Genomic DNA, 115343 nt, shown 5'->3' with positions numbered 1-115343 from the left:
GGAAGTCAATGAACTGAATTTAAGTCATGATTTAAAGCAATTTTATGCCGATTTTAACTGGAAAAACTCATTTGAAGCGGAGGTACATTTAAGCGAGTTTGGTATGGCTGAAGAGCCATCATGTTGGATGCTGTTAGGTTATGCTTGCGGCTATACAAGTTTTGTCATGGGGCAAACGATTATTTATCAAGAAACGCATTGTGTTGCTCAAGGAGATGAGTGCTGTCGAATTATTGGTAAGCCATTAGCAGAATGGGAAAATTCAGAGGAACTCATCCGCTTTATGTCACCCGATCCTGTATCAGATGAATTAATTGCTTTACAGGCTGAGTTGAATAAACTTAAGAAAAATATTTATACGGATGCAGAGTCTGATTACACCATGTTTAAAGCAGTGGGCGAATCAGCAGCCTACCGCAAGGTTTGTGATTTATTAAAAAAAGCAGCAGGAAGTAAAGTTGCAATTTTATTGCAAGGTGAAACAGGGGTAGGTAAAGAAGCTTTTGCACGTGGCGTACATGATGGCAGTCAGCGTCGAAATGAACCTTTTGTTGCTGTGAACTGTGCTTGTATTCCACCAGATTTAATTGAAGCTGAATTATTTGGTGTAGAAAAAGGAGCATTTACAGGTGCATCACAAACTCGAATGGGTAAATTTGAGCGTGCGCATGGCGGTACGATTTTCCTTGATGAAGTGATTGAACTATCTCCTCGTGCGCAAGCTGCACTATTACGAATGTTACAAGAAGGTGAATTTGAACGTGTTGGTGATCAGCAAACCCGAAAAGTAGATGTCAGAATTGTGGCAGCTACGAATGAAGATCTAGAACAAGCTGTTAAGGATGGGCGTTTCCGAGCAGATTTATATTATCGTTTAAATATTTTTCCAGTGCGTATTCCTGCGCTACGGGAACGTCGTGAAGATATTCCTTTATTGGTCGAATATTTTATCAAACGTTTTGAAAATTTATATGGAAAAACCTTAAAAGGCTTGTCTGATAAGGCTTATAGCTTTGTGATGAAATATGATTGGCCGGGAAATATTCGAGAATTAGAAAATTTACTGGAACGAGCAACACTCCTGACAGACCATCAACAAGACATTAAACTGAGTAGCTTATTTCCACAGCTTGATGAGCAGGAACACAAGCAAAAAACTGTTGTAAATCGTTTAGATGACTTGTTGGCAGATGGTTTTTCTCTGGATCAATATGAACAAGAAATTATTATGACCGCGATGAATAAATGCAAACAAAATGTCTCAGAAGCTGCACGAGTATTGGGCATTAGCCGTGCAACTTTAGATTATCGTTTAAAGAAAATGGTATCTTAAAAGCGCATTTTAAAATAAAACTTTCATATAACATCAAGCAATGGTCTTTATAACACGTTGTTCCATTAAGTATTGCTGTGCAATAAATGGTGTTTCATGTTCTGTGGCTTGCAGTGCTGTCCACTGCCCATTGGCTGCAAGCTCCCAAGCCCGAACATTGTCTTTAAGATAGTTCAGTAACCCATCTTCAATGATTTGCTTACGCAGTTTAGGCGCTTCAATCGGGAAACAGGTTTCCACACGAGAAAATAAATTACGTCCCATCCAGTCAGCACTTGAACAATAAAGCTTCGCATCATCATTATTTTGAAAATAATACACACGAGTATGTTCTAAAAAACGTCCCACGATAGAGCGAACCGTAATATTGTCTGATAATCCTGCAACTTTTGGTCTTAGACAGCAAATAGAGCGAATAAGTAAGTCTACTTTTACACCTGCTTGTGAGGCTTTATATAAGGCAGCAATAAGTTTTGGTTCTGTTAGAGCATTGACTTTAATAATAATATGCGCTGCAAGACCTGCTTGAGCATGCTGAATTTCTTGATCAATTAAATTTAACAACTGTGCATGTAAAGTAAATGGTGCATGAAATAACTTTTGTGATTTTGCCATACGTCCCATGCCTGTAAGCTCTTGGAAAATTTTATGAACATCTTCACAAATATCTAAATCCGTCGTCATTAAGCCATAATCTGTATACATTTTGGCATTACCTGCATGATAATTTCCTGTGCCTAAATGTACATAGCGTTTCAACTTATCTGCTTCACGACGCACAATTAAAATCATTTTAGCATGTGTTTTATAGCCAACGATTCCATAAACGACAACAGCACCAGCTTCTTGTAAAATATTGGCGACGATGATATTTGACTCTTCATCGAAGCGAGCGCGTAATTCAATGATTGCAGTGACTTCTTTGCCATTTCTGGCTGCTTCTGCTAAAACTTGGACAATTTCCGAGTCTGGTCCGCTACGATACAACGTTTGTTTAATAGCGAGAACATTGGGATCTTTGGCTGCTTCTTTTAATAAACTAATGACAGGTGTAAAAGAGTCAAATGGATGATGCAATAAAACATCACGTTTACTTAAGACTTCAAATATTTGTGCGGTATTACGCACTACTTTAGGAATAACAGGTTGAAAAGGTTTAAAACGTAAGGCAGGAATATCAAAATTCGCCACCAGACGCGCTAAATTTACAGGACCATCGACTTGATACAAATGCATTGGGTCTAAATCGAACTGTTCCAGTAAATAATGGCTAATCGGTTTTGGGCAGTTTTTTGTCACCTCTAAACGTACTGCACGTCCAAAACGTCGAGAAGATAATTCATCTTTTAAGGCTACGGCTAAGTCATCTATATCTTCAGCAAGTGTTAAATCTGCATTACGAGTGACACGGAATTGATAGCAACCTGTTGCCACCATGCCCGGAAATAAATCACTGATATGTTGTTGAATAATCGCAGAAAGCAAAATGTAATGTTCTTCGCCATCAGTGAGTTCTGCTGGAAGTCTCACCAGTCGTGGTAGAGAGCGGGGAGCAGGGACAATCGCCAGTTCAATATGTCGCCCAAAAGCATCTTTGCCTTCAAGTGTCACGATAAAGTTCAGACTTTTATTGACTAATCGAGGAAAAGGATGCGCAGGGTCAAGACTAATCGGGGTAACTACAGGTTGAACTTGTTTGAAAAAGTAGTCTTTAATCCAATCTTTATGTTTTTCTAAAATATCTGCAAATTGAATATAACGTATGCCAAAATTTTGCAATTGTGGCAAAAGATCATCATTTAATATTTTATATTGTTCTTCTAGGGCTTGGCGAGCAAGTTCAGAAATCTGCTGAATAATCACTTCATTGGGAATACCATCAGGAGAGGTGGTAATGGTGTTCATATCTAATTGTTTAATTAGACCTGCTACACGGATTTCAAAAAATTCATCTAAGTTTCTTGAAAAGATAATCAAAAAGTTTAATCGCTCTAATAAAGGATGATTTTGATCGTTTGCTTGAGCGAGTACACGTTTGTGGAATTCTAAAAGAGAAATTTCACGATTAATATAAGTATCTGAACTGTGTTGAAAATTTTCTAAATCAGGCATGATCTTCGTCATTTTTAAAGGTCTGTGTAAGCTTGCATGGCATACTAAGATTTATATATGACAGTTATGTTACATTCTCTCCTGAATAAAAATTTATTTTTTTTCAAGGCTTAACAGAAGATCAAACTTGAGCATCATACAGACATATTCAAAGGAAAATATCTGTATGATTTTTTATCATTGTGCTGACTTAAAAACGATGATTTAACTGTAAACCAACGGTATGAGCCGTATTTTTATATTCAGCAGAATAGTTTGCGTTACTTTTTTCTTGATGAACACGTGCTGTATTTTCGAAAATATACATATAACCTGCATCAATTGAAGTATTTGCTGTTGCTTGATAGTTTGCGCCTAGGCTGACAATATTACGATTGCCTAAAGGAAGACGTACTGTACGATGCTCAGTATCTACAGGGCTTTGATCGTAGGCATAACCTGCACGAACTTTCCAATGCGGATTAACACGATATTCAGCACCCACATTGAACATCCAATTATCTTTAAACTTTAACACTTCATCATGGTTGCCTGCCAGTTGAGCATCGACCATTTTTTTGATTTGATTGATTTCTTCAGGACTCAGTTTGCCAGAAGCAAGCATTTGCCCCAATAATCCAGCCAATTGTGCATTTTGTGCTAATAATAAATCGGCACTAAAACCTGTTTCTGGGCTGAGTGTACCTAAGCGACTCCAACGTGTCCAAGTCGCGCTACCTAGTAGGTTTAAGTTTGGTGTAACTTGATAAGAAACTGATAACTCAGCACTTTCAGGTGTTGTTACTTTTAAAGATGCATCTTGTGATGTCATATTTAAAGCATTTAATGGCGGTAATGCAGCAAGGTCAATCCCTTTTTGTGCCAACAACGCTGCTGCTTGTGGATTTGCCAACAAAGCCATTGGGTTTAGCCCTTTAAGATAAGCTGTATCTTTTAATTTATATTCAACTTTTGAATGATATGTTAAACCAACATGCGTTTTTTCAGTGGGATGTAATAATAGTCCGAGATTATAACCTCCTGCAAAATCCTCACCTTTTAAACCTGTACGGTCTGTTTGACCTGTTAAGCTTTGGTTAATTTCACCGTCCATACGGTTGATGGTCGCACCAAGACCTACAGAAATTTTAGGGTTAATTTCATAAGCAATAGTAGGTTGAATAGTCACCACTTTAACTTTGGTTTTATCGCCAAAAACAGAACCTTGGAAGTTGGTTTCATAATTACTCGAAATCCCAAAAGGAACGTAAATACCGAGACCTGCCGATAAACCATCAATTAAATGATTGAGTGGAACAGAGGCATAGCTTGAACCTAAAATCACTTCAGGTACAAAGTCGCCATCATTGCTTCCTTGACTGGCTAAGCCTGAACCTTGTGTATTTTTAAGATCAGAATAGGCTTTTACAAAAGTAAGATTTTGGCTGATTTCAGCATGTTCTAATTGTGTAATCCCAGCAGGGTTGCCATAAAGAATAGAGGCATCTTGGACATTTGCCCCACGTCCTGCATAAGCTGAGCCCATTGCAGAAATACTTTGTTCATTTACAGCATAACCTTGCGCAAATGTTTGTGTTATAGAACCTACACTGATGAGCGAGATTGCAATAGTGATCAACTTAGGTTGCATACGCATGTATTTTTCATCCAAGACATTATTATTACAGAGGAGTAAAATCTAAAAAACAGATTAATTACTCTAAAATCAGCAGGCGTTGTAACATAATGAAATATATTGAACAATTCTCATAAAATAAGAAAATGTTGTTTTATTCTTCGATTTTTAGATAAATGAATACTGAATCAATAAGTTGTATTCCTTGAATAAAATCACATAAAAATAACCAAATGTTCGAAAAATAGTAGAGTAATTATTCTATTTTTATTGAAAGTGATATGTTTTAAAAAAACAAAGTCTGGGATTAAATTTTAAATTTAGTCAAAAGTTCTAAAAAAGAAAGTATATAAAATCTTCAAAAATAAGGATTTCAATAAGATCAGGTGTATATTTGATAAACTGATTTTGACCAACCACATTTACATGTCTTCAATTTGGATTTTTTTTACTTTGATGGCTGCATTTATGCAGGCATGGCGTAATGCATTTCAAAAACAACTCAGCTTAACTGTTGATGTTTATGGCGTAACTTTAGCGCGATTTATTTTTGGTTTTCCATTTGCAATTTTATATGTATCTCTATTATCTCGGTATCAGATTGAATCAACACATGTCGTATTTACCCCAAGATATTGGCTGTATATTGTGATCGCAGGAACGAGCCAGATTGCAGCAACAGCTTTAATGGTACAGCTTTTTAAACAAAAAAATTATGCAATTGGCGTGGGATTAGCCAAAAGCGAAGCCATTTTAGCTGCCATGATTGCGGTGATGTTTTTAAGTGAACGGTTAACATTTTTGGGTTGGATTGGAGTTGCTTTAGGTGGTATTGCTGTTTTTTTATTGAGTCAGGGCAGTCAAAAACAACCACTTTCTTTACAAACTTTGTTGATTGGGATAGGAAGTGGATTATGTTTCGCAATTACTTCATTGTTGGTACGTGAGGCGAGTTTAGAGCTGACAAATTTATCTTATATGTACCGTGCTGCATGGGTTTTGTTGAGTATTATTACTTTTCAATGTTTAACAATGCTGTTTGTTTTAGCAGTTTTTCGCCCTAAAACTTTATTGGCAATGTGGCAGCAAAAAGGGCTAACTTTTAAAGTGAGTGTATGCAGCTTTTTGGCTTCTTTGGGTTGGTTTACGGCAATGAGTATGCAATCTGTTGCAATTGTAAAAACGCTAGGTCAAATTGAAATTTTATTTAGTTTATTGATTTCATTGTTTTTCTTTAAAGAAAAATTAGCAAGAACAGAGCATTTAGGGTTGGTTTTAGTGGTGATTGCAGCAATTTTAGTTATCTGGGCTTGATTTTATGAATGGTAAATAGCCTAAGTATTATATGTAATGGTAATTTAAAATTTATTTCTTAAATCACCATTGAACATAAATTTTTTTAAATCTTGGAAATAACCACTTTCAAACCTGTGGGAATATTATGCATAAATTCAATTTGATAAGCGTGTTTATTTAACAATACACTGACTAAAGAAAGACCTAAACCATGCCCAGTATTTTGTGCCGATTTTCGCCAAAAACGTTTGGTTAATAAGTTTAATTCTGCATCATTTAAACCTACACCTTGGTCTTGAATAATCAAAGTTTCGTGTTGCATAAAAATCTGAATGACTGTGTTTGAATGTGCATGTAAATAAGCATTTTCAATTAAATTTTTCAATACCATATAAATAGTTGAAGCGGGAAGTTGTAGAGATGTCAAACTTTCCCAGTCAATTTGAAGAAGTTGCGTTTGTGCAGCAGGGTGATGTGCTAACTCTGTGATCACCTGTTGTAAAATACGACCAATAGCACTATGTTCTAAATGTTGTTGTGTGTGTAATTCTGTTTTGCTCAATAATAATAATTGCTCTAACAATTGTTGATAACGCTGAATACTAGACTCTGCTTGCTCAAGGTTTTGAGTCAGTTTATCTGCTTTGAGATGAGGCTGTTTGAGCATGAGCAAACTCAGTTGTACATTGGTTTTAATGGCAGTGAGCGGACTGCGCAACTCATGTGCAGCAAAGGCACTAAAACTTTTTTCATTTTCTAAACTGTGATGTAAGTTTTGAATTAATGCAATTAAGCTTTCAACAAAAGGTTGAATTTCATGAGGAATATTTTGTGTTTCTAAACTACGTAAATAAGTCGTTGCATCTGATAAATGTTGTTTTTTTTCAGTAATATGTTGAGCAATCTGATCAAGTGGTTCAAATTCAATTTTGATGATCCATAAAATTAAAAACACGCATAAAATAAGTGTAAAAATCAATGGTATGAGCACTGATTTTAAAATTTGTGTGAGTAATGAAGCACGTAATTCTAGTTTTTCAGCAGAAACAACCTGTATTTGCCCCTTTTTTAAGGTATAGCTGCGCCATTCAACGCCGTGATATTGCCATGTGCTAAAGCCTGTATTTTGTGTACTCAGATTTTCAGGAGCATCTTGTGTTCGAGCAATCACTTTTTGATGGCTTGAAATTTGAGAACTAAAAAAATGAGACTTCACAGGCAATTAGATTTTGTGCTGCTGTTTCAGCATTGACCGATTCCAACATATTCGGTAAATCTTCAACAGGTAAATGTTGGATTAAGCGCGCGACCATATGTGCTGATGCTGAAAGACGTTCATCAAGTGTGTGTTGTAAACGTTTTTGTAGATCATAATACAACCAAAAAAACACCATTGACCAAAGTAAAATAAAAACGATCAATAATGTTGAGACTAAACGCCATTTTAGACTATAACTTTTCATAGGTGATGAGCAGCAATTTTTAAAATATAGCCCACACCACGAACCGTTTGAATCAAGTCAGGATTTGTTTTATGGCGTAAATGATGAATATGGACATTGATGGCATTACTTTCGATACTATCTTGAAAACCATAAGTTTTATCAATTAATTGGTCGGTTTTTAAGACCTGATTCGGATATAACATAAATGTTTCGAGTAGGCTGTATTCTCGGCGTGACAGACTCAGTACTTGTTGTTGATAATAAGCTTGTTGTGTTTCCTGATGAATTTCTAAATCACCTATAGATAAAATATTAGAAGAATAACCACGATGACGACGTGAAAGTGAGTGGATTCTTGCAATTAATTCTTCTAAATCAAAAGGTTTAGTCAGATAGTCATCTGCACCTGCATTTAACGCTTCTACACATTGTTGTGTTTGATTACGTGCAGTCAGTACCAAGACAGGAACATGAAGTTGATCTTTACGCCAACTTGATAATAACTCCAGACCATCTTGATCAGGTAAGCCTAAATCTAATAAACATAAATCTACGGCACTTTGACGAATAAAATAATCCGCAGCTTGGGCAGTACTCACATGTTCAATTGAAATATTTAAATAATCCAAGGCGGCAACGATACTTTGTGCAATATAGGGATCATCTTCAACCAAGACTACAAACATGAATATTCCTCTTATAAAGTATATATTTTACAAAGAAAAACAAGTCTTAATGTTCTCTTAACTTTATTTCTACGATAATGCCATACATCAGATTATTTAGATGAGTTGATATGTTCATCAAAACCTTGACAGGTATGGTACTGAGCTTAGCCTCAGTTTCATTATTTGCAAATGAAGATTTTTTAGCGCCTGATCAAGCTTTCAAATTTCAGGCGAGTTCTATTTCTACACAAAAAGCTGAACTGAACTGGCAAATTGCTCCACATTATTATTTATATCATGAGCAATTTAAAGTCAGTGTGGGGCAAAAACCCGTCGCTTTAAAACTGCCCAAAGGTGAAGAAAAAGATGATCCAACCTTTGGTAAAACCAATGTGCATTATCACCAAGTCACAGCACAGATTGCTGTACAACCCAACAGCAAGTATCAGGTGGAGTGGCAAGGTTGCTCAGCGGATGGTTTATGCTATCCATTACAAAGTACAACGATTGAAACGGATGCTACAGGTTTATTGCCTCAGCAAAATTTTGCAAAAAAATTAGTAACAGCGGCTGAACCGACACTGACCGAAGAAAAAAATCAACTTACACAAAATAAAGACGTTGAAAATAGCCTAAATACAGAAAAGCAGATAAAAACCATACCAGAGGTTGACAATAAAGCGACTGCAAAGCCAATAGATTCAGCACATGAGTTGGGTAATGCAAGCACAGCACAAGCTTTAGAGCTTATACCTGAAGAGCAGCCCAAAACCACATCTGCACAAACTGCAACCACAACACAGCTCCAACCTGAATGGAACAATGACCAATTTTTCTTAGCTTTACTTTCGCAACAAAATATTTTTTTTAATATTCTAGTTTTTATTGGTTTGGGTATTTTATTGGCATTTTTGCCTTGCTCTTTGCCGCTTATTCCAATTTTATCTGGCATTTTAATTCAGCATAGTAAAGGTTATCGAGCTGCAGCAATCGCTACGACGTTTGTGCTTTGTATGGCATTGGTCTATGGCTTGATGGGTGTTGTTGTTTCACAGCTTGGTTTTGGTTTACAGCGTTGGTTCCAAAACCCAATTTTTATTGGCGTTTTTGCCTTATTGTTTGTGGTTTTTGCACTCAATTTATTTGGTTTATATCAATTGTCATTACCACAAGGCTTGATGCAGCGTTTAGACCGCCTTCAGCAACGTCAAAAAGGTGGAACTTTAGTGGGCGCAGGCATGATGGGTGCGATTTCAGCACTCATTGTTGGACCATGTATGAGTGCGCCATTGGCAGGAGCATTGTTATATGTTTCTCACCTTGATCAGCCTTTGCTCAGTGGGTTTTATCTATTTTTATTAGGTATCGGCATCGGTTTACCTTTATTTATCGCCAGTGTTTTTGGTGCAAAATATCTACCTAAACCTGGTTTATGGATGGACAGACTGAAGTTTGGTTTTGGCTTTGTGATGTTGGCAATGGCGATTTATTTTGCACGCCCATTATTACCATTGACTGCTTATTCAGTAGCATTTGTGATTTTATTTTTAGCAGCGCTTATTTATTTATTGAATATTTTACGCCATATCACAAAATTTTCTTATAAAATCATTGTGTTAATATTGGTTGCTGTCATGGCTGTAGCAACAATTTGGCAAATGAATCAAGTTTATCAAAATATCAATGCAACAGAAAATACAACTTTACATTCATGGATTAAAGTCACCACCAAACAAGAGCTGACTCAGGCTTTGGCGCAAAATAGTCAGAAAAATGTAGTCATTGATGTTTATGCAGACTGGTGTGTCGCATGTCAACCCATTGAGCGTGAAGTTCTTCCTCGTGCTGATGTACAAGATGCGTTAACTGATGTTGTAAGGATTAAATTAGATTTAACTCAATCAAATGCATCACAAAGTGAGTTGTTAAAAGAGTGGCAAATATTGGGTCCACCTACCATGATTTTCCTCAATGCACAGCAACAAGAAGTGCGTGATTTGCGTTTGACAGGAACATTTAAAGCCGCAGAATTACAACAACAACTTAAAACTTTGACTGAGGGCACAAAATGATGCTCTCCGCTGAAGCCATACATGTGGGACCATTTATGCTTCCTTTTGCTTTGGCTCTGGTCATTTTGAATTTGATGATTGTTTATGGTACGGGAAAAGTGTTGCAAAAAAAGCAGCAATGGTCGGCTGAAACTTGGCAAATTTTTTCTGATTCTTTATGGACGACATTGTGGGTGGGGCTGATCGCAGCACGATTGGTTTTTGTGCTGTTAAATCTAGATGTGTATTTGGCATCTCCCATCGACATGTTTAAGGTTCAAGACAAAGGCTTTCATTTATATGGTGGTGTATGTGCAGGTGTAGCATGGTTTTTATGGAAAAATCGTGCATTTAAAATTGAAAATAAAATTATTTTCGTCACCATTTTTAGCTTACTCTGTGCTGTAAGTTTGGGCTTAAAACAGTGGCAAAAGCCACACAGTTTTTATCCTGAAATGCAATTTTCTAGCCTTGAACAAACAGAAATTCCATTACAGCAGTTTATGGGTAAGCCAACCGTTGTGAATCTTTGGGCGAGTTGGTGCCCACCATGTCATCGTGAGATGCCTGTTTTGGCACAAGCGCAAACTCAATTTAAAAATGTCAATTTTGTCATGCTGAATCAAGGTGAAAATGTGACGAAAATTCAGCAATATTTAAATAAACATCATTTTTCTTTTCAATATGTTTTGATGGATTCCAAAGGGCAACTTGCCAAAGAAATGAAGATGTTTGGTTTGCCAAGCACGCTATTTTTTAACTCACAAGGGCAATTGATGGATCGTCATATGGGCGAACTGAGTCCTGCCATGCTGCAACAGTATTTAAAGAAAATTTCGAATTCTGATCATTTAAAATAGGTAGAAATTATGCAAAATATTCGTTATTTATCACAAAAAATCGCTTTAACTTTATGTGTATTTGGTAGTGCAAGTACAAGTTTTGCACTCACACCATTGCAACAACAAATTGTAAATGAAGGCTTTGAATTTGTGAAGGAAATTCCTGCACCTGCAAATATGACAGGTTGGGCAGGGCATAGAGATCAATATCCTGCGACAGTGTTCATTTCAAATGATCAAAAATATTATATCGTGGGAGATTTATATAATGCCAAAGGGGAAAATTTGTCCGTTGAAGCATTAGAAAAGCATGTCAAAGGCGCTGTTTTAGATGATGTATGGCAGTCATTGGAAAAATCAACGTATATTCAAGACGGTAAAAAAGATGCACCACGTGTAGTTTATGTTTTTTCTGACCCGAATTGCCCTTATTGTCATCAGTTTTGGCAAAAGGCACGTCCTTGGGTAAATTCAGGAAAAGTTCAATTACGTCACATTCAAGTGGCTGTGATCCGCAAAGAAAGTCGTGGGCAAGTGGCAACTTTATTAACATCGAAAAATCCTGAGCAAGTTTTTAGCCAACTTAATTTAAAATCAGGTGATCAATCCTTAAAACCAATGCAAAATATTCCTGCTGAAATTGCCAAAAAAATTGATGCCAATCAGGAACTCATGGATAAATATGGTTTCTTTGCAACGCCTGCGGTGATTTGGAAAGACAGTAAAGGGGAGTTTAAGTCTGCTCAAGGGATGCCGAAAGACTTAAAAGAAGTGTTTGAACAGTGATTTTAAAATCATCACTTTTTGCAAGTATGTGAAATATAAGACCCTGAATTTAGGGTCTTATGCGAGTTGTTTAAAAATAAAAAATTAGTCCATCAATAAATGTTGATATTCATCCGCTTGCGCTCTTAGAAAATCCCAGACCAATTTAATGCGTGGTTCATGTTGTAAATCGACTAAAGTCAACATCCAAAAAGTATGTACAAAACGAACTTCATCTTTTAAAACTTGTTCTAGCTCAGTTTGATCCTGAGCTAAAAATTTGGGCAATATTGCCAATCCTGCACCTGTGCTGACAGCAATTTGCTGTGCCAAAATGCTACTGCTTCGAAAATTTGCAGTGAGCTGTAACGGTAGCCGTTCTAAACAATACAATTCAGGGCTGTAGACCAAATCATCAATATAATTAACAAAGCGATGTTTTTTTAAATCTTCAAGTTTATGAATGGGTTGGCTTTGTGAGAGATAGTCTTTACTGCCATAAATTTTTAAACAATAGTCGGTCAAACGGGTGATGATATAAGGTCCAGACTTAGGACGATCAATTGAAATCACAATGTCAGCTTCACGATGTGAGAGCTTAATCATTTTCGGTACAGGGATTAGATCAATGATGAGTAAGGGATATTTTTTGGACAATTCTGCCAATAATTTGGCTAAAAATGCAGTGCCAAAACCTTCTGGTGTGCCAATACGCACACGACCTTGTAAAGGTTGATGTGGTTTTTCGATTTGTAAAAAAGCGTGTTCCATTTGCTCTACACGTGGCACAAGTGCTAAACCTTCTATAGTCAGTTCATAACCTGTTGCTTCACGTTTAAATAATGGCGTTCCTAAAGTCAGCTCCAAAGCCTGTATTCTTCGAGAAACAGTACTATGTTCAACACCAATCATGCGTGCTGCATTGGTCAGTGTTTTTGCACGTGCCAAGACTAAAAAATATTGTAAATGATCCCAATCCACTTTCATTGTTGCTGTTCTTCCGTGTGCATTTTTGCACAACAATCGTGCGTGAATTTCTATTGGTCGTCAAATTTTTCTTTGTTAGTCTCAAATGAAACAGCAATACAGAAAATAAGCTGAATTGAGTTTCAAGTTATTTTCAAACAATGAAACAACAAAAAATAGTACCTATGGAGAGGTTATGAACAGCATCACAAATATTCAGTCAACGACGGCTAAATTATTAATTAACGGACAGTTTGTAGAATCACAAACTTCGGATTGGCAAGACATTGTCAACCCTGCAACACAGGAAATATTAGGTCGTGTGCCGATGGCAACACTGGATGAAGTTGATGCTGCCATTGCTGCTGCTCAAGATGCTTTTAAAACGTGGCGTTTAACACCAATCCAAGCACGTATGCGTATCATGTTGAAGTTACAGGACTTGATCCGTGACAACATGAAAGACATTGCAAAAGTATTAACGGCTGAACAAGGCAAAACCTTGGCTGATGCTGAAGGCGATATCCAACGTGGTTTAGAAGTCGTTGAGCATGCGTGTTCAATTGGTACGTTGCAAATGGGTGAATATGTCGAGGGTGTCGCACGTGGTGTAGACACGTATACATTGCAGCAACCGCTTGGCGTCTGTGCAGGTATTACACCATTTAACTTCCCTGCGATGATTCCTTTGTGGATGTTCCCAATGGCGATTGTGTGCGGAAATACTTTTGTGTTGAAACCCTCTGAACAAGATCCATTGTCGACCATGATGTTGGTTGAGCTTGCTGTACAAGCGGGTGTACCTGCAGGCGTACTTAATGTCGTACACGGCGGTAAAGAAGTGGTTGACCGTTTATGTACCCATCAAGATATCAAAGCGATTTCATTTGTCGGTTCAACGGCTGTCGGAACGCATGTATATAACCTTGCAGGACAGCATGGTAAACGTGTTCAGTCGATGATGGGTGCAAAAAACCATGTCGTGGTCATGCCTGATGCCAATAAAGAACAAACTTTAAATGCGCTTGTCGGGGCGGCATTTGGTGCGGCAGGTCAACGTTGTATGGCGCTTTCTGTTGCAGTGATGGTCGGTGAAAGCCAAAACTGGGTAGATGAACTGATCGAAAAAGCCAAAACTTTAAAAGTCAATGCAGGACATGAGCCAAATACTGACATTGGTCCAGTGATTTCTCCTCGTGCCAAAGCTCGTGTGATGGACTTGATCAACAGCGGTGTAGAGCAAGGAGCAGAGCTGTTACTCGATGGTCGTGATGTGCAAGTTGTGGGTTATGAAAATGGCAACTTTGTTGGTGCGACCATTTTCAATGATGTCAAAACAGATATGCGCATTTATAAAGAAGAAATCTTTGGTCCTGTGCTTGCTATTATCAATGTAGATACTTTAGATGAAGCAATCGAATTGATTAATGCCAATCCATTTGGTAATGGTGTGGGCTTATTTACCCAAAGTGGTGCAATTGCACGGACATTCCAAAACACCATTGATATCGGTCAAGTTGGTATTAATATCCCAATTCCTGTACCTGTACCATTTTTTAGCTTCACAGGTTCGCGTGGTTCAAAACTTGGCGACTTAGGTCCTTATGGTAAGCAAGCAGTACAGTTCTATACTCAAACCAAAACCATTACCAGCCGTTGGTTTGAAGACACTCAAGAAAAAGGTGAAGTCAACACCACCATTAGCCTACGTTAAAACCTGCGTGTAAATACACAAAATTTAGGAGTTCAAGGATGAATATTGCTTTTATTGGTTTAGGGAATATGGGCGGTAAAATGGCTCAAAACCTCCTCAAAGCAGGTTTAACGGTATACGGTTTTGACCTTAGTGAAGTGGCAATTCAGCACTTCACCGAAGCAGGTGGGATTGTGTGTGACAGTCCTCAGGCAACGGCGCAACATGCTGATGTAGTGATCAGCATGTTACCTGCGGCAAAACATGTAAAAGAGGTGTATTTGGGTGAAAATGGTGTGTTGTCAGTACTTAAAGCGGGCAGCTTATGTATTGATAGCAGCACCATTGATCCGCAAAGTATTAAAGATATTGCAGCCGTGGGTGCTAAAAAAGGCATTAAAATCTGTGATGCGCCTGTGTCAGGCGGTACGATTGGTGCACAAGCAGGTACATTGACCTTTATGGTCGGTAGCGATGATGCGGTATTTGAGCAAGCGAAGACTGTTTTGCAACACATGGGTAAAAACATTGTGCATTGCGGTGATGTTGGTGCAGGGCAAATTGCTAAAATTTGTAATAATTTGATTTTAGGCATTTCAATGGCTGCGGTTGCTGAAGGAATGGCATTGGGAGCAAAACTTGGTATTGACCCGCAAGCGCTTGCATGTGTGGTCAACAGTTCAAGTGGTCGCTGTTGGAGTTCAGAAGTGTGTAATCCTTGGGCTGGTATTTCAGCTAATGCACCCGCAGGTCGTGGTTATACCGATGGTTTTGCCACACAACTCATGCTGAAAGATTTAGGTTTAGCCATCGAAGCAGCAGGACAAGTCAAACAACCGATTTTATTGGGCGGTTTGGTGCAACAAATGTATCAACAGTTGTGTTTGCAAGGTAATGCGCACTTAGATTTTTCAAGCATTATTCAGCAATATTTACCACCACAAGCTTAATAGTTTCATGCCAAAGGATGGCATAACGATAAATATTCACTCATGTCATGAATAAGAACAAATCTAGACGGAGCTTAAACGATGTTGAATTATCAAGATGTAGCGGCAGCATTTGATTTAAATCAAGCTGCTAAAGAAATGCTTTCGGGTTCATTAGATCAAGTTAATGCTTGCTATGAATGCTGTGACCGTCATGCAGAAGCAGATGCGAATAAAGTCGCGTTGTATTGGCAAGGAAAAGATGGACGCAAAGAACAATATACCTTTAGCCAACTGAAAACATGGTCAAGCCAATTTGCCAATTTTTTAAAATCGCAAGGTGTGCAAAAAGGTGATCGAGTTTCTGGATTATTACCCCGAACGCCTGAACTTTTGGTGGTGATTTTAGGGGCTTGGCGCATTGGTGCTGTGTATCAACCGTTATTCACCGCTTTTGGACCGAAGGCGATTGAGCATCGTGTTCAGTTAGCACAAAGTAAATTGGTGATTTCAGATGTAGGCAACCGTAGCAAATTAGATGAAATTGCTCATTGCCCACAAATCGTGACGGTTGCGGATCGTGACGGTCATGGTGTTGAACAAGGTGATTTAAACTTTTGGGATGTGGTCAATGCAGAGTCTGATCAATGTGAATTGGTCATGCAAACGATCCAAGATCCATTTTTACTGATGTTTACCTCAGGTACGACAGGTCCTGCAAAACCGCTTGAAGTACCATTAAAAGCTTTAATTGCTTTTGGCAACTACATGAAAGATGCCATTGGTTTAAAAGCAGATGATTCATTTTGGAATATTGCTGACCCTGGTTGGGCGTATGGTTTGTACTATGGCATCACAGGACCATTATTGTTAGGTCATGCGACTTTATTCTACGAAGGTGGTTTTAGCATCGACAGCTTGTGTCAGATTGTTGATGATTATCAAGTGACCAATTTGGCAGGTGCGCCAACAGCCTACCGTATGATGATGGCGGCTGATCCTCAGCAAATGGCAAAACTAAAAGGTAAATTCCGTGTGGTGAGTAGCGCAGGCGAACCTTTAAATCCAGAAGTGTTTAGATGGTTTAAACAAGTTTTAGATGCCCCAATTTTTGACCATTATGGGCAAACTGAAACAGGCATGGTGGTCTGTAACCATCATGCACTCAATCATGATGTTCGAGCTGGTGTCGCAGGCTATGCAAGTCCAGGGTATCGTGTGGCTGTTGTGGATGAGCAAGGCAATGAACTACCGACAGATACGGCGGGAATCCTTGCTGTTGATATCGAACAATCTCCAATGATGTGGTTTGGCGGTTATAAAGAAAGTCGTAAGTCACCATTTTTAAAGCATTATTATTTAACTGGCGATACCGCAGAATTACATGCAGATGGCAGTATGAGTTTTGTTGGTCGTAGTGATGATGTCATTACAACGTCAGGCTATCGTATCGGTCCTTTTGATGTAGAAAGTGCTTTGCTTGAGCATGATGCGGTAATTGAAGCTGCTGTGGTGGGTGTGCCTGATCCTGAGCGGACTGAAATAGTGAAAGCTTTCGTGATTTTGGCGGAAGGCAAAACAGCATGTGATGAGCTCGCAGAACAACTTGGACAGTTTGTTAAAAAACGTTTATCTGCACATGCTTATCCACGTCAAGTTGAGTTCGTTTTGGAGCTACCTAAAACCCCAAGTGGTAAAATTCAACGTTTTTTACTACGTAATCAAGAGATTGCCAAACAAACCGCAAAGCAAGCAGGTTAATCAATATAAGACTTTCATCGAGTATTCAGCATAAAAAATAATGTGTTAAAACTTGATGAAAGTTAAGGAATTTTTGTAAAGGAAAACAAGATGCAATTTACCGAAGAACAATTGTTAATTCAGGATATGGCGAGAAATTTCGCACAAGAGCAAATTAAGCCAAATGCAGCAGATTGGGATCGTCATGGTACATTCCCGAAAAATGCATTGTCACAAATGGGGCAGTTGGGCTTTTTAGGTATGTTGATCTCGGATGAATGGGGTGGCTCAGCAACTGGAAATTTAGCCTATGTTTTAGCGCTAGAAGAAATTGCTGCAGCAGATGGCGCAACATCGACCATTATGAGTGTGCATAACTCTGTCGGTTGTGTACCGATTGCGAAATTTGGTACAGATGAGCAAAAAGAAAAATACTTAAAACCTTTGGCACAAGGTGAAATGATCGGTGCTTTTGCCTTGACCGAGCCACACACAGGTTCAGATGCGGCTGCCATTAAAACCCGTGCAGTTAAAGACGGTGAGTATTGGGTGATTAATGGCGCAAAACAATTTATTACCTCAGGTCATAACGCAGGCGTGATTATTGTTTTTGCTGTGACAGATCCAAGTGCAGGAAAAAAAGGTATTAGTGCTTTTATTGTCCCGCGTGAAACAGCAGGTTATGAGGTGATCCGCACGGAAGAAAAATTGGGTTTGCATGCATCTGATACCTGTCAAATTGCGCTGACCGATGTACGCATTCATCAAAGTTTGATGTTAGGCAAAGAAGGTGAAGGTTTAAAAATCGCCTTGTCAAATCTTGAAGGCGGACGTATTGGGATTGCAGCGCAAGCTGTGGGTTTGGCACGTGCCGCACTTGAAGAAGCAATACAATACGCCAAAGACCGTATTACTTTTGGAAAACCTATTTTTGAGCATCAAGCTGTTGCATTTCGCTTAGCCAGTATGGCAACGGAAATCGAAGCAGCACGTCAGTTGGTACATCATGCAGCACGCTTAAAAGAAGCAGGGCAACCGTGTTTAAATGAAGCTTCAATGGCAAAGCTATTTTCTTCGGAAATGGTGGAGCGTGTTTGCTCCGCAGCGTTGCAAATTCATGGTGGATATGGCTATCTCAAAGATTTTCCAATCGAGCGAATTTATCGTGATGCGCGTATTTGTCAGATTTATGAAGGTACAAGCGACATTCAACGTTTAGTGATTGCACGTAGTTTATGATTTTAATCTGTTTAACGGTGTCTTATGTCAAAGGTTCTAATTGAGTAATTAGCCTTCGGCTCGACCTACTTTTCTTTCGGGAAAAGTAGGCAAAACCATTGTCATTCGCAAAACTCGGCATAAATTAGCAAATAGTATATTTATCGCAGAAACATTAATTTTTTAATGAAGTCTTGCCTCAAACAATTGCGAATGACCTAGTCGCGTATCAAAATATTTGAATATTCTAAAGTTTAGTCTTAAAAAATCAAGGAATGAAAAAATGCAGTTTGAAACGATTTTATTAGAAAAGAAAAATGGTGTGGGTTTAATCACGTTAAACCGTCCAAAAGCACTCAATGCGTTAAATACTGAACTTATTCGTGAAGTCAATTTAGCCTTGGATGACTTAGAACAAGACCGTGAAATTGGCTGTATCGTACTTGCAGGCTCAGAAAAATCTTTTGCTGCGGGTGCAGATATTAAAGAAATGGCGAATCTCACATTCCCTAATATTTATTTTGATGATTTCTTTAATTTGGCTGATCGCATTGCACAACGTCGTAAGCCATTGATTGCTGCGGTGAGTGGCTATGCCTTAGGTGGTGGCTGTGAATTGGCATTGATGTGTGATTTTATTTACTGCGCAGATAATGCCAAGTTTGCCTTACCTGAAGTCACCTTAGGCGTTATTCCTGGAATCGGGGGGACACAACGTTTGACACTTGCTATTGGCAAAGCGAAAACTATGGAAATGTGTTTAACCGCACGTCAAATGGGCGCAGTAGAAGCAGAGCAAAGTGGTTTAGTGGCGCGTGTTTTTGCGAAAGAAGAATTATTGCAAGAAACTTTGCAAGCGGCTGAAAAAATTGCTGAAAAATCACTTGTAGCCACGATGATGATCAAAGAATCCATTAACCGCGCTTTTGAAGTCAGTTTGGCTGAAGGCTTACGTTTTGAACGTCGTACTTTCCATTCTATTTTTGCCACACTTGACCAAAAAGAAGGCATGCAAGCCTTTGTTGAAAAACGTCAAGCTCAGTTTAAAAATCAATAAGAGTCTGCTGAAATGAATACAGAAAATCATTTAATCATTGAACAGCAAGGTGCATTGGGCATAATCACTTTGGATCGTGTACCGAGTTTAAATGCTTTATCTTTAGAGATGATCAATAGCATCCGCAGCCAAGTCGAAAACTGGCAAAATGAAGACAGCATCCAAGCGATTTTAATCAAGTCGAATAGTCCTAAAGCCTTTTGTGCAGGTGGCGATATTCGCTATCTTTATGATAGTTATAAAAATGGTACTGAAGATCATAAAGGTTATTTTAGTGCCGAATATGACATGCTAAATAGCATTCGAGCATCTAAAAAGCCTGTTGTTGTTTTACTTGATGGCTATGTTTTGGGTGGCGGTTTTGGTTTGGCTCAAGCATGTCATATTATTGTCAGCAGTGAAAAATCACGTTTTGCTATGCCTGAAACTGCAATTGGTTTTTTCCCCGATGTGGCTGCAACGCACTTTTTATCTCGCTTAGATGATATTGGTGTTTATTTGGCAACAACGGGTGATCAAATCAGCAGCAGTGACGCTTTATATTTAGATTTGATTGATTATCATGTGCCAAGTGAGCACCTTGCAGCTTTACAACAAGCTTTGGTTCAAGCTGAATATTTGACTAAAGAAAGTATTGGTCAAATTATTGCGAAGTTTATTACCCATCCAACAGAGAGCGAATTAAGCTTGTTGGCTGAAAATATTCGTAAGCACTTTGGTTTTGAAAGTCTAGCAGAAATTGAAAATAGTCTGGAAAATGAAAATGATATAGAATATCAAGCATGGGCGAATAAAGTCCTAAGCACTTTGCAGCAACGTTCCTTAATTGCTAAACAAGCGAGTTTAAAGCTGCAACATCTTGGACGTAGTTTGTCTCTACAGCAGTGTATGCAAATCGAGCGTGATTTACAGGATATTTGGTTCGAACATGGCGATATTGTTGAGGGTGTTCGTGCTTTGATCGTTGATAAAGACAAACAACCAAAATGGCAACAAAGTAATCCGACACTGGATAAAATTTTAGCTGAGTTGGGTTAATGTCTGTAAAACCGAGTTGATCTAACTCGGTTTTTTATTTTAAATGTTATTTAAAATTTTTCTTGAAAGATGGAACAATAATCTGAATCCTGAGGACAAGCAATATGTGCTTTTCCACCTAAAATAAAAGGTTTATTGATTTTCCCATGTCCAAAATAAGGATAATAATACACAGGAATTTGACTTTTTTCGGCAAATTTTCGGATCACTTCTTTGTAAATTAAACGTTCACCATCATTGGTTTTACTGGGATAAAACTGCCCAAACACGATGGCTTTAGGGTGAAAATCTTTCTTAAATAAAATTTGATGTAATAAACGGTCAAGTTGTTTATAGGTGACGCTAATATCTTCAAGTAAAAGAATTTGATCTTGCCAAAGACGTTCATATTTGGTTGCAAATAACGTTTGCACGAGCGTTAAATTTCCCCCTGTTAATATGCCCTGATCAAAGTGGTTTTTTGCTGCCTGATTTAACGGTAAGAGTCCTTGATAATGCACACCATTTTGTAAGGTCGAAAAAATTTCATTGACCACATCATTTTGATTTTCATCAGTATTATTTATATTTTTGCTGAATGCTGTTGTTTCAGTTGGAGGGACAGTAGGTGCGTTGATAATTTTGCCTGTTGCGGCGGTGGTTCCATGAATGCTTTTCCAACCCAATTCGTGATTAACAAAATAATGAATGGCGGTCACATCACTAAAGCCAATGAGAACTTTCGGTGTGCTTTTTTTGATCTGGTTAATTTCTGCATGTAATTCAGGTAATAAATTTAAAGCGCCTGAACCACCACGTACAAACCAAAGATATTTCACCTGATCATTTTTTAAAGCAGCAATGAGATTTTTAGCGCGTTCATGGTCAGTATTTACATAACCAAAGTCTGAAAGCTGTTGTTTTAAATATTGTGTATTTACACTAAAGCCTTTATTTTCAAAAGCCTGAACAATTTTTGGGATATAAGTTTCATCATAAGCAGAGGAGCTTGAAATCAGATAAATAGTTTCTTTAGCAGCATGAGCAAGAGAAAAATAGAATGAAATTGACAATATTAATAATAATTTCAAACTTTTCATCATGACTAAAAAACTCAATTTTTAAAATAAAACGAAGATTGTATGCAAATTATTGACGTCTAAGGTATTAAATTTGCATAAACTAAACAATTTCATTTACTTGAGTGTATGCCTTTAAAGGTGTTTAATTGACACGTAACCATGTTTGCGAACGTCCCAATGCTGAAACCCCAATAAAACCACGACCTTTGAGAATTTGACCATTTTCTGAAAGATGTGCATTAAATTTATAGGTTTTTCCTGTTTGTGGGTCGGTAATACTTCCTCCTGTATATTTATGATGATTTGTACTTTTTAAATTTGAGATAATATTTACACCAATAAGCGGTTGATTTTGATATTTTCCAAGACATTTTGTACAGCTTTGGGCTTGTGTGGGATCAAAAACTTTTTGGATTGAAGCCGATAAAGTACCATTATTATTTTCTTTAAACTTGACAATGGACATGGTTTTTTGGGTTTTATCATCAATCGTTTTCCATGATGTATCAGCCAATGGGTCACGGGCGTAGCTCTGCATACACAGCATAAAAAGAGCAATAGAGCCTAAAATTTTCTGCATATTTACCTCTAAAATGTTCGAATAAGACTAAAGTACAATATTTTAATGAGTGAATATCAATATTTCATATTTTTATGAAAGTTTTGTATGGATCAATGATGTGCTGTGTTGTTTTTATTGATTTTAAATGTTGATTTTTTAATTATTTTTAATTCATAATGATTTTAAAAGATTTTTTTAAGTTGTGTTTTAGATATTTTATATTCAATATTTTTTTGTGTGTAAAATATGCCCATGATTGGTTTTAAAATAGACATTCTATTATTTGGAATTTTATATTGATTAATTTAAATAAATAATTACTAAAATAAAAAATGTATGAATAAAAACATAGATTTAATTTATTTATCATTTATGTCAGTTGTAGAGGCTATAAATATGCAATGCTGTACGAAAGAATATTTTTTTAAAGTTTAATTTAAGTTATTATTCTCTTGAGAGTAAATATAAGAGAAATGATTTACTCAATTGCTGAAAGTCAAGGGAATGCACGCATGGAGCTTAGACATTTAAAATATTTTGTTGCTGTTGTAGAGGAACAAAGTTTTACTAAGGCGGCAGAAAAGCTATTTATTGCTCAACCTCCTTTAAGTCGTCAAATCCAAAATTTAGAAAGTGAACTTGGAGTTCAACTTTTTGAAAGAGGTAGTCGTCCTTTGGTGACCACTGAAGCAGGTGGTTTTTTTTATAATCACGCACTTCAGTTATTAAGTCAGGCTGAAGAATTAAAATCGATGACCAAAAAAATAGGTGTGATTGATCGAACCATTACTTTAAGTTTTGTCGGATCATTATTATTTGGTTATTTATCTAAAGTTATTTTTTTATTTAAACAAAGAAATGCTCATCTAAAAATAGAATTAGTCGAATTATCTTCTATGGATCAAATTCAGGCGTTAAAAATGAAACGTATTGATATTGGTTTTGGTCGAGTGGATATTTCAGACCCAGAAGTTAAAAGAACAAAATTAAGAGATGAACGATTAGTTCTTGCAGTTCATGCAGGTCATCCTTTGGCATTACAAGAAGGTGTATTTTTAAAAGAATTGGTGAAAGAGGAATTATTATTTTATCCTAAAAATGATCAACCTAATTTTTCACATCATATTCAAGCATTATTTGCTGAACAAAATTTAAAACCTGAAAAAGTACGTTATGTACGTGAGTTAGCATTAGCATGTGGTTTTGCCGCAGCAGGCGATGGAATGGTTATTGTACCCGCAAGCGCACAAAACATTCATTTGACTAACTTGAAGTTTGTACCTATTTTGGATCAAAGTGCGATCAGTAATGTTATGGTTTCTATCCGCAATACAGGATGTACAGAGGATATTCAGTCTTTCTTTGATTGTGTTTATCAAGTTTATGATTTAGAAGGTGTTTCTTATCATAAGTATGAGTTTTAAAGGGTAAAATACAATTTTAAAGGCTGGAAAATAAGTGAAGTGTTTAAGCGCCATGATATTGTAAAATTATACTTTTTTGGTATAACTTTATGTCATAAAATCTATTAACTTTTATTATATTTTCAGCTTTAATAAAGTAGACTATTTTTATCAGGAATTTTATTTTAAATTATAAGTTATTCGCCAAAATGATGTGGAAATTGTTCATATTAAAAGGAAATTTTAAAACGAACAATTTTGGAATAAAACACCTCAGCGAGGTACAAGGAAGATGCAATCATTTAGCCAACACTCAGATTTAAAACATAATACAAAACAAGCTGATTTTGCTCAAAATTTGATGTCGAGTATTTGTGGTGATCATCGTTTAGAAACCACATATCGTGATACTTTAGATTTTCAGTATGACGGCTTACGTTTACCCAAAAAACATATGACCATTGGCTGTATTCAATATGGTGCAAATGTTGCTATCAATATTTCGCAGCTTAAAGCCTATAGTATTAGTTTACCTTTGCATGGTAAACAATCATTAAATATTCGAGGTGAACATTATCAGTCTGACCAAAGCAGTGGTTTAATTGTTTCAAATAATGATTTTCAAGATTTATTTATTGATAAAGACTGTAAAAAATTACAAGTGGTCATTCCCGAAAAAAGTATGCAATTGGTGTTATCAGATTTACTGAACCAACCCATCCGCGACAGTATTGTTTTTAATCCAACGATGAATTTAGCATTAGATCAAATGATTGCTGCTTGGTGGTCAAATATTCAAAATTTTATGTTGGTGAAGGCACAATATACAGGTTTTTATGGCTTACAAATGTTTTCTGAAGATTATGAAAATTTCTTGATTAAGGCATTATTACTTTCCCAAGAAAATAATTTTTCCGCAGCTTTACGAGAGGGTTCATGTCAAGATATTCCATTATTTATTAGAAATGTAAAACAATTTATGATGGATCATGCACATGAAATGATTTCTGTAGAAATGATTTTACACGTCGCTGGCGTCTCAAAAAGTAAACTTTATGAACAATTTCAATATTATTATGGCATGAGCCCTTTGGCTTTTTTAAAAAAATATCGTTTACAGAAAGTTTATAAAATTTTAAGTAGCCGCAAGCAGCAAGAGATTTCAATTTCAAAAGTGGCTTATGATTGGGGGTTTAGTCATTTAAGTCGTTTTTCACAAGAATATCGGGAAGAATTTGGTGAAAATCCAAGTGAGACCAAAGCCAAATTTCAATAATTTTGATATTTAATTTTACATAGCAAAATAAATTAAGCGCCTAAGACTCAGTCATAGGCGCTTAATATTTAAGCTAATTCTTGCGATTTCATTTGCTGTTCGCTTTTTGATTTTTCGATCATAACTTTTAGACTTAAAGCGATAAAAGAAATGAGTGTTGGAATGGCTAAAACATAGAAAATCCCACTTAAACTCAACTCAAATGTAAAAATCAATGAGCCAAAAAATGCCCCTAAAATTGCGCCAACTCGTCCAATACCATGCATCCAAGACACACCAACTGCACGACAAGTAGAAGGGTAGAACATTGCTGAAAGTGGCAGTAAAGAAGACTGCGCACCCGCAAGTAAAGCTCCAATCATAAAAATACTAATGCCAAAAAGTAAAATATTTGAGCTAACAAAACCCGTTAAAATAAATAATAAAAAGGCAATAAAATATGAATACTTAATGACATTGGTTGGGTTAGTTCTATCCATATAATAACCCATGACTGTCGCACCGATCACGCCACCAAATGGGAAAATTGCTGCAATTAAGCTAAATTGTTGTGTCGTAAAACCTGCAGTTTTAAGAATGGTCGGCATCCAACTGGTTAACAGATAGAACACCAATAAACTCATAAAGCAGCAAAGCCATAGCATACTTGAGCCCCAGAGATATTTCCCTAAAACTTGTTTTACAGGGCTTTCATCGCTCAGGTTATTTTCTGTTGTCGCAAGTTTAAATTGTACATTTTCAGAAAATGCCTGACCTTGTATTTTTTCTAAAATATGGCGTGCTTGCTGATGCTGATTTTTCTTCACTAAATATTGAGTAGACTCGGGTAGTTTTAGCATTAAAATTACCGCTAAAAGTACAGGAATAACGCCACCAATAATGATGACTTTTGCCCAACCTAAATTTTCTAAAAGAAAAGCTGAAAGCACACCACCACAAGAAATACCCAACATAAAACCGCAGCCTGCAAGACCTGTTAAAAAGGCTTTACGTTTGCTCGGCATATATTCAGAGACGATAGTACTAATGTTTGGCATTGCTGCGCCTAAACCAATACCTGTAATAAAGCGATAAATCGTTAAATCTTGAGTGGATGTTGCGAAACCACATAGAACAGTAAAAATAGCAAAAATTAATGTGGTCGTTACAATGACTTTTTTACGTCCAAATTTATCCGCAAGTGGACCTGAAACAATTGCACCGATGGACATCCCGACCAATGCTGCACTGAGTACAGGCGCAAGTTGTGGTTTAGTAATTCCCCAGTCGTCAAGTAAAGAGGGTGCAACAAAGCCAATGATTCCTGTGTCTAATCCATCACAGAAAAAGACTAAAAAACCAAGAAAAAATACTAGCCATTGTAATGGTGAAAGTTTGTCACGATCTATGACACGATTAATATCGATTGTTTGCATAATTATTCCCTTAATGATTGAAAATCGATTGTGTTACTTTGCAAGAGTGTCTGTTAAATATTTTTAACCCTTTAAAATGATTGTATTTAATCCAAATTATTCATTTATTTTTTAGCAAGTTGTGTGATGGTTGAAAATATTTTTAGTGAACTTTCCATTGATTTTTCTAGGAAAGTATAGGGTTGGTACCGATGACACAATTAAAAAATAATGAGTGTTGAAATCAGGGTTTAGGATTTAACACACAAGGCTTTCGAGAAAATAAGCATTGAAAATGTACATGTTATTTATCTTGTGAAATGTCGCTTTTCATTGCAAATACTTGTCCGTATTGCTCAAATTGTTCAATACATTTTAGAAATATTTTCTTTTAAACCTTGTGTTATGTTTGGTTTATGCCTTAACCGTATTACTTGATAAGAACTTTTCACTGTAAATTTTAAAATTACTCAATGATTCGGTATCTAGCCAAGTTTTGACAGCTTCAATCATGGGCGGTGGACCACATAAATACATATCAAATGCTTGTTCTGCAAGTTGAGATTTATTTAAATGTTCATGAATAAATCCAGTTTTTCCAGACCATGTTTCTGTTGCTTGAGTCACGATTGGATGATAACTAAAGTTGTTTATTTTATGAGAATAGTCATGTAAACGTTGCTGTTCACATAAATCTACTTCTTTATTTACCCCATAAAAAAGTTCAATTTTAGGTGGGTTTTTTTGTTCAGCGAGATGATCTAACATACCTAAAAATGCGGAAAGACCAGTCCCACCTGCAATAAACACCAAAGGCTTTTCAACTTCACGTAAATAGAAACTGCCCAATGGTGCTTCCATGACAATACTTTGACCAACTTGACAGCGTTCACGTAAATAATTACTCATGACACCGTCAGGCAATAAGCGAATTAAAAATTGCAGTTGATTCGTGGCATTAGGGCGATTTGCAAATGAATATGAACGCCACTCATCTGTATCAGGAATTTGTAAACGTGCGTATTGACCTGCTAAATATTGCAATTGCTCAGAATAATGACTGGCATCAACATGTAAAATAGCGGTCGTTTCTGAAACTAACTCAACATGTTTGACGATGGTGTTAATTTTTAAGGTATCGCCTGTATTACAAATACTTGAATCATGATCGAAGAAAAAAGCAGCATCCGATTGTACTCGTGTTTGGCAAGCCAACATTTTACGTTCAGCTAAATCACGTGGACTGAGTGCTTCTTCATCGACATATTCTTGCTCATAAATGCCTGTTTCACATTGCCCTTGACAGGTTCCGCAAACACCTTCACGGCAGTCTAAAGGCAAGTTTATGCCCTGACGAATTGCTGCATCAAGCAACAATTCATCATTATTTACTGCGATAAAAAAGGTTTTACCATCTGCAAAATTTAGCGCAACAGAATGTCCCATTTTAGACTCCTTAAACGTGATAGAAGTCTAAAACTGAATCAATTTTGTCATTCAGTAAGATCGTATGTTGTTTACGAATACGGAAACTGTTTTCTGTTTTACGTAAAGTATAGGTCGCATGACCATAGAAGCAACCCTCTAAGCCTTGGCGGTTATAAAGCGTTTGCCAAACGACTTTTGCTTCAACTAAACCATCTGCAAGTTCTTTGACACGAACATTACTAATAAAATGTGCTGTACGTGGTAAAGGTGTTGCTGAGGCAGCTTTTCCTGTTTCAATACGAAACACGCGATCTTCTAAGCCTGTGCGGTCTTCATAGTAAATATAAGACATGCCTTGATTTGGGTCAGTGACATAATGATGATCATCAATCCATTGTGGAATATGATAAACGCTATCCTCATCATATAGTTCTAAATATTCATTCCATTGAAAATTATCACAATATTCTGACTTTTGGTTTAAAAATTGAGTCACTGCAAACGTTAATTCCATGTTCATGATTAAACCTCCGCTGTTTCATTTTGGAATGTAATATCGTGCATTTTCAGTGCGTCTTTCTTTAAACCATTAAGGAGTAATTGTCTCCAATGTCCGTGTTGGTTGACATATAAACCTTCATGGGTAATTTCACGCCCTGTGATGACAGGTTGAATACCTAAAATTTCTGCATTTTTACTAGAACCATAATTCCAGTTATGATGACCACGTGAAATGTCACTCCAACGCTCTAAACGTGCTTGGAAGCCTTTTTGTTGTTCTCTAAATTCAACCAAATCGTCTGGTGTACCTAAGCCTGATACATTAAAGAAATCTTCAAACTGGCGAATACGGTTACGACGTGCTTGTGCAGACTCGCCCTTGACTCCGATACATTGGCTAATCACTTCAGTTTTATTCCAAGCCACAGGACGCACAATACGTAATTGTGAACTGATTTGATCCATAAAGAACAAACTTGGATATAAATTCAAGTTACGTAAACGGTGCATTGCCCATTTCGCACGATCTTCACCAAACTTTTCAACCAATTGTGGCATGACAACGTCATAACCTGGACGTACTGTTGGGTTAGGCATATCACTAAATAATACGCTGTGACCATTTTTAAAGCTAAACCAACCATCATCAGTGTCGCCATCACCTGCGCCAAGTTTACTGTAGTCCAAGGTGTCTAAATCCTGACCATTGACTGCATTAACTTGTTGGCGATGTTGCACAGTAGAAACATAATTATAATGAACTGTACTCACATGGTAGCCGTCTAAACCATTTTCATCTTGTAATTTCCAGTTCCCTGCAAATGTATAGGCTGATTTTCCTTGTAGAACTTCCAGCTCACCTGTAGGAGATTGGTCAACCATTAAGTCTAAAAATACTTTTGCATCACCTAGAAAATCTTCTAGTGTATCTGTTGCTTGTGTATCTAAACTCACAAAAACGAAACCACGATAGCTTGCAATACGTCCTTGTTTTAAACCACGTGCAGATTTATCAAAGTCTTCACAATATTCGCTTGGACCTTTCACTTTGAGTAAACGACCATCCGATTTATAACACCATGCATGGAATGGGCAAGTGAATGTTGATTTATTACCTTTTGCAACACGCGTCAATGTTGCACCACGATGTTGGCAAGCATTAACAAGGGCGTGTAATTGTCCATTGCCATCACGGTTAATAATCATCGGTTGACGACCAATTTGCACCGTTAAAAAGTCGTTATTATTTGCAATTTCGCTTTCATGACAAGCATAGATCCATACTTTTTCAAAGATATGTTCCATTTCCAAGTCAAATAATTCTGCTTCGGTAAACATTTCACGTGCAATACGATATACACCATCTTCAGGACGGAAATCTAAACAATTATTGATAAAGTCTTGCCACTCGGCTGTGCTACGTGTTTCCATTCTGCTTTTCTCCATATTTAAACATCTCTAAGGTGATTGAAACCCGAAAGAGAAATTAGCTCTATCCACTTTTTCCGTTTCTTTATCCTATAAGTGCATTTTGTTTTAAAATTGAAAAAATAATGTGATTGGAAAATCGCAATAAGATCCTGCTGCAATCTAAATGTGAAAAAATGCTGCTTGATATCTAAAAATATATTTAGAAATAAAATGATGAACTTGAAAGAAGAAAGGTAAAACAATGATCGTACAACGTATTCGTAAATATTCATTACATGTTTATTTTGACGCAGCAGACGTTCAAAATTTGAGTGCATTGCTCCATCAAGACCTTTTATCTATCCAAATTCAATATTTAAAACAAGACAAAATAACGAGTAAAATTTTAAGTTGTGTTATAGATGAAAATGAACAGCTACAAATTGAAAGCAGTAAAATTGTGTTTCAGATCGATGGTGATACTCAGCAATATATGTTGTATTTATTAAGCGAGTTTATGGCAACAGGAGATTTTCCAGTCAATGAGTGTTGCGAGTTAGCCATAGCGAAATTGAAATATAATGTGCAAATTTATTTTCTCAATATCGCGAATTTTTCCAAAAGTATCAAAAATTCTTGTGAAATTTAGGCAAAATCATGAGGAATGACGGACAAACATTATCAAGTGCATAAAATCTCTTTATAATGCAGCTATTCTTTTAGGAGTAAGTTATTTAAGTTTAAGATTTAAATAAATTTACTTCTGTTCTCTTTAAAGTCAGTTCTTTTCATCGACTTGTTTTAATATTTTTCAAATTTATGTGCTGATTTATCCACATAAAATTTAGGTGCTTACATGGAAATCAAAGTCAATTATCTCGACAATCTTCGCCAAGAAGCCAAGTTTGATGACTTTACGGTGATTGCAGATCAACCGATTCGTTACAAAGGCGATGGCTCTGCACCAGGACCGTTTGATTATTTCCTTGCATCTTCGGCTTTATGTGCAGCATATTTTGTAAAGGTCTATTGTGCGGCACGTGACATTCCCACCGATAATATTCGCCTGTCACAAAATAATATTGTTGACCCTGAAAACCGTTATAAGCAAATTTTTAAAATTCAGGTTGAATTACCTGCGGATATTTCAGACAAAGACCGTCAGGGTATTTTACGTTCCATTGACCGCTGTACCGTCAAAAAAGTGATCCAAACGGGTCCTGAGTTTGTGATTGAAGAAGTGGAAAGCATTGATGCAGATGCTCAAGCTTTGCTGATGCCAGACCTCGCCAAAGAAAGCACGACATTTATCCCAGGAAAAGACTTACCTTTAGAAGAAACCATTGCCAATATGTCAGCGATTCTGGCTGGTTTGGGCATGAAAATTGAAATTTCTTCATGGCGCAATATTGTCCCGAATGTCTGGTCTTTGCATATTCGTGATGCACAATCGCCAATGTGTTTTACTAATGGTAAAGGTTCAAGCAAAGAAAGTGCTTTGGCATCAGCATTGGGCGAGTTTATTGAGCGTTTAAATTGTAATTTCTTCTATAACGATCAGTTTTGGGGTGAAGAAATCGCCAATGCTGCATTTGTGCATTATCCAGATGAAAAATGGTTTCCACCACAAGCCAACGGGGCTTTGCCAACTGAAATTTTAGATGATTATACTCGTGAAATTTACGACCCTGAAAATGAGCTTTTAGGTACACATTTGTATGACACCAACTCAGGCAATAAAGCACGTGGCATTTGTTCATTGCCATTTGTACGTCAGTCGGATGGTGAAACGGTGTATTTCCCATCCAATTTAATTGAAAATCTTTATCTTTCCAATGGGATGAGTGCAGGCAATACCTTGGCAGAAGCACAAGTACAGTGTTTGTCTGAGATTTTTGAACGTGCCGTGAAACGTGACATTATTCAGGGTGAAATTGCCTTACCTGATGTTCCTGATGAGGTTTTGGCGAAATATCCAAAAATTGTTGCAGGTATTCAAGGATTGGAAGAGCAGGGTTTCCCTGTTTTGGTTAAAGATGCCTCGCTCGGTGGGCAATTCCCAGTCATGTGTGTGACGTTGATGAATCCACGTACAGGTGGAGTTTTTGCCTCGTTTGGTGCGCATCCTAAACTGGAAGTGGCACTTGAGCGCAGTTTAACTGAGTTGTTACAAGGGCGTAGTTTTGAAGGGTTGAATGATCTGCCAAAACCGACATTCAGCAGCAATGCCGTGACTGAGCCAAATAACTATGTAGAGCATTTTATTGACTCAAGTGGTGTGGTGTCGTGGAAATTCTTTAGTGCACAGTCAGATTATGACTTTGTCGAGTGGGATTTTACTGGCAATGGCGATAATGAGGCGGAAGCACAGACATTATTTTCAATTCTCGAAGACATGGGCAAAGACGTTTATATGGCGGTTTATCAGCATTTGGGTGCAACCGCATGTCGTATTTTAGTGCCTGATTATTCTGAAATTTATTTGGTTGAAGATTTGATTTGGGACAATACCAACAAAGCTTTGGATTTCCGTGAAGACATTTTAAATCTACATCGTTTGGATGAAGAACAACTCGAAGCATTGGTTGAACGTTTGGAAGAACTTGAAGTCGATGACTATACGGATATTGTAACGTTGATCGGGGTGGAGTTCGATGACAATACAGAGTGGGGACAACTCACTGTTCTAGAACTTAAATTGCTGATTTATATTGCGCTGCAAGCATTTGAAGAAGCAAAAGAATTGGTTGAACAATTCCTGCAATACAACACCAACACAGTTGAACGTGGTTTGTTCTATCAGTGTATGAATGTGGTGCTTGAAGTTGAACTGGACGATGAGCTTGATTTAAATGATTATGAGCATAATTTCCGCCGTATGTTTGGTGATGAGCGAATGGATGCAGTGATTGGTTCAATGGATGGCAGCATTCGTTTCTACGGTTTGACTGAAACCAATATGCAACTTGAAGGTTTGGATCGTCATTTGCGCTTGATTGACAGTTATAAAAAGTTACATGCAGCACGTGCAAAATTTGTTAGTGCATGAATCTAAATCAATCATCTAAACGAATAGTATGAACGATAAAAGCGTGGTGTAGTGCCACGCTTTTATTTTACAGAATCGTAGTCGCTACGGGTTTAGATATTTTTCATTGAGTTGTTCATTTGCATCAATAATATGTGCATTCAGTTGGGTCATAATACGAATCAAATGTTCTTTATCTTCCGTAGATAAAATATCAAAAATAACCTTTTCACGATCCATTGCCACTTTAAATACTTCATCATGTAGATGCGCTCCTTGTATTGTCAGGCAAATTTTTGTTGCTCTTGCATCTCGTTTATCTTCTTTAATTTCAACATATTCTTGGGTTTTAAGTTTAGCAATAGCACGACTTACAGCACCTTTATCTAAGCCAATCACTTGACTGATCCGACGAGCAGAGATATTAGGTTCAACCGCTAGCATTGACAAAATACGCCATTCGATAATATTGATTTGAAAGAGCTGAGCATAAATTTGTGAAGAACCAAGAGACATTTTATTTGAAAAAAAAGTAATCAATGCAGGTATATAGCGTTCAAGCTCTAAAGTTGACTGTGTTTTCATTTCATCTTGAAAATTAGTTTTTCATCATCATAGCATAGATGATTGTGTAAATATGGTTGTTTTAGCAACTATAAAGTTGACTTTGCAACTATATTGCTTTAATTTTAAACTAAATCACTAGGATTTAAATATCATTGCTGGTGAGCATTTAAAGTATTATGAAAATTGAATTTTATAATATAAAGTGTTGAAAAATAAGGATATGAAAATGAATAATAAGCTGAAAATTGATCTGGTAGAGGAAAGCCAACAAAACTCTTTTCCTAAAAATCAATGGTTTGTGGTGGCACTGTCTAAGGAGTTGAAAGATGACTTTATTGCAAGAAAAGTACTCAATATTCCAATGATTTTATTTCGAGATTCTCAAGGAAAAGTTACAGCTTTAGAGGATCGTTGTTGTCACCGTGGTATGCCACTTTCAAGTGGTCATTTAGAAAATGGGCAAATACGTTGCGGTTATCATGGCTTACTTTATAATGCAACAGGGCAGTGTGTTGAAGTTCCCGGACAAGATAAAGTACCTAATAAAGCAAAAGTAAAACATTATCATGTTATTGAAAAGCAAGGTTTAATTTGGCTTTGGTATAGTTTTGAATATGAAACTCCCAATAGTGAAGTTCCAGACTATCCTTATCATGAACATGAAGACTATCTCTACGATGGTGATGTCTATCACTATGATGCACCTTATCAACTTATTCATGATAATTTGATGGATTTAAGTCATTTAGCCTATGTGCATTTAAAAACCATTGGTGGCAATGCTAAGATTCACATGAATGCTGAAATGAAAGTGACACAAGGGGACAATCAAGTGGTGGTCAAACGCCATATGCTTGCTTCAGATCCACCGCCAACATATAGCATGGCATATCCATTCCAAGCTAAAGTTGATCGGTGGCAAGAAATTGATTTTCGCGTTTCTCATATTCGTATTTGGACTGGTGCGATTGATACAGGCACAGATAGCCTAGATAATCCTGAACGTAATGGTTTTAATATGCGAGGTTTCCACGCAATTACACCTGAAACAGAAAATACTTGTCATTATTTTTGGACAATGTCAACCAACCCACAGCATGATCGTGAGCGTATCGCCAAAGTTGTGATCGAACAAACACGCCTTACTTTTGATGAAGATAAAGTCGTGATCGAAGCGCAATTTAAAAACTTAAAGCAATTTGAACACAAGGAAATGGTGGGTATTCATATTGATGTTGGCTTAGTCCGTGCTCGACGTATTATTGCAGATTTGATTTGATGTTTAAGCCTTTCTTTGTTGATGAGGTTCTTCTGAGAAAGGCATGATCTATTTTGTTAAATATTCCTATAAAACCACAAAAAGCCTTATACTCTGTAAGAATTAAACTTTAAATTTATCTTTATTTATGTCGCAATATCTCGATATTTCGCTCCAACAAGATCAGCCGAATCTTTCTGCAACACAGAAAAAGTTTAATCAATTGTTAAAAAAGCTTGATCAACAAAAAAACTTACTGGCTGAATGGCAACATGCTCAACAAGATATTCAGCACCAAGCGGCTAAAGAATTACTGCCAGCTTATACACAATTACATCAATTATATTTTCAACAGCTTGAAATGTTGTGGCAGCATAAATTAAAAAATAAACTGACCAAAAGATACAAAGAAATACTCGATGATAGAATTGCTCATATTTCAGCGCAACTTATGCGAGTGAATACACTGACTGAGTTGCAATGTGACGAGGTAAGTAGAATATTTCATTATTTTCAGCCTGATAGCAGCGCTTCAACAGAAAAAAACTTCAATACAGCTGTTCCTGAATTTGCTGAGGAAATGATCATAAATTTACAAAAAGAAATGATCAAAAAAATGGTATGTCAAGAAATGGGTGTTGATGTAACAGTGGTTGATTTTGACTTTGATGTAGAAGATATAGACGGTTTAGTTGCGAAAATTAATGAGAAAATAGAACAAGAATTTTTACAAAGCTTAGATGAAGCAGAAAAAATTTCTATTGAAAAACAAATGCAACGTGAACGTGCAAAAGAACAAAAAAAACTGGAAAAACAAGAGTATGCCAAAAAAATGGCAAACCAATCTTTAAAATCAATTTACTCAAAAATTGCAGCAGCGATACACCCAGATCGTGAATTAGATGAAGTAAAAAAAGTTGAAAAAACTGAAATTCTTCAGATGACCAACCAAGCATACGAAAAGAAAGATTTATTTACTTTATTAAAGTTACAACAATATATTGGAAAGGATGTATCTACAGCACAAAAATCTTATGCAGATGAACAGCTTAAATTTTATAATACGGCGCTTGAAACGCAAATTGAAGAATTAGATATTGAAATTGAAGAGATTATTGATAGTTTTGATTGGGGGAGTCATATTGCGTTATTTTCATCGCGCAAAATTAAAACTAAAGATTTATATAAAAAATACAAAACAGATCTGAAAAATGTGCAAGAAAGTATTCAACATTCAGAATTTATTGTAAAACATCTTCAAGATCCTACGAATTTAAAATCTTTGTTGCTTGATGCTTATTTCTAATTTTTCTGATGAAATACAATGATTGAACCAAGCTGATTATTTGCGGAAATGACTCGGTGGAGCACCTAGCTGTTTTTTAAACATGGCTGTAAATGCACTACTACTTTGGTAGCCGAGTTTTCCTGCAATTTGTGATATTGAAAGATGCTCCGATAAATATCCCAAAGCCAACACGACATGCATGCGTTGCAGCCAGTGCCGAAAATTCAATCCCATTTCTTTTTGAAATAGTCGAATTAAAGTACGTGAACTGGTACCAATTTGATCTGCCCATGCATCCAGATCTTTTTGACTGTCGGGATGATCAATCAATTCTGAACAGATCTGGATCAAACGTGGGTCGCGTGACCATGGAATGTCTAAAGAAAAATTATGAGACTGTTGAATCTCATTGAAAATAAGCAGTTGCAGGGCTTGATCTAGAGCCTGACGTTGGTCATTGTTGGATTGATTTGTCAGATCATCATCAGTTTTAGGGTGATTTAAACGTAAAACTAATTCACGTAATAAATTACTCATACGAACCAAAAAACAGTGCTGACCCAAAGCCTGTGCCGCAGTTTCTTCAACCATAGCTGAGTTTAGACAAACTTGCCCATAAGACAAAACACTATGCTCATAATAAGCAGGAATCCATAACGCACAGTGCGGTGGAATAATCCAAATGTGATCTGATGTATAGACACGGATATGACCTTCAACAGCATATAACAGTTGACCACGACAATGAAAATGCTGAGGAATAATACTGCCATGTTCACGTGATGATGACATTGAGGTCACTAAAGCAGCAGATCTTCTAGCAGAATGTGTCATAATTCAACTCAATTGTCACTTAGGCGATGATTATTGGAATATAAGCTTTGATATGACGAATTATAATGCATTTTCCTACCTCTGATCTAGGATATATATGATGCCGAATCCTCAATCTAGTGAAATTGGCACTACAACTGTTTCAAATCAACCGACTCAAATGGTCACATCGATGATTGCCGCAGTGGCGATTGCACATTTACTTAACGATTTGATTCAGGCGGTACTTCCTGCAATTTATCCTATGCTGAAAGTCAATTTCCAACTCAGTTTTACCCAGATTGGTCTGATTTCATTGGTCTATCAAGTGACAGCATCATTGTTACAACCTTGGATTGGATTATATACAGACAAACATCCTAAACCCTATTTATTACCAATGGGGATGGGTGTGACTTTGATTGGGATTGCAGGTTTGGCATTTTCAGCAAATTTTGGCATGTTATTGCTTTCATCTGCACTGATTGGCGTCGGTTCTTCAACTTTTCATCCTGAAGCGTCACGTGTGGCACGAATGGCATCGGGTGGTAAATTTGGTACAGCACAATCTGCATTTCAGGTGGGCGGAAATTCAGGTTCAGCGATTGGTCCATTATTGGCAGCAGCGATTATTATCCCCAATGGTCAGGCGGCAACAGCATGGTTTATGTTATTTGCATTATTGGCGATTTGGGTGCTGTATCAAGTCAGTCGATGGACGATTAAACATAAAAAAAGCACTGTTAATACAGCTTCTCAGGCAATTCAGAACAAATTGCATGGCAAAACTTTATATCGAGCTTTAGGTTTGATTGCGATTTTGATGTTGGCAAAATTTACTTATATTGTCAGTCTAAGCAATTATTACACCTTCTATTTAATGGAAAAGTTTGATCTTTCTTTAAAAACAGCACAATTTTATTTATTTGGCTTTTTGGCTGCTGTCGCTTTGGGAACCTTTGTTGGAGGACCGATAGGCGATAAAATTGGACGTAAAGCGGTCATCATTATTTCCTTTGTCGGTATGGCACCTTTTGCGCTGATTTTGCCTCATGCAGATCTGACTTGGACATTGATTTTATCTGTGATTTCAGGCTTGGTGATGTCTTCTGCTTTTTCAGCCATGGTGGTTTATGCACAGGAAGCGGTGCCGGGGCGTGTTGGCATGATTGCAGGCATGATGTTTGGTTTAATGTTTGGTATCAGTGGGATTGCGGCAGCAGCCTTAGGTTATCTTGCAGACCATCAAGGGATTCAATGGGTATTTATGCTGTGTTCATTCTTACCTTTATTAGGAATTGGTTCATTATTTTTACCTAATACAAAAAAGTAAGATCACTGTTAAATAATAAATAGCCTAAGCATGAATATAAATAATGACCTCTTTTATATTCATGCTTATTTTTTAATATGATTTTTTAGTGCCATATCAAATTCAATTACATCATCATGATTTGTATTAAAAATGCTAGACCTAAATGAAATGATTAAACGCATTTATTTTATAAATAAAAATTTAAATACTGGTAAATCCTCCATCAATCGTAATACATGCACCTGACATAAACTGAGCTTCATCCGATGCTAAAAATATCGCTAAGTCAGCAACTTCATTGACTTCACCAAAACGATCTAAAGGAATTTTGTCAGTAGGGCGAGTTTTTAACATCTCAGCAGTCATAGGCGTGCGAATTGTTCCCGGGCAAATGGCATTGATTTTAATCCCAAATTTGCCATATTCGGCAGCAAGATGCTTGGTATAACCCAGTACAGCATGTTTGGATGCGGTATAAGATGCGCCCCCCATTTTTGAAACAAGTCCAGCAATTGAGCCAATATTGATAATCGCGCCAGATTTTTGTTCGATCATGTGTGGCAAGACTAAATTACTTAAATTAAAAATAGATTTCACATTAATATTAAAAACTAAATCCCAAAGTTGTTCACTGGTGTCTAAGCTATTTATATATTTATCAAAAATACCTGCATTATTCAGCAAAACATCAATTCTGCCAAAGTGTTGTAGTGTGGTCTGAACTAAGTTTTCTAATTGAGTCTTTTCAGTAATATCAACCTGTACAACAAGTACTTCATTGCCCATTTGTCTAATTTTATCTGCAACCTGTTGAGCAGATTCAATATTTAGATCTGCAATCACAAGTTTTGCCCCTTGTGTGGCAAAGGCAAAAGCTTCAGCTTCACCCATACCTGATGCTGCGCCTGTGATTATGCATACTTTGTCTTTCAGTCTAGACATTTTTCATTCCTTGATTCAATAATAAATAAGCAGCCTAAATGCTAAAAATTTGGCATTGATTAATGACCTAAATTTAAATTAGCCACTAAAAAATAATTTGAGTAGTTTACAAATATGCTTTTGAACGGTATTCATATCAAGTGGACGATGATCGTGCAAAACAACAAAGAGAGAATGATATGCGTGATGAATTAATTCAGGATGAATTATCAGGTGAGCAGATAAAATATGATGATTATATTGCAGGTCTAGCAAAAGGACTCAGTATTTTAGAAGCGTTTGGCTCAGACCGACAGCGCCTCAATGTCACACAAACAGCAGAACGTACAGGTTTAACGAGAACGGCAGCAAGACGTTATCTAAAAACATTGAAGTTTTTAGGGTATTTAGACACAGATGATTATTATTACTGGCTAACACATAAAGTTTTAAAATTCTCTGGTGCATATTTGCATACAGCACATTTACCTAAAATAGCTCAACCTGTACTGAATATTTTAGCGGCAAAAACTTCTTTGGTTTTTTCTGTTGTTGTTTTAGACCATCATGAGTTGGTTCCTGTGGCACGTAGTATTTCACCGCAGCATGAGGAGTTTCGAGTCAGCCCTTTTGGCATTCATCTCGGCAATAGAATACCAGCACATACTGCATCTACAGGTAAAGTATTACTTTCACAAAGAAGTCTTGAAGAGCAAAAACAATGGCTTGAACATTATGAATTACGTCGCTTTACCCATTATACAATGACTGAGCAGGAAGTTTTTTTACAAGAATTACAGAGGATTAGAGCGCAGGCTTATTGTATTTCTAGTGAGGAATATGAACTTGGGGTTGTTGCAGTTGCAGTCCCTATTATTAATCAAAAGGGAGAACTCATTGCCGCGATGAACGCTGTGGCATCAGTCAATAAAGTCAATGATTTTTATTTGGTGAATACCATTGTGCCTATGCTAAGACAGGCTGCAAAGGAAATACGCGATATGATTTAAAACCCCTCATGATCTTGAATATTGGGATGATTGATCACAGTCACGATATTCGTTTCATAGTATTTGTACGAATATTATCTGATATGTACGATCATCGCGCATTGATTAAATTTTACACTTTGCGAATGACTTTTTCATCATTAGTTTAAAAAACAAAGGAAAAGTCAAAACATCATTCTGAGTGTGTTTCGATAATAACGAAGCATGGATGAAGAGTTATTTGCATGGAGTGAAAATATGCATGATGCATTAGATCAACAAAATGATTGGGATTTGATTGTAATAGGTTCAGGTGCAGGAGGATTATCGACGGCAATTACCGCGAAAAAGCAGGGGTTAAAGGTGATTGTCTTAGAAAAGGATGCAGTTTTTGGTGGTACAACTGCATTTTCTGGTGGAGTGCTTTGGATTCCTAATAATCCACACGCTAAAAAAAATGGTATTCAAGATTCAAAACAAGCAGCAATTAACTATCTAAAACACGAAACTCAAAATTTTTATAATGCTCAAGCAGTCGATGCCTTTTTAGACTATGGACCTAAAATGATCGATTTTTTTGAGAAAGAAACCACAGTCAAATTTATTCCTACTTTGTATCCAGATTATCATCCTGATGTATCGGGTGGGGTTGAGGTTGGACGTTCTATTTTAGCTGCACCGTTTGATATTCGTAGTTTAGGCGAAAATATGAAACGTTTACGTCCACCCTTAAAAACCATTACTTTTATGGGCATGATGTTTAATTCGTCAAATGCAGATTTAAAACATTTTTTTAATGCAACTAAATCATTTACTTCATTTATGTATGTAGCAAAGCGTTTAGCCATTCATATGAAAGAGTTGGCTTTTTATGGTCGAGGAACCAATGTGACCAGTGGAAATGCTTTGGCAGCACGCTTGGCAAAATCAGCTTTTGATTTAGATATTCCGATTTATACATCAACACCCGTACAAAAATTGCTACAAGAATCGGGGAAAATTGTAGGTGTAGAAATTTTACAAGAAGGTAAAAAATTAAAGCTTAAATCAAAGCATGGTGTTGTGTTGGCATGTGGTGGTTTTTCACATGATATTGCACGTTTAAAAACAACTTATGCACATTTAAAAACAGGTGGAGAACATATTTCCCCAGTTCCAAGCAGTAATACAGGTGATGGTTGCCGCATGGCAGAACAAGTCGGTGGTGCAGTCGATATTCAATATCAAGATGCTGCTGCATGGATGCCTGTTTCAAAAGTGCCACAAGCTGAGGGTTATGGCGTATTTCCACATTTATTAGATCGTTATAAGCCCGGCATTATTGGCGTTCTAAAAAATGGGCAACGTTTTACCAACGAGTCAAACTCTTATCATGATGTTGGTGCTGCTTTATTTCGAGCATGTCAAGGGATGTCTGAAACTGCAATGTGGTTGATTTGCGACCAAAAAACCATTGCTAAATATGGTCTAGGCTATGCAAAACCTGCACCAATGCCATTATCAGGTTTAGTGAAAAATGGCTATTTAATGAAAGGAAATACCATAGAAGAGTTAGCAGAAAATGCAGGAATTGATGCTAAAAATTTAAGCGATACGATTATTGAATACAACAAACATGCGATAAATGGTGAAGATCCTACATTTCAACGTGGTTCAACAGCATTTAATCGTTATTTAGCAGACCCCGAACATATGCCAAATCCGTGTATTGCACCTGTTTCAGTAGGACCTTTTTATGCAGTAAAAGTCTTTATGGGTGATCTGGGCACATTTGATGGGTTGAGAACTGCGGTCACTGGAGAAGTGCTTAACTCGAAAAATCAAAAAATTGTCGGCTTATATGCGGTAGGAAATGATCGTGCCAGTATGATGGGCGGAAATTATCCAGGTGCAGGCATCACATTGGGACCCATCATGACTTTTGGTTATTTGACAGGGTTACATATTGCAGATTTAGCCAAAGGTGGTAAAGGCTTAGCACAACAAAACCAAGAGGAGATGCAAAATGTTTCATAAAGCAATTGTTGACCATCGAATTTATACCATTACGCCACGTATGTTGCCAAAATTTTTAGCGTTATTTGATACTTTAGCAATGCCTGTATTGAAAAAACATCTTGGGCAGCCTTTAGGGTTTTATGTCACGACCATTGGTTCATTAAATCAGGTGGTGCATTTGTGGGGTTACGATAGTTTAGATGATTATGAAAAGCGTAGTTTAGCGCGAGATACTGACCCTGATTTTCAAGTCTATTTACAACAAACTGAAGGACTTGTGCAGTCGCAAACAAACCAATTGGTGCGACCAGTACATTTAAAGTCATTTAATTTATGATTCATTTTTAAATCATTTTATGAATCGATTTAATTCATAAATCAATCAATCCCTGTGTTTTGGAAACGGTACTGTCATTGCAGTGCTACAGGGGCTTCGTGCTTTTTTATAAGGAGAATGAAAAATGAGCACAAGTATGCAAAGGATGGATATTAAGAAAATACTGAATGAAAATAAAGTGGGAAATTTTCAAAAACTCATTTTATTTTTCTGTTTCGCTATTATTGCGCTTGATGGTATTGATGTGGTGGTCATGGGCTTAATTGCACCGCAGATTATACAAGAGTGGGGCATTACTGCACAGCAAATCGCGCCTGTGCTGAGCGCTGCACTGGTCGGTTTAGCGATTGGAGCTTTGGTTTCGGGACCATTATCCGATAAGTTTGGGCGTAAACCAGTCCTGATTTTGAGTTTGATTGGCTTTGGTATTTTTACTTTATTGACTGCTTTTTCAACAGATATTACGCATTTGATTATTTATCGTTTTTTAACGGGACTCGGTGCAGGTGCTGCTGCACCCAATGCGGCAACATTGGCAGCAGAATATGCACCTGATCGTCGTCGTTCATTTACAGTAAATACTGTTTATTGTGGTTTTTCTTTAGGCGCGGCGGCGGCGGGCTTTTTAGCTGCATGGATGATTCCTGAATTTGGTTGGCGTAGTATGTTGGTTTTGGGTGGAGTTCTACCTTTAATTTTAGCGCCATTTTTATATTGGAAAATGCCAGAATCGATTACATATTTAGTTAAAAAGGGTAATGCACAAGATAAAATCCAATTGATTTTACATCGTTTATATCCTCAACAAAAATTTGAACATTATCAGTTTTATTTAAATGAAATCCCAACCGAAAAAACGGGATTAAAGCTTATTCTTTCACGTGAATATTTGTATGGTACGGTCATGCTATGGATTGCTTATTTCATGGCATTGTTCTTGATTTATTTATGCAGTAGTTGGTTGCCTACACTGATTAAAATGAATCAATTCAGTATTTCTCAAGCGGCTATAGTCACATCATTTTTTCAATTGGGTGGACCTTTAGGTTGTATGGTTTTAGGTTGGCTGATGGATCAATATCGCCCACGAGTGGTTCTATTTATTGCAATGTTGGTGGGCACATTTGCCACTTATGCTTTAGGTCAGTTTAGTCAAAACTTTAATTTAATGTGTGTGATGGCATTGATTTTAGGCTTTACCTTTAATGGTGGTTCTACAGGTTTAACCTCGGTTGCAATGGGTTATTATCCAACCAGTGCGCGAGCAACAGGGGCAACGTGGATGAATGGCATCGGACGTTTAGGTGCAATTTTAAGTGCTTTTGCAGGAGCAGCGATGATTAATGCAAAAATTCCACTAGAGACGATGTTTACTTTATTAATGATCCCTGCATTTTTATCAGGTTTAGCAATTTTATTGCAATCGCCAAGAAAGAAAATTACCAGTGTGAAAAGCTTAAATTATTAATATTTAACAAAGTGTTGTTGGTATTTATGAATCAATAACAACAACACTTAGTATAAAACAAGGAAGATTTATGCAATATCATTTTGAAAATAAAGTTGCCATGGTGACAGGTGCTGGCTCTGGAATCGGGCAAGCTACGAGTATTTTGTTGGCAGAATATGGTTGCAAGTTATGTTTAATTGATATTAATCGAAACCATTTAGCTGAAACTGTCCATTTAATCGGATCACACGTTGATATTTTGCTACAGGTGGGTGATGTTTCCAATGTTGAGTTTATGCAGTCTTGTATTGAGCAAATTGATCAACACTTTTCAGGTTTAGATTTCGCCTTTAATAATGCTGGAATTGCAAGTCCTGTCAAAAGTATTGCTGATTTATCTATTGAAACATGGCATAAGCAAATAGATGTAAATTTAAACAGTATTTTTTATTGTTTACATTTTCAAATCCCATTAATGTTGAAAAATGGCGGTGGCAGTATTGTGAATACCTCTTCTATTTTAGGTACTGTTGCGACTCAAAATCGGGCAGCTTATATCACAGCAAAGCATGGTGTGACTGGACTAAGCAAAGCTGCTGCTCTAGATTATGCACAGCAGAATATTCGTGTGAATTCTATTCATCCAGGTTATGTCGAAACGCCATTAATCCGCAAAGTTCAAACCGAAGAAATACAGATTAAACATCCTATTCAAAGGTTAGGTACAGTGGATGAAGTTGCAAATTTGGTCATCTTTTTACTTTCAGATCAGGCTTCATTTATCACTGGGGCAAATTATGCAATTGATGGTGGATATACCACGCAATAATCAACTTTTGCCCGATACAATTTAAATTACATTTCTTAAATCACGTGCGGTTTCTTGTAATAAAGGGAGTATTTGCTGAATTAAATATTCTTTTGTAGTACGCATCGTGGGCGATACAATATTCAGTGCAGCAACAACATTACCTTTAGGTCCATAAATAGGAACAGCGAGAGCATGCACTCCAAGTTCATGTTCTTCACTAGAATAGCACCAATCTTGTTCTTTAATTTCATCTAAAATATGTAAAAACTGCTGATTATCCATACAGCTATATTTGGTCAGTCGCTTTAATGGATATTTTTCTAACCATTCTTGTTGTTGTTCCAAACTTAAATGTGCCAATAAAATTTTCCCTGCGGATGTGGCATGTGCAGGTAAACGATTGCCTAAATGCAAACCATAAGGATTGACTCGATCTGTCTGTTGATGCGCTGCGCTTCGAGCAATGGTAATTGCTTCAAAACCATCTAAAACCATCACTGAAAAAATGAGAGAAGTTTGTGTGGTTAATAAATTTAATAAAGGCTGACAGATTTTTGGCAGTTGCGACCCACTGAGATAAGCACCTGAAAACTTTAAAACTTTAGGAGCTAAGTAATAATAATGCCCATCAAACTCCAAATAACCTAAATATTCTAAAGTGAGTAAATGTCGTCTTGCGGCTGCACGTGTTAAGCCTGTTTTCTCTGCGGCAATACTAATATTTAAACGATGACGTTCAGAACCAAAACATTCCAAGATCGCCATCCCTTTGCTGATACCAGCTACAAAATCTTCATGTCGAATCAGTTTTTTATTTTCTGAGTTTTCTAAAATCTTTTTTTCGAGTTCATTTTCTACAGTCATTTTTTAATACATTCCGTGTTGATTTACCATAAATACTTATCGTATTAGGTTAATTTAAAATTGACATAAACGTGAACAAAAAACGAATAATTGTTCGATCACCGAACAATTATACTGTTTAACGAACAATTTTGCTATTTTATGCTAGAACAAAATCCAAAAAACAATAAAAATGAATATGCGAAATCTACACAAAAACACTCGGGATTGGGTGTGATTTTTCCTTATGAATATTCAGCACAATCCTGAGCTAGATTTATTTTTTTTTATTTTTATAGCAAATGGAGTTGTCTAATGATTGATAAAAGTGCTTTCTCACTTCACGATGCGCTTTCACAAATCAAGGACGGTTCGACCATCATGATTGGCGGTTTTGGTACGGCTGGACAACCTGCAGAACTGATCGATGGTTTGATTGAGCTCGGCATCAAAGACCTTGTGATTGTCAATAATAACGCAGGTAATGGCGACTATGGTCTAGCTAAACTGCTCAAAGCGGGTGCTGTTCGTAAAATCATTTGCTCTTTCCCACGTCAGTCTGACTCTTGGGTATTTGATGAACTCTACCGTGCGGGCAAAATCGAGTTAGAACTTGTACCTCAAGGTAACCTCGCTTGCCGTATCCAAGCTGCGGGCATGGGCTTAGGTCCAATCTACACACCGACAGGTTTTGGGACGTTGCTTGCTGAAGGCAAACCGACCTTAAACTATGAAGGTAAAGATTTCGTTTTAGAAAATCCAATTAAAGCAGACTTTGCCTTGATCAAAGCACAACAAGGCGACCGTTGGGGGAACCTCGTGTACCGTAAATCTGCACGTAACTTTGGTCCAATCATGGCAATGGCGGCAGACGTGACTATTGCACAAGTGTCTGAAGTTGTCGAGTTGGGTGCTTTAGATCCTGAACATATCATCACACCGGGTCTTTTTGTACAACACGTTGTACAAGTAAAACCTGCTCAATAATTGGCTACGGAGAATTTAAAATGAGTTATACAAAATTAAGCCGTGATCAAATTGCTGAGCGTGTGGCACAAGACATTCCTGATGGTGCTTATGTCAACTTAGGCATTGGTTTACCAACTAAAATTTCAAGCTATTTACCAAGCGATAAAGACGTATTTTTACACTCTGAAAATGGTCTTTTGGCTTTTGGTCCACCGCCTGCTGAAGAAGATTGTGATCCTGAACTGATTAACGCGGGTAAAGAATTTGTGACCTTGCTGGATGGCGGTGCTTTCTTCCATCACGGTGACTCATTTGCCATGATGCGTGGCGGTCACCTTGATATCGCGGTACTCGGTGCTTTCCAGATTGCTGAAAATGGTGATTTGGCAAACTGGCATACAGGCGCACCTGATGCGATTCCTGCGGTTGGCGGTGCAATGGACTTAGCCGTTGGTGCGAAAAAAGTATTTATCACCACGGATCATGTGACCAAAAAAGGCGAGCCGAAAATCGTTGCGGAGCTAACTTATCCAGCTACAGGTTTGAAATGTGTAGACCGTATTTACACTGACCTTTGCGTGATTGATGTGACTGCTGAAGGCATGAAAGTGATTGAAAAAGTGGAAGGTCTTTCATTTGAAGAATTGCAGTCCTTGACCGGTGCAAAATTGATTGATGCGACGGTTTAATAACCTCCCTTAGTCCCTCCTGAAAGGAGGGAAACTTTCATTACTACATCTGATGTTAGTGTCGATCATCTTTAAGTAGAACTAGATATTTACTGATTTAAACCTAAACCTATTTCGCGGAAGTCCCTCCTCTCAGGAGGGATTTAGGGAGGTAGAAAATGGATAAAAAACTCATGAAAAATGCATACATTATTGATGCCATCCGTACACCATTTGGTCGCTATGCAGGTGGACTTGCACCTGTACGTACAGATGACTTAGGCGCATTGCCAATCAAAGCTTTAATTGAACGTAATCCATCAGTGAACTGGGAAAAAGTTGATGATGTGATTTATGGTTGTGCCAACCAAGCAGGTGAAGATAACCGTAACATCGGTCGTATGTCTGCACTTCTTGCAGGTGTGCCATACCAAGTGCCTGCAACCACAGTCAACCGTTTATGTGGTTCATCGCTGGATGCTGTGGCAATGGCAGCACGTGCAATTAAAGCAGGTGAAGCCGATCTGATTATTGCAGGTGGTGTAGAAAGCATGTCTCGTGCGCCATTTGTGATGGGTAAATCTGAATCTGCTTATGGTCGTGCACAAAAGCTTGAAGACACCACTATGGGGTGGCGTTTTATCAATCCAAAACTGAAAGAAATGTATGGTGTTGAAACCATGCCTCAAACTGCAGAAAACGTGGCTGAGCAATTCAACATTAACCGTGCCGATCAAGATCAGTTCGCTTTGACCAGTCAGCAACGTACTGCGGCGGCACAGGCAAACGGTTTCTTTGACAAAGAAATTATCGCTGTGACCATTCCACAGCGCAAAGGCGATGCCATTGTTGTGGCAAAAGATGAACATCCTCGTGCAACCACGATTGAAGCGTTAACCAAGTTAAAACCTGTAGTGAAAGCTGAAGGTACAGTCACTGCGGGCAATGCTTCAGGCATTAACGATGGTGCAGCAGCGCTACTCATCGCTTCTGATGATGCCGTTGCAACTTATGGTTTAAAAGCCCGTGCCAAAGTGATTGGTGCAACAACAGTCGGTGTTGAACCTCGCATTATGGGCTTTGGTCCTGCACCTGCGATCAAAAAACTGCTTGCTCAAACAGGTTTAACACTTGAGCAGATGGATGTGATTGAACTGAATGAAGCTTTTGCAGCGCAAGCATTGGCTGTGACGCGTGATTTAGGCATTGCCGATGGTTCAGAGAAAGTCAATCCAAACGGTGGTGCGATTGCTCTGGGTCATCCACTTGGTGCATCGGGTGCACGTCTGGTGATTACCGCACTGAATCAGCTTGAAGCAACAGGTGGTAAATATGCCCTGTGCTCAATGTGTATCGGTGTCGGTCAAGGCATTGCTTTGATTATTGAAAGAGTTTAAGGATCAGCAAAATGAGCCAGTTATTTGCAAGTTTGTTTTATCAAGCTGATGTCACTCAGATTTTTAGTGATCAGGCATTGATTCAATACATGATTAAGGCAGAAGTTGCTTTGGCACAGGCGGAAGCTGATGTTGGTGTCATTCCGCAAAGTGCCGCAAGCATTATTGCCCAAGTTGCTGAAGAGCAAGGCATACATGCAATTGATTTTGAAAGCTTGGCAACAGCAACTGCATTGGCTGGCAATATTGCAATTCCTTTTGTAAAGCAATTTACTGCTGCTGTAAAAAATGTCGATGAAGAAGCTTCCCGCTATGTACATTGGGGCGCAACAAGTCAAGATATCATTGATACTGCGACAATTTTACAAGCAAAAGATGCGTTATCTATCATTCAAATACAATTACAAAGTGCTCATGATGTTGCAGTTCATTTAGCAGAACAGTATCGCGATCAGGTCATGATTGGGCGTACATGGTTACAGCAAGGACTACCAATTACGTTAGGGCATAAAGCTGCACGTTGGGCGAGTAGTTTTCAGCGTGATTTAGAACGTTTAGAGCAAATAAAATCTCGAGTACTCACTGTTCAATTGGGCGGTGCGGTTGGTTCTTTAGCATCTATTTTAGATCAAGGTTCGGCAGTTGTTGAGGCTTATGCACAGCGACTTGATTTGTCTAAACCTGATTGCACTTGGCATGGCGAACGTGATCGTATACTGGATATTGCCCATTTTTTAGCAGTTGTTACAGGTAATACTGGGAAAATGGCACGTGATTGGTCACTCATGATGCAAACAGAAATTGCAGAAGTGTTTGAACCGACAGCTAAAGGACGTGGTGGCTCATCAACAATGCCACACAAGCGTAACCCAGTCGCGGCTGCATCCATTTTGGCAGCAGCAAATCGAGTACCTGCCTTAATGTCGAGCATGTACCAAAGTATGGTTCAGGAACATGAACGTAGCTTAGGCGCATGGCATGCAGAATGGCTTGCACTACCTGAAATCTTTCAGCTTTGTGCAGGTGCATTGCAGCGCACACATGAAGTATTACAAGGCTTAGAAGTTAATTCTGAAAATATGCAGCGTAATATTGAATGCACACAAGGTTTGATTATGGCGGAAGCGGTCATGATGGCTTTAGCCCCTAAAATGGGACGTCTAAATGCACATCATTTGGTTGAAGCTGCATGTAAAAAAGCGGTTGCTGAGCAACGTCATTTACAAGACGTTGTGGCTGAAATTGCAGAGGTTCAGCAGTATTTTAATGCTGAACAATTGCAACAGATATTTAAACCTGAGTCTTATTTGGGAAATATTCAAGATCAAATCGAAGCTGTGCTGAAACATGCCAAAGGAGAGGCAAAGTGATGAACAAAATTATTAATCGACAAGGAAAGGCTTTAGCAATTCAAGTTGATGGTTTAGATCATGCACCTGTGATTATTTTTTCGAACTCTTTAGGAACGGATCATCACATGTGGGATGAGCAAGTTGCTTATTTTAAAGAAAATTACAAAGTTGTTCGTTACGATACACGCGGTCATGGTCAAAGTGATGTAATTGAAAACTCTACTTTGGCAAACCTTGGCGAAGATGTACTGGATATTTTAGATGCCTTAAATATTGCAAAAGCACATTTTTGTGGCATCTCGATGGGTGGTATTACAGGTTTATGGCTTGGGATCAATGCTGCGGATCGTTTTGAAAGTATTACTGTGGCAAATTCTGCTGCCAAAATTGGACAGGCAGAAGCATGGCTTACACGTGCAGACCAAGTCGAAAAAGAAGGTCTAGCGGACTTAGTCAAAACCACACATACCCGTTGGTTTAGTGAGTCATTTGATTATCAACACGATGACTTAGCACAACGTACGATTCAAAGCTTAGCCGCAACATCAGCTCAAGGTTATGCAGCGTCTTGTCGTGCATTGGCTGATGCAGATGTTCGTGCAGATTTAGCCGAAATTGGTATTCCAACTTTATTGATTTGTGGGGCGAAAGATCCCGTGACTACACTTCAAGATGGTGAATTTATGCAGTCTAAAATACAGGGCAGTGAGCTGCAAAGCATAGAAGCTTCGCATTTGTCTAATATTGAATGCCCTGTAGAGTTTAGCCAAATTTTAGCTAAATTCATTGCATAAATTTAACATAGCTTAAAACAGATTTTGCCTAAAGGAGATAGACATGGCATCTCAGGAGAGTACTGTCCTTAAAAAGGGGATAGATGCCCAAGCATTAATCAATAATGCTCCTGTATCAAAATATCAATGGCTGATTGCAATTGTTTGTTTTCTCATTGTTTTTGTTGATGGGATTGATACGGCTGCAATGGGTTTTATTGCACCTGCATTGGCACAAGATTGGGGTATTGCCAAGGCTGATCTAGGTCCTGTGATGAGTGCTGCCTTAGGTGGGATGATTTTTGGCGCATTATTTTCAGGTCCACTTGCGGATCGTTTTGGGCGAAAAATTGTTTTAACGATTGCAATGCTGGTTTTTGGCGGCTTTACCTTAGCTTGTGCTTATTCTTCAACTTTAGATCAGTTGGTTGTTTTTCGTTTTCTCACAGGAATTGGCTTAGGCGCAGCAATGCCAAATGCAACGACTTTATTCTCAGAATATTGTCCTGCACGTATCCGTTCATTGCTTGTGACATGTATGTTCTGTGGTTATAACCTCGGTATGGCGATTGGTGGTTTTCTCAGTAGTTGGTTGATCCCAAACTTTGGGTGGCACAGTCTGTTTTTGGTGGGCGGTTGGGCACCACTTATTTTAATGGTCATGGTCGTACTTTGGTTGCCTGAATCATATCGTTATTTGATTGTGAAAGGTAATGCCTCAGACAAAGTTAAAAAGATTTTAAATAAAATCGCGCCTGAACAAGTTGCATCTGTTAATGAATTTCATGTTCCAGAAGAAAAGAGTGAAGCAGCAAATAAAAACTCTGTAATTGGTATGTTATTTTCAAAATCATATATCAAAGGCACTTTTTTACTGTGGTTTACCTATTTCATGGGTTTAGTGATTATTTATCTCTTGACCAGTTGGTTGCCAACATTGATGCGTGAAACAGGTGCAAGCATGGAACATGCTGCATTTATTGGTGGATTGTTCCAGTTCGGTGGGGTACTCAGTGCGCTATTTATCGGTTGGGCAATGGATAAATTTAACCCTAACCGTGTGATTGCAGGCTTTTATTTCTTAGCTGGTGTATTCGCTTTTATTGTGGGTCAAAGCTTAAATTATCCAACATTCTTAGCAATATTTATCTTATGTGCAGGTATGGCTGCCAATGGCGCTCAGTCTGCAATGCCAGCATTAAGTGCTCGTTTCTATCCTACCCAATGTCGTGCAACAGGTGTGGCATGGATGTCAGGTATTGGACGTTTCGGCGCTGTATTTGGTGCGTGGATTGGTGCGGTATTACTGGGTAATCAGTGGTCATTTACTGCAATTTTATCTTTATTACTTATTCCAGCGACTGCTGCGGCAATTGCGATCTTAATTAAATCATTTGTTGCACATACAGATGCAACCTAAGAGGAAATTTTTATGAACGATGAAGAACGTTATCAACAAGGCATTCAGGTTCGCAGTGAAGTGTTAGGTGAAAAACACGTGCAGCGCTCTTTGGATAATTTGAATGATTTTAATGCGGATTTTCAAAACTTTATTAGTCGTTTTGCATGGGGAGAGGTGTGGTCACGTCCAGGAATGCCACGCCATACACGTAGTCTAGTCACGATTGCTATTTTGTTGTCATTGGGCAGAACAGATGAACTACGCTTACATTTGCGTGCTTGTTTTAACAATGGTGTGACGAAAGACGATTTAAAAGAATTATTTATTCATTCATCACTTTATGCAGGTTTACCTGCGGCAAATGCAGCGATGCATATGGCTGAAGAAGTGTTTAAAGAACTCGGCTTAGATGCTGAATAACGAAGTCATAACACGTTAAGGAATTTACTTTTTAAAAGGAAACTATGATGTCTAAAAATATTTGGGGCGCATATGCACAGCGCAATAGTGAAGATCATCCACCTGCGTATGCACCAGGCTATAAAACAAGTGTATTGCGTTCACCAAAAAATGCATTAATTTCGATTGGTGAAACCATTTCAGAAGTGACTTCACCACGTTTTTCGGCAGAGCACTTTGGTCCAAAAGATAATGATCTTATTTTAAACTGTGCTAAAGAAGGCTTACCGATTGGTGAGCGTGTCATTGTGCATGGCTATGTCCGTGACCAATTTGGTCGTCCTGTAAAAAATGCGTTACTTGAAGTATGGCAAGCCAATGCATCAGGTCGCTATCGTCATCCAAATGACCAATTTATTGGCTCTTTAGATCCAAACTTTGGTGGTTGTGGTCGTATGATGACAGATGAAAATGGTTTTTATATTTTCCGTACCATTAAGCCTGGTCCATATCCTTGGCGTAACCGTATTAATGAATGGCGTCCTGCGCATATCCATTTCTCTTTACTTGCTGATGGTTGGGCGCAACGTTTAATTTCACAATTTTATTTTGAAGGTGATCCACTGATTGACAGTTGTCCAATTATTAAAACCATTCCTTCAGAAGATCAACGACGTGCTTTGATTGCCCTTGAAGACAAGAGCAATTTTATCGAAGCCGATAGCCGTTGTTATCGTTTTGACATCACTTTACGTGGTCGTCGCAAAACCTATTTTGAAAATGAATTAGTTTAATACATGGAGTAAATGCTATGAACGGTTGGAATTTCCAAGAATTACATGAAACCCCATCGCAAACAGGTGGACCTTATGTTCATATCGGTTTGTTACCTAAACAAGCAGGTATCGAGGTTTTTGAATATAACTTTAATAATGACTTGTTGAAAAATAATCCAGAAGGTCAACGTATCCGTTTAGAAGGACGTGTATTTGACGGTGTGGGTGTGCCATTACGTGATGTTTTAGTCGAAATTTGGCAAGCTGATGCAAACGGCGTTTATCCAAGTGATGCAGATTTTCAAGAGAAAAATGCAGATCAAAACTTCCAAGGTTGGGGACGTGCTGGCGCAGACTTCCAAACAGGTGTATGGCATTTTAATACCATCAAACCAAGTACTGTTCCTGGTCGTAAAGGTTCAACACAAGCACCGCATATTAATCTGATTATTTTTGCACGTGGTATCAACTTAGGTTTAAACACACGTGTTTATTTTGAAGATGAAGCTGAAGCGAATGCAAAAGATCCTGTATTGAATAGCATTGAGTGGGAGCCTCGTCGCCAAACTTTGATTGCTAAGCGCAGCGAAGAAAATGGTGAAATCGTTTATCGCTTTGATATTTATGTTCAAGGCGACAAAGAAACTGTATTTTTCGATATTTAATTAAATACATAGATTTTAAAGTGATGTACATCTGGTGAAACAAAACCACTGGATGTACAGAAAAAATGATTGGGATTGAAAATGAATAGATTTGCACTCAAAACATGTTTGACTGTTGCGATTGCGTTGTCTTGTTCTTTGGTACAGGCAAATACTGCATTGAATACTGTTGAAAATGATGCTGTTTATCAGATTAAAAATGTCAATATCGGTGAAATGCCTGTAAAAACCATTGTACCGATTACAGCAAAAACCAAAGCACAAGCAATTGAACAAGCCAAAATTATTGCAAATCATCCTGATGCGGATATTGCAGAGTTTCGTATCGATTTACTTGATTTTGCTGCTGACAGTAAGCAAGTGATTGCATTGGGGCAGGAACTCAATCAAATTTTAAAAGATAAACCTTTAATTGCAACGATTCGAACTGCAAATGAAGGCGGACAACTCAAAATCAGTGATGCAGATTATCAAAAAAATTATCGTGCATATTTGAAACAGCCTTTTATGCAATTGCTTGATATTGAAATGTTTAGAGATGAGGCAGTTGTTCAACAATTAACACAACTAGCACATCAAAAAAATGTACGCGTTATCATGTCAAATCATGACTTTAACCGTACACCTGAGCAAGCTGAAATAGAAAAACGTTTTTTAAAACAAGATGTTATGGGGGCTGATATTTTAAAAATCGCAGTGATGCCACAGTCTAAACAAGATGTATTTACCTTGATGAATGCAACTTTAAATGTCAGCCAGCAAACTAAAAAGCCGTTATTGACTATGTCGATGGCGAAATTGGGTGCAATTTCTCGTATTGCTACTGCCAATATGGGTGGAAGTATGAGTTTTGGCATGATTGGTGAGGCTTCTGCACCTGGACAAATTGAAGTTAAACAGCTCAAACAACTTTTAAATATTGTTGAACCAAACTAAATACATCATTACATTAGGGAAAATCAATGAAATCGTCTATTTTTGCGCTGAGTGCTTTGGTTCTCGGTTTAGGAAGTCTTAGCCACGCACAAACTTTTGTGGTTGATCAATACGCAGATCATGGTGAAAAAGGTACTTTACGTTGGGCTATTGAACAAGCAAATAGTCAGCCTTCAGAAGCACATCAAATTCAGATTAAAGCTGTAGGGCAAGCGCCTTTTGTCATTTTTCCTGAAAAGCCTTTACCAGAAATTCGTACAGCAGTTTCTATTGTCGGTGAAGCATGGGCAGCCAATGGTCAATATATTGCAATTGATGGCTCTAAATATGTCAAAGGTACAGGCGTAGAAGCTTGTCCTGGTGCAGTTTCAGGACAGTTTGGTACAAACGTGCGTACAACGACTTTGCCTGGTTTAGTGCTACGAGATACTCAAAATGTGCAAATTCAGGGACTTGAAGTTAGAAACTTCTGTATAGGCGTGTTAATTAACCGTGCAAGTAATAATCTGATTCAACACAACAGAATCATGAATAACTATGGTGGCGCGGGTGTTATGCTCACAGGCGATGATGGTCAAGGCGGCTCAACAGCAACCACAACCAATAATAACAAAGTATTAAATAACTATTTTCAGGACAATGGTGATGGTCTTGAGTTGACACGAGGTGCAGCATTTAACTTGGTTGCAAATAATCAATTTATTTCGACTGCTCAAAATCCTGAGCCTTCACAAGGCATTGAAATTTTATGGGGCAATGACAATAGCATTGTTGGCAATACGTTTAAAAACTATTCAGATGGCTTGCAAATCAACTGGGGCAAACGCAATTACATTGCTTATAATGAGTTAAGTCATAACTCAATTGGTTTTAATCTTACGGGTGACGGCAATATTTTAGACAGCAATCGAGTACATGATAATCGTATTGGTGTTGCGATTCGCTCAGAAAAAGATGCCAATGCGCATATTACATTAACCAAAAACTTGATTTGGAATAATGGCAAAGATGTTAAACGTTGTGAAGCTGGTGGTTCTTGTGTACCTGAGCAACGTACTGGTGCAATTATTATGAATGTTCCTGCGTTAGAGCATGCTGAATTTGTTGGTTCACGTGGTCGTGGTGTGGTGATGGATGAAAAGACATTACAACATACATGTCAAGATGCAACACAACAAAACTGTAATGCCAAAGCCAATCAAAATATTACTGCACCAACGTTACAAGTGAAACAAGGCGTTGTAACTGTTGAAGTTCAAGCGCAAAAAAATGCAATGTATCGTGTTGAATTTTTCGGAAATTCGCAAAAAAATGCCAATGAAGCAGAAATCTTCTTAGGTACAGAACAAGTCGTGACTGATGAAAATGGCAAAGCCAAAATTCAATGGAAACCGACTCAAAAAGTGCAATCAATCACCGCTACCTTAACTGATATTCATGGTGCAAGTTCTGAATTAAGTCCCGCTGTGAAATTGTAAGGTTATTTATGTTGAATCATCTTTGCTTAAGGAAAAGCATATGAAACATTGTTTAGTAAAACCCTTAACTGTGCTGAGTTCAGCGCTATTTGTATCACAATTTACATTTGCTCAAATGCCATGGTCAGAAGATCGACAATGGCTTTTGGGAGACTGGAATGGTGAACGCAAGAGCTTGGAAGAAAAAGGCTATAAGTTTACTTTGGGTTTTCAAAATGAAACTGCAACAAATATCGATGGTGGTTATAACGATGATCGAGAAATGTTGCATGCTTCTCAACTCACGTTAGCTTCACAATTTGATTTGGAGAAAATCGCAGGTTTGGAAAATACCCAAGCCAGTGTCATGATCACCAAACGTGACGGACAAGCATTATCCGCAGAACGAATTTCTGATCCACGCGCATCACAGTTTAGTAGTGCGCAAGAAATTTATGGTCGAGGACAATCTTGGCGTTTATCACAAGCATGGATAAAATCTGGGTTTTTAGACAACACTGTGCAGTTTAAAATTGGACGAATGGGATTGTCCGAAGATTTCAATGCTTCGCACTGTGAGTTTCAAAACTTAATGCTATGTGGTGGTCAACTGGGTAAAACCGTAGGCAGTATTTGGTACAACAGCCCAGTTTCACAATGGGGAATGAACCTAAAATACCAATTTCTACCTGAGTGGTCACTTGCGGCAGGGGTTTATGAAATTAACCCTGAAAATACCTTTGAAGATCGTGGCTTTAACTTAGGCATGGATGATGCCGAAGGCGTTTTAATTCCTGTCGAGTTGACTTGGAAACCTAAACTCGCTGCTTTTAATGGTTTAACAGGAGAATATAAACTCGGTGCATTTTATGCGACTGCGGATGCAAATGACATAAAAACCAATACACAAGGTCAGATCATTGATGCAGATACACCTGCAAAAGTTCATGATCATAAACAAAGTGTCTGGTTAAATGCACAGCAACAACTGACTGCACATGAAAATGACAGTAAACGTGGTCTATTTGCATCTGCCAATTTCACTTGGAATGATAAAGCGACCACCACTGTTGAAGCGTCACAGCAGTTGGCATTTTGGTATAAAGGCGCATTCGATGCTCGTCCACAAGACAGCATTGGTTTAGGTTTTGCACGTTTTGATGTTAATGAGCGCGTTCGTGATCGTCAGCATTATCAGAACCAACAAAACGGTTTAACTGCGGCAGATTACACAAATCCTTTATACCGACCTATTCAAAATGATGAGCTCAATATTGAACTGAATTATAGTTTGAATTGGTCACCAGCAATCATGTTGCGTCCAAATATTCAATATGTGCATCAAGCAGGTGGTTTAAAGCAAGTAGATGATGCATGGGTGTTGGGTTTAACTACGCGTTTCAACTTCTAAGCCATTTATTTTCCCCAATAAAAAGCGATCTACTTAGATCGCTTTTTATCATTAATATTGTGACAAATGAATAATTTGGCTGACTTTTTCCACCGTTTCAAGTAATGCTGGTGCGAGTTCTTCAACACGTTTTTCATTTAAACGTACAGATGGACCTGCGATACTCACCGTCCCAAAAGGAATACCTGTATGCGGATTTAGAATAACTTTTGCCATAGCAGTCATCCCTAACTCATAAGTATCTTGAATTAAACCATAACCTCGGTCTTTAGATGCTTGTACTAAAACTTTAAGTTCTTCTAAGTTTTTTGGGGTATTGGGACCAAATAAATTTGCTTTTTCAAAACCTTCGCGTTCTGCTAAGCGTAAAAAATCAGCCTCATTGAGTGCAGAAAGATAAGTTAAACCACAAGAAGACGCAGGTAAATACGCCACACTGCCCGAATCAGGGTCATATTTTAAACCTGACTTTGAACCTTGAGCTTTTGCAATCCAAATAATGTTTTCATTTTCAATGAGACCCAAACGCACCAGTTCAGCAGATTCTTCAGCCAACTGATTGAGTAGCGGCTGAAAAGTTTCTGTAATTGAGCGAGAAGACAAATATGTCAGTCCCATTGAAGCGATTTTTAAGGTCAATTTATAGTGCTGGCTTAGTTCATCTTGATAGATATAGCCCATGTCTTTCATCGAGCTTAATAAACGATGCATTGCAGATTTGGGAATATCTAAATCAGTTGAAAGCTGGCTTAAAGCACATCCATTTACATCTTTTAATAACGCTTCGAGCACGGTTAAAGTGCGGTCATTATTACTCAGCATAAAAAATCCAAATTAATTACTAATATTTTTTGGAACAGTGTTCCAAAAAATCAAAAAACAGATTATATTACATCTTAGATTCTATCCTAAATGATTTTTAGATAAATCAGCATGATCTAGGGTAAAAAACTGAAGCCTTCTCAGTTCATTTTTAACCTAAGTCAAATTTAAACCTATTTATGCATGGAACCGCATAAATGAAATAGGTGAACGCTAAGGGAGCAAGTGTATGCAGCAACAGGTAGATTTAAGGGAATTTCTAGATGAAAATAGAATTTCACCTTTACAAAAATTTATTATTTTTATTTGTTTAATGATCGTTGTTGTTGACGGTATTGATATTTCAATTATGGGTTTTGTTGCACCCGTCATTAAAAATGAGTGGGGAATTACCACAACTGCATTAGCACCTGTAATGAGTGCAGCCTTGGTCGGACTGGCATTAGGTGCCGTGATTTCGGGACCATTAGCCGATAAATTTGGGCGTAAAAAATTATTAATTGTAAATTTAATTGGTTTTGGATTTTTTACGCTCATTGCAGCAGTTTCAACCAATGTCACAGAACTGATGATTTTCCGTTTTATTGCAGGATTATTTATGGGTGGTGTGATGCCACAAGCTGTGACGCTAACCACTGATTATTCACCCATGCGTGTAAATGCACGAATGGTCACATTGATTTTAAGTGGTTTTACTTTTGGTGCAGCATTAGGTGGCTTTTTAGCGGCATGGGTTATTCCGCACTATAACTGGCATGCCATGATGATTATTGGTGGAATATTACCTTTGATCTTGGCGGTGATTGTGGCATTTAAACTGCCCGAATCGATTGGTTTTAAGGTTTTAAAGCAACATCCTAAAGCTGAAATTGATGCCATTATTCACAAAATTGCACCTGATTTTGATACAACGAACAAAGTTTTTGTATTACCAAAACCAAAAACGAAGTCTGTAGATAATCCAGTTAAAACGATTATTAGCCCATTTTATTTCCTTGGTAGTTTCCTACTGTGGTGGACATATGCTTCAGGTTTATTTGTAGTGTATCTACTTGGAAGCTGGTTGCCAATGATGTCAAATGAGTTTGGTTTCAGTATCAGTGAAGCATCTATGATTACTGCGATTTATCAACTTGGTGGTCCAATCGGTTGTTATGCTTGCGGTTATTTGATGGATAAAATCAATGCACATATCGGTTTGGTGATTTGTTATCTGATCGCAATTGTCTTCATGATTTTCATTGGTGAAGTGGGACATAACTTCTACGTATATAGTGCAATGTGTTTCTTTGTTGGCATGTGGATGAATGGTGCAAACTCAGGTGTAAATGGTTTATCAAGTGCATTTTATCCCGTCTTTGCACGTGCAACAGGAAACAGTTGGATGCATGGTATTGGACGTTTAGGTGCGGTTGCTAGTGCATTTGCTGGTGCTTATTTCCTCAATCAAGGTTGGTCAGCAAGTAAAATTTTCCTTGTACTCTGTGTGCCTGCCGCAGGGATGGTCATGGCTTTACTCCTCATGAAAATGATTTATTCACCACAACGTATGCAACAACGAGCTTTAGACGACGCAAAAGCTTAATAAAAACACTTTAATTTACTGAATTTTAAAAGGATATTGAATTATGAGTATTCAATTGAATGGATCGACTCGTCTTTATTTTGTGGTTGGGCATCCCATCCAACAAGTAAAATCACCTGAAGGGGTGACTTTGGAACTGATTTCAAAAGGCTTAAATGCCATTGTGCCACCTGCAGATGTACATCCAGATCATTTTCCAGAGTTTGTAAATAACACGAAAAACATGCTCAATACAGATGGTTTGATCGTGACTGTGCCACACAAAATTACAGCTTTACAGTGCTGTGACCAAGTGACAGAACGTGCAAAATTCATTGGTGCAGTGAATACCATTCGTCGCTGTGAAGCAGGTTGGGAAGGTGACATGCTGGATGGTACAGGCATGGTGCAAGCGATTAAATTAAAAAATATTCAATTAGAAAATAAACGTGCCATTTTGGCGGGTGCAGGCGGTGCAGGCAAAGCGATTGCCTACGAATTATTGTTGGCTGGGGTTGCAGAACTGGCAATTTTTGATGTCGATGCACAACGTCAGCAACAATTGGTTGACCATTTAAATGCGCTTGGCAAAGGCAAGGTTGTTGCACATGACAATGACCCAACAGGTTTTGATGTCATTGTGAATGCAACCCCGATGGGCATGAATGGTGATCCATCAGCAGCATTTCAGCTAGACAAGTTAACTCATACCATGTCAGTTGCGGATGTTGTCACTAAACCAGAAAAAACACCATTTGTGACTCAGGCATTAGAGCTTGGTTGTACTGCGGTAACAGGTACAGATATGTTTATTCAAGTTCGTGATTTGATGGTGAATTTTCTACTTGAAAATGAACGTTCAGGAGGCGTAGATGATGCAGCCTGAATCTAAACAACGCCAGTATTCACTGTCATTTTTAACTGTTGCGGATGTATCACCTGTTGAAGCAATTCAGATCGCGGCAGAATGTGGCTACGCACAGGTCGGTTTACGTCTTTTACCTGCGGCACCGAATGAAGCTGACTATCCGATTTTAACAGACGCAACATTAATTCGTGAAACGCAAGCAGCTTTAGCTGATACAGGCGTGAAAGTTGCTGATGTAGAAATTATACGTTTGACGCCTGATTTTGACGGTCAAAAATATATTCAGTTTTTAGAAGTTGCTCAACAATTAGGTGCAAAACATATTCTCATTGCAGGCAATGATACTGAGCATCAACGCTTAGTTGAAAATTATGCAGCGTTCTGCGAGTTGAGTCAGCAATATCATTTAAGTTGTGATCTTGAATTTATGCCGTGGACGGCTGTTAAAAATCTGCAACATGCTCAACAGATCGTGACGCAATCGGGACAAAAAAATGCAGCAGTATTAATTGATTCACTGCATTTTGATCGTTCAGATTCAACTTTAGAACAAGTCAAAGCGCTACCTGTGACACAAATGAACTATGTACAGCTTTGTGATGGTTTAGCTGAATATGACCCAAGTGATGAAGGTTTAATTAAAATTGCGCGTTCTAATCGTTTAGTTCCAGGGCAAGGTGAAATTGATTTGATTTCGCTGATTCGAGCTTTACCGAAAGATATTACTTTAGCAGCAGAAGTTCCGAATCTTGCACTTGCAAAACGACCAGCGCTGCAACGTGCTCAAATTAATTTGCAAGCAATTCAACAACTCGTTGCGCTTGCTGAAGCAGATGCTATTGCGGGGTGATGTCATGAATGCGTCAACTCAACATGAGTTTAATTCTCTAGCTCAAAAAAATCGTGACCAATATGAATGTGATGTTTTGGTGATTGGTTCTGGAGCAGGTGGACTTTCTACCGCAGTGACTGCGGCAGTTCAAGGTTTGGATGTGATTGTTGCTGAAAAAGCAAGTGTTTTTGGTGGCACAACGGCGGTATCTGGGGGGTGGTTATGGATCCCAAACACGCCACATGCACAGCGTGCAGGGCAGTTAGAGCCTATTGAGCAGCCTAAAAAATATCTAAAAAATGTACTGGGTGAAAAATATGATGAAGCTCGTATTCATCAATATCTAACAAAAGCACCTGAAATGATCGATTTTTTTGAGAAATCAACAGAGGTCAAATTCAATGCAGGTGCATTGGTTCCAGACTTTTTTGATATAGAAGGTTCTCGTGTGGGTTGGCGTTCTGTTGTTGCTGCACCATTTGATGGGCGACAACTCGGGAAAAACTTACATTTGCTGAGACCTGCAATTCCTGAAACCACAGTTTGGGGTATGGGCATCGCATCTGGTGCTGATATGAAACATTTCATTAATACATTTAATGCTGTGTCTTCATTTATGTATGCGACTAAGCGTGTTTTACGACATTTTGCAGATTTGTTATTTCGTCATCGTTCAACTCAAATTGTCAATGGTAATGCATTGGTTGCACGTTTACTCAAGTCGGCACTTGATCAAAAAGTGAGACTATTTGCAAATCATGCTGCGCAACAACTGATTTATGAAAATAATAAAGTGGTCGGTGCAATTTTTAAAACACCACAAGGTTTGGTTAAAATTTTAGCGAAACGCGGTGTAGTTTTGGCAACAGGCGGATTTCCACATGATGAAAAACGCAAACAACAATTATTTGAACATGTTGCTTTAGGAACACCTCATTACTCAGCTGCGCCTGAAACCAATACAGGAGATGGCTTAAAGCTTGCTGAAATGGTTGGCGCTCAAGTGGATACGCAGTTGCCATGGTCAGGCGCTTGGGCACCTGTGTCATTAATGCCTCGTTTAGATGGCACATTAGGACGTTTTCCACATTTGGTTGAACGTGGGAAACCGGGCTTAATCGCTGTATTAAAAAATGGCAAACGTTTTACCAACGAAGGTGATTCATATCCTTTATTTGTCAAAGATTTATTTAAACATACGAATCAAGGTGACTTGGCACATTGTTGGTTGATTTGTGATCATAAATTTATCCGACGTTATGGTTTGGGTGCAGTGAAACCTTTTCCAATTTCGATGCAGCCTTGGATTGAAAATGGTTATCTCAAACAAGCAGATCGTTTAGAAGACTTAGCTCAACAATGTGGTATTGATGCTGCGAATTTTAAACAGACCATTACGCAATACAACGTGCATGCAGAACAAGGGCTAGACCCTGAGTTTAAACGAGGTTCTACGCCGTATCAAAAAGCGCAAGGGGATAGTGATCATAGACCAAATCCGTGTATTGCACCGATACAAAAAGGACCATTTTATGCAGTGCAAGTGGTACCGGGAAGCTTAGGAACATTTGCAGGATTAATCACCGATCATGATGCACGTGTATTAGATAAAAACACTCAACGTCCGATTGATGGGCTTTATGCAGTAGGTAATGACATGAACACCGTGATGGGAGGTCAATATCCAAGCGGAGGAATTACTTTAGGACCTGCCATGACATTTGGTTATTTGGCTGCAAATCATTTGGTTCAACATGCTAAATCCACGCAATCTGTACAAAAACAAAATACATAGGAAAAGCTGACATGGAAAAACAAGTCGATTTACTCATTATTGGTGCAGGTGCGGCAGGAATGTCAGCCGCATTATTTGCCAAGTTAAATGGTTTAGATGTGCTGTTATGTGAAAAAGCAGATCAGATAGGCGGTACGACCGCAACTTCTGGAGGCACGATTTGGGCACCGGGGTCGCATTTAAGTGTCGCAGCAGGTGTTCCAGATGATATTGAACAAGCACGGGTTTTTCTTAAATCGGTGGTGGGTGAGCGTGGCGGAGAACATTTACGCGATGCATTTTTAGAATCTAGTCCAAAAATGATTAAAGACTTAGATGAAAAAACCACGGTGAAACTGAATGCATGTTTAGCACATCCTGATTATGTCAAAAACCAACCTGGAGAAGCTTTTGGTGGTCGAGCTTTGGCACCTGCCGAATTTGATGCTCGTGTGTTAGGTACAGATTTTAAATACGTGCGTCCACCCCGTCCTGAGTTTATGGGTTTAGGTGGCATGATGGTGAATCGTAGTGAATTAAATGCCTTACTGAACCCATTTTCGTCTGGCACCAATTTTATGACAACGATGAAAGTCGTGCTGCCTTATTTTATGTCACGTTTACGCTATGCGCGTGGTACTCGCTTAGTGATGGGAAATGCCTTGGTCGGGAGCTTATTTTATAACTTAAAACAAAATAATGTATCTGTTTGGTTAGATGCACCATTACAAGAACTCATTTATGAAAATGGCAAAGTGGTTGGTGCAAAAATTAATAAAAATAATCAACAAATTGTGGTGAAAGCACGTCAAGGCGTTGTTTTGGCAACAGGTGGTGTGGGGTGGAATGCTCAATTACGCAAAAAACTATTTCCTCAAGGATTAATTGCTGACTCACTTTCACCGACTTCAAACACAGGTGATGGTTTAAGTTTTGCACAGAACATCGGCGCTAAAATTGATCCATCTGTAGACAGTAGTGTTTTGTATTTTCCATGTTCAATTCATACCCATAAAAATGGCTATAAAGCAGTTTGGCCGCACATTATTTTAGACCGTGCGAAACCAGGCGTGATTGCTGTGAATGCTGATGGGCGACGATTTGTCAATGAATCTGATTCCTATCATGATTTTTGTATGGCACAAATTCGATCCAATAAATCCAAAGAAAAAGTGGTGTCTTATCTCATTTGTGATGAAACCGCGATTCAAAAATATGGGCTCGGCTTCGTTTTACCTGGTGCGAAAAAGTTAGATTACTTTTTACGAGAAAAATATTTATTTTCAGCAAATACACTGGAAGACCTTGCCACTAAAGTGGGTATTCAAGCAGCAACATTGAACCAAACAGTGACGCGTTTTAACCATCTTGTGGAACAAGGCGAAGACACAGATTTTGGTAAAGGTAGCGGTGTAATGAATCGTTTTAATGGCGATCCAGATGTAAAACCGAATCCATGTTTAGGAAAATTACAGAAAGCTCCATTTTATGCGTTACCTGTCGTCCCTATGGACTGTGCAAGTAGTGGTGGGCTGACAGGTGATGAATTTGGTCGCGTACTCACTCAAAACAATCAAGTGATTCAGGGCTTATTTGCCTGTGGCAATGACTTATCTTCTATTTTTAAAGGTACTTATCCGGGACCGGGTACAACGCTTGGACCAGGAATGGTGTTTGCTTGGCGAATTGCACAATTTGCAGCAGGCAAACTCAAAGATGATTTGAACAATCATACAAATGAAAATTTGTGTGAAAAATCACAAACAACTCAATCTCAAAATTTTACTCAGGAGCGCAAAACCGCATGAAACTTTATGAACTAATTAATATCACGATCAAAATGGGTACGGCTGCAAGTGTTGCAAATGGTATTCAAGATTTTCATGCAGAGACAGAAGCAAAAGCGAAATTATTAGGAGTCTGGTTTTCAGATATTGGTCAATTAAATCAAGTTGTTGTATTACGTAGTTTTGAGTCTAAAGCAGATCAAGAAGCGGGTGATGCACATTTAGCTGCTCAAGAAAATTTATTTAATTCAAGTGAAAATATCATTCAATATTCTGTTGAACATTTTGCAGGTTTTGACTTTTTACCAGAAGTTGAGTTAGGCGAATTTGGTCCAGTTTATGAAATTCGTACTTATGAATTAAAGCATGGCGGTGTTCCACATGTTTTAGAGGCATGGAAAAATGCGGTGCCTACACGTACTCAATACTCAAAATTAACGGTTGCAATGTACGCACTTGATGGGCATCCACGCATTGTGAGTATTTGGCCATATGCTTCACTGAATGAACGTTCTGAGGTTCGTGCAAAATCAGTCGCTGACGGTATTTGGCCACCAAAAGGTGGTCCACAATGGTTAACGCATGAAATGCAGTCAATGATTGCATTGCCTACAGCGATTTCACCATTGAAATAATTCATATTTTTTATTAGCGCAATAAAAAGCTAGTTCAATTGAACTGGCTTTTTACATATAAATGTTTAATTTAGTTGAATGAATGACCACAACAAGTTTTAAGTCAATAAAAGTGAGAAATAAGATGAAAAAGGATATAAGTTTTTCAAAAATCATTCTAGGTGGAAATGTGTTTGGTTGGACGGTCAATCAAGAGGATTCATGCAGTTTATTAGACTACGCACTTGAGCGCGGTATAAATACAATTGATACGGCAGATATGTACTCGACATGGGTAACAGGACATGTTGGCGGAGAGTCAGAAACAGTGATTGGTGAATGGCTCAAGCGTACACCTTCGAACAGAGAAAAAGTAATTTTAATTACCAAAGTAGGTGCGCCCTTAGCAGAGGGAAAGCAAGGATTATCTAAAAAATATATTAAACAAGCAGTTGAAGAATCTTTACAACGTTTAAATACAGACTATCTCGATGTGTACTTGAGTCATTATCCAGATGAAAATACACCCATTGCAGAAACCTTATCTGCCTATGCTGAATTAATTCAAGCGGGTAAAATTCGTCAAATTGGCGCATCTAATTATTCAGCAAAACAATTGCAAGAGGCTCTAGAGGTCAGTCATCATCAAAATTTACCCAAATATGAAATTTTTCAACCGGGTTATAATTTAGTTGAGCGAGAGCAATACGAGACGGAATATCGTGATATTTGTGTTGAAAATCAATTAAAAGTGATCACCTATTTTAGTTTGGCTGCGGGTTTTTTAAGTGGAAAATATCGTGATATTTCTCAGCTTGAGGGTTCAGCACGAAAACTTAATCCACATGGCTTAAATATTTTAAAGACGATGGATCAATTGCAAACTCAATATCAGGCAGAACTTTCTGAAATTGCTTTGGCTTGGGCGATGGCACAGCCGAGTATTACGGCTCCAATTGCTTCAGCGACATCGTCTATACAAATTGATTCATTTATAAAAGCACTCAATTTAAAACTTGACGAAGCAGATCTTCAGCGTCTAAATGAAGTCAGTCAGTATTCGAATAATACTTGAGAGTTAAAATAAAAAACAGGGCATTTTCCCTGTTTTTTTTATGACATGTAGGAGGATGATATTAAGCAGTATTAAGCCGTTTTTTGTAATTGAGTTAAAGACGATAAATGAACTGTGCGTTGTTCCTTCGCTGCTTGTTCAATACATTCTAAAAGTTGAATATTTTTAATCGCGTCTTGTGGCGATGAAATAGGTTCAACTTGCCCATTGATGACATCAACAAAATGGCTTAACTGAAGTAAATAAACGTCTTCTTGTTTATTGGGTTCTATTTTATTTTTCACTAAATTTACAGCCCAACTTTTTTGGCTATTTTCTGGATAATTCCAATATTCTAAATTCGGTACACTCAATGCTCCTTGTGAACCACTAATATAATAACAGTCTTGGTCAGGCGAAGTGGCAAAACTATTTTTATTTTCCTCAGTATTTTGATCCCAACCCCACGGTGAAACCGCTGCATCAGATGCCAATAATGTACCTAAAGCGCCATTTTCAAAACGAACTAAAATTGAAATCGTATCTTCCACATCTAATTGACGATTTTTATGAGAAGTCATGGCTTGGACAGAAACAATTTCGCCATTTAAATAGCGCATTAAGTCCAGATCATGCACAAGGTTGATGGCTAAAACACCTGCACCCGCTTTTCGATGCCATTCAATATCAAAATATGGATCAGGTTTATAAACACTCCATAGTGCATTAAAAGTATTGATTTCACCCACAATACCTTTTTCAATCAATTCTTTAGCTTGTTGAATAATCGGATTGTGACGACGATGATGACCCACTAAAATAGGTATATTTAATTTTTCTTGTTCGCTGATTAAACTTAAGGCTTCTTCTGTATTCAATGCAAGTGGTTTCTCAAGTAAACAGGGTATGCCATGTTGCATACAAGTTATCGCTGTTGAAACATGGAAGCGATTTGGGTTAGCAATAATTACACCATCAATCAATTGATTTTTAAATAATTCATTGAGATCTTGAAAATTTGGGACATCAAATTCCTTTGCCATCGCATCTGAAAATGGGTCACAAACGGCAACCAATTCTGTAAGAGGATGTTGAATAATGGTTTGAGCGTGTTTTTTTCCCATCACACCTGCACCAATAATGGCGATTTTTTTTAAAGACATATTTGCTTTCCTTGCGTTCTTAGCGTTGATTTAAAACTGATTGTTTGAGATTTTTTAAATAATTTAAGCTTTGTGAAAAAGCATCGTATTCAGAGGTATATTGCGGATGTAAATAATCAATTTCTAAAGCTAAAAGTCCTTGATAATTCAATTGATTGAGTAAGTGAAATGTCTTTTCTAATGGAATTAAACCTTGACCCGAAACGACACTGGGCCAAAATGCAAATGTTTTAGGATCACCTTGAAATGCTTGAACATCTTTAATGTGTGTTGCTTTCGCATAAGGTGCCATTTTTTCAATCGCTTGCCACGGATCTTCTAACATTCTTAGATTATTTGCAGTATCTAAACAAATTCCAAAATGAGGGCTATCTATCGTTTTAACCAGATCGACGATTTCATCTGCCAACAGATCAACATGATTTTCAAGCGCCAGTGTGAGCTGATGCTGTATTGCAAAATCAGTTGCTTTTTCAAGTAAAGGGAGGAGAGATTTTTTGTGATTTTGCCATGTACCTTGAGGTCGACTTTTACGCCCACCTGCGCAAATGCGCATGGTTTTTGCACCTAAGGCTTGGGCAATTTTTGCATGCTTTTGAAAATCAACAAGTGCCTGCGCATTTTGCCCACTTTCAAAACCTGAAGGATGTCCCCATGCCCAAACCAATTCTAGTTGCTGGGCTGATAAAATCTGACGTAATTTTAGAATGTCATCTTCTGTAGGATCAGGAAGCATAAAACTTTCAATCGAAATTCCTTCAATTTGAAATTGAATTGCTTGTTCGAGGCATTGCCAAAAATCAAGTTGAGGAACGGCTTCCTGCTCTAAAAGTGGATAATGCTGATTAAAGTGTCGGTGATAACAATAACCATCTATTGCAATTTTCATTGTACTATTCTTCTTGAATATTAAATTAAATTTAAAGTTTTGCTTGAACTTTAAATACGAAATTCATCCATGTGAGTACAATGTTAGCAAGCTATTTAAAAAATTGGAACAGTGTTCCATAAAATATTTTACATGATTTTATAGCATCATCCTGAGCTCATAAGCGGTATTCCTTAACAGAGGTAAAATATTTTCTATTAGATATTGTTCAGTCACACGATGGGTTTGAGACATACAGTTTAATGCAGCGATGGCTTGCCCTTGACTGTTCACAATAGGCACAGCCAGTGCAATGACACCAAGTTCATGCTCTTCTTTAGAAAGGCAAAAATCTTGTTTTTGAACATGCTCTAACACAGCATAAAAGTCTTCTTTAGTTTGCACTGTAAATGGTGTTAGACGTTTAAGCCCATATTTTTCATACCATTTTTGTTGTTCATCTGCACTAAATGCGGACAAGAGTACTTTTCCTGTTGATGTTGCATGTGCAGGTAAGCGATTGCCTAAATGCATGCCATAAGGACTACTACGAATAATATCTTGTTGGGGTAAAAAACTACGTGCAATGGGTACAACTTCATGATCATCTAAGACCACAATAGAGTAAGTCAGTGAGGTTTGAGCACATAAAATATTTAAAATCGGTTGAGCAATTTTAGGTAAATGTGCTGAACTTAAATATGAACTCGAAAAACGTAATACTTTATGTGTCAACCAAAAATAATGATCGTCACCTTCTAAATATCCGAGAAATTTTAAAGTCCTTAGATAACGTCGTGCGGCTGTTCGGCTCATGCCTGTCCGATCTGCAATTTGTGTTGCATTGAGCTTTTGTCGGTCTATGCCAAAAGCTTCGAGTAAACTTAAGCCTTTAGCAAAACTTGCAATATAATCATCTTGAGTGATGGTTTCACCTGAACTTTCATTGTGAATAAGTGCATAACGCATTTTATTTCCCTATATTTAGGTTTTTAAATTTTGTCCGCTATACGGATATTGATACCGTTATACGGTGAATTTCATTTTTTTACTATAGTCTATTTCACATAAAAAATTTAACTTAAATGACATAAGATCAGGAGTAAGAAAAATGGAAATTTTAAAGACTAAAGTTGCAATTATTGGTTCGGGTCCAGCAGGATTATTGCTTGGGCAACTGCTTTATAAAGCGGGTATTGAGCATATTATTATTGAACAAAAAAGTGCAGATTATGTTGCAGCACGTATTCGTGCAGGTATTTTAGAGCAAGTTTCTGTTGATTTACTCAAAGAAGCAGGTGTGGATCAGCATTTAAATGAATTAGGTTTACCGCATCATGGTATTGAAATTTTAACAGGTGGTGAAAAACATCGTATTGACTTATCTGGTTTAACACAGGGTAAACAAGTTACCGTTTATGGGCAAACTGAAGTAACAAAAGATCTGATGCAAGCACGACGCGAGGCAGATTTAACCACTTTTTATGAAGCACAAAACGTTAAAATTCATGATTTTTATGCGCAACCTTATGTGACTTTTACACAAAATGATCAGCAATATCAGATTCAATGTGATTTTATCGCAGGTTGTGATGGCTATCATGGTGTATGTCGTGCAAGTGTTCCGCAAGATAAAATTAAGACTTTTGAAAAAGTTTATCCATTTGGTTGGCTGGGTATCTTGGCTGATGTTCCTCCTGTTTCTGATGAGTTGATTTATGTACAGTCGGAGCGTGGTTTTGCTTTGTGTAGCATGCGCTCAAATACCCGTAGTCGTTATTATTTGCAAGTACCACTGACAGATCGTGTTGAAGAATGGTCAGATGAGCGTTTTTGGGAAGAGCTTAAAAACCGTTTAGATGCTGAAAGTCGTGAAAACTTGGTGACAGGTCCATCGATTGAAAAGAGTATTGCACCATTACGCAGTTTTGTGACAGAACCAATGCGCTTTGGTCACTTATTTTTGGCTGGTGATGCGGCACATATTGTACCACCGACAGGTGCTAAAGGTTTAAATTTAGCTGCTTCTGATATTGCATATTTATCGAGTGCATTAATTGAATATTATATTAATAATTCTGAGCAAGGTATTATTGAATATTCAGAAAAATGTTTAAAACGAGTGTGGAAAGCAGAACGTTTTTCATGGTGGATGACGCATTTATTACATCGTTTTGAAACTGAAAGTGACTTTGATTTAAAAATTAAACAAGCGGAATTGGCTTATATTTTAGGTTCTGAAGCAGGACAAACCACATTGGCAGAAAACTATGTCGGTTTACCTTATGAAATAAAAAAGTTTGAAAATCTACCCAAAGCTAGCTAAATGCAGGATAAAAAAACCAGAGTTCATCTCTGGTTTTTTTATTATTCTGAACTGAAAATAAGCAAGATGGTAAAATAAGTCAGTCCATGATAAATGGATAAAGTCTTCATTTCTTTGCATAAATCAATTGTCAGTTTAGCAGTGAAATTGTTAGCATAATCAAAATAGTTTTTTAAATGAGTAAGGTATGTCTTCAGGGCAACAGGTATTATTGAAATTAAGAAAAATGATCATTTCTGGTGAGTTAGAGGGGGGCAGTCGAATTGTAGAAATTCCAACGGCTGAACTTTTAAATGTCTCTAGACAACCTGTCCGTATGGCATTTCGTTTGCTTGAACAAGAAGGATTGTTATTAAAAAATCCCACTCGTGGTTATACGGTGCGTGAAATTTCAGAAAATTTAATCCATGATGCTTTAGAAGTACGTGGCGTGTTAGAGGGTTTGGCTGCAAAAAAACTGGCTGAACAAGGCATCACCACAGAACAGCAAGAAAAACTAAAGCATTGTATTGTCGAGATCGAAAAACTATTTGCTGAAAAATCAGAATTTAATGATGATGATATTGAAAAGTACCATAATTTAAATGTCATTTTTCACGATGTTATTATTCAAGCTTCGCAAAATATCGCTTTAATGCAGGCTTTGGCAAAAAATAATCAACTGCCAATGGCTTCGGCTCAAGCACTCACATATGATTCAAATAAACCTTTGTCAGAATACCAACGATTGCATTATGCACATTTACAACATTGCTCCATTTATGATGCATTGCTTCATCGTCAAGCAGGGCGCGCAGAAAGTCTGATGCGTGAGCATAGCAGTGTAGTTTTATTAGGAGAAACAGTACGGGCAATTTTCACAAATCAGGCTGAATGAACTGAATTAAAACATTTTTCGTGATTTTTCATGTCCTATAAAGCATAAAATTTGTCCTAAAATCCACTTTTGCATTTTGGTTTTTATTTTTAGCATAGACAAAATTTAAAATATTCACAGGCAATGATGAAAAGAAAATTACCTTATCTATCAATTTTTAGTAAAATTTTTGGAAAAACTTTATTAACAGGTCAGGCATTATTAGACCAAGCTGTGAAATCATCGACATCAAGTTTTAAAACCCCTGAAATGATCGATCCACGTGTGAATGACAAGTTATATGCATGGTCACATTATGGAATATTTTTTCCATTATTACCTGAACCGCATCGTTATTTAAATATTATGATTTTTATTGGAACGCCTGGTGTTTTGGCATTCGATCACGATCATATTACGCTTGGTGATCCGCGTCAGTCAGCCACTTTATTTTCAAGCACTGCTGCGGTGGAGCAGCATTTATTGAAAGCTTATATTATTCCTCAAGATACGCATATTTCAAATGAAAATCATTTGATTGAACTTGGGCAAGAAGTTTCTATTTCTGGAAAATTACCGCATATTCAACTGAAAGGTCAGTATCATGGGCTTAGTTTTGCATTTGATTTAGATGTGTCTGATCAGGTGTCATGGTTTGTGAAATCACCAATTTATGATCATTTTAGTTTGTTGAGTACGTTTAAAGGCGAATTAAATTATCAAAATAAAACAACACATGCTCAAGGTCTATGTACTTATGAATATGCACGTGCGGTAGGACCATATAGTGTGATGAGTAAGTTGTTACCAGAACAACATAAAATTCCACTGACTTTTTTTACTTATCAAATCATTAATTTAAATGAAACGACACAGTTATTATTAACTAAAGTTGATATTTTAGAGCAGCCAGCAGCTTACACTTTGCATATTCGCCATACAGATCAAAAAGCTGAAGTCTATACCGATGTTGAGTTTAAAGTTATTGATTACGATGCTGAAGTCTATGTCGCACCTGATGGGCACAAAATGCGCTTGCCACGCCGATTTAGTTGGACTGCACGTGATGAAAAACAACAACTTATTTTAAATATTATTGCTGAAATTGATAGTGAATATCGCTATGGGCATGGTCGTGGCTATGCAAGTGCATATCAGTTTAAAGGACAATATTTTGATCGTCATGTAGAAGGACGAGGTTATATTGAATATGTTGATATGCAAGACCAAGCAAGTTTGGATCAATAAAGAATGACATGGTGGATTTGTTGACAATTCATAAATGACTTATTTATCGTCAAAATATAAATGAATTGTCAATAAAATCTGTTCAGTATTCAGATCTGATCATTTAAATAAAAGAGACATTCTTACTGAATGAGTAGTCATCGAGAAATGCTCAATTTTTAAGTGAGTTCTAGCACTAATATTTTACTTTTAGAACGAGAACAACAGGGTGTAAATTGATTATTCATTGCATGTTCTTCATCCGTCATAAATAAGTCTCGATGTTCAGGAATACCTGAAACAACAGATGTGATACAGGTTCCACAAATGCCTTGTTCACAAGAAACAGGGATATTAAAACCATGCTCAATTAAAGCTTGAGTGGCTGTTTGGTGTGCTGCAACTTCAATTTTTTGATCAGAACCCAGTATTTCAATGGTAAATGCTTCATCATTTTGTTGAGTTTGCTTTTGAGCAACAAAATGTTCTTGATGTAATTGCGGTGTTTGCCAATTCATTTGCTGTGCTGTTTCGCGAATAAAATCCATAAAACCATGAGGACCACACACATATAAATGCTTTTTAGCTGAAGGTGTAGCCAATACTTGTTGCAAATTGCATTGAGTTTCGGGCTGATCTTGAATATGAACATGTAGATGTTCTGCAAAATGTGTCGTTAAATTGCCATAAAATGCTAACATTTCATGAGAGCGTACAAAATAATGTAACTCAAATGGAATATTTTGTTGTTTTAATTGATATGCCATAGAGAGGATAGGCGTAATACCAATACCTCCTGCAAATAGCAGGGCGCTTTGAGTTTCTGCATGAATTTCAAAAAAATTACGCGGCTGCCCAATCTTTAAAATATCACCCTCCTGATATTCGTTGTGCATACAGCGTGATCCACCACGTGAATTTTCATCATTTAATACACCAATGACATAGCGATGATTTTCGTGACTACTGTTTGAGAGTGAGTATTGACGAGTTAAACCATTTTTTAAATGTACATCTATATGTGAGCCTGCACTAAAACGAGCTAAAGGGTCATGTGTTGTAGACACCAATTCAAAAGCGCGAATATTTGCTGTAAGTTGATGAATTTTATCAATACGAACGTCCATTTTCGAACTCCTTAAATCACATGAATATTAGGGAATTGGCGTATTGTATTCTTATTTTGCTGAGTTTCTGCTGCAATTAAACGCTCAATGATTTTACGAGATTGAACACCTCCAGCATCAATATTGAGCATTAATAATTTACGATGTGCATTACGTAATATATTTTGTTGTTGTTGCTCTAACATTTCTAAATCTTCTGTAAAAATTTTGCCTTGTCCTTGACGGATTTGTTCAGTCAGGTCTGCGTTATCCGCTTGGAAATTACGTGCCATTCCCCAAAAATACCAATGAGATGTTTCTGTTTCTGGGGTAATAAAATCCACAACAATTGCAGCTACTTTTTTATCTTTTGTTGCGTGATAGCCTCCATGTCCAGCATGCGCGACACCAACTTCAATATGTACATGACTTGGCGCATAAAAATGACAACGTTGCCAACGGTCTACAGGAATATCATCAGCTAAGTGATGACCACGTAAAGCCATTTGCCAAAAAGGTGGGGCAATGACATTTTCCATATAGCGTTCAGTAATGACATGGTCTCCATCAACATGAGTGACTGGTAAAGATTCATCAATTTCTTTTTGTCCAATACTGCTAGAATGAACATAGGTTTCATGAGTCAGATCCATTAAATTATCGATCATTAAACGATAATCACATTGAATATGAAACAATCCTCCGCCATAGCTCCATTCAGGATGATCAGACCATTCTAAATAAGGTAGTTTTGTTTCATCAGCAAGTGAAATATCACCTAACCAAATCCAAATAAAACCAAATTTTTCAATAACAGCATAAGCTTTATTACACGGAAAACCCTGAACACGTTGCGCTGGCATAGACACGACTTTGCCATCGCATCCCATAACTAAACCATGATAACCACAAACTAAATGACCATTTTCTACATAGCCTAAGGATAATGGAGCACCACGATGAGGGCAAAAATCTTCAACAGCGACAACTTTATTTTCATGCCCACGATAAAAAACAATTTTTTCATTACAAATCGTGCGTCCTAAAGGTTTTTCTGTAATGTCTTCAGAACGACAAGCAACATACCATGCATTTTTAATAAACATTGTGACGACTCCTTATCACTAATTGGATCCAATTTAAGATAATTTTCAGATAAGGTCAACTGAATAATAAAAATAATTAAATGATTGTAACTTGATCTATTTTTTGTAATTTATGCTTTATTATAGTGATAGTATTTAATTAATTTTAATTTAAAAAATAATTTATTGTATTTAAATAGGTATATTTTTCTTTATTTTTATAAAATATATTGATTTTTTGGATCCATAAAGTCAGTATAAAAAGGAAGCAGGATGCTTCATAGACATTATTTTTCTTTTAATAAAAAGCAAAATGGTTGGATTATTTGATCTAGGCAATTATGGATAAGGATATGCATAATCACTCAAAGCTCATCATGACTGTGCCTTGTGTATCTTTTCCAAATTCGGAGAGATATATAAATGGAAAGAGATATTGTTGAAGAAATAAACCAAAATAAAATGATGAAGTATCAGTGGTTTATTATCATTATTTGTATTTTTTTAAATATTATTGATGGTTTTGATGTCATGGTCATGGCATTTACTGCACCTTCAGTTTCAGCAGAATGGTCACTTTCAGGCGCTCAAATCGGCTTATTACTGAGTTCGGGTTTATTTGGTATGGCGGCTGGATCAATTTTTTTAGCGCCATTAGCAGACAAAATTGGACGACGTTTATTAATTTTAATATGTTTATTCATTGCAGGAATCAGCATGTTGGCATGTGCTTTTGTGCCAAGCCATAGCACCTTAGCACTTCTTAGATTTATTACAGGTGTCGGAGTCGGTGGTATTTTGGCATGTAGTAATGTTCTTGCAAGTGAATATGCAAATGCCCGTTGGAGAAGTCTAGCCGTCAGTTTAATGTCAACTGGCTATGGAATAGGGGCAACATTTGGTGGAATTTTATCATTAACTTTGATTGAACATTTGGGTTGGCGTAGTATTTTTTTCGCAGGTGGCGTTTCAACTTTAATTATGCTGGGTATCAGTGCTTGGTTGCTGCCTGAATCTTTAGATTATTTACTTGCGAAACGACCTAAACAAGCTTTGGAAAAAATCAATACAATTATTGCACGTATGCAAATCAGTAGACTGACGCATTTACCAACTTATCAAAATCATCAGGGAAAAGAACAAGTAGGGCAAATGACCAAACTGTTTCAAGGACAACAAGGCTTGCAAACTTTATGTTTATGGGGCGCTTTTTTTCTCGTCATGTTCGGTTTTTACTTTGTGATGAGCTGGACGCCAAAAATTCTGATTTCTATGGGAATGTCACCACAACAAGGGGTGAGTACAGGTATTTTAATCAGTGTAGGTGGTATTTTTGGTGCTGCACTGATCGGTTTACTTGCTTCACGAATTAAAATATTTTATGCATTAAGTTTATTTTTAGCTTTAACTGCACTTGGAGTTTTTCTTTTTGTTAGCGTATCAACACAAGTCAATATTGCATTAGCAGTGGGTTTATTACTGGGTATTGTGATTAATGGTTGTGTTGCAGGATTATATTCAATTTCTCCAACCATCTATTCGGCAGATATACGCAGTCGAGGGGTAGGTTATGCTATTGGTTTTGGGCGTTTAGGTGCCATTTTATCACCAACAATAGCAGGGTTATTCCTCGACCAAGGTTTAGCACCTGCAACCTTATATGCTTATTATGGTGTTGTTTTTATTTTCGCTATTTTTCTTGTTTTGGCTTTAGGGAAAATCTTTTACCGCCAAAAAACCAAACCAATCGATGTCAAAGAAATCACCGTTTAGCTTTAAAATAAAGAGTAAAAATCAAAAAAGCAGATACATTTCAATGTGTCTGCTTTAAAATATTGACCAAAATAGCCTAAGTAAATTTTATAAATTTTTATTTACAGCTAAAATTCTCAGCTTTTTCACTATTTCCTTGACCATTATAACGAGCAACTAAAGGATAAAAACATAATGGGCGAGTACGATCGGAAGACCAATTTTGAGGAATTTCAGTATTAATGACACCACTTAAATTTCCTATACCTCGTGCTGTTGCAATAATTTGATCTGGTTTTTCACCATATTCAACCCAACGAACAAGTGCAGTCAGTGCATCAAACTGATCAGTTGCGATTCCTGCTGAAGTATGATTCATTCCTGGAACTCGGAAAAATCTTACAAAGTCTGAGGCTTGAATTGATTTTTCTGAATAAGTAGATGTAATTTTATCATACCAGTTTTGTGTATCATCAACTGAAAAAACACCATCTGAAGCACCATGCACAATGATCATTTTGCCACCTTTATTAAGAATGGTATCTAAATTTAGCTCATTTGGAGGCAGCATAAATGACATCGCACTTTCAGTATAAGTCTGATCCGTATTAAAAAGTTTTGCAAAATCAGTGTCAAAATTATAATTAAAAGCAAATTTTCTAGAATCATCCATCACTGATGGATTTGGTGGAACTTGAAAAATGATACCTACTGCAACGGGATCACGCTGACTGCCAACCGACAAAGAGAATTTCCAACTCGCCCAATTATTACCAATTAACCCAGGATCATACGGTTGTGTTGCATAAAGATGTTCGCCTTTAGCGTTGATTGGTCCTGTATAAATTTTATCAATAACATCAAGCTGTAGCTCGGTTAAACATTGTCCATCACGTTGGTTTGTCTGACATATAGGAACATCTTTAAATATATTAAAAGCTGTACGACAGGCATCTATGTCTTGAACCATGCCATCATCAATTCCATCTAAAGCATCACATTTCGCTAAAATTGAGTCCGCTAACACTTGTCTTTCAGCTAAAGTTAAAGCAGTACTTAAATCATTTTCATCTGTTGCAACGCGACGTAATTGTTGAGCTGTATAAAGTTGAGCTGCTGCGGCACGTGGTAAATGAAATCCTGGTGCATTGGCAACAATACCATCAAATTGGTCTGCAAAGCGAGTTGCTGCAACCATCGCATGACGTCCACCATTTGAAGACCCACCAGCATAAGAGCGATCAGGATATTTTCCATAAGTAAATTTGATTAAATCTTTTGCCATAGGGGTGAGTTTACCCATAGCAGCATAACCATAATTTATACGTGCTTCTGGATCTAAACCAAAAAGTGGATTTTGTGTCGCATTATGCCCAGCATCCGATGAAATAACAGCAAACCCTGTATATAGCGCATTGCTTATAGGACCGCCACTACCAATATTGCCAACAGCATTAACAATATTGCCATCTGTACCACCATTGCCTTGATATAAAAATCTACCATTCCATTGTGTTGGGAGGCGCATTTCAAAACCAATTTGATATGTTTGTCCATCTATAGGGCTAACACGCTGTTCCATATAGCCTTTGATTAGACAATGTTCTGGAATAGGATTATTTCCCACTTTTAATACACCTGTTGCCTGAACTTCAGCATCAGTAATGACGGTTTTATTATATTGATAACGAGTTAGATTTTGACAATCTATTGCCATTTTTGCAGCAACAGCAGGGCTTAATTGTGGAATAGCAATAGGCTGATTTTGGACAGTTTCAGTATTGTCATCATTACACGCCACCAGTGTCATTAAGCAACTTAAAGCCAAAATTTTCTTAGACTTTTTTGATAAATCTGTTCGATTTTTCATGAAATTATTCCTTTGATTCCATATTTTTATTTTTCGCTATTTTTAAGCGAATGATTTGAGCATGCTCAATCGTCTTGAGCATTCATCTCATGGTTTGATACGTTAAATATTAAAAACTATTGAAAATTAAGACATTGAAAACCAAAACCTAGCTGACAAGTACAAGGAAATTAGCCGTCATTCTTGCAACCACTTTTTCGTCTTGCCATGCTGAAGCATCAATATTTAAGATCTTGCGTCCTTGTCGTAAAAATTGGCATTGAACAGTGATTTCCCCTATATGGCAGGGTCTTAAAAAATCCATAGTTAAATTAATGGTTGTTGCTGCACGATTTTCATTGGCACATATTGCAAAAATTCCCATTGCATCATCTAACATCGCACAAATCATTCCTCCTTCAATATGACCACGTGGGTTGGTAAATGCAGATGTTCCCATATATTTCGCTGTAAAAATTTGTTGTTCTATGTCCCAGTTTAGGTCATGCCCACCTAAAGTATGGTGAATAGGAGGAAGTTCTAAATTTTGCAGATCTTGCATATCATGTCCTTATAAAAAATTATTCAAATCATTTACTTAAATTATTAATCCAACTTATTTTTCAAATATTTTTTTATTTAAATTTCCATGTGTAGTCAATATTAAGACGAGTTTCATTTACAGGCTTAATATTGGCTGTTGCTGACATATTATTGTCATAGATGGCATAACGCACTCTTAAACCTAAATTTTTAAATGTTCCACTTGGCACGGTATAGCCAACATCAAAATCAAGTTCGTCTTCTTTTAGATTTGTTCCACCTAAATGTGGCGCATAAATATTTGAGCCTCGTGTATAACGCGTCATAAAGCGTAAGCCTTGTACATAATCTTTAAAATCATATTCATAGCGTAAGCTATAAACTTTTTCTTTAGGATTTAAAAATTCACCCGGCCACGTATCAATCAGCAAACCTGTTTCACCACCCGATAAATACGGAAATGCGGTATCACCATGATGTTGAAATGATCCAACAATAAATTTGTGATTATCACGTTTTAACTCTACATGCGTATGATAAAGGTCATTATCGACTAAACCTGCTTTGGCTTGTCCTTCATCGCGACTACGATAATAATGAAAATAAGTATTTAATTGTGTACGTGGATCTATTTCCCATTTATATAAAAATCCTGTGGTACTTTGTTCATATAAATCATTTACATTAAGATAAAATAAGCCAAGTCTCAGTGCAGAGTTTAGTTGATAAAATCCACCTGTATAATATAAACCATCTGTTTCTGCTGCTTTGAAACGTCCATTTACACCTGAGATTTTAATATTTTCCCAGTTCGTTGAATCACGATGATTCACCTTATTAATATATGCTGCTTGTAGATCTAAATTTTTTATATCTTTAGATTGTAATGAAACACCTTGATATGTCTGTGGTAAAAGCCGGGCAGGTGAGGCAACCAACACGGGATTCATAGGTGTTAATGTTCCGACCTTTAATTCACTTTGGCTGATTTTGGCTTTAGCGGTTAAACCAATTTCACCATAACTCGAAGTCGGCTGATTGGTTTTTAAATCACGGGGTAAATTTCCTGTTCCTGCATCATGGTCATCGGCATAAAGTTTAAAACCTGCTGTTGCCAGTACATCTAAACCAAAACCAACAGTTCCTTCGGTATAACCAGAATTCGCTTTTAAAATAAAACCTTGTGTCCAGTCTTTAGCCGCAGGAAAAGCTGCTTGCTCTTGATAATCACGGTCAAAATAGAAATTACGTGCGGTTAAAGTCACACTGCTTTTATCAATGAAATCATTGGCAAATGTTGAACATGACAAAAGTGCAGCACAGCTTATAGAGAGTTTTTTCATTGCATTTCATCCTGAAATGTTTATGTTTTTAATTTTTGGCAATACGCTCCCGTACTGCCTTGTGGTGAAAACTTGGCAAACTATTGTTTAAATCTAGTTTTTTAAATCGAAAATTTTATTTTGGTTTTGAGTTATTTTCCAAGTAACTCACGAGCAACGATTTCTTTCATAATTTCATTGCTGCCGCCATATATCTTTTGCACACGCGCATCTACAAAAAAACGTGAAATTGGATATTCTTGCATATAGCCATAACCACCAAAAAGTTGTAAAAGCTGATCCATAATTTCGCATTGAGTATCAGTAATAAAACATTTTAGAGCAGCAACTTGCGTGACGTTCAGTTGTTTTTGATGGTATAAATCGGCACATTGTTTGACAAATGCCTGAGCAGCATTGGCTTTAATCTGGGCTTGAGCAAGAACAAATCGTGTATTTTGCATTTGACTTAAATATTGCCCAAAAGCTTTTCGCTCTTTTACATATTGAGTTGTAATCTGAATCGCACCTAAAATTGCCCCTAAAGCCATCATAGAAATACTTAACCTTTCACGTGGTAATTCTTGCATAAGATAAGTAAAGCCTTGACCTTCTTGCCCCAAGAGTTGATCCTGAGGAACACGCACTTGATCAAAAAAAAGTTCTGCGGTGTCTTGAGCATGCAAGCCTATTTTTTTGAGTAAACGACCTTTTTTGACCCCCTCTAGATGAGCATCGACCAATAAAATAGACATTCCTTTTGCCCGCGCATGCGGATCAGTTTTAGCCACTAATACAATTAAATCTGCATGTTGACCATTAGAAATAAAGGTTTTAGAACCATCAACACAATAATAATCATCTTTTAAAATGGCTTGAGTTCGAATGGCTTGTAAATCTGATCCAGCATTGGCTTCTGTCATGGCAATTGCTGTAACGACTTCGCCAGATACCATTTTGGGTAACCAGTATTTTTTTTGGGCTTCTGTCCCAATATTTTGAATATAAGGTGAAACCAATTCACTTTGCCCACCCATTGCCACAGCCAAAGAAGTGAAACCTGCTTGTGCTGTTTCTTGTACTAACATCAGTGAATAATGTACTGGTGCGCCATATCCACCATATTCTTCAGCGACATCAACACATAAAAAACCATTTTCACCTAATTGATGCCATAACTCGCGTGGAATGAGTCCATTTTCTTCCCAAGATTCATAAAAAGGCGCAACATATTCTGCTAAAAAACGCTTAAAATTATCTCGAAATAACTCAAATTCATGATCAATTTGCATACTTAAATTCCCACCTAAATTCCCAAGATTCAAAAAATAAGACAAAAAAAATCCTGACAGCATAAATTTAAATATGCTGTTTTTACTCAGGTTTTTTGTTTAAGGTTTTAATTTTTCAGCACAGGAACACGGATAATTAAAGGATTATCTGTTTGTTTTGAATAAAGTTCTTCAATCAATGCCTGACGTCTTTTTAAAATGTTACTTTGGTTTAAATTGCCTTTGTCCGTAATTTCACCTGCATCTAACTGCGGTGCTTGTAACATAAGCGATAACATTGAAACGGTATTTGAACTTCCAGTTGCATCTTTATTAAATTCCATCAGAAATTTTTTAAACCATTCATGCACTTTAGGATGCGTTAAGATTTCAGTGGCTGTGCTATTTTGATTCAGACCTGCAAGTTCGGCACATGCATCAAGTTTTGCAAAAATCAGAAAACCTAAAGCATTTAAATTTGAACCCGTAATACACACATCTTGGATCAGTTGATTACCCTGAATCAGCACTTTATTACGAAGTGTGCCTACATTAACAAATGTGCCTGTATTTAATTTAAAGTCTTCGGCAATACGTCCATCATACATTAACCCCAGTTCTGGACGCTTTGGATCGACCAAACGTACAGCATCGCCTGTACGATAATAGCCTTCTTCATCAAAAATATTGGCTTGTTGATCTGCTGCTAAACGCCAATAACCACGCATGACATTTTTACCACGTACACAAAATTCTAATTTATCACCAATAGGAGAGAGTTTAATTTCACAGCCCGGCGCAGGATAACCAATAAACCCAGCCATCACTTTAGGACCTGTTGAAAATGAACACGAAGGTGCAGTTTCTGTCATGCCTAAACCTGACATAATACGAATACGCTCACCACAATGCTGCTGTGCAATACGATCTAATCTCTTCCAACCTGCATCTGATAATGCAGCACCTGCAAAAAATAAGATTTTAACTTTGGCAAAAAAATGTTCTCGTAATTCAGCATCATTTTCCAACGCTACGGTGAGTTCTTCCCAGCCTTTTGGTACATTCAAATACACTGTTGGAGAAATTTCTTTTAAGTTACGAATGGTTTCATCAAACTTGCCTGCAACAGGCTTACCATCATCAATATAAATGGTTCCGCCATTATATAGTGCAATACCGACATTATGGCTGCCACCAAAAGTATGATGCCACGACAACCAATCTAATAAAACAGGTGGAGTGTCTGCAAATTCAGGAAAGGTTTGTAAAATCATTTGTTGATTTACACATAACATTAAGTGTGTTGTAGGTACTGCTTTGGGTAGTTTTGTTGAGCCTGAAGTAAATAAAAACTTTGCAATTTGATGTTCGTCTAAACTTTCATAATGCGCTTTAACATTATGAACAGGCGTGTCTAATAAACTTTGAAATGCAGTACATCGTTGTTCACCTAACATGCCTGAACATGTAATCACCTCAATATCTGAACTCGCACAGCTTTGAATCGCATGAGCAAAAGCATGTCCATCATTTGCAAAAATCAACCCCGGTGTAAGGACATCAAAAACATGTTTTAATTTGCTAAAATCTTGCGAAATTAATGAATAAGCAGGGGAAATTGCTGAAAATGGAACACCTGCAAACATCGCAGCCATTGATAAAAGTAAATGTTCTAGATCATTTCCCGACAAAATAACCAATGGTCGTTCTGCTGATAAATTGCCACGATTATGTAATGCTTGTGCAATATGCCACGCTTTTTGCACGGTATCTGCATAACTGAGTTTGACCCATTCTCCCTGTATATTACGTTTGGCTGCAAATAAATGATCTGGCTGAGTTTGAGCAAAATGTAATAAACGGTCTGTAAGCTTCTGAGGATAATCTTGAAGTTGCTCTTTGGGTGAAATATAAAGTGTTTGATTTTGATAATGAAAATTAATTTCATGCCCACCGAGTTTTACAAAACGTTCTACATCATTATGCGCTGCGTGGGCTTGGACTGCATTCAATTGCGCCATTGTTCACTCCATGTCATTTATTTTGAAATTTTCAAAAAAGTTCTATCTATTTAATCTATTATTTCAATATTTTCAGATTGAGTAAGCCAAGTACAAACTTGATTTGACTTACTCAAATTTTCAATCTTTACCAACAAACATTTTAAATGGGATAATGTCGGGGCGTTGTTTGTAAAGTGATCCAGCGCAATTCAGTAAATTCTGGAATAGACGCTTTACTACCAAAACGACCATAACCACTTTGTTTGACTCCACCAAAAGGCATTTGTGCTTCATCATGCACAGTTGCACCATTAATGTGACAAATCCCTGATTCGATTTGTTTTGCAACATCAAAAGCTTGTGAAATATTTTCACTAAAGACAGCAGAGGAAAGTCCAAACTCGCTATCATTTGCCAATTGAATCGCTTCTTCGAGTGTATGAAAACGCTGAATTGTGCAGACAGGAGCAAATGTTTCTTCTGCATAAATCTGCATATTTGGCTGTACATCAACCACGATGGTCGGTTGCATGACAGTACCTTGAATCTGAATACCTAAAGGTAGTTTTGCACCTTTGCTGGTTGCATCATCTAACATCTTTTGAATACGTTGCGCAGCACGTTCACTTTCCAAAACACCTAAGGGAAATGCCGAATCTGTCGGATTTCCAGCAGTAATATTTTTGGTTTTTTCAATTAATTTTTCAATAAATTGATCGGCAATTTGAGCATCAACCAAAACTCGCTCAGTTGACATGCAAATTTGCCCTTGATTGAAAAAAGCACCGAATGCAATCGCATTAACAGCATTTTCAATATTGGCTTGATCAAGTACCAAAACTGGTGCTTTACCACCTAATTCAAGCAATACAGGTTTTAAACTCTTTGCAGCAGTTTCTGCAATAATTTTTCCTACACGTGTTGAACCCGTAAAATTAATACGCTTACTGAGTGGATGTGATACAAGTCTCTCAACAATATGTGCAGCATCTTCACCTGCATGGGTAATAATATTGACAACACCATCGCCTAAACCTGCTTCATTCAATATTTCACCAATTAAGCGGTGTGTCGCAGGGCATGCCTCCGACGCTTTAAGGACGACTGTATTTCCACATGCTAAAGGCATTGCTATAGCACGAGTGGCTAAAATGATCGGTGCATTCCACGGTGCCATACCGACAATAACACCACATGGAACTCTGACTCCCATTGCCATATTGCCAGGGACATCCGAAGGAATCAGACTGCCATCAATTTGTGTGGTCATTGCCGCAGCTTCACGCAGCATATTTGCAGCCAAATGGACATTGAAACCATACCATGTTGCTGTAGAGCCAGTTTCACGCATACCAATCTGAATAAATGCTTCGGTTTTTGCATCCATTAGATCGGCAGCCTTCAATAATTTAAGACGACGATCTGTTGGAGAAAGTTTTGACCAAGTTTGAAAAGCCCGATGAGCAGATTCAATCGCTTGATCTACATCTTCAATGGTTGCTGCCGCAGCAGTTGAAGCAATAGAGCCATCAATTGGGCTAATGCGATCAAAAGTTTTACCCGAACTTGCATTTAAAGATTGACCGTTAATGAGTAACTGTACATTTTGCATGGTATGTTTCCTTACATGTCCATTTAGATGAATAAATTAGCCTGTACGTTTATAGCTTTGTAAGCCTGGCTTGATTGATTTTTCATCTAAAAATTGTTTTAAACCTTCTTGACGACCGCCTTCATTATCACGATGAATACATTGATCTAATTTGGCATATAAATAGTCTTCGTTTTGATCCCATGTCAATTCACGGCAACGTTTAAAGCCATTTTTTGCTGTACGCAAGACAACAGGATTTTTTTCTAAAAGTGTATTTGCTAATTCAGTAACTTCATCTTTTAACTGTGAAAGCGGAACACTTTTGTTGATTAATCCCATATTTTCGGCTTCTTTACCACCAAAAGTTTTACCCGTCATAATGTAATACAAAGAAGTACGATGTCCTACAGTATCCGCCATTGCTTTACTGACTAAGTTGCCCGGTGGAATACCCCAGTTAATTTCTGATAGACCAAAAGTTGCTTCATCGGCTGCGATCGCTAAATCACATGCAACTAAAGGCGAGAAACCACCACCAAAACACCAACCATTTACCATCGCAATCGTTGGTTTTGAATACATGCGTAGCAATTGCCACTGCCAACGACATGAATCACGACGAATACGTTCTTGGAAAATTTCTGGTTGTTCATCAACCTCACGGAAATATTCTTTTAAATCCATTCCTGCAGTCCATGAATCTCCTGCGCCTGTCAGCACTAAAACCCGTGCATCACCATCAAGTTCTAAAACCTCAAGTACATCAATCATATCTTTATTGAGTTGCGGGCTCATTGCATTTTTCTTTTCTGGACGATTAAACGTCACCCAAGCAATGCCTGACTCAACTTTTACATCTACAGTTTTCCAACGATTCTCATAGCTCATAGTGCATATTCCATTTGCGAAGTTTGATTTGATGTAAATCAATTTAATATCAGTTTTACTTACATTCAAGTGTTTTTTGAAAATATTTTCATTTTTATTTTAATCTATTGTATTTTATAATTATTTTAAATATTTATTAATTTAATCAAAAAAAACATTTGATTTTTTTGTAAGTTTATCTGATATTTTACTGGTTGTTTTTCATGCGAGAGAAATAACTCTAAAAAATATATTTGGTTCAGAACAAGGAAAATAGTGATGGATACAATAAAAGGCTACTCAGGAAGAGTCGTCACAACACTAGCACTCTGCTTTGCCATAGCAGTATTTGAAGGCTTCGATTTACAGTCGATGGGCGTTGCTGCACCGCGTATGCGTGCTGAATTTGGACTAGATAATGCCCAAATGGCGTGGGCATTTAGTGCTGCAACCTTAGGAACTTTGCCTGGTGCTTTATTGGGTGGTCGAATCGCAGACAAAATTGGTCGTAAAAAAGTCTTGATTTTCAGTATCTTATTGTTTGGCATTATGTCGTTACTGACAGCTTTTGCAAATAACTATAATTTATTGATTATTATCCGTTTTTTAACAGGCTTGGGCATGGGTGGTGCATTACCCATGATGATCACTTTAACTTCAGAAGCAGTTTCAGATCAACACAAAGGCACTGCTGTAAGTATTATGTATAGCGGTATTCCATTTGGTGGCATGTTAACTTCATTTGTAGCAATGGCGCTTGCAGGTGACAGTGAATGGCGTCATATTTTCTATATTGGCGGTTTAGCTCCAATTTTATTGATTCCGTTATTACTTAAATATTTACCCGAATCAAAAGTATATTTGGCACAGCATCACAAACCAAGTACGCCTTATTGGGAGGTTTTATTTGCCAAAGAACGCCGTTTTTCAACCTTGCAACTTTGGGTGAGTTTTTTCTGTACGCTCGTAGTTTTATACTTCTTACTCAATTGGTTACCGCTATTAATGGGCGCACAAGGTCTAAATAAAACCGAAGCCAATTATGTACAAATCGGCTATAACATCGGAGGAATATTTGGTTCTATTTTAATGGGTATGATGTTAGATAAACTGAAAATGAGTTCTGTGATTAAATTTATTTATGTCGGGATCTTATTTTCTTTGTGTTGTTTAGCGATTTCACCAACGGTTGCTTTGTTGGCACTGTCTGCTGTCGGTTGTGGTTTATTTATTGTCGGTGGACAATCTGCATTATATGGTTTAGCTGCAATGTTCTATCCAACCGCAATGCGTGGTACGGGTGTAGGTGCTGCGGTAGCAATAGGGCGAATAGGGTCTTTTGCAGGTCCATTATTAGCAGGTTTATTGTTATCTTTCGGCTCAAGTTCTACCATGGTCATTGGTTCAAGTATTCCAATCATTTTGATTGCCGCAATCGCTGCATTACTGCTGGTTAGACGTAAAAATCAAACGGTTACGCCTGTGCTAAAAACCTCAAATTAATTGACGTTTTAAGAAGTATGATTTTCGCATCATACTTCTTATACTTATTGAATAGAACTTAGAATTGGAATTTTACGTGAATCAACACAACTTAAATGCACCTAAACTCAGCTATATGTTGGCACGTGTAGATCGTATTATCAGCAAACAATTGACTGAGCAGCTTAAACCTTTAAATATCAGTTTACCGCAGTACACCGCACTTTCAGTTTTAGCTGCAAAAAAAGGTTTATCCAATGCAAAATTAGCTGAAAAATCGTTTATTAAGCCACAATCTGCAAATAAAATTTTACAAGATCTTGAAAGTACAGGATGGATTGAAAAGCATTCAGACCCAACGCATGGACGCCGTATTTTAATTCAACTCACAGCTTCAGGTTGGGATAAATTAGCGGAATGTAACCAAGTGGTCGAATTATTAGAACAAAAAATGTTAAACAATATTGATATTAATTTAGCCTATCTGATTCGAAATAACTTAGAGTTAATGGTCAATAATTTAAAAGATTAAAGTTGATTGATGTGGTAATAAGATTATGTATTATTTAAATTTATTGGGTAATAAAAATATAAACCGTATATCAATACACGGTTTATAATGAACGCGTTTTATACAGTTATTTACTGAACTACTGAACTTTTGCAGGGAAGCCGTCTTCTGCTAAAGCTGCGGTCACTTTGTCTAAGCTTTCAGATGTTTCAACAGTCACAATTTTTGTTGCTAAATCAATATCAACTTTTGCATTCGCATCGACATCTTGAATTGTTGCAGTAACACCACGCGCACAGCCACCGCATGTCATATTTTCAATCAATAATTTCATGGTTATTCTCCAACAGAAATTGTATTGGTTTAAATTTTAAACCTTATCATCATGGTAAGGTCAAGCGTGTTGTAGAAAAATAATAAATACCAAAAAAATTCTTGACCTTCCCATGATGTCAATCTGTATGCTGAACTCAGAATATTGAAATCGTTGGAGGTCATCATGAGCTCACAAAATACAGTTTCCACGCAATACCAAGAAACCCTGTCAATCGAAGGAATGACATGTGCTTCATGCGTGGGACGTGTAGAAAAAGCCTTAAAAAAAGTGGATGGCGTAGCAAGTGCAGCGGTAAACCTTGCCACTGAAAAGGCAGTCATTACATCTTCACAACCGATTGACCGAAATACTTTGGTCAAAGCAGTTGAACGCGCAGGTTATGATGTACCTAAAGCACAACCTATAGAGCTTATTATTGATGGAATGACCTGTGCATCGTGTGTCGCACGTGTAGAAAAAGCACTGAAAAAAGTTCAAGGTGTACAACAAGCTAATGTCAATTTGGCAACTGAACAGGCTTGGATTCAAGCAGATGGTGGTGTTTCTAGTGGTGACTTGATTCAAGCTGTAAAAAAAGCAGGCTATGATGCAAAACTGCTTGAGCAGGACAACAACCAACAACAAGATAAAAAAGAAACTGAACTGCACCAACTGAAACGAGATTTAATTATTTCGTTAATTTTGGCTGTGCCTGTTTTTATTTTGGAAATGGGCGCACACATGATCCCATCTTTCCATATGTGGATCATGCATAACATTGGGCAATATAACAACTGGCTCATTCAGTTTGTATTAACGACTTTAGTGTTGATTTTCCCTGGTCGTCGTTTCTATGAAAAAGGGATTCCTGCTTTATTTAGACTTGCACCCGATATGAACTCGCTGGTGGCAGTAGGTACCTTAGCTGCTTATAGCTTTTCCTTAGTCGCAACATTTATTCCTGACGTATTACCGCAAGGCACAGTTCACGTCTATTTTGAGGCTGCTGCTGTTATTGTCAGTTTGATTTTACTTGGACGTTATTTTGAGGCAAAAGCCAAAGGACGTACTTCACAAGCCATTCAACATTTAGTCGGAATGCAAGCCAAAACAGCACGTATTCATCGAGATGGGCAAGTGCTTGAAGTTCCAGTGGTTGAGGTCACAACAGATACCATTGTTGAAATTCGTCCAGGTGAACGTGTACCTGTAGATGGTGAAGTGGTTGAAGGTCATAGTTATATCGATGAAGCCATGATCACAGGTGAGCCGATTCCTGTAGAAAAGACGCTAGGTCATCCAGTGGTTGGTGGAACAATCAACCAAAATGGGACTTTAAATATTCGCGCTACTGCAATTGGCGAATCGACTGTACTCGCACAAATTATTCGTATGGTCGAGCAAGCACAAGGTTCAAAACTGCCTATTCAAGCCTTGGTGGATAAAGTCACCATGTGGTTTGTACCTGCGGTGATGTTTTTAGCACTAGTCACCTTCATCATCTGGTTTATTTTTGGTCCTGAACCTGCTTTAACCTTTAGTTTGGTCAATGCCGTTGCGGTTTTGATTATTGCTTGTCCTTGTGCAATGGGTTTGGCAACACCAACTTCAATTATGGTCGGTACAGGTCGTGGCGCTGAAATGGGAATTTTATTCCGTAAAGGCGAAGCACTCCAGTTATTGCAAGAAGTCAAAGTTGTTGCAGTGGATAAAACAGGAACCTTAACCGAAGGCAAACCGACTTTAACAGACTTTCATGTGCAAGATGGTTTTGAGCGTGATCAGGTTCTGCAAATCGTTGCCTCTGTCGAAGCAAAATCGGAACATCCTATTGCCTTGGCGATTGTCAAAGCGGCTGAAGATGAAAATATCGAATTCTTGCCTGTGACTGCATTTGACTCGGTGACAGGTTCAGGAATTAAAGCTGAAGTTGATGGGCAAGCGGTTCAAATCGGTGCTGACCGTTATATGCATGAGATTGGTGTAAATGTCAGCGCGTTTGAACAAGAGGCTGCGCGTTTAGGCAATGAGGGGAAAACCCCAATTTATGTGGCGATTGGACAAAAATTAGCGGCAATTGTCGCAGTCGCTGACCCAATTAAACCATCAACATTTGCTGCAATTGATGCTTTGCATCAGTTAGGTTTAAAAGTCACCATGATTACAGGCGATAACCGACATACTGCACATGCAATCGCAACTCGCTTAGGCATTGACCAAGTGGAAGCGGAAGTTTTACCTGAAGGTAAAGTGGACGTTGTGCAACAATTACAGCAAAAATATGGTCGTGTGGCTTTTGTTGGTGATGGTATCAATGATGCACCAGCATTGGCAAAATCAGATGTGGGTATTGCCATTGGTACAGGAACAGATGTCGCAATTGAAGCAGCGGAAGTGGTCTTAATGTCAGGTAATTTACAAGGTGTGCCAAATGCGATTGCCTTAAGTAAAGCAACGATACGCAATATTCATCAAAACTTATTTTGGGCATTTATTTATAATATCGCCTTGATTCCAATCGCCGCAGGCGTGTTGTATCCAGCATTTGGTATTTTGTTATCTCCTGTATTTGCTGCGGGTGCGATGGCATTGTCTTCTGTATTTGTGTTAGGCAATGCTTTACGCTTAAAATATTTTCATGCAATCAAATTTGAATCATCGCATTGAATCATGAAGAAAAATGACATGAGGCATACTTTGCGCTGATGTCATTTTTTTCAGTAGAGGGCACTGAAATGAATATAGGTCAAATCTCAAAACAGACAGGGATTTCAAGTAAAATGATTCGCTATTATGAGCAAATTGGTTTATTGGACTTAGCCAAACGTTCTGCTTCAGGTTATCGGATTTATTCTGAGCAAGATTTAAAAACGCTCAACTTTTTAAAACACGCGCGTGATCTAGGTTTTTCTTCTGAACAGATGAAAGAATTACTATCTTTGTGGAAAAATACCGAGAGACAAAGTGCAGAAGTGAAACAATTGACTTTAAAACATATTGATGTGTTAAATCAGAAAATTGCTCAGCTACAAAGTATGGTGAATTTATTACAAGCCTCTGCAAACCATTGCACAGGAGATCATCAAGCCAATTGTACAATTTTAGAAAATATTGAATTTGGTTGTTTACATGACAATCATGACAATGTCATAGCCGATCAGAAAATTTCTTCTGTATAAATACTAGAATATTTATATAAAATATACGCTTGTTTTTTGCATGATATATTTGGATTTTTATATGAAAAAACTGGCTTATCTGGTCTGTATTCCCATGTTTTTATGGGGTTGCCAAACAGGGCAAACTCAACCACAGAACCCGATTCAAGGGATTGATTTAAAGCAACCCGAAGCAAAGGTTTTATGTGATCAATATATCTGTGCCAATGCCGAAGGTCTATCTAAAGTACTGACCGAAAAATATTTAGGGCAAGCGCAGGCGGAGCGTGTTTTTTCACAAGTTCAGTTGAATCAGACACAGTTTACATTTGCCAATGGTATTTTCTGTGATACCCAAGCCAAACGCTGTCATGTAGATCGTTATTTTGATGCGAATGGAAAACGTAGTGCAGTTGCACCAAACTATACTCAAGCTTTATTTGGTCAATAACACACAAAAATTCCCTACAATGTGATCATTCCACCTCAGAAAATCGGTGTTTTCCTATACATTGCATCGCAATGGCATTGATTTTCTTTGCGTCCAATTGCAAGTTTTGCCATTTGCACATTTGTTGAATCATCCATTCAAAATCATTACTTTGGGGTGGATGTTGTGTACCAAAAGAGCGAATAATCTTTTGAATTTTATGAAAATGCGCAACATGAACCCAATCGGAGCAATTAAACTGAATAATCTGACGCTGTTCTAATAAGTCCCATATCTCATCTAAATGTTCAAGTTGATCAAAATCTTGTTGTGCCTGTTGAATTGCCGTGCTGAGTGCATTGAGCGTATTGGGATAAAGTTCTGCCCATTCTGAGCTTGTTGCTAAAACTTTATCAGCAACCTCAGGAATAATCTGTTGCGCTGAAGCAATAACCTGACTATAGCCCTGAATCTGAGCCTGTACATTCCACGGTTCACCGACACAAAAACCATCAATGATTTGTTTGGACATGGCTTCCACCATATAAGGCGGTGGCAAAGTGTTAAATGGATAATTTTTGGCAAGATTTTCATCGACAAGTGCAAACCATTCTCTGAGCGCATAATGATGAATTGAATGTTTAAATACATGGGCAAGCTGTAAGGCATGTCCATTTTGAATTGCAGCAATGACTTTGCTGGCGGCACTTTGTGGACTGTCTTGTGCGCTGATCTTGCATTGATAACACAGATGTTGACTCAGACTGATATATGCCTGATTGCGACTGAGCAACAAAGAGGTCTGTAAGGGAATGCCCAATTGATCATCCCCAATTGCAGCAGCAGGCAACATGGCGGACAGACAATGTGCTGCATCCAAAATACCAAATGCCAAGCGATCACGTAAACTCGCCCAAGATGCCTCTTTGACCAAAGTGACATTTAAACCGACATCATGAAAATAACCCTGATGTTCTGCCCATAACAATGCAATACAGTCCAACAAAGGAATATAACCAATCTGTAATTCTGTTTTTTCTAGGTGCGCAATATGATTCATGGTTCGTCCTTCAGTTGACCTTGCAATAAGGCTTGGGCATCAATCAGTCTGCGCGACATTTCGCCCATGGTCATACGGTGACTCATGGCATTTTTACGCAACAGGGCAAAGGCACTTTCTTCATTAAGATGATGCAACTTCATCAGTAAAACTTTTGCTTTATCAATATCTTTACGGTCAGCGAGTTTGGTTTTGGTGTCTTTGAGGTCATTTGCCAATTTCTGATGTTTTTTAAATTGTTCAATGGAAATTTCCAAAATGGCTTCAAGTTTACTGGGATCAATCCCATCAATAATATAGGCGGTAATGCCTGCATCAATTGCATTTTTAATGGTGTCTTTTTGACTGTTTTTGGTAAATAAAACTGTGGGCAAATCGAACTGACTGACACAATTTTCAATCAAGTCGCGGTGTGGATTGTCCATATCCAATAAAATAATATCTGCCTGTAATTGTTTTAAGGGCGTTAGATTGACATGATCAATGCTCAGACATGCCACTACATCGAAGTCATGTTCACGCAAGGATTGTTCAATCAAATGTGCACGCGCCAAATCATCATCGATCAGCGCAATTTTGAGTTTAGGCATGGGTTTTTCTACACAGATGTGCAACTTTTCAGAAAATTTGTAAGCAAAATAAATGCCAATATACCATTCATTACTTTTTTCAAAGGTGAGAACTCTTTTTGCTAAAACATACCTAAAGATATTCACAAAAATCAACGCTTCTATTGACCCTGACCTAATGCTTTAAAAAGATTGCATAAGTTCAATGCTTATTTGATTAAGACAAGACTGCACCAATTTCGTACATTCAGCACATCAACAATGCAGTTTAGTTTTGAGACCATTTTAATATTTTCCTTATAAAATAAATGTAAAATTTTAATTTCATATGAATAAAATAATAAATTTCAGTGCTTTATGTTGTTTTTTAAAATATTGGCATAGTCATTGCTTTATCTTCCATGAGTCAAAGACGACTCCAATAAAATTTGTAAGACGGCCAACGATGTCCGCTCTGATCGCTTCAGTCATCTGTTTATTCAGTGACTGCAAAAACACGCTCAGTTCAGTCAGGAGAAGGTTATGTCTTCAAATTTAGAAGCAAAAAAAGCAACAAAAATCAGTCTTTTTAGTTTTAGCAGCGCAGCAATGAGAGCCTTCCATATGAGTTGGCTCGCGTTTTTTGTCTGTTTCTTTGCATGGTTTGCCTGTGCGCCACTCATGCCTGTGATCGCAGGGGAATTTCATCTCACTAAAGATCAGATTGCCAATATCAACATTGCTGCCGTCGCCATTACCATTTTGGTTCGTTTAATGGTTGGACCGCTGTGTGATAAATACGGTCCACGTAAAACCTACACTGCATTATTGATCATTGGCAGTATTCCTGTTTTTGGTGTGGCATGCGCCAATAGTTATGAATCTTTTCTCTTTTTTCGCTTATTGATCGGGGCAATTGGGGCGAGTTTTGTGATTACCCAATACCACACAAGCATCATGTTTGCACCGAATGTTGTTGGAACGGCAAATGCCACCACAGCAGGTTGGGGCAATGCAGGTGGTGGTGCCACACAAGCTTTAATGCCGCTAATGCTCAGTGCTTTGGTGATGTTTGGTGTTGAACAAGCCATGGGGTGGCGAGTGGCGCTAATTGTTCCGGGTGTGATGATGCTGATTGTGGGGGCAATGTATTGGAAATTTACCCAAGACTGTCCACAAGGTGACTTTAAGGAACTTCGTGCGCAAGGAATCAGTGTCGGAAGTGATAAAAAAGGTGGTCTTGCGATTTTAAAACACGCCGCTAAAAACTACCGTGTATGGATTTTATTTGGTGCGTATGCAGCGTGTTTCGGGATTGAAATCTTTATTCATAACATCGTGGCAATGTACTACGTCGAGCATTTCAGCTTTGGTTTAAAAGAAGCAGGTATGGCAGCAGGGATCTTCGGTTTACTTGCACTATTCGCCCGTGCTTTAGGTGGGATTGTTTCAGACAAAGTGGCAACCAAAAAAGGCTTGGATGGTCGTACTAAAGTCTTGTTTGCCATGATTTTAATGGAAGGTTTATTCCTCATCGTATTCTCACAAATGAATACAGCCATCTACGCCATTCTTGCAATGACTGTATTTGCTTTATTTACCCACATGGCATGTGGCGCAACCTATGCACTTGTGCCATTCATTGACCGTGATGCTTTGGGCGGTGTAGCAGGCATCATCGGTGCAGGCGGTAACGTCGGCGCAGTCGCAGCGGGGTTCTTACTCAAAGGCATGTTGGACATTCAAACGACATTGATGGTACTTGGCGGCTTGGTGGTGATAGCAGCAAGTTTTGTGTTGATGATTCGTTTCTCCGTTGAGCATAAAGAGAAAGAACAAAAGTTATTTGAAGCTGCGGTACTTGAGCGCCAAAGCCTTGAGCAAGAAGCCATCAGCCTGAAAAATAGCGTTTAACCACAACAATAACAACAAAATTTGAGGAGAATTGCAATGAAACTAGTCATGATTGGTCACGGAATGGTCGGACACAAATTCATTGAATCTGTATTAGAGCATGCAGGTGATGAAGTTGAAATTACCATCTTGGCAGAAGAACCCCGTTTAGCCTATGACCGTGTGCATTTGACTGAATATTTCACAGGTAAATCGGCAAAAGACTTAACCCTGTGTCGCTCAGACTTTGCCGATGCCTATGGGATTGATCTGCGTTTAAGCACCAAAGCAACAGCGATTGATACAGTCAATAAGTTGATCACCACCAATCACGGCGATGTAATCAGCTATGACAAACTCATTCTTGCCACAGGTTCTTATGCGTTTGTACCACCGATTCCGGGCAATGATCGTCAGAATTGTTTTGTGTACCGCACCATTGAAGACCTGGATGCACTCAAAAAAGCGAGTTTAAATGCCAAAACAGGTGTGGTCATCGGTGGCGGTCTGCTTGGTTTAGAAGCGGCGAAAGCTTTACGTGATTTGGATTTAGAAACCCATGTCGTTGAATTTGCACCACGGTTAATGGCGGTACAAATTGATGATTTAGGTGGAAAGGTTTTACGTTCGAAAATTGAAAATTTGGGGGTAAAAGTTCACACCCAAAAAGCAACCTCTTCAATTGAAGATGGGGTAAATGCCACGCATGTGATGAAGTTTGCGGATGGTTCTGAACTTGAAACCGATATTGTCTTATTCTCCGCAGGGATTCGCCCACGTGATGAACTCGCACGTCAAAGCGGTTTAGCTATTGGTGAGCGTGGCGGGATCATCATCAATGATTATTGCCAAACGTCTGATGCAGACATTTATGCGATTGGTGAATGTGCATTATGGCAAAATAAAATCTATGGCTTGGTTGCACCGGGCTATGATATGGCACGGATTGCGGCAAAACATGTACTGCAACAAAGCTGTAACGCGTTTGCAGGCGCAGACATGAGCACCAAACTCAAGCTGATGGGTGTTGACGTTGCCTCAGTAGGTGATGCACATGCCATGACCCCAAATGCACTGAGCTATTTCTATGCTGATGAAGACACGATGGTGTATAAAAAAATCGTGATCAATGCAGAAAAAACCAAGCTACTTGGTGCCGTGTTGGTCGGTTGTGCTAAAGAATATAACGACTTATTGCAAATGATGCTGAATGGATTGGACGTTCCCGAAAATCCTGAAAGTTTAATCATGCCCGGCTATGCACTATCATCGGCAAAATCAGGCGGCAGCGGTGTAGACCTACTGCCTGACAGTGCCACCATTTGCTCATGTAATAACGTGTCTAAAGCCGATATTTGTTCAGCAATTGCGGATGGTTCAACTTCTTTAGGCGCACTGAAAAAATGCACCAAAGCAGCAACCGCATGTGGAGGTTGTGCACCATTAGTGACTCAGGTTTTAAAATCAGAATTACAACGACAAGGGGTGACGGTCAATAATCATCTTTGTGAGCACTTTGCTTATTCACGCCAAGAGTTGTATCACTTGGTACGTGTCAATGAAATCAAGACTTTTGATGATCTCATTCAACAGCATGGGCATGGTTTAGGTTGCGATATTTGTAAACCAACGGCTGCAAATATTCTCGCTTCCTGTTGGAATGACTTTGTGCTGAAACCAAGCCATGCAGGGCTTCAAGACAGTAATGACTACTATCTTGGCAATATTCAAAAAGATGGTTCTTATTCGGTTGTACCGCGTATGGCAGGCGGTGAAGTCACCCCTGATGGTTTGATTGCAATCGGTCAAATTGCCAAAGAATATGGTTTGTATACCAAACTCACAGGTGGTCAGCGTGTGGATATGTTTGGCGCACAATTGCATCAATTGCCTGAAATTTGGAAAAAACTGATTGATGCAGGCTTTGAATCAGGTCATGCCTACGGTAAATCATTACGTACAGTCAAATCCTGTGTCGGTAGTACATGGTGCCGCTATGGTGTGGATGATTCTGTCGGTTTAGCCATTTTCCTTGAAAATCGCTACAAGGGTTTACGTTCACCGCATAAACTCAAAATGGCAGTTTCAGGCTGTACCCGTGAATGCGCCGAAGCGCAAAGTAAAGATGTTGGTGTGATTGCCACTGAAAAGGGTTGGAATTTATATGTTTGCGGTAATGGTGGTATGAAACCACGTCATGCCGAACTATTAGCTTCTGACTTAGATACCCAAACTTTAATCAAATATATCGACCGATTCTTCATGTTCTATATCCAAACGGCGGATCGTTTACAACGTACTTCTGTGTGGCGCGACAACATGGAAGGTGGTTTGGATTATCTCAAAGATGTGGTGGTCAATGATTCTTTAGGTGTAGCCATTGAGCTTGAACGCCGTATGAGTCATGTGGTCGGAACTTATCAAGATGAATGGCGTACGGCGGTGGAAGATCCTGAAGTGCGTAAACGTTTTGTCACCTTTATCAATGCCAAAGCTGAACAACAACAAGATCCGCATATCCAATTTGCAGAGGTTCGTGGACAAATTCGTCCAAAAACTGAAGCTGAACGTGATGTGACACGTATTCCTGTGGTTGAGGCTTAATGAAAGCTATAGAAAACTTGCGAAAGTTAAAATGAAAATTTTCCATTATTTTTCAAATTAAAAGTGCCTGATCTTGCACCCAATATGGCTCAGGAACAAGGCTCTAGGAGGAGAATATCTCTCCCTAACCCTCTCCTCATAGGAGAGGGAACTTGAATCTGAAATGAATTGATGGATAAAAACAACTTAAGCAAGAGATCTAAAAAAGCTAAAGAGTGAAAAGAGGAACATAAGATGACAATTTTAAAAGAAATGAATGATTTAGATTGGATTGATATTTGTGCATTAGAAGACATTACCGCAAATACAGGTGTTGGCGCGTTGATTGAAAATCAACAAATTGCCATTTTCCGTGTGGGTTCTGAAAAGCGTGTTTATGCACTCAGTAACCAAGACCCATTTAGCAAAGCTTTTGTGATGGCTCGTGGCATTATTGGCGATGTGCAAGGCGAACGAGTAATCGCATCTCCTATTTACAAACAGCATTTTAGTTTAGCGACAGGGCGTTGTTTGGAGGACAAAGAGCAAAAACTGTTGGTTTTTCCGAGCAAAATTGAAAATGGTCGAGTGATGATTAGCCCGACACCACAAAAAACTTATATTACCAATAACGGCACTTCACAGGAAAAAATGAAGTTGGTGTTAATTGGCAATGGTTTGGCAGGTATGCGTTGTCTCGAAGACTTACTTGATATGGCACCTGAACGTTATGAGGTGACGGTGATTGGTGAAGAGCCGTGGGGCAACTATAACCGTATTATGTTATCACCTGTGTTATCGGGTGATAAAACCATTGAAGACATTATGCTGCATCCGCATGCATGGTATAGCGATAAAAATATTCGTTTTATTGCAGGTGATGCTGCGGTACGCATTGACCGTCCACGTAAGCAGATTTATACCGAAAAAGGTTTAATGGTCGATTATGACCGACTGATTTTAGCCACAGGTTCGAAACCATTTGTGCCACCTGTTAAGGGTGCAGATTTGGACGGTGTAATCAGTTTTCGTGATATTTATGATGTCAATAAAATGCTCGATTATTGTCAGTCTAAACAAAATGCGGTGGTGATTGGTGGTGGTCTTTTAGGTTTAGAAGCCGCTTATGGTCTAAAACAACGTGGTATGAATGTCACGGTTTTGCATTTGATGGATCGCATTATGGAACGTCAACTCGATGGTAAAGCGAGCCAAATGCTACGCCATAGTATTGAGCAAAAGGGTATTTCAATCATCACAGAAGCTAATACTGAAGAATTGATGGGTGAAAATGGTCATGTGACTTATGTTCGACTTAAAGATGGCAATATTCTTGAAGCGGATTTGGTGGTCTTTGCAGTCGGTATTCGTCCAAATATGGCTTTGGCACAAAGCGCAGGTTTACGTTGTAACCGAGGTGTGTTGGTCAATGACACCATGCAAACCTATGACCCAAGTATTTATGCAGTCGGTGAATGTATTGAGCATCGTCAGCAAACATTTGGTTTGGTTGAACCATTGTGGGGGCAAGCATTTATTTGCGCATCGCATTTGGCGGAGCATGGCAGTCTGACCTTTAAAGCACCAACTGTTCCGACACAGTTAAAAGTCAGTGGCTGTGATGTGTTTTCAGCAGGCAGAATTGATCTTGAAAAGAATACTGATGAAGAGTTTGAAGACATCGTGTTGAATGATGAAAAACGTCAGATTTATAAACGAATTATTATTCAAAAAGATAAGGTGATTGGTGCGGTGTTGTTTGGTGATACTGAAGATGGTACTTGGTATGCCGAGTTGATTTCTGATCAAACCTCTATTTCTTCGATTCGTAATAAATTGCTGTTTGGTAAGGATTTTGCTTTGAAGAAGGCAGGGTGATGTTTTTTTAACTTAGATGAGAAATCGCTTTAATTAAACTACCTCCCCTAACCCCTCCTGAAAGGAGGGGGATAGATTTTCTAATAGTAAATTTGATACACGAAAACGTCATTCACAACTGCCCGAGACAAGACTACTTCTGAAAATTAATGTTTCTGTGAATAGTTTGCGATATAGACGGAATAGATTTTCCCGTAAGAAAAGTAGGTCGAACCGAAGGTTAAGCTAGAAATATAAACATAGTAGAAAAGACACCGTTTTGAACGATTTAACAGGAGCACAGCAGAAAATGAATAATATCCCTGTAATGGAACTGCATAGCTCCACAGAAAATAAAACGACGACCACCCAAACCACGTGCCCTTACTGTGGTGTGGGGTGTGGGGTGACTGCAACAGTTGAAAAAACAGTGCTTGGGCAAAAAGTGTCTGTAACAGGTGATGTTAATCATCCATCAAATTACGGCAAGTTATGTATTAAAGGCAGTAATTTAGCAGATACAGTAGGTTTAGAAACTCGTGTTTTACATCCCATGCTTGGGCGAAATACTGTAAATCAACGACAAGTTACAGATTGGGATACTGCAACAGATTTAATTGCTAATAAATTTCAACAATGTATAGACCTATATGGTCGTGACAGCATCGCATTTTATGTATCAGGGCAATTGCTCACCGAAGACTATTATGTGGTGAATAAATTTGTCAAAGGTTATTTGGGTACAGCAAACATTGATACCAATTCAAGACTGTGTATGTCCTCTGCCGTTGCAGCGCATAAACGTGCTTTTGGAGAAGACTTGGTTCCTGCGAGTTATGATGATTTTGAACACACTGACATGGTGGTTTTAGTGGGTTCAAATACCGCTTGGTGTCATCCTGTGTTGTATCAACGGATTATGCAAGCCAAGGAAAAGCGTGATTTATTTGTGGTGGTGATTGACCCGCGTTTTACTGCAACTTGTGAAGCTGCGGATTTACATTTACCGATTTTGATCGGTCAGGATGTTTCTCTTTTTAATGGATTAGTACAATACTTACATCAACATGGTCATGCTGACAGCGAGTTTATTCAAGCGCATACACAAGGTTTAGATGCGTTATTGGACAGTTCACAAGCTGAATCAGACATTAAAAATGTTGCCTTAAAAACAGGGATTTCACTTGAAAAATTACAATTATTCTTTGAAAAATTCGCCCAAACAGAAAAAGTCATGACGCTATTTTCCATGGGGGTCAATCAATCTTCTCGTGGTGTCGATAAAGCCAATAGCATTATTAATTGTCATTTATTCACAGGGAAAATAGGCAAGTTGGGTGCTGCACCATTTTCCATGACAGGGCAACCGAATGCGATGGGAGGGCGTGAAGTTGGCGGACTAGCCAATATGCTTGCTGCGCATATGGATTTGGATAATTTGCAACATCAACAACTTGTGCAAAGCTTTTGGAAAAGTCCAAGTATTGCCACGAAAGTTGGGTTAAAAGCAGTAGATCTTTTTGAAGCCGTTGAAAGTGGCAAAATTAAAGCCATTTGGATTATGGCAACTAATCCTGTGGTGAGTTTACCTAATGCAGATCAGGTCAAACGTGCTTTAGACAAATGTGAATTTGTTGTAATTTCAGATATTTGCCAAGATACGGATACCACACAATATGCCAATGTCTTATTGCCTGCACTCGGTTGGGGTGAAAAAGACGGCACAGTGACTAACTCGGAACGCCGTATTTCAAGACAACGGGCTTTTTTAGACGCACCTGCACAAGCCAAAGCAGATTGGTGGGCAGTTGCTCAAGTGGCAAAAAAAATGGGATTTTCAGGTTTTGATTTTGAAAATAGCCATGAGATTTTTAAAGAACATGCGCAATTATCTACTTATCAGAATGCGGAAATCTCCAAACGGGATGATGTTAAAAATTTTCGATATTTCAATTTACAAGGTCTAACTGAACTTTCATTGTCCGAATATAACGAACTTGAGCCTGTGCAATGGCCCATTCTTCAAAAAAATCAATCAAATACGGACTATGCACAACTGTTTGCAAATGGACAATTTAGCCATGCGGATGCTAAGGCAAAATTTATTGCCACTGCTGCTATAGATCCGATGTATTCAACCAATTCTGAATATCCCTTAATTTTAAATACAGGGCGGATTCGTGACCAATGGCATACCATGACACGAACGGGTTTGTCGGCAAATTTGAGTACACATAAAGCAGAGCCATATTGTGAAATTCATCCGGATGATGCTTTAAAATATGGTTTGAAAGAGGGCGAGTTGGTTGAGATTAAATCGGCATGGGGTAATTGTGTATTACGTACAGTGGTCAGCGATAATATTCGTCGTGGACAGATTTTCGCGCCAATTCATTGGAATGATCAATTTGCTTCAGATGCGCGTATAGGTAAAGTAGTCAATCCTGTAGTGGACGCGATTTCAGGAGAACCTGAGTTTAAACATACACCTGTGATGATTCAGCCATTTTACACGCAATGGCAAGGTGTGTTTTATGTACGCAAAGGTTTTGAGCATATTGTCAAAAGTCCAATTGAAAATGCTGTGTGGTGGACAAAGATTCAAACGGCAAAAGCGGTGCGTTATGAATTGGCTGATCGTCGTCGTTTTACTCAAACCACAGAACATTTAAAACAACTTTTACCTTTTGAAGATGAAAGTTTTGAATGGCTGAACCTTGAAGATCAAACTGCACAGATCAGTCATAGTGTGGTGCTGCAAAATGGTCAATTGATCGCAAGCTTGTATATTGCGCCCAAAGCTTTGTTGCCTGATCGGGATTGGGTGGCGAGTTTATTTAAACGTAAGCGCTTGAGTGCAATGCATCGTAAAGCCTTGCTTGCAGGTCAAGCCATGTCAATGGGCAATAATGAAGGTGCTTTGGTATGCAGTTGTTTTAAAGTCGGTAAAAATCGGATTATAGAAACCATTAAAGAAAAAAATATGACCAATGAAAAGCAAGTCACAGCTTGTCTTAAAGCAGGTGGTAACTGTGGTTCGTGTTTACCTGAAATTCGTGGTTTGATTAAAGCGTGTCAACTGGAAGATACATCGTCTATTTTATAATCAGTTGAAAAAATGGGAAAGATTAAGTGATGATTTAGTCTTTCTCGACATCACGGCTATCATTTTATAACTATAGTCATATCAACATATACAATAAAATATATTGGAACCAAAGCATACTATATATGTTCAGTATTCATGTTTAAAATTTATTGAATTGATATTTTTGAGTTTTCACCTTATGAATTCATTTTGGTCTAAATTAATTTCTGCTGTAACACATACACTTTTAAATGAATTAAAGAAAAATCAATCAAAATATCAAACAGATATTGCAACCGCAATAGATGATAATGACGCAAATAATATTGGCTTTGCTCAGGATAAAATTTCACATATTAGCCCAGCAGGTGTCGAGTTAATTTGTAATTTTGAGGGTTTAAGTCTCGAGGCTTATTTAGACAGTGCAAATATTTGGACTATTGGTTATGGAACGACCATTTATCCAAACGGTCAGCGAGTTTCACAAAATGACCAATGCACACTCAAGCAAGCACAAGAATTTATGCAACATGATTTACAACGTTTTGAAAAAGCAGTTGCTAGAGCAGTTCAAATTTCAGTAAATCAAAATCAATTTGATGCCTTAGTGTCTTTAACCTATAACATTGGAATTTCAGCATTTCAGAATTCAACATTGTTAAAATATTTAAATGCTGTTGATTTTAAATCTGCGAGTGATCAATTTGATGTATGGATTAAATCAGGTGGAAAGACTGTACAAGGTTTAGTGAATCGTAGAGCGATTGAAAAAGCAAAATTTTTGTCTTAAAAATTCTTTGAGTTTATATGTGCAGGCTACAGTCTTAGACATTCTATTTAACATAAAATGAAGTTATGCGACTTCAGAATGGCTAAATATTTAAAGAGTAAAAATTATGAATAATCAATGGGGATCCTCACCACCACCACCGAATTGGATAATATGGGGTTAACGAAATTCGATCCTAGACTTGCTTGTGATGAATTCACCTTTCCTAGAAAGCTTGATAATTTAAAAATGGTTGTCACAGAGGATGGGGCAGTACCTGTACTTCATTCTGTGCCATGTGATGAATATTCTATAGCTTCACTTGATTGGGTGACGTTTAGTTTTGATCAAGACACACTTGGAAAAGAGTTTTCATCAATTGATCCTGAGTTAGCAGAAGAAACCTTAACCTATGCAGTTGAAAATTGGTTAGATCAGCATCTATATGAAATATTTGGATTTGGTCTATTAAATAAACGTGAAAAAGGGATGCATTTCTATAAGTTCAGTTATGAACTTCAAGATAATTTAGGAATGGTTCTTTATGGTCATAATTCAAGAAGAATTGCAGTACAAATTAATGGTACTGGTTGTGCTCTTGCACGAAAAGGTTGGGAAACACAACTTTATAAATTTTTAAAAGAATTTGCGAAAAAACCAAAATTAAATCGTGTCGATTTAGCCCATGATGATTTTACAGGGGAGCATTTATCTGTTGATTTTGCAGATGATTGGGATGATAAGGGTGGTTTTTGGTGCGGTGGTCGCCAACCTAATATTCTCAAGTTTGGTAATTGGAAACGTCCTAATGGAAAAGGTCGCTCATTTTGTGTAGGTGATCGTACAAGTTCAAAATATCTTCGAATATATGAACGTGGGAAAAAAGAGGGAAGTGTACTTAGTCCTTGGTGTCGTGCAGAAGTCGAATTTAAAGCAAATGATCGTCACATTCCTTTAGAAATACTACTAAGTCCAAGCCAATACTTTATTGGGGCTTATCCATGTTTTCAATGGCTTGCAAAGCAATTAGAAAAAGATTTTGTTAGTCCTGAAAAAACAGAAATTATCAAAGAACAGTCTCAAATCAACTGGGATCGTGCAATTGAAATAGTCAAAGAGCAGTTTGGCAAATATATACGGCAATTTTCCAAAATTATTGAGCCAAACGAGCTTATAGCAATGCTTTCATCATCAAAAGATGAAATCCCTAAACGCTTAAAGTTTTCACATACGGCTGTCATTCAGTCAATTCGAATTAATCAACCAATTCCATCCCATCTTGATGAACTACCTTTATTTGTTGGTGTTCGTGGGGTTAATGATTCTGCTTATAAGGAGTTTATCAATGCAGTATGAATCAACAATCGTTGTACTTGGTGCGAAATCATCTAAAGGTGATTTTAATGGTCGTCCTTTCGATTCAACCACAATTTATTATCAAGCTGATTTAGCAAGTGGTGAAAATTTTGCAGGTATGGTCGGTACGGAAATTAAATGGGGGGCTTCTTTTAACTTTGAAAAAATTAAAAACTTTAAATTCCCATTTGCTGCAAAAGGGAAATTTGAACAAGTTTCCAATGGTCGAGCTATGGTGACTATTTTAAATGACTTACAACCCGAAAAAGCATTAGAACAAAAAAGTTAAAAGGGATTCTCACTAAATGTTTAATCACGCTGAATGTCCTAAATACTTATCACTTTTTCATTATCAATACTTACCAATCCATTTTAAAAAATGCGATGGTTAAAGGAACTCTAACAAATGCATGTTTGCAAAACATTATCACAACCAAATGAAAATAGCCTGCAAACGTGCTTAGAGTGGCAAGAACAAAAATCGTTTTTGCCTGATTTAACAAAGCAACAGGCAGATGAAATATTAATCGCTATTCTTAGTTGCTTTGCAGTTGTTTTTATCATTAAACGTGTCTTAAATCTTTTAAATGTATGGTGATTTTATGGAACTAAAAAATATTGATCAAAAGAAAAAATCTTTTGTTCCCTCTGTAGTTGGTACTTCATTAATGCTCGTAGCAGGTTCAGCCTTAGCAGCAGATGGAGATTTAGCAACAGGGGCAACGACTGCTATTTCAGGTGGTTCAGGTACTTTACAAACCGTAGGTATCGCAATTATCGGTGTTGTAGCAGGTGTTTGGGTTATTAAACGAGTAATCGCTTTAATTCGCTAATATTTTGCACCTTGGCATTACATAGATTTTTTGTGTAGTGCCTTTTTTAGATAGGTAGTTTTATGGCATGGGAAAACTTAGACAATTGGCTTTATCTCATCGTTATGATCTTTTGTTTTGGTGCTTTGCTATTGCGCTAATTCCAAAATTTTCTTTCGCTTCAGATGATTTTTATAAAGATAAATGGCGTATCGAATCTGCTGTTCAAAAAACTTATGAAAATGGCACAAAAACTGTAGAAATACGTGCAAGAAAAGGCATAACGGTTAATGGTGCGTATCGAGAATATGCAGGTAGAGCAAATATTGTTCCATATTCTCAAAATGTTGGCAAAACTATGTTTAGACGTATTTTTGCATCAAGGGGAAATTTAGCATTATTAGGCGTTATTGCAGTATCTGCTGCACTTAAATCAGATGGTTTTGTTATTGATGAAGTAGATGGGAAAATTTACTACCCTAAACAAACATCTGATACTCAATATAGTTTAGATACTGTTAATTGGTTCAGCTCACCATTTGATGCTTGTAATTTCACTTATGGAGATCGCCCTGATGAGTCAACTTACAAAGCGACACCGCCTGTATCTCCTATTTTATGCTACAGCTATCAGGACTACTTGAATTCAATTTATAAAGATAAAACAGTAGGTACTTTACCTCAAAAGTTAAAAGATGGTTCTCTGCAACATGCGGACTATGTTACTGGGACTTATTACGCTGGGATTTCAGATAGGGTGCAATGGTCTGTCTCAACATCTCAAACAAAAGACAGTACTAGCCAACCAACAAAAGAAATGACAGAAAAAGATTTGGGTGATTATATGATGGGAAATCTTCCAAATTTTCAAAGACCAACTTGGGTTGGTGTCACTGATGTTTTTACACCTGTAGATGATTATGAGTTAATAAATAATCCTAATTATGATGTTGCAGATAAAAATATAAAAGAAGATTCAACAGATACTTCTATTAAACCTATTCCTGATAATTCAGGTAGTTCATCGGGCAATAATGGTTTTTCACTTCCTAATTTTTGTGATTGGGCGACACCTGTTTGTTCTTTTATAGATTGGTTTAAGGATGATTCCGCTATTCCTGATGATCCAAACTATAAAGTTAAAGAGTTGGATAAAACTACATTACCTGATGGACCACAATTTAGCTTAAATGCATCATGCCCACCACCTGCATCATTTTCCCTAGATTTAGGTTTAGTTTCTAAAACTATTGATATTCCTTATACATCACTTTGTAATTTTTCAACTGATGCTCGTCCATTTGTGATTTTAGCTGCTTGGTTTCATGCTGCATTTATTTTTGCAGGATTCTTTAGGAGCTAAAAATGGCAGGTGTACTTCTTAGATTGCTTTCATATTTTGCTGCAAGTTTGGTATTCAAAGTTTTGAGTTCTTTAGGTGTTGGGATTTTTTCTATGTATTTCTTAAACGAAATTATGACAAGTCTTTCAAATTCTATGCGAGATGCCTTAACAGGTTTAGCACCATCCGTAATTTCGATTTTAGGTCTTTTTGGCTTTGATAAATATGTCTCAATTCTTTTTGGGGCGTTTACAACGGTTATGTATTTAAAATCTATGCGTCTTCTTGTGACAAGACAAATTTAGTTTTTGCGAGGAGGAAGAGGAACCGACTGACCGATCGAGCAAAAACTAAATTTAAAATAAATATTGGTGTGAAATGCTTACATTAATTAGTGCAACGCCCGGAAGTGGTAAAACATTAAAATCTATAGAGCTTATTTTTGAACATTTAAACAAGGGTTATGTTGTTTTTACGAATATTATTGGTTTAAAAATACCTGGTGTAATTTCTATTCCTACGAATCAAGATTGGCGTGATCTAGATCACTTTAGGCGTTCTAACCCTGAAATGTCTAAGATGCCAATTGCCGTATTTTATGATGAAGCACATGAACATCCTGCTTTTGCTGAAAAAAACTTAATTAAAGATAAAGAAAAATTAGAAGAAGTCCGTGATATTGGATATTCATTAAGTATGCATCGTCATTTTGGATTTGATATTTTTCTAATAACACAAAGTCCAAAAAAATTAGCACCTTATGTACTAGCTGATGTTGGTTGTCATTTATATTTAAGGCGTGTCTATAAAATGAAACGTGCAACTATTTATGAGTTTCCTGAGGCACATGTATTAGTGTCGAAATCAACCCGTGACGATGCTGTAAATAAGACTATTTGGAAGTTTCCTAAACAACTTTATCAATATTATACATCTACAGAGATTGATACTCACAAAGGCGGTATCCCACTTAAATACTTGCTTGTTATTTTTATAGTTTTTATTTGTATTCCTGCTTATGTCGCTCGGTCTTTTTGGTTAGATCCATTATTTGGTCATAAGAATGAAGAAACTGAAATTGTTTATGATAAACCCAAGATAAATGAACCTGTAAAGTCACAACCTGTTTCTTCATTCACCCAAAAAAGTGACCCAATGGATCAGCTAAAACAAGAGGAAGATAAGAGGGTAGCGATGGTTATTGAAACAAATGATGATTGTTATGCAAGAAATTCTTATGGGCAAATTATCAATATGAAAATTGAAGATTGTCGAATGCTTTCAAGGAAAAACTCACGAATGGAAACATCAAGGTATAAACGAGAAATTTATAAGGATGGGTTGCCAAATAGCCATTACAATGAAATTTCTCATGAAAATCAAACTTCTGATTCATCTTCAATGGTTTCTTACAAAGCACCCAATTATTCATAACTGAATTTTTGTCTATATAGGACTAGATAATGCGTTTAATTGTTCCTGTGATGTTAGTTCTTTTTTTACTGACATTACTCTTAATCAATATTATTGTGAAATTTATTGAATTTAATTCTATAATTTAAACTTGCCTAAAAGTTTACGCTTTTTTTGTTACCTCAATTTGGCGTATTACCTCACTTTTAGGCAACTGAATTTTGGTCAATATAATGAATTTTAGAAAACAAAATCCTGTTTGGAGAACAGTTTCATATAATAGAAATATTGGCTCATTGAGTAAAAAAGATTATGAATTTATTCGGGATTCTTTAGAAAACTACTTGAGTTATCTTCAATCAGTACCAATTAACAATCATGATGACATTGATAAATTAAAAATTTTCTTTATCAAGCTAGATCATCATATAGATAAAATGTAACTGATATATAAGGATTTTTTATGGACAATGATCATTTATCACCAAATTTAAAGAAAATTGTAGAAAATTATGCAGATTTAAATTTGCGTGAAATTTATCAATTAAAACAGATAATTGATGAAGATTTATATGAAATTGAAAAAAATCAAGCTCTATTAGATATTCAAAATGCGATATTAATTACCGAGTCTGATGACTCAATACAAGCACATGAATTTGTTAAAAATATTGTTAATCAAACAATTAATAAATACGGTGTTAGTGTTGTTTCAGATTTTTATGGTAAGACTAGAGATGAGATAGAACTTTTCAGAGTTTTGGATAAGATTTATCAATTACCTCAAAATGGTGCTAAAGGCGATGATCCTGTCAAACGTAAAAAACTATTAACGCAATATCATCATCTTTTAGAAAAATATGAAGAGGAATATAAAGGTTCATTCCAATCAGGAAGATACCTACAATTTGCTAATGGAAGATATAATGTCTTGTAGCAGTCGGCTAAACAAATTCAATCTCGAAGAGTTGAAGTTGGTTAGTCGAAACTTGCGACACTATTTTTTAATTTAATTGATAGAATTAACAGAGCAAGAATTTTCCCGCATCCTATAATATGCGGGAAAAGGTATACAAATTTTGATCAATTTTCTTTATTTATGTGCTGACTAAATCTAGGCCATTTTCTAAGACCCACAACATAAATATTTTTTTCTGCAAGTTCTCGAATTGACAGCAGTACCCAATTTTCATTTAAAAGGGAATTTACCTCTGAAATATCTTCAAGTTCTTTTAATTCTTTGATATCGCTTAATTCAGTCATTTAAAAATCTCATAGATGGGGTGGTTTATTATAAGTTTTTCCGTCAGTTTTGATAGGGTCAACAAAAAAGACTTATGCAATCATGAACATGATGCATAAGTCTTGTTGTCTGATTTCGGCATAACTTATATTATGTTACTTAGGATACTCAGCAACGTGAATTATAATCGCAGATATTCACGTTGCTGAGCTGTAGCTGCAAACAGTATTGCGTAGGCTACAGTCTTAGATATCCTATTTAACATAATATACATTATGCGAAATTTAAAACATTATAAATCATCCAAGGATACAGATGATTTATCTACTGATAATATTATTGATCAGTGAATTAAACCAATTTCTTGAAATAGTTTTTTATATGCTTCAGCTTTTTGTTGTAATGGTAAAGGATAAGCTCGTGAAGATGATGGCATACGATATAAAGTTATAGAACGACGATCAAATACAGTTTGAACTGAATGACCAATCTGTGGCTTTTCTGCACTGTCCATCATAGATAACATCAAAGTATCTGTGGCTTTATCACCTGTGGTCATAATATTGTTACATTCAGGCATTTGATCCAACAGTAATTTTAAGTTAGTTGGTGTTTCAATCTGCAAAAATTTGTCTGATGCATTGCCTTTTAAACGAATCACTTGATACGCTGTGTCAAAAATTGCAATGCCTTTGTCATTTAAAAAATCTTTAATCAATTGTTCTTTAAAGTTTTTATTCGGCAAATCTAGAAAATAGTCTTTATCATTAAAAAAAATTAATCCAAAAATCCGCCACATATCATTTTGATAGTTTGGATAATAAAAATCCATTTTCCAGCGAATTTTTGGTGGTGGAAAACTTCCTAACATCAAAAGCTTAGCATTGGGTGGTAGGAATGGTTTTAGTGGATGGGTTTCAATTATTATATCTTCAGACATTTTAGACATTAAAACTAATCACATTTTAAAATAAAAGTTTAGCACTATAACCAACGATTACATGGACTATTATGAATAAATTCTTCTGCTTGATGTTCACTAATTAGACCTTTAACTTGAAAATGGTTTAATAACGAAATTAAGCGTTCAAATCCTTCACAATCACCTGAGATTTCACTTAAAAAATGTAGAATATCGAGTACGAGTTGATGATCTTGAATACTCATCATTGCTGATAAATGACTATTGATAAATTGCTCTGACGCTTCATCATTACTTATATTTTGATATGTATGAATAAAATCTGTAAAACTTTCAAAATTCATCGTGTTAATCATCCCATATAACGGACAACAATTGTGGATTTCGTTCGAATGAGCAAGAGATCCAAACACATTTTCTGTTGGTCTTTGATAAAATGTTTACATAACACAACATTCTTTTGACTATTCCAAATATCTTGAATCACTTTAAAAATAATGTGTAGTTGTTGATTTTGCTCATTCATCATATTTTTCACCTAAATAATCATGAATTTTCAGAAAATATTTTTATTTTATTTGCAATCTCACCTGCCCAAATCTGATAAATTTCTTTACTTGGATGAAAACCGTCTTTTGCCATTTGTAAATTTAAAGCTTTAAAATGTGCTAAATCAAACTGAATTAATTGATAGCGTGTTGCCTCCTGTTGTAATGGTTTATTTTGAATAAAATTTGCTAATTTCTGATTCATGGCACTGGAATATTGTCCAAATAACCATCCCAAAGGATTTGGCAAAGCAGGAAATAAGTCCATTGGCGGCACGGATGTCACTAATATTAATTGTGGTGAAAACTTATTTTCAATTTCAGTATAAAACTGTTGTTGTAACTGAATCCACTTTTTCGGTGCAGTGAGTTTAGTCACGTCATTCACGCCAACTGAGCTGATGACAACATCAAAGTGTTGTTTTTCTAGTAGCTGTGTTCGCTCTAAAACTTGTACTGTCGTATCCCCTGTTTTTGCTTCAAGTTGATAGCTAATTTCAAAATCTTGTTTTAACTCATGTAACAGTGAACCAAGCAAAGCATCCTGTTGATGTTCAACACCTACACCTGCCGCAGCAGAATCACCAAGAATTAATATGGAGAGCGGTTTGCCCTTCCCCATTGTTCCCTGACGTATTCCCTGTGGCTCAGATAAACGTAGCGTGTTCTTCTTTACTCTATAGCCTTGTATAAGTAGTGCAGGAACTAGAGTAAGTGTTACGATTTTGAGTTTTAACATAATTTTAAATACTTAGGTTGAGTTTATATAGAAAAGACTCTTACGAGTCTTATCAAACACTTAACCAAGTTTATTGACAATTTTCAACGGTAAAACTTTCATTGCCAAGCCAAGCGGTAACCACGGCCATTGTGGGACATACGCTTTAACAGGTTGTTTTTCAATGGCTTTGACCAATAAATGCGAACCTGTTTCAACATCCACTTCAAAAGGTAATTTTTTCGCACCTTCATTAATTTCGGTACGGATATATCCTGGGAAAATCGTGGAAACTTTGATTTTGGTATCAATCAGTTCTGCACGAATGCCTTCTGCCAAATGTGCAACTGCTGCTTTACTTGCACCATAAGCCGTCAAATGTTTTGGCATACCACGAATGGCGCTCATAGACGAAATTACCACCAAATGCCCAAACTTTTGCTCACGGAAAATTTCTACAGCCGCTTCACATTGTGCCAAAGCAGAAATGAAATTGGTTTCAACGGTGGCACGGTTAATTTCAAATTTTCCATTGCCTATACGACGTCCATCGCCTACACCCGCATTGACAATAATACGGTCAATTGTGCCAAAGTCTTGTTTAAACTCACGGAATACTTGGAATACTTGCTCGTAATTGGTCACATCCAAAACTTTAGCAATGACTTTTACACCGTATTTCGATTCGAGTTCTTGTTTTAAATCTTGCAAGCGTTCCAAACGACGTGCGCACACTGCTAAATTATAGCCTTTTTGGGCAAATTCACGTGCCATTCCTGCACCTATTCCTGAACTTGCACCTGTGATTAAAATGGTTTTTGCCATGAGATCTTCCTGAATATTTCTGTTAATTTTTTCAATCTGTTTTAATGGATGAATATCAAATCCATGTCAGCAATTGCGAATCTTCCGCCTTGATAAAATGATGTTCATTTAAACTCAAGAGCTGTGGTTCATTACCCACCAAACGTAAAGTCGTTAAACTTGCATTAGCAATTGCCCAATTCAAAGCAAAGGTTTTATTTGGACTGAGTTCGAGTAATTTACCTGCCGCCACAGAAACCACGCCACCTGAAGTAAATACGACGGCATAACGTGGCTTGCTTTGAGCGAGTTCATCACACAAATTTTGTAAGGCTGTTTCGACACGGTTTTTAAAATTAGGCCATGATTCATCATATTCATGATGATAGTCACCCCCTGTCCAACGTCCAATTGCACCTTCAAAAATTTTGGCTAAATATGCACGTGGGCTTTCTTCTTTTGCCACTTCTTCACGTAATAAATGCGGCTCATTAAAACGTGGGTCATATTGGGCAAAAACTTGTTGATGATTAAATTCATTCCAAGCACTGTCTGTGACGATCTTGGCTTCAGGAAAACATTCAGCCAATGCAAAATTCGCCGTTTGTTGATGGCGTTGCATTGAACCCGCCACAACATAGGGCTCTTCTTTCAAAATTTTATTGAAATATTGACCCAATACTTTTGCCTGTAGCTCGCCATTGGGTGAAAGTTTGTCATAACTTGCTGCACCAAAAGATGCTTGTCCGTGACGAACCAAATAAATCGTGGTCATTTTGCTAAAATTTCCTTCATTTTTTCCATATATTTATGTGCAATTTCATTGGCTTCGAGTTTTTGTAAGCCGATTAATTTCAGCGCACGGATATGTAAGGCATGAATCACAATCCAAAAATCTTTAAATGCAGGATTATTGGTTTGTTTATGGTAGTAACGATAATAAATCTGTTGCGCAATCACCGCTAAACGGAAAATACCGAACACTTCATAAAATGTCCAATTTTCAGGCTGTAAACCTGTTTTCTGCAAATAGTAGTCAACCACTTCTTTACGGGTAAACATGCCTTTTAAATGTGTCGGTTGGCGACGGGTCGATTTAAAAATCTGATTGTCAGTGTCTTCAACCCAATAGGCTAAGGCTGCACCTAAATCCATGAATGGATCGCCAATGGTTGCCATTTCCCAATCCAATACGCCAATAACTTGTGTCGGATTTTTAGGGTCAAGAATGACATTATCAAAACGCCAATCATTATGAATTAAACAGCTTGTTGAATCAGCAGGAATATTTTCATTGAGCCATTTACGGACAAACTTAAAACTTGGCACATTGAGGGTATGGGCTTTTTCATAACGAGAGTCCCAACCTTCAACTTGACGACGACAATATCCATCCCCTTTGCCTAATTGCTCAAGTGGCGTACCTTGATATGGAACTTGATGTAACTCAATCAGTTTGTCCAAAACATTGATACACAGTTCACGGACTTCTGTTTCACCAAATTTTAATTCAGGTGGCAGTTTGGCACGTGGAATAATGCCTTCAATGCGTTTCATGACATAGAAATCACAGCCAATCACGGATTCATCCTGACATAGTGCCACCATTTCAGGCAAAACAGGATAATACGGTGCAAGCCAAGTCTGTACGTTATATTCACGCGCCATGTCATGTGCAGATTTGGCTTTAGTACCTTTGGGTGGACGACGTAAAATT

103 protein-coding genes and 1 pseudogene (2 of these 104 running past the window's edge) are annotated in these 115343 nt (G+C 37.5%); 65 read left to right on the top strand and 39 right to left on the bottom strand.

Features of this window, described 5'->3' with window-relative positions; all coding sequences use genetic code 11:
* Positions 1 to 1333: the 3' portion of a phenol degradation transcriptional regulator MobR gene (gene mobR, locus HX124_RS09755; RefSeq protein WP_286382492.1), read on the top strand. 338 nt of this gene lie to the left of the window's left edge; the window shows 1333 of its 1671 coding nt (coding positions 339-1671); its start codon lies off the left edge, out of view; it ends in the stop codon at positions 1331 to 1333.
* A gap of 33 nt (positions 1334 to 1366) precedes the next feature.
* On the opposite strand, the gene ppk1 is transcribed toward mobR, so the two are convergent.
* A complete protein-coding gene (gene ppk1, locus HX124_RS09750) occupies positions 1367 to 3457 on the bottom strand; it encodes a polyphosphate kinase 1 (RefSeq protein WP_286382490.1) in 2091 nt (696 codons plus the stop codon).
* Between the two features lie 178 nt (positions 3458 to 3635).
* Positions 3636 to 5081 (bottom strand): OmpP1/FadL family transporter, encoded by a 1446-nt coding sequence (locus HX124_RS09745; protein WP_286382488.1) that lies wholly within the window; start codon positions 5079 to 5081, stop codon positions 3636 to 3638.
* 405 nt (positions 5082 to 5486) lie between these two features.
* Between HX124_RS09745 and HX124_RS09740 the strand changes: the two genes are divergently transcribed.
* Positions 5487 to 6374 (top strand): DMT family transporter, encoded by an 888-nt coding sequence (locus tag HX124_RS09740; RefSeq protein ID WP_286382486.1) that lies wholly within the window; start codon positions 5487 to 5489, stop codon positions 6372 to 6374.
* Positions 6375 to 6459: 85 nt separating this feature from the next.
* Here HX124_RS09740 and HX124_RS09735 read toward each other — a convergent pair.
* Both HX124_RS09735 and HX124_RS09730 read right to left on the bottom strand, forming a co-directional pair.
* Positions 6460 to 7819: pseudogene (locus HX124_RS09735) on the bottom strand (sensor histidine kinase).
* Positions 7816 to 8487 (bottom strand): response regulator transcription factor, encoded by a 672-nt coding sequence (locus HX124_RS09730; RefSeq protein ID WP_286382484.1) that lies wholly within the window; start codon positions 8485 to 8487, stop codon positions 7816 to 7818. Before HX124_RS09730 ends, HX124_RS09735 begins: the two are co-directional and overlap by 4 nt.
* A gap of 110 nt (positions 8488 to 8597) precedes the next feature.
* On the opposite strand from HX124_RS09730, the gene dsbD reads away from it, so the two are divergent.
* From dsbD to dsbG, 3 genes are read left to right on the top strand one after another with little or no spacing between them, the layout of a single operon-like run.
* Entirely contained in the window at positions 8598 to 10541 is a 1944-nt protein-coding gene (dsbD, locus tag HX124_RS09725; RefSeq protein ID WP_286382482.1) for a protein-disulfide reductase DsbD, read from the top strand.
* Positions 10538 to 11380 (top strand): TlpA disulfide reductase family protein, encoded by an 843-nt coding sequence (locus tag HX124_RS09720; RefSeq protein ID WP_286382480.1) that lies wholly within the window; start codon positions 10538 to 10540, stop codon positions 11378 to 11380. Before dsbD ends, HX124_RS09720 begins: the two co-directional genes overlap by 4 nt.
* A gap of 9 nt (positions 11381 to 11389) precedes the next feature.
* Positions 11390 to 12148 (top strand): thiol:disulfide interchange protein DsbG, encoded by a 759-nt coding sequence (gene dsbG, locus HX124_RS09715; RefSeq protein ID WP_286382478.1) that lies wholly within the window; start codon positions 11390 to 11392, stop codon positions 12146 to 12148.
* An 84-nt stretch (positions 12149 to 12232) separates the two neighbouring features.
* Here the strand turns inward: dsbG and HX124_RS09710 are convergent, their stop codons facing one another.
* Positions 12233 to 13114: a LysR family transcriptional regulator gene (locus HX124_RS09710; protein WP_286382476.1), complete on the bottom strand. Its 882-nt coding sequence runs from the start codon at positions 13112 to 13114 to the stop codon at positions 12233 to 12235.
* A 175-nt stretch (positions 13115 to 13289) separates the two neighbouring features.
* Here HX124_RS09710 and HX124_RS09705 point away from each other — a divergent pair, with 175 nt between their 5' ends.
* From HX124_RS09705 to HX124_RS09680, 6 genes are all read left to right on the top strand, one after another.
* A complete protein-coding gene (locus tag HX124_RS09705; RefSeq protein ID WP_286382475.1) occupies positions 13290 to 14807 on the top strand; it encodes a CoA-acylating methylmalonate-semialdehyde dehydrogenase in 1518 nt (505 codons plus the stop codon).
* A 38-nt stretch (positions 14808 to 14845) separates the two neighbouring features.
* Complete coding sequence (gene mmsB, locus HX124_RS09700; protein WP_286382473.1) at positions 14846 to 15736, top strand: 3-hydroxyisobutyrate dehydrogenase; 891 nt, start codon at positions 14846 to 14848, stop codon at positions 15734 to 15736.
* Positions 15737 to 15817: 81 nt separating this feature from the next.
* The gene (locus HX124_RS09695) at positions 15818 to 17476 is read left to right on the top strand and encodes an AMP-binding protein (RefSeq protein ID WP_286382470.1); all 1659 of its coding nucleotides are present in this window, start codon (positions 15818 to 15820) and stop codon (positions 17474 to 17476) included.
* A gap of 90 nt (positions 17477 to 17566) precedes the next feature.
* Positions 17567 to 18694 carry an acyl-CoA dehydrogenase family protein gene (locus tag HX124_RS09690; RefSeq protein WP_286382468.1) on the top strand — a complete coding sequence of 376 codons (1128 nt, stop codon included), beginning with the start codon at positions 17567 to 17569 and terminating at the stop codon, positions 18692 to 18694.
* A 262-nt stretch (positions 18695 to 18956) separates the two neighbouring features.
* Positions 18957 to 19730: an enoyl-CoA hydratase gene (locus HX124_RS09685; protein ID WP_286382466.1), complete on the top strand. Its 774-nt coding sequence runs from the start codon at positions 18957 to 18959 to the stop codon at positions 19728 to 19730.
* Positions 19731 to 19742: 12 nt separating this feature from the next.
* Positions 19743 to 20768, top strand: a complete 1026-nt coding sequence (locus HX124_RS09680) for an enoyl-CoA hydratase/isomerase family protein (protein WP_286382464.1) — start codon at positions 19743 to 19745, stop codon at positions 20766 to 20768.
* Between the two features lie 50 nt (positions 20769 to 20818).
* On the opposite strand, the gene HX124_RS09675 is transcribed toward HX124_RS09680, so the two are convergent.
* Complete coding sequence (locus tag HX124_RS09675; RefSeq protein WP_286382462.1) at positions 20819 to 21850, bottom strand: LD-carboxypeptidase; 1032 nt, start codon at positions 21848 to 21850, stop codon at positions 20819 to 20821.
* Positions 21851 to 21971: 121 nt separating this feature from the next.
* Positions 21972 to 22409, bottom strand: a complete 438-nt coding sequence (locus HX124_RS09670; protein WP_286382460.1) for a DUF2147 domain-containing protein — start codon at positions 22407 to 22409, stop codon at positions 21972 to 21974.
* 494 nt (positions 22410 to 22903) lie between these two features.
* On the opposite strand from HX124_RS09670, the gene HX124_RS09665 reads away from it, so the two are divergent.
* Positions 22904 to 23815 (top strand): LysR family transcriptional regulator, encoded by a 912-nt coding sequence (locus tag HX124_RS09665; RefSeq protein WP_107008834.1) that lies wholly within the window; start codon positions 22904 to 22906, stop codon positions 23813 to 23815.
* A gap of 271 nt (positions 23816 to 24086) precedes the next feature.
* A complete protein-coding gene (locus tag HX124_RS09660) occupies positions 24087 to 25070 on the top strand; it encodes an AraC family transcriptional regulator (RefSeq protein WP_107008793.1) in 984 nt (327 codons plus the stop codon).
* Positions 25071 to 25138: 68 nt separating this feature from the next.
* Here the strand turns inward: HX124_RS09660 and HX124_RS09655 are convergent, their stop codons facing one another.
* From HX124_RS09655 to antA, 4 genes are all read right to left on the bottom strand, one after another.
* Positions 25139 to 26485: an MFS transporter gene (locus HX124_RS09655; RefSeq protein WP_286382457.1), complete on the bottom strand. Its 1347-nt coding sequence runs from the start codon at positions 26483 to 26485 to the stop codon at positions 25139 to 25141.
* Positions 26486 to 26878: 393 nt separating this feature from the next.
* A complete protein-coding gene (gene antC, locus HX124_RS09650) occupies positions 26879 to 27910 on the bottom strand; it encodes an anthranilate 1,2-dioxygenase electron transfer component AntC (protein WP_107008791.1) in 1032 nt (343 codons plus the stop codon).
* 10 nt (positions 27911 to 27920) lie between these two features.
* Positions 27921 to 28412, bottom strand: a complete 492-nt coding sequence (gene antB, locus HX124_RS09645) for an anthranilate 1,2-dioxygenase small subunit (protein ID WP_107008790.1) — start codon at positions 28410 to 28412, stop codon at positions 27921 to 27923.
* 2 nt (positions 28413 to 28414) lie between these two features.
* Positions 28415 to 29824 (bottom strand): anthranilate 1,2-dioxygenase large subunit, encoded by a 1410-nt coding sequence (gene antA / locus HX124_RS09640; RefSeq protein ID WP_286382455.1) that lies wholly within the window; start codon positions 29822 to 29824, stop codon positions 28415 to 28417.
* Positions 29825 to 30065: 241 nt separating this feature from the next.
* Here antA and HX124_RS09635 point away from each other — a divergent pair, with 241 nt between their 5' ends.
* The gene (locus HX124_RS09635) at positions 30066 to 30452 is read left to right on the top strand and encodes a hypothetical protein (RefSeq protein WP_286382453.1); all 387 of its coding nucleotides are present in this window, start codon (positions 30066 to 30068) and stop codon (positions 30450 to 30452) included.
* Positions 30453 to 30659: 207 nt separating this feature from the next.
* Entirely contained in the window at positions 30660 to 32852 is a 2193-nt protein-coding gene (locus HX124_RS09630) for an OsmC domain/YcaO domain-containing protein (RefSeq protein WP_286382451.1), read from the top strand.
* Between the two features lie 84 nt (positions 32853 to 32936).
* On the opposite strand, the gene HX124_RS09625 is transcribed toward HX124_RS09630, so the two are convergent.
* Complete coding sequence (locus tag HX124_RS09625; protein WP_107008786.1) at positions 32937 to 33416, bottom strand: MarR family winged helix-turn-helix transcriptional regulator; 480 nt, start codon at positions 33414 to 33416, stop codon at positions 32937 to 32939.
* Between the two features lie 208 nt (positions 33417 to 33624).
* Between HX124_RS09625 and HX124_RS09620 the strand changes: the two genes are divergently transcribed.
* Complete coding sequence (locus tag HX124_RS09620; protein WP_286382449.1) at positions 33625 to 34677, top strand: Rieske 2Fe-2S domain-containing protein; 1053 nt, start codon at positions 33625 to 33627, stop codon at positions 34675 to 34677.
* Between the two features lie 127 nt (positions 34678 to 34804).
* A complete protein-coding gene (locus tag HX124_RS09615; RefSeq protein ID WP_286382447.1) occupies positions 34805 to 35962 on the top strand; it encodes a hypothetical protein in 1158 nt (385 codons plus the stop codon).
* Between the two features lie 36 nt (positions 35963 to 35998).
* Here the strand turns inward: HX124_RS09615 and HX124_RS09610 are convergent, their stop codons facing one another.
* Positions 35999 to 36778 carry an AraC family transcriptional regulator gene (locus tag HX124_RS09610; RefSeq protein WP_286382445.1) on the bottom strand — a complete coding sequence of 260 codons (780 nt, stop codon included), beginning with the start codon at positions 36776 to 36778 and terminating at the stop codon, positions 35999 to 36001.
* Positions 36779 to 36875: 97 nt separating this feature from the next.
* Here HX124_RS09610 and HX124_RS09605 point away from each other — a divergent pair, with 97 nt between their 5' ends.
* Positions 36876 to 38090, top strand: a complete 1215-nt coding sequence (locus HX124_RS09605) for an MFS transporter (RefSeq protein WP_286378078.1) — start codon at positions 36876 to 36878, stop codon at positions 38088 to 38090.
* 183 nt (positions 38091 to 38273) lie between these two features.
* Here the strand turns inward: HX124_RS09605 and HX124_RS09600 are convergent, their stop codons facing one another.
* Positions 38274 to 39014: an SDR family NAD(P)-dependent oxidoreductase gene (locus HX124_RS09600; protein WP_286382443.1), complete on the bottom strand. Its 741-nt coding sequence runs from the start codon at positions 39012 to 39014 to the stop codon at positions 38274 to 38276.
* Between the two features lie 179 nt (positions 39015 to 39193).
* Between HX124_RS09600 and HX124_RS09595 the strand changes: the two genes are divergently transcribed.
* The 5 genes from HX124_RS09595 to HX124_RS09575 all read left to right on the top strand — a co-directional run bounded on the left by HX124_RS09595 (position 39194) and on the right by HX124_RS09575 (position 44596).
* On the top strand, positions 39194 to 40003 hold the full coding sequence (locus HX124_RS09595; protein ID WP_286382569.1) for an IclR family transcriptional regulator domain-containing protein: 810 nt from the start codon (positions 39194 to 39196) through the stop codon (positions 40001 to 40003).
* A gap of 237 nt (positions 40004 to 40240) precedes the next feature.
* Positions 40241 to 41998, top strand: a complete 1758-nt coding sequence (locus HX124_RS09590) for an FAD-dependent oxidoreductase (protein WP_286382441.1) — start codon at positions 40241 to 40243, stop codon at positions 41996 to 41998.
* Positions 41988 to 42317, top strand: a complete 330-nt coding sequence (locus HX124_RS09585) for an NIPSNAP family protein (RefSeq protein ID WP_286382439.1) — start codon at positions 41988 to 41990, stop codon at positions 42315 to 42317. The genes HX124_RS09590 and HX124_RS09585 overlap by 11 nt, the downstream gene beginning before the upstream one ends.
* Positions 42318 to 42441: 124 nt before the next feature.
* A complete protein-coding gene (locus tag HX124_RS09580; protein ID WP_286382436.1) occupies positions 42442 to 43785 on the top strand; it encodes an MFS transporter in 1344 nt (447 codons plus the stop codon).
* 70 nt (positions 43786 to 43855) lie between these two features.
* Complete coding sequence (locus HX124_RS09575; protein WP_286382434.1) at positions 43856 to 44596, top strand: SDR family NAD(P)-dependent oxidoreductase; 741 nt, start codon at positions 43856 to 43858, stop codon at positions 44594 to 44596.
* Positions 44597 to 44617: 21 nt separating this feature from the next.
* Here HX124_RS09575 and pcaU read toward each other — a convergent pair whose 3' ends face one another.
* Positions 44618 to 45442 carry an IclR family transcriptional regulator PcaU gene (pcaU, locus tag HX124_RS09570; protein ID WP_107008777.1) on the bottom strand — a complete coding sequence of 275 codons (825 nt, stop codon included), beginning with the start codon at positions 45440 to 45442 and terminating at the stop codon, positions 44618 to 44620.
* A 294-nt stretch (positions 45443 to 45736) separates the two neighbouring features.
* Between pcaU and HX124_RS09565 the strand changes: the two genes are divergently transcribed.
* The 12 genes from HX124_RS09565 to HX124_RS09510 all read left to right on the top strand — a co-directional run bounded on the left by HX124_RS09565 (position 45737) and on the right by HX124_RS09510 (position 57626).
* Complete coding sequence (locus HX124_RS09565) at positions 45737 to 46408, top strand: 3-oxoacid CoA-transferase subunit A (RefSeq protein WP_286382432.1); 672 nt, start codon at positions 45737 to 45739, stop codon at positions 46406 to 46408.
* 20 nt (positions 46409 to 46428) lie between these two features.
* Entirely contained in the window at positions 46429 to 47079 is a 651-nt protein-coding gene (locus HX124_RS09560; RefSeq protein ID WP_286382429.1) for a 3-oxoacid CoA-transferase subunit B, read from the top strand.
* Positions 47080 to 47252: 173 nt separating this feature from the next.
* Positions 47253 to 48455 (top strand): 3-oxoadipyl-CoA thiolase, encoded by a 1203-nt coding sequence (gene pcaF / locus HX124_RS09555; RefSeq protein WP_286382566.1) that lies wholly within the window; start codon positions 47253 to 47255, stop codon positions 48453 to 48455.
* An 11-nt stretch (positions 48456 to 48466) separates the two neighbouring features.
* Positions 48467 to 49825: a 3-carboxy-cis,cis-muconate cycloisomerase gene (pcaB, locus tag HX124_RS09550; RefSeq protein WP_286382427.1), complete on the top strand. Its 1359-nt coding sequence runs from the start codon at positions 48467 to 48469 to the stop codon at positions 49823 to 49825.
* The gene (pcaD, locus tag HX124_RS09545; RefSeq protein WP_502872817.1) at positions 49822 to 50601 is read left to right on the top strand and encodes a 3-oxoadipate enol-lactonase; all 780 of its coding nucleotides are present in this window, start codon (positions 49822 to 49824) and stop codon (positions 50599 to 50601) included. Before pcaB ends, pcaD begins: the two co-directional genes overlap by 4 nt.
* A 43-nt stretch (positions 50602 to 50644) precedes the next feature.
* Positions 50645 to 52000 carry a 4-hydroxybenzoate transporter PcaK gene (pcaK, locus tag HX124_RS09540; RefSeq protein WP_286382401.1) on the top strand — a complete coding sequence of 452 codons (1356 nt, stop codon included), beginning with the start codon at positions 50645 to 50647 and terminating at the stop codon, positions 51998 to 52000.
* 12 nt (positions 52001 to 52012) lie between these two features.
* Complete coding sequence (gene pcaC, locus HX124_RS09535; RefSeq protein WP_107007646.1) at positions 52013 to 52402, top strand: 4-carboxymuconolactone decarboxylase; 390 nt, start codon at positions 52013 to 52015, stop codon at positions 52400 to 52402.
* Between the two features lie 47 nt (positions 52403 to 52449).
* A complete protein-coding gene (gene pcaH / locus HX124_RS09530) occupies positions 52450 to 53175 on the top strand; it encodes a protocatechuate 3,4-dioxygenase subunit beta (protein WP_107007647.1) in 726 nt (241 codons plus the stop codon).
* 17 nt (positions 53176 to 53192) lie between these two features.
* Positions 53193 to 53822 carry a protocatechuate 3,4-dioxygenase subunit alpha gene (gene pcaG, locus HX124_RS09525; protein WP_130073617.1) on the top strand — a complete coding sequence of 210 codons (630 nt, stop codon included), beginning with the start codon at positions 53193 to 53195 and terminating at the stop codon, positions 53820 to 53822.
* An 81-nt stretch (positions 53823 to 53903) separates the two neighbouring features.
* Positions 53904 to 54758: a type I 3-dehydroquinate dehydratase gene (aroD, locus tag HX124_RS09520; protein WP_286382398.1), complete on the top strand. Its 855-nt coding sequence runs from the start codon at positions 53904 to 53906 to the stop codon at positions 54756 to 54758.
* Positions 54759 to 54784: 26 nt separating this feature from the next.
* Positions 54785 to 56236: a right-handed parallel beta-helix repeat-containing protein gene (locus HX124_RS09515; RefSeq protein WP_286382396.1), complete on the top strand. Its 1452-nt coding sequence runs from the start codon at positions 54785 to 54787 to the stop codon at positions 56234 to 56236.
* A gap of 40 nt (positions 56237 to 56276) precedes the next feature.
* Positions 56277 to 57626, top strand: coding sequence for a carbohydrate porin (locus HX124_RS09510; RefSeq protein WP_286382395.1), 1350 nt, complete (start codon positions 56277 to 56279; stop codon positions 57624 to 57626).
* A gap of 51 nt (positions 57627 to 57677) precedes the next feature.
* Here HX124_RS09510 and HX124_RS09505 read toward each other — a convergent pair whose 3' ends face one another.
* Complete coding sequence (locus HX124_RS09505) at positions 57678 to 58448, bottom strand: IclR family transcriptional regulator (protein ID WP_107007652.1); 771 nt, start codon at positions 58446 to 58448, stop codon at positions 57678 to 57680.
* A gap of 229 nt (positions 58449 to 58677) precedes the next feature.
* Between HX124_RS09505 and HX124_RS09500 the strand changes: the two genes are divergently transcribed.
* The 7 genes from HX124_RS09500 to HX124_RS09470 all read left to right on the top strand — a co-directional run bounded on the left by HX124_RS09500 (position 58678) and on the right by HX124_RS09470 (position 66962).
* Complete coding sequence (locus HX124_RS09500; protein ID WP_286382394.1) at positions 58678 to 60033, top strand: MFS transporter; 1356 nt, start codon at positions 58678 to 58680, stop codon at positions 60031 to 60033.
* A 43-nt stretch (positions 60034 to 60076) separates the two neighbouring features.
* Positions 60077 to 60898 (top strand): shikimate dehydrogenase family protein, encoded by an 822-nt coding sequence (locus HX124_RS09495; protein ID WP_286382393.1) that lies wholly within the window; start codon positions 60077 to 60079, stop codon positions 60896 to 60898.
* A complete protein-coding gene (locus tag HX124_RS09490) occupies positions 60885 to 61730 on the top strand; it encodes a sugar phosphate isomerase/epimerase family protein (protein WP_286382392.1) in 846 nt (281 codons plus the stop codon). The genes HX124_RS09495 and HX124_RS09490 overlap by 14 nt, the downstream gene beginning before the upstream one ends.
* Positions 61731 to 61734: 4 nt before the next feature.
* Positions 61735 to 63507, top strand: a complete 1773-nt coding sequence (locus HX124_RS09485) for an FAD-dependent oxidoreductase (protein ID WP_286382391.1) — start codon at positions 61735 to 61737, stop codon at positions 63505 to 63507.
* An 11-nt stretch (positions 63508 to 63518) separates the two neighbouring features.
* A complete protein-coding gene (locus tag HX124_RS09480) occupies positions 63519 to 65294 on the top strand; it encodes an FAD-dependent oxidoreductase (RefSeq protein WP_286382389.1) in 1776 nt (591 codons plus the stop codon).
* Positions 65291 to 65908: an NIPSNAP family protein gene (locus HX124_RS09475; RefSeq protein ID WP_286382387.1), complete on the top strand. Its 618-nt coding sequence runs from the start codon at positions 65291 to 65293 to the stop codon at positions 65906 to 65908. Before HX124_RS09480 ends, HX124_RS09475 begins: the two co-directional genes overlap by 4 nt.
* Before the next feature lie 124 nt (positions 65909 to 66032).
* Positions 66033 to 66962: an aldo/keto reductase gene (locus HX124_RS09470; protein WP_286382386.1), complete on the top strand. Its 930-nt coding sequence runs from the start codon at positions 66033 to 66035 to the stop codon at positions 66960 to 66962.
* Between the two features lie 71 nt (positions 66963 to 67033).
* Here the strand turns inward: HX124_RS09470 and HX124_RS09465 are convergent, their stop codons facing one another.
* The 3 genes from HX124_RS09465 to HX124_RS09455 all read right to left on the bottom strand — a co-directional run bounded on the left by HX124_RS09465 (position 67034) and on the right by HX124_RS09455 (position 69941).
* On the bottom strand, positions 67034 to 68104 hold the full coding sequence (locus HX124_RS09465) for a Gfo/Idh/MocA family protein (RefSeq protein WP_286382384.1): 1071 nt from the start codon (positions 68102 to 68104) through the stop codon (positions 67034 to 67036).
* 19 nt (positions 68105 to 68123) lie between these two features.
* Positions 68124 to 68993: a sugar phosphate isomerase/epimerase family protein gene (locus tag HX124_RS09460; RefSeq protein ID WP_286382382.1), complete on the bottom strand. Its 870-nt coding sequence runs from the start codon at positions 68991 to 68993 to the stop codon at positions 68124 to 68126.
* Between the two features lie 138 nt (positions 68994 to 69131).
* Complete coding sequence (locus tag HX124_RS09455) at positions 69132 to 69941, bottom strand: IclR family transcriptional regulator domain-containing protein (RefSeq protein WP_130073605.1); 810 nt, start codon at positions 69939 to 69941, stop codon at positions 69132 to 69134.
* Positions 69942 to 70083: 142 nt separating this feature from the next.
* On the opposite strand from HX124_RS09455, the gene pobA reads away from it, so the two are divergent.
* From pobA to HX124_RS09440, 3 genes are all read left to right on the top strand, one after another.
* Positions 70084 to 71298 (top strand): 4-hydroxybenzoate 3-monooxygenase, encoded by a 1215-nt coding sequence (pobA, locus tag HX124_RS09450; RefSeq protein ID WP_286382379.1) that lies wholly within the window; start codon positions 70084 to 70086, stop codon positions 71296 to 71298.
* Positions 71299 to 71485: 187 nt separating this feature from the next.
* A complete protein-coding gene (locus HX124_RS09445) occupies positions 71486 to 72175 on the top strand; it encodes a GntR family transcriptional regulator (protein WP_286382377.1) in 690 nt (229 codons plus the stop codon).
* A gap of 126 nt (positions 72176 to 72301) precedes the next feature.
* Positions 72302 to 73402 carry a DUF6670 family protein gene (locus HX124_RS09440; RefSeq protein ID WP_286382564.1) on the top strand — a complete coding sequence of 367 codons (1101 nt, stop codon included), beginning with the start codon at positions 72302 to 72304 and terminating at the stop codon, positions 73400 to 73402.
* A 158-nt stretch (positions 73403 to 73560) separates the two neighbouring features.
* Here the strand turns inward: HX124_RS09440 and HX124_RS09435 are convergent, their stop codons facing one another.
* Both HX124_RS09435 and HX124_RS09430 read right to left on the bottom strand, forming a co-directional pair.
* The gene (locus HX124_RS09435) at positions 73561 to 74508 is read right to left on the bottom strand and encodes a PDR/VanB family oxidoreductase (RefSeq protein WP_286382375.1); all 948 of its coding nucleotides are present in this window, start codon (positions 74506 to 74508) and stop codon (positions 73561 to 73563) included.
* 11 nt (positions 74509 to 74519) lie between these two features.
* Entirely contained in the window at positions 74520 to 75593 is a 1074-nt protein-coding gene (locus tag HX124_RS09430) for an aromatic ring-hydroxylating dioxygenase subunit alpha (protein ID WP_286382374.1), read from the bottom strand.
* Positions 75594 to 75995: 402 nt separating this feature from the next.
* Between HX124_RS09430 and HX124_RS09425 the strand changes: the two genes are divergently transcribed.
* Positions 75996 to 77345, top strand: coding sequence for an MFS transporter (locus HX124_RS09425; RefSeq protein WP_286376811.1), 1350 nt, complete (start codon positions 75996 to 75998; stop codon positions 77343 to 77345).
* A gap of 97 nt (positions 77346 to 77442) precedes the next feature.
* On the opposite strand, the gene HX124_RS09420 is transcribed toward HX124_RS09425, so the two are convergent.
* The 7 genes from HX124_RS09420 to HX124_RS09390 all read right to left on the bottom strand — a co-directional run bounded on the left by HX124_RS09420 (position 77443) and on the right by HX124_RS09390 (position 86794).
* Positions 77443 to 79194, bottom strand: a complete 1752-nt coding sequence (locus tag HX124_RS09420; protein ID WP_502872816.1) for a tannase/feruloyl esterase family alpha/beta hydrolase — start codon at positions 79192 to 79194, stop codon at positions 77443 to 77445.
* 148 nt (positions 79195 to 79342) lie between these two features.
* Entirely contained in the window at positions 79343 to 79735 is a 393-nt protein-coding gene (locus tag HX124_RS09415) for a PaaI family thioesterase (protein ID WP_107007669.1), read from the bottom strand.
* A gap of 73 nt (positions 79736 to 79808) precedes the next feature.
* On the bottom strand, positions 79809 to 81059 hold the full coding sequence (locus HX124_RS09410; protein ID WP_286382373.1) for an OprD family porin: 1251 nt from the start codon (positions 81057 to 81059) through the stop codon (positions 79809 to 79811).
* 131 nt (positions 81060 to 81190) lie between these two features.
* Positions 81191 to 82330, bottom strand: coding sequence for an acyl-CoA dehydrogenase family protein (locus tag HX124_RS09405; protein WP_286382372.1), 1140 nt, complete (start codon positions 82328 to 82330; stop codon positions 81191 to 81193).
* 107 nt (positions 82331 to 82437) lie between these two features.
* Complete coding sequence (locus HX124_RS09400) at positions 82438 to 84330, bottom strand: feruloyl-CoA synthase (RefSeq protein ID WP_286382371.1); 1893 nt, start codon at positions 84328 to 84330, stop codon at positions 82438 to 82440.
* Between the two features lie 142 nt (positions 84331 to 84472).
* On the bottom strand, positions 84473 to 85924 hold the full coding sequence (locus tag HX124_RS09395) for an aldehyde dehydrogenase (RefSeq protein WP_286382370.1): 1452 nt from the start codon (positions 85922 to 85924) through the stop codon (positions 84473 to 84475).
* Positions 85925 to 85960: 36 nt separating this feature from the next.
* A complete protein-coding gene (locus HX124_RS09390; protein WP_107007674.1) occupies positions 85961 to 86794 on the bottom strand; it encodes a p-hydroxycinnamoyl CoA hydratase/lyase in 834 nt (277 codons plus the stop codon).
* A gap of 258 nt (positions 86795 to 87052) precedes the next feature.
* On the opposite strand from HX124_RS09390, the gene mhpT reads away from it, so the two are divergent.
* Both mhpT and HX124_RS09380 read left to right on the top strand, forming a co-directional pair.
* Positions 87053 to 88276 carry a 3-(3-hydroxy-phenyl)propionate transporter MhpT gene (mhpT, locus tag HX124_RS09385; protein ID WP_286382369.1) on the top strand — a complete coding sequence of 408 codons (1224 nt, stop codon included), beginning with the start codon at positions 87053 to 87055 and terminating at the stop codon, positions 88274 to 88276.
* A 115-nt stretch (positions 88277 to 88391) separates the two neighbouring features.
* Complete coding sequence (locus HX124_RS09380) at positions 88392 to 88787, top strand: MarR family winged helix-turn-helix transcriptional regulator (RefSeq protein WP_107007740.1); 396 nt, start codon at positions 88392 to 88394, stop codon at positions 88785 to 88787.
* Between the two features lie 118 nt (positions 88788 to 88905).
* On the opposite strand, the gene HX124_RS09375 is transcribed toward HX124_RS09380, so the two are convergent.
* Entirely contained in the window at positions 88906 to 89106 is a 201-nt protein-coding gene (locus tag HX124_RS09375) for a heavy-metal-associated domain-containing protein (RefSeq protein ID WP_286376986.1), read from the bottom strand.
* 159 nt (positions 89107 to 89265) lie between these two features.
* Between HX124_RS09375 and HX124_RS09370 the strand changes: the two genes are divergently transcribed.
* From HX124_RS09370 to HX124_RS09360, 3 genes are all read left to right on the top strand, one after another.
* Entirely contained in the window at positions 89266 to 91749 is a 2484-nt protein-coding gene (locus HX124_RS09370; RefSeq protein ID WP_286382368.1) for a heavy metal translocating P-type ATPase, read from the top strand.
* 68 nt (positions 91750 to 91817) lie between these two features.
* The gene (gene cueR / locus HX124_RS09365; RefSeq protein WP_286382367.1) at positions 91818 to 92261 is read left to right on the top strand and encodes a Cu(I)-responsive transcriptional regulator; all 444 of its coding nucleotides are present in this window, start codon (positions 91818 to 91820) and stop codon (positions 92259 to 92261) included.
* 61 nt (positions 92262 to 92322) lie between these two features.
* Complete coding sequence (locus HX124_RS09360; RefSeq protein WP_286382366.1) at positions 92323 to 92691, top strand: YcgJ family protein; 369 nt, start codon at positions 92323 to 92325, stop codon at positions 92689 to 92691.
* 25 nt (positions 92692 to 92716) lie between these two features.
* Here the strand turns inward: HX124_RS09360 and HX124_RS09355 are convergent, their stop codons facing one another.
* Together HX124_RS09355 and HX124_RS09350 are read right to left on the bottom strand one after the other, a co-directional pair.
* Complete coding sequence (locus HX124_RS09355) at positions 92717 to 93730, bottom strand: ABC transporter substrate-binding protein (RefSeq protein WP_286382365.1); 1014 nt, start codon at positions 93728 to 93730, stop codon at positions 92717 to 92719.
* Positions 93727 to 94320, bottom strand: coding sequence for an ANTAR domain-containing response regulator (locus HX124_RS09350; protein WP_286382364.1), 594 nt, complete (start codon positions 94318 to 94320; stop codon positions 93727 to 93729). Before HX124_RS09350 ends, HX124_RS09355 begins: the two co-directional genes overlap by 4 nt.
* A 501-nt stretch (positions 94321 to 94821) precedes the next feature.
* Between HX124_RS09350 and HX124_RS09345 the strand changes: the two genes are divergently transcribed.
* The 14 genes from HX124_RS09345 to HX124_RS09280 all read left to right on the top strand — a co-directional run bounded on the left by HX124_RS09345 (position 94822) and on the right by HX124_RS09280 (position 110328).
* Positions 94822 to 96192: an MFS transporter gene (locus HX124_RS09345; RefSeq protein ID WP_286382363.1), complete on the top strand. Its 1371-nt coding sequence runs from the start codon at positions 94822 to 94824 to the stop codon at positions 96190 to 96192.
* A gap of 36 nt (positions 96193 to 96228) precedes the next feature.
* Complete coding sequence (gene nirB, locus HX124_RS09340) at positions 96229 to 98775, top strand: nitrite reductase large subunit NirB (RefSeq protein WP_286382362.1); 2547 nt, start codon at positions 96229 to 96231, stop codon at positions 98773 to 98775.
* Between the two features lie 234 nt (positions 98776 to 99009).
* Positions 99010 to 100632 carry a nitrite reductase small subunit NirD gene (nirD, locus tag HX124_RS09335; protein WP_286382361.1) on the top strand — a complete coding sequence of 541 codons (1623 nt, stop codon included), beginning with the start codon at positions 99010 to 99012 and terminating at the stop codon, positions 100630 to 100632.
* 289 nt (positions 100633 to 100921) lie between these two features.
* Positions 100922 to 103717: a nitrate reductase gene (locus HX124_RS09330; protein ID WP_286382360.1), complete on the top strand. Its 2796-nt coding sequence runs from the start codon at positions 100922 to 100924 to the stop codon at positions 103715 to 103717.
* A 181-nt stretch (positions 103718 to 103898) separates the two neighbouring features.
* Complete coding sequence (locus HX124_RS09325) at positions 103899 to 104489, top strand: lysozyme (protein WP_286382359.1); 591 nt, start codon at positions 103899 to 103901, stop codon at positions 104487 to 104489.
* A 117-nt stretch (positions 104490 to 104606) separates the two neighbouring features.
* A complete protein-coding gene (locus HX124_RS09320) occupies positions 104607 to 105824 on the top strand; it encodes a replication initiation factor domain-containing protein (protein ID WP_286382358.1) in 1218 nt (405 codons plus the stop codon).
* Entirely contained in the window at positions 105814 to 106113 is a 300-nt protein-coding gene (locus HX124_RS09315) for a hypothetical protein (protein WP_286382357.1), read from the top strand. Before HX124_RS09320 ends, HX124_RS09315 begins: the two co-directional genes overlap by 11 nt.
* A gap of 117 nt (positions 106114 to 106230) precedes the next feature.
* Positions 106231 to 106422: a hypothetical protein gene (locus HX124_RS09310; RefSeq protein ID WP_286382356.1), complete on the top strand. Its 192-nt coding sequence runs from the start codon at positions 106231 to 106233 to the stop codon at positions 106420 to 106422.
* A 4-nt stretch (positions 106423 to 106426) separates the two neighbouring features.
* Complete coding sequence (locus HX124_RS09305) at positions 106427 to 106657, top strand: major capsid protein (RefSeq protein WP_286382355.1); 231 nt, start codon at positions 106427 to 106429, stop codon at positions 106655 to 106657.
* Positions 106658 to 106724: 67 nt separating this feature from the next.
* Positions 106725 to 107999, top strand: a complete 1275-nt coding sequence (locus HX124_RS09300; protein WP_286382354.1) for a virulence factor TspB C-terminal domain-related protein — start codon at positions 106725 to 106727, stop codon at positions 107997 to 107999.
* Positions 108000 to 108001: 2 nt separating this feature from the next.
* Entirely contained in the window at positions 108002 to 108283 is a 282-nt protein-coding gene (locus tag HX124_RS09295) for a DUF2523 family protein (RefSeq protein ID WP_286382353.1), read from the top strand.
* Between the two features lie 73 nt (positions 108284 to 108356).
* Positions 108357 to 109412 carry a zonular occludens toxin domain-containing protein gene (locus HX124_RS09290; RefSeq protein ID WP_272363510.1) on the top strand — a complete coding sequence of 352 codons (1056 nt, stop codon included), beginning with the start codon at positions 108357 to 108359 and terminating at the stop codon, positions 109410 to 109412.
* 212 nt (positions 109413 to 109624) lie between these two features.
* Positions 109625 to 109834, top strand: coding sequence for a hypothetical protein (locus HX124_RS09285; RefSeq protein ID WP_286382352.1), 210 nt, complete (start codon positions 109625 to 109627; stop codon positions 109832 to 109834).
* Positions 109835 to 109854: 20 nt separating this feature from the next.
* Entirely contained in the window at positions 109855 to 110328 is a 474-nt protein-coding gene (locus HX124_RS09280; protein ID WP_286382351.1) for a hypothetical protein, read from the top strand.
* 146 nt (positions 110329 to 110474) lie between these two features.
* Here HX124_RS09280 and HX124_RS09275 read toward each other — a convergent pair whose 3' ends face one another.
* The 8 genes from HX124_RS09275 to HX124_RS09240 form a co-directional block, all read right to left on the bottom strand.
* A complete protein-coding gene (locus HX124_RS09275; RefSeq protein ID WP_286382350.1) occupies positions 110475 to 110654 on the bottom strand; it encodes a hypothetical protein in 180 nt (59 codons plus the stop codon).
* Between the two features lie 323 nt (positions 110655 to 110977).
* Positions 110978 to 111574 (bottom strand): uracil-DNA glycosylase family protein, encoded by a 597-nt coding sequence (locus HX124_RS09270; RefSeq protein WP_286382559.1) that lies wholly within the window; start codon positions 111572 to 111574, stop codon positions 110978 to 110980.
* 44 nt (positions 111575 to 111618) lie between these two features.
* Entirely contained in the window at positions 111619 to 111900 is a 282-nt protein-coding gene (locus tag HX124_RS09265) for a hypothetical protein (protein ID WP_286382349.1), read from the bottom strand.
* 8 nt (positions 111901 to 111908) lie between these two features.
* The gene (locus HX124_RS09260) at positions 111909 to 112085 is read right to left on the bottom strand and encodes a hypothetical protein (RefSeq protein WP_286382348.1); all 177 of its coding nucleotides are present in this window, start codon (positions 112083 to 112085) and stop codon (positions 111909 to 111911) included.
* A gap of 17 nt (positions 112086 to 112102) precedes the next feature.
* Positions 112103 to 112843: an SGNH/GDSL hydrolase family protein gene (locus HX124_RS09255; RefSeq protein WP_286382347.1), complete on the bottom strand. Its 741-nt coding sequence runs from the start codon at positions 112841 to 112843 to the stop codon at positions 112103 to 112105.
* Positions 112844 to 112903: 60 nt separating this feature from the next.
* On the bottom strand, positions 112904 to 113647 hold the full coding sequence (locus HX124_RS09250; protein ID WP_286382346.1) for an SDR family oxidoreductase: 744 nt from the start codon (positions 113645 to 113647) through the stop codon (positions 112904 to 112906).
* 55 nt (positions 113648 to 113702) lie between these two features.
* A complete protein-coding gene (locus HX124_RS09245; protein ID WP_286382345.1) occupies positions 113703 to 114401 on the bottom strand; it encodes a histidine phosphatase family protein in 699 nt (232 codons plus the stop codon).
* Positions 114398 to 115343 carry the 3' portion of a phosphotransferase family protein gene (locus HX124_RS09240; RefSeq protein ID WP_286382344.1) on the bottom strand. It continues 176 nt past the right edge of the window, so the window shows 946 of its 1122 coding nt (coding positions 177-1122); the start codon falls outside the window, past its right edge; the stop codon is at positions 114398 to 114400. The genes HX124_RS09245 and HX124_RS09240 overlap by 4 nt, the downstream gene beginning before the upstream one ends.

Origin of the sequence: Acinetobacter sp. 226-1, assembly GCF_030329325.1 — a bacterium.
GTDB classification, from domain to species: domain Bacteria; phylum Pseudomonadota; class Gammaproteobacteria; order Pseudomonadales; family Moraxellaceae; genus Acinetobacter; species Acinetobacter sichuanensis.
This window is presented reverse-complemented; position numbering and strand designations above follow the sequence as displayed.

Coding starts and splice junctions, on each gene's coding strand:
- HX124_RS09655 (WP_286382457.1), bottom strand. CDS start 26,485: ATGCAAACAATCGATATTAATCGTGTCATAGATCGTGACAAACTTTCA.
- HX124_RS09490 (WP_286382392.1), top strand. CDS start 60,885: ATGATGCAGCCTGAATCTAAACAACGCCAGTATTCACTGTCATTTTTA.
- HX124_RS09370 (WP_286382368.1), top strand. CDS start 89,266: ATGAGCTCACAAAATACAGTTTCCACGCAATACCAAGAAACCCTGTCA.
- HX124_RS09460 (WP_286382382.1), bottom strand. CDS start 68,993: ATGAAAATTGCAATAGATGGTTATTGTTATCACCGACACTTTAATCAG.
- HX124_RS09625 (WP_107008786.1), bottom strand. CDS start 33,416: ATGAAAACACAGTCAACTTTAGAGCTTGAACGCTATATACCTGCATTG.
- HX124_RS09440 (WP_286382564.1), top strand. CDS start 72,302: ATGAAAAGAAAATTACCTTATCTATCAATTTTTAGTAAAATTTTTGGA.
- antC (WP_107008791.1), bottom strand. CDS start 27,910: ATGGGACATTCTGTTGCGCTAAATTTTGCAGATGGTAAAACCTTTTTT.
- HX124_RS09415 (WP_107007669.1), bottom strand. CDS start 79,735: ATGCAAGATCTGCAAAATTTAGAACTTCCTCCTATTCACCATACTTTA.
- HX124_RS09710 (WP_286382476.1), bottom strand. CDS start 13,114: ATGAAAGTGGATTGGGATCATTTACAATATTTTTTAGTCTTGGCACGT.
- HX124_RS09290 (WP_272363510.1), top strand. CDS start 108,357: ATGCTTACATTAATTAGTGCAACGCCCGGAAGTGGTAAAACATTAAAA.
- HX124_RS09575 (WP_286382434.1), top strand. CDS start 43,856: ATGCAATATCATTTTGAAAATAAAGTTGCCATGGTGACAGGTGCTGGC.
- HX124_RS09275 (WP_286382350.1), bottom strand. CDS start 110,654: ATGACTGAATTAAGCGATATCAAAGAATTAAAAGAACTTGAAGATATT.
- HX124_RS09325 (WP_286382359.1), top strand. CDS start 103,899: ATGAATTCATTTTGGTCTAAATTAATTTCTGCTGTAACACATACACTT.
- HX124_RS09280 (WP_286382351.1), top strand. CDS start 109,855: ATGGACAATGATCATTTATCACCAAATTTAAAGAAAATTGTAGAAAAT.
- HX124_RS09730 (WP_286382484.1), bottom strand. CDS start 8,487: ATGTTTGTAGTCTTGGTTGAAGATGATCCCTATATTGCACAAAGTATC.
- HX124_RS09610 (WP_286382445.1), bottom strand. CDS start 36,778: ATGACACATTCTGCTAGAAGATCTGCTGCTTTAGTGACCTCAATGTCA.
- HX124_RS09410 (WP_286382373.1), bottom strand. CDS start 81,059: ATGAAAAAACTCTCTATAAGCTGTGCTGCACTTTTGTCATGTTCAACA.
- HX124_RS09360 (WP_286382366.1), top strand. CDS start 92,323: ATGAAAAAACTGGCTTATCTGGTCTGTATTCCCATGTTTTTATGGGGT.
- HX124_RS09510 (WP_286382395.1), top strand. CDS start 56,277: ATGAAACATTGTTTAGTAAAACCCTTAACTGTGCTGAGTTCAGCGCTA.
- HX124_RS09505 (WP_107007652.1), bottom strand. CDS start 58,448: ATGCTGAGTAATAATGACCGCACTTTAACCGTGCTCGAAGCGTTATTA.
- HX124_RS09720 (WP_286382480.1), top strand. CDS start 10,538: ATGATGCTCTCCGCTGAAGCCATACATGTGGGACCATTTATGCTTCCT.
- pcaB (WP_286382427.1), top strand. CDS start 48,467: ATGAGCCAGTTATTTGCAAGTTTGTTTTATCAAGCTGATGTCACTCAG.
- HX124_RS09445 (WP_286382377.1), top strand. CDS start 71,486: ATGTCTTCAGGGCAACAGGTATTATTGAAATTAAGAAAAATGATCATT.
- pcaU (WP_107008777.1), bottom strand. CDS start 45,442: ATGACTGTAGAAAATGAACTCGAAAAAAAGATTTTAGAAAACTCAGAA.
- HX124_RS09560 (WP_286382429.1), top strand. CDS start 46,429: ATGAGTTATACAAAATTAAGCCGTGATCAAATTGCTGAGCGTGTGGCA.
- HX124_RS09565 (WP_286382432.1), top strand. CDS start 45,737: ATGATTGATAAAAGTGCTTTCTCACTTCACGATGCGCTTTCACAAATC.
- HX124_RS09675 (WP_286382462.1), bottom strand. CDS start 21,850: ATGATGAAAAGTTTGAAATTATTATTAATATTGTCAATTTCATTCTAT.
- HX124_RS09635 (WP_286382453.1), top strand. CDS start 30,066: ATGATCGTACAACGTATTCGTAAATATTCATTACATGTTTATTTTGAC.
- pcaF (WP_286382566.1), top strand. CDS start 47,253: ATGAAAAATGCATACATTATTGATGCCATCCGTACACCATTTGGTCGC.
- HX124_RS09255 (WP_286382347.1), bottom strand. CDS start 112,843: ATGTTAAAACTCAAAATCGTAACACTTACTCTAGTTCCTGCACTACTT.
- mhpT (WP_286382369.1), top strand. CDS start 87,053: ATGGATACAATAAAAGGCTACTCAGGAAGAGTCGTCACAACACTAGCA.
- HX124_RS09455 (WP_130073605.1), bottom strand. CDS start 69,941: ATGCGTTATGCACTTATTCACAATGAAAGTTCAGGTGAAACCATCACT.
- HX124_RS09705 (WP_286382475.1), top strand. CDS start 13,290: ATGAACAGCATCACAAATATTCAGTCAACGACGGCTAAATTATTAATT.
- HX124_RS09395 (WP_286382370.1), bottom strand. CDS start 85,924: ATGCAAAATGTACAGTTACTCATTAACGGTCAATCTTTAAATGCAAGT.
- HX124_RS09585 (WP_286382439.1), top strand. CDS start 41,988: ATGTTTCATAAAGCAATTGTTGACCATCGAATTTATACCATTACGCCA.
- HX124_RS09660 (WP_107008793.1), top strand. CDS start 24,087: ATGCAATCATTTAGCCAACACTCAGATTTAAAACATAATACAAAACAA.
- HX124_RS09590 (WP_286382441.1), top strand. CDS start 40,241: ATGCATGATGCATTAGATCAACAAAATGATTGGGATTTGATTGTAATA.
- HX124_RS09685 (WP_286382466.1), top strand. CDS start 18,957: ATGCAGTTTGAAACGATTTTATTAGAAAAGAAAAATGGTGTGGGTTTA.
- HX124_RS09310 (WP_286382356.1), top strand. CDS start 106,231: ATGCATGTTTGCAAAACATTATCACAACCAAATGAAAATAGCCTGCAA.
- HX124_RS09260 (WP_286382348.1), bottom strand. CDS start 112,085: ATGATGAATGAGCAAAATCAACAACTACACATTATTTTTAAAGTGATT.
- HX124_RS09250 (WP_286382346.1), bottom strand. CDS start 113,647: ATGGCAAAAACCATTTTAATCACAGGTGCAAGTTCAGGAATAGGTGCA.
- HX124_RS09270 (WP_286382559.1), bottom strand. CDS start 111,574: ATGTCTGAAGATATAATAATTGAAACCCATCCACTAAAACCATTCCTA.
- pcaC (WP_107007646.1), top strand. CDS start 52,013: ATGAACGATGAAGAACGTTATCAACAAGGCATTCAGGTTCGCAGTGAA.
- antB (WP_107008790.1), bottom strand. CDS start 28,412: ATGAACATGGAATTAACGTTTGCAGTGACTCAATTTTTAAACCAAAAG.
- HX124_RS09600 (WP_286382443.1), bottom strand. CDS start 39,014: ATGTCTAGACTGAAAGACAAAGTATGCATAATCACAGGCGCAGCATCA.
- nirB (WP_286382362.1), top strand. CDS start 96,229: ATGAAACTAGTCATGATTGGTCACGGAATGGTCGGACACAAATTCATT.
- HX124_RS09695 (WP_286382470.1), top strand. CDS start 15,818: ATGTTGAATTATCAAGATGTAGCGGCAGCATTTGATTTAAATCAAGCT.
- pcaK (WP_286382401.1), top strand. CDS start 50,645: ATGGCATCTCAGGAGAGTACTGTCCTTAAAAAGGGGATAGATGCCCAA.
- dsbD (WP_286382482.1), top strand. CDS start 8,598: ATGTTCATCAAAACCTTGACAGGTATGGTACTGAGCTTAGCCTCAGTT.
- HX124_RS09495 (WP_286382393.1), top strand. CDS start 60,077: ATGAGTATTCAATTGAATGGATCGACTCGTCTTTATTTTGTGGTTGGG.
- ppk1 (WP_286382490.1), bottom strand. CDS start 3,457: ATGACGAAGATCATGCCTGATTTAGAAAATTTTCAACACAGTTCAGAT.
- HX124_RS09350 (WP_286382364.1), bottom strand. CDS start 94,320: ATGCCTAAACTCAAAATTGCGCTGATCGATGATGATTTGGCGCGTGCA.
- aroD (WP_286382398.1), top strand. CDS start 53,904: ATGAATAGATTTGCACTCAAAACATGTTTGACTGTTGCGATTGCGTTG.
- pobA (WP_286382379.1), top strand. CDS start 70,084: ATGGAAATTTTAAAGACTAAAGTTGCAATTATTGGTTCGGGTCCAGCA.
- HX124_RS09690 (WP_286382468.1), top strand. CDS start 17,567: ATGCAATTTACCGAAGAACAATTGTTAATTCAGGATATGGCGAGAAAT.
- HX124_RS09245 (WP_286382345.1), bottom strand. CDS start 114,401: ATGACCACGATTTATTTGGTTCGTCACGGACAAGCATCTTTTGGTGCA.
- HX124_RS09435 (WP_286382375.1), bottom strand. CDS start 74,508: ATGGACGTTCGTATTGATAAAATTCATCAACTTACAGCAAATATTCGC.
- HX124_RS09305 (WP_286382355.1), top strand. CDS start 106,427: ATGGAACTAAAAAATATTGATCAAAAGAAAAAATCTTTTGTTCCCTCT.
- nirD (WP_286382361.1), top strand. CDS start 99,010: ATGACAATTTTAAAAGAAATGAATGATTTAGATTGGATTGATATTTGT.
- HX124_RS09320 (WP_286382358.1), top strand. CDS start 104,607: ATGGGGATCCTCACCACCACCACCGAATTGGATAATATGGGGTTAACG.
- HX124_RS09515 (WP_286382396.1), top strand. CDS start 54,785: ATGAAATCGTCTATTTTTGCGCTGAGTGCTTTGGTTCTCGGTTTAGGA.
- HX124_RS09285 (WP_286382352.1), top strand. CDS start 109,625: ATGAATTTTAGAAAACAAAATCCTGTTTGGAGAACAGTTTCATATAAT.
- HX124_RS09465 (WP_286382384.1), bottom strand. CDS start 68,104: ATGTCTTTAAAAAAAATCGCCATTATTGGTGCAGGTGTGATGGGAAAA.
- HX124_RS09580 (WP_286382436.1), top strand. CDS start 42,442: ATGAGCACAAGTATGCAAAGGATGGATATTAAGAAAATACTGAATGAA.
- HX124_RS09500 (WP_286382394.1), top strand. CDS start 58,678: ATGCAGCAACAGGTAGATTTAAGGGAATTTCTAGATGAAAATAGAATT.
- HX124_RS09355 (WP_286382365.1), bottom strand. CDS start 93,730: ATGAATCATATTGCGCACCTAGAAAAAACAGAATTACAGATTGGTTAT.
- HX124_RS09390 (WP_107007674.1), bottom strand. CDS start 86,794: ATGAGCTATGAGAATCGTTGGAAAACTGTAGATGTAAAAGTTGAGTCA.
- mmsB (WP_286382473.1), top strand. CDS start 14,846: ATGAATATTGCTTTTATTGGTTTAGGGAATATGGGCGGTAAAATGGCT.
- HX124_RS09745 (WP_286382488.1), bottom strand. CDS start 5,081: ATGCGTATGCAACCTAAGTTGATCACTATTGCAATCTCGCTCATCAGT.
- HX124_RS09315 (WP_286382357.1), top strand. CDS start 105,814: ATGCAGTATGAATCAACAATCGTTGTACTTGGTGCGAAATCATCTAAA.
- HX124_RS09345 (WP_286382363.1), top strand. CDS start 94,822: ATGTCTTCAAATTTAGAAGCAAAAAAAGCAACAAAAATCAGTCTTTTT.
- HX124_RS09680 (WP_286382464.1), top strand. CDS start 19,743: ATGAATACAGAAAATCATTTAATCATTGAACAGCAAGGTGCATTGGGC.
- HX124_RS09605 (WP_286378078.1), top strand. CDS start 36,876: ATGATGCCGAATCCTCAATCTAGTGAAATTGGCACTACAACTGTTTCA.
- pcaG (WP_130073617.1), top strand. CDS start 53,193: ATGAACGGTTGGAATTTCCAAGAATTACATGAAACCCCATCGCAAACA.
- pcaH (WP_107007647.1), top strand. CDS start 52,450: ATGTCTAAAAATATTTGGGGCGCATATGCACAGCGCAATAGTGAAGAT.
- HX124_RS09620 (WP_286382449.1), top strand. CDS start 33,625: ATGAATAATAAGCTGAAAATTGATCTGGTAGAGGAAAGCCAACAAAAC.
- HX124_RS09470 (WP_286382386.1), top strand. CDS start 66,033: ATGAAAAAGGATATAAGTTTTTCAAAAATCATTCTAGGTGGAAATGTG.
- HX124_RS09300 (WP_286382354.1), top strand. CDS start 106,725: ATGGGAAAACTTAGACAATTGGCTTTATCTCATCGTTATGATCTTTTG.
- HX124_RS09430 (WP_286382374.1), bottom strand. CDS start 75,593: ATGTTTATTAAAAATGCATGGTATGTTGCTTGTCGTTCTGAAGACATT.
- HX124_RS09665 (WP_107008834.1), top strand. CDS start 22,904: ATGGAGCTTAGACATTTAAAATATTTTGTTGCTGTTGTAGAGGAACAA.
- HX124_RS09615 (WP_286382447.1), top strand. CDS start 34,805: ATGTCGCAATATCTCGATATTTCGCTCCAACAAGATCAGCCGAATCTT.
- HX124_RS09295 (WP_286382353.1), top strand. CDS start 108,002: ATGGCAGGTGTACTTCTTAGATTGCTTTCATATTTTGCTGCAAGTTTG.
- HX124_RS09485 (WP_286382391.1), top strand. CDS start 61,735: ATGAATGCGTCAACTCAACATGAGTTTAATTCTCTAGCTCAAAAAAAT.
- HX124_RS09670 (WP_286382460.1), bottom strand. CDS start 22,409: ATGCAGAAAATTTTAGGCTCTATTGCTCTTTTTATGCTGTGTATGCAG.
- cueR (WP_286382367.1), top strand. CDS start 91,818: ATGAATATAGGTCAAATCTCAAAACAGACAGGGATTTCAAGTAAAATG.
- HX124_RS09480 (WP_286382389.1), top strand. CDS start 63,519: ATGGAAAAACAAGTCGATTTACTCATTATTGGTGCAGGTGCGGCAGGA.
- HX124_RS09265 (WP_286382349.1), bottom strand. CDS start 111,900: ATGAATTTTGAAAGTTTTACAGATTTTATTCATACATATCAAAATATA.
- HX124_RS09330 (WP_286382360.1), top strand. CDS start 100,922: ATGAATAATATCCCTGTAATGGAACTGCATAGCTCCACAGAAAATAAA.
- dsbG (WP_286382478.1), top strand. CDS start 11,390: ATGCAAAATATTCGTTATTTATCACAAAAAATCGCTTTAACTTTATGT.
- HX124_RS09420 (WP_502872816.1), bottom strand. CDS start 79,194: ATGAAAAATCGAACAGATTTATCAAAAAAGTCTAAGAAAATTTTGGCT.
- HX124_RS09405 (WP_286382372.1), bottom strand. CDS start 82,330: ATGCAAATTGATCATGAATTTGAGTTATTTCGAGATAATTTTAAGCGT.
- HX124_RS09400 (WP_286382371.1), bottom strand. CDS start 84,330: ATGGCGCAATTGAATGCAGTCCAAGCCCACGCAGCGCATAATGATGTA.
- HX124_RS09630 (WP_286382451.1), top strand. CDS start 30,660: ATGGAAATCAAAGTCAATTATCTCGACAATCTTCGCCAAGAAGCCAAG.
- HX124_RS09475 (WP_286382387.1), top strand. CDS start 65,291: ATGAAACTTTATGAACTAATTAATATCACGATCAAAATGGGTACGGCT.
- HX124_RS09740 (WP_286382486.1), top strand. CDS start 5,487: ATGTCTTCAATTTGGATTTTTTTTACTTTGATGGCTGCATTTATGCAG.
- HX124_RS09595 (WP_286382569.1), top strand. CDS start 39,194: ATGCGTGATGAATTAATTCAGGATGAATTATCAGGTGAGCAGATAAAA.
- HX124_RS09425 (WP_286376811.1), top strand. CDS start 75,996: ATGGAAAGAGATATTGTTGAAGAAATAAACCAAAATAAAATGATGAAG.
- HX124_RS09380 (WP_107007740.1), top strand. CDS start 88,392: ATGTTGGCACGTGTAGATCGTATTATCAGCAAACAATTGACTGAGCAG.
- antA (WP_286382455.1), bottom strand. CDS start 29,824: ATGGAAACACGTAGCACAGCCGAGTGGCAAGACTTTATCAATAATTGT.